Origin of the sequence: Pseudomonas sp. 22189, assembly GCF_052045635.1 — a bacterium.
GTDB classification, from domain to species: domain Bacteria; phylum Pseudomonadota; class Gammaproteobacteria; order Pseudomonadales; family Pseudomonadaceae; genus Aquipseudomonas; species Aquipseudomonas parakoreensis.
Map to the genome: position 1 here is coordinate 1 of NZ_JBQEPG010000020.1, position 111,620 is coordinate 111,620.

General features: G+C 60.0%; 109 protein-coding genes, 1 tRNA gene, 1 other RNA gene and 1 pseudogene. 77 read left to right on the forward strand and 35 right to left on the reverse strand.

Features of this window, described 5'->3' with window-relative positions; translation table 11 throughout:
- Positions 1-1,347 (reverse strand): M10 family metallopeptidase C-terminal domain-containing protein (locus ACTJKS_RS20190; RefSeq protein WP_440828981.1); only part of this gene is annotated, 1,347 nt, incomplete at its 3' end.
- Between the two features lie 196 nt (positions 1,348-1,543).
- Here ACTJKS_RS20190 and ACTJKS_RS20195 point away from each other — a divergent pair.
- Positions 1,544-2,188, forward strand: coding sequence for an MBL fold metallo-hydrolase (locus ACTJKS_RS20195; RefSeq protein ID WP_108183752.1), 645 nt, complete (start codon positions 1,544-1,546; stop codon positions 2,186-2,188).
- Between the two features lie 114 nt (positions 2,189-2,302).
- Entirely contained in the window at positions 2,303-3,037 is a 735-nt protein-coding gene (locus tag ACTJKS_RS20200) for an OmpA family protein (RefSeq protein ID WP_007961595.1), read from the forward strand.
- Positions 3,038-3,298: 261 nt separating this feature from the next.
- Here ACTJKS_RS20200 and ACTJKS_RS20205 read toward each other — a convergent pair whose 3' ends face one another.
- Positions 3,299-3,733, reverse strand: a complete 435-nt coding sequence (locus ACTJKS_RS20205; protein ID WP_007961596.1) for a YhcB family protein — start codon at positions 3,731-3,733, stop codon at positions 3,299-3,301.
- A 144-nt stretch (positions 3,734-3,877) separates the two neighbouring features.
- Between ACTJKS_RS20205 and ACTJKS_RS20210 the strand changes: the two genes are divergently transcribed.
- The 3 genes from ACTJKS_RS20210 to zapE all read left to right on the forward strand — a co-directional run bounded on the left by ACTJKS_RS20210 (position 3,878) and on the right by zapE (position 7,072).
- Complete coding sequence (locus ACTJKS_RS20210) at positions 3,878-4,507, forward strand: alpha/beta hydrolase (RefSeq protein ID WP_108184430.1); 630 nt, start codon at positions 3,878-3,880, stop codon at positions 4,505-4,507.
- Positions 4,508-4,531: 24 nt separating this feature from the next.
- A complete protein-coding gene (locus ACTJKS_RS20215) occupies positions 4,532-5,887 on the forward strand; it encodes a tryptophan--tRNA ligase (RefSeq protein ID WP_047296436.1) in 1,356 nt (451 codons plus the stop codon).
- Positions 5,888-5,977: 90 nt separating this feature from the next.
- On the forward strand, positions 5,978-7,072 hold the full coding sequence (gene zapE / locus ACTJKS_RS20220; RefSeq protein WP_041074841.1) for a cell division protein ZapE: 1,095 nt from the start codon (positions 5,978-5,980) through the stop codon (positions 7,070-7,072).
- A gap of 194 nt (positions 7,073-7,266) precedes the next feature.
- On the opposite strand, the gene ACTJKS_RS20225 is transcribed toward zapE, so the two are convergent.
- The gene (locus tag ACTJKS_RS20225; RefSeq protein WP_174376918.1) at positions 7,267-8,163 is read right to left on the reverse strand and encodes a GlxA family transcriptional regulator; all 897 of its coding nucleotides are present in this window, start codon (positions 8,161-8,163) and stop codon (positions 7,267-7,269) included.
- Between the two features lie 250 nt (positions 8,164-8,413).
- Between ACTJKS_RS20225 and ACTJKS_RS20230 the strand changes: the two genes are divergently transcribed.
- Positions 8,414-9,550, forward strand: a complete 1,137-nt coding sequence (locus ACTJKS_RS20230; protein WP_108183751.1) for an acyl-CoA dehydrogenase family protein — start codon at positions 8,414-8,416, stop codon at positions 9,548-9,550.
- 92 nt (positions 9,551-9,642) lie between these two features.
- On the opposite strand, the gene ACTJKS_RS20235 is transcribed toward ACTJKS_RS20230, so the two are convergent.
- Complete coding sequence (locus ACTJKS_RS20235; protein WP_041073179.1) at positions 9,643-10,683, reverse strand: NADP(H)-dependent aldo-keto reductase; 1,041 nt, start codon at positions 10,681-10,683, stop codon at positions 9,643-9,645.
- Positions 10,684-10,927: 244 nt separating this feature from the next.
- Here ACTJKS_RS20235 and rplM point away from each other — a divergent pair, with 244 nt between their 5' ends.
- From rplM to ACTJKS_RS20270, 7 genes are all read left to right on the forward strand, one after another.
- The gene (gene rplM, locus ACTJKS_RS20240) at positions 10,928-11,356 is read left to right on the forward strand and encodes a 50S ribosomal protein L13 (protein WP_003228062.1); all 429 of its coding nucleotides are present in this window, start codon (positions 10,928-10,930) and stop codon (positions 11,354-11,356) included.
- Positions 11,357-11,370: 14 nt separating this feature from the next.
- A complete protein-coding gene (gene rpsI / locus ACTJKS_RS20245) occupies positions 11,371-11,763 on the forward strand; it encodes a 30S ribosomal protein S9 (RefSeq protein ID WP_007961615.1) in 393 nt (130 codons plus the stop codon).
- A gap of 269 nt (positions 11,764-12,032) precedes the next feature.
- Positions 12,033-12,626: a ubiquinol-cytochrome c reductase iron-sulfur subunit gene (petA, locus tag ACTJKS_RS20250; protein WP_003228055.1), complete on the forward strand. Its 594-nt coding sequence runs from the start codon at positions 12,033-12,035 to the stop codon at positions 12,624-12,626.
- A complete protein-coding gene (locus ACTJKS_RS20255) occupies positions 12,626-13,837 on the forward strand; it encodes a cytochrome b (protein WP_108183750.1) in 1,212 nt (403 codons plus the stop codon). Before petA ends, ACTJKS_RS20255 begins: the two co-directional genes overlap by 1 nt.
- Positions 13,837-14,619 (forward strand): cytochrome c1, encoded by a 783-nt coding sequence (locus ACTJKS_RS20260; RefSeq protein WP_007961619.1) that lies wholly within the window; start codon positions 13,837-13,839, stop codon positions 14,617-14,619. The genes ACTJKS_RS20255 and ACTJKS_RS20260 overlap by 1 nt, the downstream gene beginning before the upstream one ends.
- A gap of 146 nt (positions 14,620-14,765) precedes the next feature.
- Positions 14,766-15,383 (forward strand): glutathione S-transferase N-terminal domain-containing protein, encoded by a 618-nt coding sequence (locus tag ACTJKS_RS20265; protein ID WP_003228048.1) that lies wholly within the window; start codon positions 14,766-14,768, stop codon positions 15,381-15,383.
- A gap of 16 nt (positions 15,384-15,399) precedes the next feature.
- Positions 15,400-15,813 carry a ClpXP protease specificity-enhancing factor gene (locus tag ACTJKS_RS20270; protein WP_003228047.1) on the forward strand — a complete coding sequence of 138 codons (414 nt, stop codon included), beginning with the start codon at positions 15,400-15,402 and terminating at the stop codon, positions 15,811-15,813.
- Positions 15,814-15,961: 148 nt separating this feature from the next.
- Here ACTJKS_RS20270 and ACTJKS_RS20275 read toward each other — a convergent pair whose 3' ends face one another.
- The 4 genes from ACTJKS_RS20275 to ACTJKS_RS20290 all read right to left on the reverse strand — a co-directional run bounded on the left by ACTJKS_RS20275 (position 15,962) and on the right by ACTJKS_RS20290 (position 19,408).
- Positions 15,962-16,540, reverse strand: coding sequence for a BON domain-containing protein (locus ACTJKS_RS20275; protein ID WP_007961621.1), 579 nt, complete (start codon positions 16,538-16,540; stop codon positions 15,962-15,964).
- Positions 16,537-17,130: a phosphoheptose isomerase gene (locus ACTJKS_RS20280; protein WP_025109297.1), complete on the reverse strand. Its 594-nt coding sequence runs from the start codon at positions 17,128-17,130 to the stop codon at positions 16,537-16,539. The genes ACTJKS_RS20275 and ACTJKS_RS20280 overlap by 4 nt, the downstream gene beginning before the upstream one ends.
- Before the next feature lie 104 nt (positions 17,131-17,234).
- The gene (locus tag ACTJKS_RS20285; RefSeq protein ID WP_041073170.1) at positions 17,235-17,597 is read right to left on the reverse strand and encodes a YraN family protein; all 363 of its coding nucleotides are present in this window, start codon (positions 17,595-17,597) and stop codon (positions 17,235-17,237) included.
- A complete protein-coding gene (locus tag ACTJKS_RS20290) occupies positions 17,597-19,408 on the reverse strand; it encodes a penicillin-binding protein activator (protein WP_108183749.1) in 1,812 nt (603 codons plus the stop codon). Before ACTJKS_RS20290 ends, ACTJKS_RS20285 begins: the two co-directional genes overlap by 1 nt.
- 177 nt (positions 19,409-19,585) lie before the next feature.
- Between ACTJKS_RS20290 and rsmI the strand changes: the two genes are divergently transcribed.
- The 18 genes from rsmI (at position 19,586) to lpxC (ending at position 39,138) form a co-directional block, all read left to right on the forward strand.
- Positions 19,586-20,491, forward strand: coding sequence for a 16S rRNA (cytidine(1402)-2'-O)-methyltransferase (rsmI, locus tag ACTJKS_RS20295; protein WP_086791633.1), 906 nt, complete (start codon positions 19,586-19,588; stop codon positions 20,489-20,491).
- Positions 20,492-20,564: 73 nt separating this feature from the next.
- Positions 20,565-20,918, forward strand: an RNA gene (gene rnpB / locus ACTJKS_RS20300) — RNase P RNA component class A.
- 401 nt (positions 20,919-21,319) lie between these two features.
- Entirely contained in the window at positions 21,320-21,775 is a 456-nt protein-coding gene (gene mraZ / locus ACTJKS_RS20305; RefSeq protein ID WP_003228026.1) for a division/cell wall cluster transcriptional repressor MraZ, read from the forward strand.
- Positions 21,772-22,719 carry a 16S rRNA (cytosine(1402)-N(4))-methyltransferase RsmH gene (gene rsmH / locus ACTJKS_RS20310; protein WP_041073160.1) on the forward strand — a complete coding sequence of 316 codons (948 nt, stop codon included), beginning with the start codon at positions 21,772-21,774 and terminating at the stop codon, positions 22,717-22,719. The genes mraZ and rsmH overlap by 4 nt, the downstream gene beginning before the upstream one ends.
- Complete coding sequence (gene ftsL / locus ACTJKS_RS20315; protein ID WP_041073157.1) at positions 22,716-23,009, forward strand: cell division protein FtsL; 294 nt, start codon at positions 22,716-22,718, stop codon at positions 23,007-23,009. The genes rsmH and ftsL overlap by 4 nt, the downstream gene beginning before the upstream one ends.
- Complete coding sequence (locus ACTJKS_RS20320) at positions 23,009-24,748, forward strand: peptidoglycan D,D-transpeptidase FtsI family protein (protein ID WP_174376919.1); 1,740 nt, start codon at positions 23,009-23,011, stop codon at positions 24,746-24,748. Before ftsL ends, ACTJKS_RS20320 begins: the two co-directional genes overlap by 1 nt.
- The gene (locus ACTJKS_RS20325; RefSeq protein WP_047296423.1) at positions 24,748-26,211 is read left to right on the forward strand and encodes a UDP-N-acetylmuramoyl-L-alanyl-D-glutamate--2,6-diaminopimelate ligase; all 1,464 of its coding nucleotides are present in this window, start codon (positions 24,748-24,750) and stop codon (positions 26,209-26,211) included. The genes ACTJKS_RS20320 and ACTJKS_RS20325 overlap by 1 nt, the downstream gene beginning before the upstream one ends.
- Positions 26,204-27,571, forward strand: coding sequence for a UDP-N-acetylmuramoyl-tripeptide--D-alanyl-D-alanine ligase (locus tag ACTJKS_RS20330; protein ID WP_198759084.1), 1,368 nt, complete (start codon positions 26,204-26,206; stop codon positions 27,569-27,571). Before ACTJKS_RS20325 ends, ACTJKS_RS20330 begins: the two co-directional genes overlap by 8 nt.
- Entirely contained in the window at positions 27,571-28,653 is a 1,083-nt protein-coding gene (mraY, locus tag ACTJKS_RS20335) for a phospho-N-acetylmuramoyl-pentapeptide-transferase (protein WP_025109289.1), read from the forward strand. Before ACTJKS_RS20330 ends, mraY begins: the two co-directional genes overlap by 1 nt.
- A 5-nt stretch (positions 28,654-28,658) precedes the next feature.
- The gene (gene murD, locus ACTJKS_RS20340) at positions 28,659-30,005 is read left to right on the forward strand and encodes a UDP-N-acetylmuramoyl-L-alanine--D-glutamate ligase (RefSeq protein WP_108183747.1); all 1,347 of its coding nucleotides are present in this window, start codon (positions 28,659-28,661) and stop codon (positions 30,003-30,005) included.
- On the forward strand, positions 30,002-31,219 hold the full coding sequence (gene ftsW, locus ACTJKS_RS20345) for a putative lipid II flippase FtsW (RefSeq protein WP_003228018.1): 1,218 nt from the start codon (positions 30,002-30,004) through the stop codon (positions 31,217-31,219). Before murD ends, ftsW begins: the two co-directional genes overlap by 4 nt.
- Positions 31,209-32,279: an undecaprenyldiphospho-muramoylpentapeptide beta-N-acetylglucosaminyltransferase gene (gene murG / locus ACTJKS_RS20350; RefSeq protein WP_108183746.1), complete on the forward strand. Its 1,071-nt coding sequence runs from the start codon at positions 31,209-31,211 to the stop codon at positions 32,277-32,279. Before ftsW ends, murG begins: the two co-directional genes overlap by 11 nt.
- A complete protein-coding gene (murC, locus tag ACTJKS_RS20355) occupies positions 32,272-33,732 on the forward strand; it encodes a UDP-N-acetylmuramate--L-alanine ligase (RefSeq protein WP_007961634.1) in 1,461 nt (486 codons plus the stop codon). The genes murG and murC overlap by 8 nt, the downstream gene beginning before the upstream one ends.
- The gene (locus tag ACTJKS_RS20360) at positions 33,729-34,703 is read left to right on the forward strand and encodes a D-alanine--D-alanine ligase (RefSeq protein WP_041073145.1); all 975 of its coding nucleotides are present in this window, start codon (positions 33,729-33,731) and stop codon (positions 34,701-34,703) included. Before murC ends, ACTJKS_RS20360 begins: the two co-directional genes overlap by 4 nt.
- A gap of 4 nt (positions 34,704-34,707) precedes the next feature.
- Positions 34,708-35,574, forward strand: coding sequence for a cell division protein FtsQ/DivIB (locus tag ACTJKS_RS20365; protein ID WP_041073143.1), 867 nt, complete (start codon positions 34,708-34,710; stop codon positions 35,572-35,574).
- A gap of 15 nt (positions 35,575-35,589) precedes the next feature.
- Complete coding sequence (ftsA, locus tag ACTJKS_RS20370) at positions 35,590-36,849, forward strand: cell division protein FtsA (protein ID WP_003228014.1); 1,260 nt, start codon at positions 35,590-35,592, stop codon at positions 36,847-36,849.
- A gap of 68 nt (positions 36,850-36,917) precedes the next feature.
- Positions 36,918-38,114 carry a cell division protein FtsZ gene (gene ftsZ / locus ACTJKS_RS20375; protein WP_025109282.1) on the forward strand — a complete coding sequence of 399 codons (1,197 nt, stop codon included), beginning with the start codon at positions 36,918-36,920 and terminating at the stop codon, positions 38,112-38,114.
- A gap of 112 nt (positions 38,115-38,226) precedes the next feature.
- Positions 38,227-39,138: a UDP-3-O-acyl-N-acetylglucosamine deacetylase gene (gene lpxC / locus ACTJKS_RS20380; protein WP_007961638.1), complete on the forward strand. Its 912-nt coding sequence runs from the start codon at positions 38,227-38,229 to the stop codon at positions 39,136-39,138.
- A 149-nt stretch (positions 39,139-39,287) separates the two neighbouring features.
- Here the strand turns inward: lpxC and ACTJKS_RS20385 are convergent, their stop codons facing one another.
- The 7 genes from ACTJKS_RS20385 to ACTJKS_RS20415 form a co-directional block, all read right to left on the reverse strand.
- Positions 39,288-40,793 carry a sensor domain-containing diguanylate cyclase gene (locus ACTJKS_RS20385; RefSeq protein ID WP_108183745.1) on the reverse strand — a complete coding sequence of 502 codons (1,506 nt, stop codon included), beginning with the start codon at positions 40,791-40,793 and terminating at the stop codon, positions 39,288-39,290.
- 225 nt (positions 40,794-41,018) lie between these two features.
- The gene (locus ACTJKS_RS20390) at positions 41,019-42,335 is read right to left on the reverse strand and encodes an OprD family porin (protein ID WP_108183744.1); all 1,317 of its coding nucleotides are present in this window, start codon (positions 42,333-42,335) and stop codon (positions 41,019-41,021) included.
- Positions 42,336-42,531: 196 nt separating this feature from the next.
- The gene (locus ACTJKS_RS20395) at positions 42,532-42,753 is read right to left on the reverse strand and encodes a hypothetical protein (protein ID WP_108183743.1); all 222 of its coding nucleotides are present in this window, start codon (positions 42,751-42,753) and stop codon (positions 42,532-42,534) included.
- Between the two features lie 288 nt (positions 42,754-43,041).
- Entirely contained in the window at positions 43,042-44,406 is a 1,365-nt protein-coding gene (locus tag ACTJKS_RS20400; RefSeq protein WP_262948234.1) for a heavy metal sensor histidine kinase, read from the reverse strand.
- Positions 44,396-45,073, reverse strand: coding sequence for a heavy metal response regulator transcription factor (locus ACTJKS_RS20405; RefSeq protein ID WP_007916978.1), 678 nt, complete (start codon positions 45,071-45,073; stop codon positions 44,396-44,398). The genes ACTJKS_RS20400 and ACTJKS_RS20405 overlap by 11 nt, the downstream gene beginning before the upstream one ends.
- Before the next feature lie 7 nt (positions 45,074-45,080).
- Positions 45,081-48,182, reverse strand: a complete 3,102-nt coding sequence (locus tag ACTJKS_RS20410) for a multidrug efflux RND transporter permease subunit (protein ID WP_041073133.1) — start codon at positions 48,180-48,182, stop codon at positions 45,081-45,083.
- Entirely contained in the window at positions 48,179-49,339 is a 1,161-nt protein-coding gene (locus ACTJKS_RS20415) for an efflux RND transporter periplasmic adaptor subunit (RefSeq protein WP_108183740.1), read from the reverse strand. Before ACTJKS_RS20415 ends, ACTJKS_RS20410 begins: the two co-directional genes overlap by 4 nt.
- A 734-nt stretch (positions 49,340-50,073) precedes the next feature.
- Here ACTJKS_RS20415 and ACTJKS_RS20420 point away from each other — a divergent pair.
- The 3 genes and pseudogenes from ACTJKS_RS20420 (at position 50,074) to ACTJKS_RS20430 (ending at position 52,052) form a co-directional block, all read left to right on the forward strand.
- On the forward strand, positions 50,074-50,313 hold the full coding sequence (locus ACTJKS_RS20420; protein ID WP_041071739.1) for a hypothetical protein: 240 nt from the start codon (positions 50,074-50,076) through the stop codon (positions 50,311-50,313).
- Positions 50,314-50,462: 149 nt separating this feature from the next.
- Positions 50,463-50,744 (forward strand): annotated as a pseudogene (locus ACTJKS_RS20425) (PAS domain-containing protein); the annotation flags it as partial.
- 204 nt (positions 50,745-50,948) lie between these two features.
- Entirely contained in the window at positions 50,949-52,052 is a 1,104-nt protein-coding gene (locus ACTJKS_RS20430; protein WP_411157860.1) for a methyl-accepting chemotaxis protein, read from the forward strand.
- A 140-nt stretch (positions 52,053-52,192) separates the two neighbouring features.
- Here ACTJKS_RS20430 and ACTJKS_RS20435 read toward each other — a convergent pair whose 3' ends face one another.
- The 5 genes from ACTJKS_RS20435 to norR all read right to left on the reverse strand — a co-directional run bounded on the left by ACTJKS_RS20435 (position 52,193) and on the right by norR (position 56,695).
- Positions 52,193-52,942 (reverse strand): YkgJ family cysteine cluster protein, encoded by a 750-nt coding sequence (locus tag ACTJKS_RS20435; RefSeq protein WP_262948233.1) that lies wholly within the window; start codon positions 52,940-52,942, stop codon positions 52,193-52,195.
- 86 nt (positions 52,943-53,028) lie between these two features.
- The gene (locus tag ACTJKS_RS20440) at positions 53,029-53,352 is read right to left on the reverse strand and encodes a hypothetical protein (RefSeq protein WP_262948232.1); all 324 of its coding nucleotides are present in this window, start codon (positions 53,350-53,352) and stop codon (positions 53,029-53,031) included.
- A gap of 157 nt (positions 53,353-53,509) precedes the next feature.
- A complete protein-coding gene (locus ACTJKS_RS20445; protein WP_262948231.1) occupies positions 53,510-53,968 on the reverse strand; it encodes a GNAT family N-acetyltransferase in 459 nt (152 codons plus the stop codon).
- A gap of 27 nt (positions 53,969-53,995) precedes the next feature.
- Positions 53,996-54,898 (reverse strand): chemotaxis protein CheV, encoded by a 903-nt coding sequence (locus tag ACTJKS_RS20450; protein WP_007968390.1) that lies wholly within the window; start codon positions 54,896-54,898, stop codon positions 53,996-53,998.
- Positions 54,899-55,141: 243 nt separating this feature from the next.
- Complete coding sequence (norR, locus tag ACTJKS_RS20455; RefSeq protein ID WP_262948230.1) at positions 55,142-56,695, reverse strand: nitric oxide reductase transcriptional regulator NorR; 1,554 nt, start codon at positions 56,693-56,695, stop codon at positions 55,142-55,144.
- 162 nt (positions 56,696-56,857) lie between these two features.
- On the opposite strand from norR, the gene hmpA reads away from it, so the two are divergent.
- From hmpA to ACTJKS_RS20500, 9 genes are all read left to right on the forward strand, one after another.
- Positions 56,858-58,039, forward strand: coding sequence for an NO-inducible flavohemoprotein (hmpA, locus tag ACTJKS_RS20460; RefSeq protein WP_095668364.1), 1,182 nt, complete (start codon positions 56,858-56,860; stop codon positions 58,037-58,039).
- Positions 58,040-58,273: 234 nt separating this feature from the next.
- A complete protein-coding gene (locus ACTJKS_RS20465; protein ID WP_041071753.1) occupies positions 58,274-58,834 on the forward strand; it encodes an ester cyclase in 561 nt (186 codons plus the stop codon).
- Positions 58,835-58,859: 25 nt separating this feature from the next.
- Positions 58,860-59,369, forward strand: a complete 510-nt coding sequence (locus ACTJKS_RS20470; protein ID WP_025109264.1) for a disulfide bond formation protein B — start codon at positions 58,860-58,862, stop codon at positions 59,367-59,369.
- A gap of 826 nt (positions 59,370-60,195) precedes the next feature.
- Positions 60,196-61,137, forward strand: coding sequence for a ubiquinol oxidase subunit II (gene cyoA / locus ACTJKS_RS20475; protein ID WP_440828982.1), 942 nt, complete (start codon positions 60,196-60,198; stop codon positions 61,135-61,137).
- Positions 61,138-61,140: 3 nt separating this feature from the next.
- Entirely contained in the window at positions 61,141-63,168 is a 2,028-nt protein-coding gene (cyoB, locus tag ACTJKS_RS20480; RefSeq protein ID WP_003227984.1) for a cytochrome o ubiquinol oxidase subunit I, read from the forward strand.
- A 3-nt stretch (positions 63,169-63,171) separates the two neighbouring features.
- Entirely contained in the window at positions 63,172-63,795 is a 624-nt protein-coding gene (gene cyoC / locus ACTJKS_RS20485; protein WP_003227982.1) for a cytochrome o ubiquinol oxidase subunit III, read from the forward strand.
- Positions 63,795-64,130: a cytochrome o ubiquinol oxidase subunit IV gene (gene cyoD / locus ACTJKS_RS20490; protein ID WP_041071757.1), complete on the forward strand. Its 336-nt coding sequence runs from the start codon at positions 63,795-63,797 to the stop codon at positions 64,128-64,130. The genes cyoC and cyoD overlap by 1 nt, the downstream gene beginning before the upstream one ends.
- A 10-nt stretch (positions 64,131-64,140) precedes the next feature.
- A complete protein-coding gene (cyoE, locus tag ACTJKS_RS20495; protein ID WP_003227980.1) occupies positions 64,141-65,028 on the forward strand; it encodes a heme o synthase in 888 nt (295 codons plus the stop codon).
- Positions 65,029-65,359: 331 nt separating this feature from the next.
- Entirely contained in the window at positions 65,360-65,851 is a 492-nt protein-coding gene (locus ACTJKS_RS20500; RefSeq protein WP_202369001.1) for a RidA family protein, read from the forward strand.
- A 66-nt stretch (positions 65,852-65,917) separates the two neighbouring features.
- Here the strand turns inward: ACTJKS_RS20500 and ACTJKS_RS20505 are convergent, their stop codons facing one another.
- The 3 genes from ACTJKS_RS20505 to ACTJKS_RS20515 form a co-directional block, all read right to left on the reverse strand.
- Positions 65,918-66,619: a hypothetical protein gene (locus tag ACTJKS_RS20505; protein ID WP_222018438.1), complete on the reverse strand. Its 702-nt coding sequence runs from the start codon at positions 66,617-66,619 to the stop codon at positions 65,918-65,920.
- 119 nt (positions 66,620-66,738) lie between these two features.
- The gene (locus ACTJKS_RS20510) at positions 66,739-68,259 is read right to left on the reverse strand and encodes a sensor histidine kinase (protein ID WP_262948228.1); all 1,521 of its coding nucleotides are present in this window, start codon (positions 68,257-68,259) and stop codon (positions 66,739-66,741) included.
- A complete protein-coding gene (locus tag ACTJKS_RS20515) occupies positions 68,256-68,966 on the reverse strand; it encodes a response regulator transcription factor (protein WP_041071765.1) in 711 nt (236 codons plus the stop codon). The genes ACTJKS_RS20510 and ACTJKS_RS20515 overlap by 4 nt, the downstream gene beginning before the upstream one ends.
- 151 nt (positions 68,967-69,117) lie before the next feature.
- Here ACTJKS_RS20515 and msrB point away from each other — a divergent pair, with 151 nt between their 5' ends.
- Genes msrB through msrA form a run of 3 tightly spaced genes read left to right on the forward strand, consistent with a single transcriptional unit; the run spans position 69,118 to position 72,174 of the window.
- Positions 69,118-69,636: a peptide-methionine (R)-S-oxide reductase MsrB gene (msrB, locus tag ACTJKS_RS20520; RefSeq protein WP_108183729.1), complete on the forward strand. Its 519-nt coding sequence runs from the start codon at positions 69,118-69,120 to the stop codon at positions 69,634-69,636.
- 43 nt (positions 69,637-69,679) lie between these two features.
- Positions 69,680-71,455: a cytochrome c biogenesis protein DipZ gene (locus ACTJKS_RS20525; RefSeq protein WP_440828983.1), complete on the forward strand. Its 1,776-nt coding sequence runs from the start codon at positions 69,680-69,682 to the stop codon at positions 71,453-71,455.
- A 14-nt stretch (positions 71,456-71,469) separates the two neighbouring features.
- A complete protein-coding gene (msrA, locus tag ACTJKS_RS20530) occupies positions 71,470-72,174 on the forward strand; it encodes a peptide-methionine (S)-S-oxide reductase MsrA (RefSeq protein WP_041071771.1) in 705 nt (234 codons plus the stop codon).
- A 4-nt stretch (positions 72,175-72,178) separates the two neighbouring features.
- On the opposite strand, the gene ACTJKS_RS20535 is transcribed toward msrA, so the two are convergent.
- Positions 72,179-73,084, reverse strand: a complete 906-nt coding sequence (locus tag ACTJKS_RS20535) for a LysR family transcriptional regulator (protein WP_198760230.1) — start codon at positions 73,082-73,084, stop codon at positions 72,179-72,181.
- 102 nt (positions 73,085-73,186) lie between these two features.
- Between ACTJKS_RS20535 and ACTJKS_RS20540 the strand changes: the two genes are divergently transcribed.
- Positions 73,187-74,353 (forward strand): aspartate aminotransferase family protein, encoded by a 1,167-nt coding sequence (locus ACTJKS_RS20540; protein ID WP_108183725.1) that lies wholly within the window; start codon positions 73,187-73,189, stop codon positions 74,351-74,353.
- Here ACTJKS_RS20540 and ACTJKS_RS20545 read toward each other — a convergent pair.
- The 5 genes from ACTJKS_RS20545 to ACTJKS_RS20565 form a co-directional block, all read right to left on the reverse strand.
- On the reverse strand, positions 74,347-74,601 hold the full coding sequence (locus ACTJKS_RS20545; protein ID WP_086791674.1) for a Txe/YoeB family addiction module toxin: 255 nt from the start codon (positions 74,599-74,601) through the stop codon (positions 74,347-74,349). The two genes, ACTJKS_RS20540 and ACTJKS_RS20545, sit on opposite strands and share 7 nt — an antisense overlap.
- Entirely contained in the window at positions 74,598-74,852 is a 255-nt protein-coding gene (locus ACTJKS_RS20550; protein ID WP_086791676.1) for a type II toxin-antitoxin system prevent-host-death family antitoxin, read from the reverse strand. Before ACTJKS_RS20550 ends, ACTJKS_RS20545 begins: the two co-directional genes overlap by 4 nt.
- A 231-nt stretch (positions 74,853-75,083) precedes the next feature.
- Positions 75,084-77,003, reverse strand: a complete 1,920-nt coding sequence (locus ACTJKS_RS20555; protein ID WP_262948226.1) for an alkaline phosphatase D family protein — start codon at positions 77,001-77,003, stop codon at positions 75,084-75,086.
- Positions 77,004-77,075: 72 nt separating this feature from the next.
- Positions 77,076-77,807, reverse strand: a complete 732-nt coding sequence (locus ACTJKS_RS20560) for a hypothetical protein (protein ID WP_262948225.1) — start codon at positions 77,805-77,807, stop codon at positions 77,076-77,078.
- A gap of 110 nt (positions 77,808-77,917) precedes the next feature.
- The gene (locus ACTJKS_RS20565) at positions 77,918-78,292 is read right to left on the reverse strand and encodes a hypothetical protein (protein WP_047296361.1); all 375 of its coding nucleotides are present in this window, start codon (positions 78,290-78,292) and stop codon (positions 77,918-77,920) included.
- 124 nt (positions 78,293-78,416) lie between these two features.
- Here ACTJKS_RS20565 and ACTJKS_RS20570 point away from each other — a divergent pair, with 124 nt between their 5' ends.
- A complete protein-coding gene (locus ACTJKS_RS20570; RefSeq protein ID WP_262948224.1) occupies positions 78,417-79,172 on the forward strand; it encodes a hypothetical protein in 756 nt (251 codons plus the stop codon).
- 34 nt (positions 79,173-79,206) lie between these two features.
- Here the strand turns inward: ACTJKS_RS20570 and ACTJKS_RS20575 are convergent, their stop codons facing one another.
- The gene (locus tag ACTJKS_RS20575) at positions 79,207-79,536 is read right to left on the reverse strand and encodes a hypothetical protein (protein WP_103369541.1); all 330 of its coding nucleotides are present in this window, start codon (positions 79,534-79,536) and stop codon (positions 79,207-79,209) included.
- Positions 79,537-79,800: 264 nt separating this feature from the next.
- On the opposite strand from ACTJKS_RS20575, the gene ACTJKS_RS20580 reads away from it, so the two are divergent.
- Both ACTJKS_RS20580 and ACTJKS_RS20585 read left to right on the forward strand, forming a co-directional pair.
- A complete protein-coding gene (locus ACTJKS_RS20580; RefSeq protein ID WP_198760234.1) occupies positions 79,801-80,061 on the forward strand; it encodes a DUF6429 family protein in 261 nt (86 codons plus the stop codon).
- A gap of 67 nt (positions 80,062-80,128) precedes the next feature.
- The gene (locus ACTJKS_RS20585; protein WP_108183719.1) at positions 80,129-80,485 is read left to right on the forward strand and encodes a DUF7079 family protein; all 357 of its coding nucleotides are present in this window, start codon (positions 80,129-80,131) and stop codon (positions 80,483-80,485) included.
- Between the two features lie 184 nt (positions 80,486-80,669).
- Here ACTJKS_RS20585 and ACTJKS_RS20590 read toward each other — a convergent pair.
- Positions 80,670-80,754 (reverse strand) — tRNA-Leu (locus ACTJKS_RS20590).
- Positions 80,755-80,862: 108 nt separating this feature from the next.
- Here ACTJKS_RS20590 and queA point away from each other — a divergent pair.
- The 6 genes from queA to ACTJKS_RS20620 all read left to right on the forward strand — a co-directional run bounded on the left by queA (position 80,863) and on the right by ACTJKS_RS20620 (position 86,963).
- Positions 80,863-81,927 carry a tRNA preQ1(34) S-adenosylmethionine ribosyltransferase-isomerase QueA gene (gene queA, locus ACTJKS_RS20595; RefSeq protein ID WP_262948223.1) on the forward strand — a complete coding sequence of 355 codons (1,065 nt, stop codon included), beginning with the start codon at positions 80,863-80,865 and terminating at the stop codon, positions 81,925-81,927.
- 14 nt (positions 81,928-81,941) lie between these two features.
- The gene (gene tgt / locus ACTJKS_RS20600) at positions 81,942-83,057 is read left to right on the forward strand and encodes a tRNA guanosine(34) transglycosylase Tgt (protein WP_161794909.1); all 1,116 of its coding nucleotides are present in this window, start codon (positions 81,942-81,944) and stop codon (positions 83,055-83,057) included.
- 43 nt (positions 83,058-83,100) lie between these two features.
- Complete coding sequence (gene yajC, locus ACTJKS_RS20605; protein WP_041071802.1) at positions 83,101-83,436, forward strand: preprotein translocase subunit YajC; 336 nt, start codon at positions 83,101-83,103, stop codon at positions 83,434-83,436.
- 64 nt (positions 83,437-83,500) lie between these two features.
- Complete coding sequence (gene secD, locus ACTJKS_RS20610) at positions 83,501-85,369, forward strand: protein translocase subunit SecD (RefSeq protein ID WP_041071804.1); 1,869 nt, start codon at positions 83,501-83,503, stop codon at positions 85,367-85,369.
- A gap of 9 nt (positions 85,370-85,378) precedes the next feature.
- Positions 85,379-86,293 carry a protein translocase subunit SecF gene (gene secF, locus ACTJKS_RS20615; RefSeq protein WP_108183718.1) on the forward strand — a complete coding sequence of 305 codons (915 nt, stop codon included), beginning with the start codon at positions 85,379-85,381 and terminating at the stop codon, positions 86,291-86,293.
- A gap of 121 nt (positions 86,294-86,414) precedes the next feature.
- Complete coding sequence (locus tag ACTJKS_RS20620; protein WP_041071808.1) at positions 86,415-86,963, forward strand: glycine zipper 2TM domain-containing protein; 549 nt, start codon at positions 86,415-86,417, stop codon at positions 86,961-86,963.
- Positions 86,964-87,204: 241 nt separating this feature from the next.
- Here ACTJKS_RS20620 and suhB read toward each other — a convergent pair whose 3' ends face one another.
- On the reverse strand, positions 87,205-88,023 hold the full coding sequence (gene suhB / locus ACTJKS_RS20625; protein ID WP_007964419.1) for a type III secretion system regulator SuhB: 819 nt from the start codon (positions 88,021-88,023) through the stop codon (positions 87,205-87,207).
- 145 nt (positions 88,024-88,168) lie between these two features.
- Between suhB and trmJ the strand changes: the two genes are divergently transcribed.
- The 21 genes from trmJ to ACTJKS_RS20730 all read left to right on the forward strand — a co-directional run bounded on the left by trmJ (position 88,169) and on the right by ACTJKS_RS20730 (position 107,083).
- Complete coding sequence (gene trmJ, locus ACTJKS_RS20630) at positions 88,169-88,939, forward strand: tRNA (cytosine(32)/uridine(32)-2'-O)-methyltransferase TrmJ (protein WP_041071810.1); 771 nt, start codon at positions 88,169-88,171, stop codon at positions 88,937-88,939.
- A 3-nt stretch (positions 88,940-88,942) separates the two neighbouring features.
- The gene (cysE, locus tag ACTJKS_RS20635) at positions 88,943-89,719 is read left to right on the forward strand and encodes a serine O-acetyltransferase (protein WP_007964422.1); all 777 of its coding nucleotides are present in this window, start codon (positions 88,943-88,945) and stop codon (positions 89,717-89,719) included.
- Positions 89,720-89,955: 236 nt separating this feature from the next.
- Positions 89,956-90,447: a Fe-S cluster assembly transcriptional regulator IscR gene (iscR, locus tag ACTJKS_RS20640; protein WP_003227911.1), complete on the forward strand. Its 492-nt coding sequence runs from the start codon at positions 89,956-89,958 to the stop codon at positions 90,445-90,447.
- 47 nt (positions 90,448-90,494) lie between these two features.
- The gene (locus ACTJKS_RS20645; protein ID WP_041071812.1) at positions 90,495-91,709 is read left to right on the forward strand and encodes an IscS subfamily cysteine desulfurase; all 1,215 of its coding nucleotides are present in this window, start codon (positions 90,495-90,497) and stop codon (positions 91,707-91,709) included.
- Between the two features lie 83 nt (positions 91,710-91,792).
- Positions 91,793-92,179, forward strand: coding sequence for a Fe-S cluster assembly scaffold IscU (iscU, locus tag ACTJKS_RS20650; RefSeq protein ID WP_003227907.1), 387 nt, complete (start codon positions 91,793-91,795; stop codon positions 92,177-92,179).
- A gap of 28 nt (positions 92,180-92,207) precedes the next feature.
- On the forward strand, positions 92,208-92,531 hold the full coding sequence (gene iscA / locus ACTJKS_RS20655) for an iron-sulfur cluster assembly protein IscA (RefSeq protein ID WP_003227904.1): 324 nt from the start codon (positions 92,208-92,210) through the stop codon (positions 92,529-92,531).
- 8 nt (positions 92,532-92,539) lie between these two features.
- Entirely contained in the window at positions 92,540-93,061 is a 522-nt protein-coding gene (gene hscB / locus ACTJKS_RS20660; RefSeq protein ID WP_003227901.1) for a co-chaperone HscB, read from the forward strand.
- 51 nt (positions 93,062-93,112) lie between these two features.
- A complete protein-coding gene (gene hscA / locus ACTJKS_RS20665; protein WP_041071819.1) occupies positions 93,113-94,978 on the forward strand; it encodes a Fe-S protein assembly chaperone HscA in 1,866 nt (621 codons plus the stop codon).
- Entirely contained in the window at positions 94,978-95,319 is a 342-nt protein-coding gene (gene fdx / locus ACTJKS_RS20670; protein WP_041071821.1) for an ISC system 2Fe-2S type ferredoxin, read from the forward strand. Before hscA ends, fdx begins: the two co-directional genes overlap by 1 nt.
- A 14-nt stretch (positions 95,320-95,333) precedes the next feature.
- The gene (gene iscX, locus ACTJKS_RS20675) at positions 95,334-95,534 is read left to right on the forward strand and encodes a Fe-S cluster assembly protein IscX (protein WP_008084655.1); all 201 of its coding nucleotides are present in this window, start codon (positions 95,334-95,336) and stop codon (positions 95,532-95,534) included.
- A gap of 88 nt (positions 95,535-95,622) precedes the next feature.
- Positions 95,623-96,048 (forward strand): nucleoside-diphosphate kinase, encoded by a 426-nt coding sequence (gene ndk, locus ACTJKS_RS20680; RefSeq protein ID WP_003227894.1) that lies wholly within the window; start codon positions 95,623-95,625, stop codon positions 96,046-96,048.
- A 28-nt stretch (positions 96,049-96,076) separates the two neighbouring features.
- Positions 96,077-97,225: a 23S rRNA (adenine(2503)-C(2))-methyltransferase RlmN gene (rlmN, locus tag ACTJKS_RS20685; RefSeq protein WP_086791708.1), complete on the forward strand. Its 1,149-nt coding sequence runs from the start codon at positions 96,077-96,079 to the stop codon at positions 97,223-97,225.
- A 12-nt stretch (positions 97,226-97,237) separates the two neighbouring features.
- Positions 97,238-97,996, forward strand: a complete 759-nt coding sequence (gene pilW / locus ACTJKS_RS20690) for a type IV pilus biogenesis/stability protein PilW (protein WP_086791709.1) — start codon at positions 97,238-97,240, stop codon at positions 97,994-97,996.
- The gene (locus tag ACTJKS_RS20695; protein WP_097086136.1) at positions 97,996-99,033 is read left to right on the forward strand and encodes a RodZ domain-containing protein; all 1,038 of its coding nucleotides are present in this window, start codon (positions 97,996-97,998) and stop codon (positions 99,031-99,033) included. The genes pilW and ACTJKS_RS20695 overlap by 1 nt, the downstream gene beginning before the upstream one ends.
- A gap of 3 nt (positions 99,034-99,036) precedes the next feature.
- Positions 99,037-100,146, forward strand: a complete 1,110-nt coding sequence (gene ispG / locus ACTJKS_RS20700; protein ID WP_007964434.1) for a flavodoxin-dependent (E)-4-hydroxy-3-methylbut-2-enyl-diphosphate synthase — start codon at positions 99,037-99,039, stop codon at positions 100,144-100,146.
- 36 nt (positions 100,147-100,182) lie between these two features.
- Positions 100,183-101,472 carry a histidine--tRNA ligase gene (hisS, locus tag ACTJKS_RS20705; RefSeq protein ID WP_003227887.1) on the forward strand — a complete coding sequence of 430 codons (1,290 nt, stop codon included), beginning with the start codon at positions 100,183-100,185 and terminating at the stop codon, positions 101,470-101,472.
- A 41-nt stretch (positions 101,473-101,513) separates the two neighbouring features.
- Positions 101,514-102,155, forward strand: a complete 642-nt coding sequence (locus tag ACTJKS_RS20710; protein ID WP_007964436.1) for a tetratricopeptide repeat protein — start codon at positions 101,514-101,516, stop codon at positions 102,153-102,155.
- Positions 102,148-103,299 (forward strand): outer membrane protein assembly factor BamB, encoded by a 1,152-nt coding sequence (gene bamB / locus ACTJKS_RS20715; RefSeq protein WP_047296334.1) that lies wholly within the window; start codon positions 102,148-102,150, stop codon positions 103,297-103,299. The genes ACTJKS_RS20710 and bamB overlap by 8 nt, the downstream gene beginning before the upstream one ends.
- A 135-nt stretch (positions 103,300-103,434) precedes the next feature.
- Positions 103,435-104,907 (forward strand): ribosome biogenesis GTPase Der, encoded by a 1,473-nt coding sequence (der, locus tag ACTJKS_RS20720; RefSeq protein WP_041071834.1) that lies wholly within the window; start codon positions 103,435-103,437, stop codon positions 104,905-104,907.
- Positions 104,908-105,155: 248 nt separating this feature from the next.
- Positions 105,156-106,304: a pyridoxal phosphate-dependent aminotransferase gene (locus tag ACTJKS_RS20725; protein WP_108183716.1), complete on the forward strand. Its 1,149-nt coding sequence runs from the start codon at positions 105,156-105,158 to the stop codon at positions 106,302-106,304.
- Complete coding sequence (locus ACTJKS_RS20730; protein WP_108183715.1) at positions 106,292-107,083, forward strand: amidohydrolase; 792 nt, start codon at positions 106,292-106,294, stop codon at positions 107,081-107,083. Before ACTJKS_RS20725 ends, ACTJKS_RS20730 begins: the two co-directional genes overlap by 13 nt.
- Positions 107,084-107,227: 144 nt before the next feature.
- Here the strand turns inward: ACTJKS_RS20730 and leuA are convergent, their stop codons facing one another.
- The 3 genes from leuA to xseA all read right to left on the reverse strand — a co-directional run bounded on the left by leuA (position 107,228) and on the right by xseA (position 111,593).
- Complete coding sequence (leuA, locus tag ACTJKS_RS20735; RefSeq protein ID WP_041071838.1) at positions 107,228-108,907, reverse strand: 2-isopropylmalate synthase; 1,680 nt, start codon at positions 108,905-108,907, stop codon at positions 107,228-107,230.
- 478 nt (positions 108,908-109,385) lie between these two features.
- Complete coding sequence (locus tag ACTJKS_RS20740) at positions 109,386-110,210, reverse strand: peptidoglycan DD-metalloendopeptidase family protein (protein WP_007964447.1); 825 nt, start codon at positions 110,208-110,210, stop codon at positions 109,386-109,388.
- Between the two features lie 3 nt (positions 110,211-110,213).
- The gene (gene xseA / locus ACTJKS_RS20745) at positions 110,214-111,593 is read right to left on the reverse strand and encodes an exodeoxyribonuclease VII large subunit (RefSeq protein ID WP_108183714.1); all 1,380 of its coding nucleotides are present in this window, start codon (positions 111,591-111,593) and stop codon (positions 110,214-110,216) included.
- Positions 111,594-111,620: the final 27 nt, after the last annotated feature.

Consider the following 111,620-nt stretch of genomic DNA (forward strand, 5'->3'; position numbering starts at 1 on the left):
GTCCGAGAGGGTGTAGCTGACTTTGGTTCTGATCAGATCGCGGCCTTCGCCGGCGAGCTCGATGACAACGTCGTTGACGTTTTCGACACCATAGATGTCGTTGCCGGCGCCGCCGATCAGAGTGTCGGCGCCCAGACCGCCCAACAGGCTGTTATTGCCGTCATTGCCCGTCAGGACGTTGTTCAGGGAGTTGCCCGTGGCAGTGAGATTGTCAGTGCCTGTCAGTACAAGGTTTTCCAGATTGGCGCCGAGAACCCAATCGACCGAAGAGCGAACGGTGTCGATTTCAGTGGCTAAAGTACTGGTCTCGATGACGACGTCTGCAATGTTGTCGACGATATAGATGTCATTGCCCGTGCCACCCGACATGGTGTCTGCACCGGCCATGCCATTGAGCGTGTTGTCCAGCGTGTTGCCGATGAGCACGTCATTGAAGGCCGACCCGGTGGCATTTTCGATTTTGGCGCCGTAGGCGATCGCCAGGCCGTCGTTCACTGCAGTCATGTTTGTGTAATCGACAAATGTCTTGCCGATTTGACTGTAGGCACCTTCATTCAGGTTTATACCGACGGCGGAGAGTTGATTGCTTGCGTCAATGGTGTCGTTACCGCCCGCATCCCAAATAGTCTCGAAGATCGACTGACCTGCATCCCATTTGTAAACGTTATCGCCGGTCTGCCAGAGAACATTTGCGCCATAGAGACTTTGGATGACAAGGATGTCCAGTACCATTGGCGTAGTCGGTTGATAGGAATAGTTACTGTTGTAACTCATCACTGTGAAGTGAACATCGTCCAGTTTCGGGTCAAGCAGAGTCTTGTTGGTGGCACTGGTGTCGAACGGATGCTTGAGCCCCAGGGCATGGCCGATTTCATGAACGAACGTCAAGTAGTCGTAAGTCCCTTTGCCCGGGTTCGGATCGTTGGTTTGCGGACCGACCCAGACATCACCGGCGGCAGGGTTGTTGGCAGGAAAATAGGCCCAGGCCGCCGTTTGGTCATCCATTAACCGATAGCCACCAAAACGCAGGTCGCCCACGTTGGCGATGGTGTCAGTGGTCAGCGTGAAATTGATATTGGCTACGGCACTCCAGGCACTCAATGCACTGGTGACTGCAAGCTTTTGTCCGGCAGTCAGCTCGTAAAGCGCGTTGTACTCATTGTCGGGACTATAGTTGGTGATGAAATACGACGTTCCCGGTGCCATGAAACTGTAGCTGAGGTTGGTTGGCCCAAGCGGACTCCAGTTGGATCCCAGCCAATAGGTGCCAGAGATAAGGCTGTCGACAATTGCAACACCCGTTAAAGACGATGAGAAACTGCTGGAGTAAGTACTTGGCGTAGGCATGCTGTTTTCCTGAGTGCTCTGCGGCCCGTCCTGATGCGGCCACGACAAAGGTGTGATTTTGCACCAGATTCTGTACGGTTGACATCATCTGGCCATCACTTTCTGATTAGTGGCGTCAAATACCTGACCCGACGATATCTATCGGCCAAGGCATTAGAATGCTGAGGTTCGACCACCATTGTTTGCAGGATCATTCATGTCCATTCCCAACTCCGTACTCATCCGCGAAACTTTCCCCGTCGGCCCCCTGCAGTGCAACTGCACGATCATCGGTGACCCTGTCACGAAAAAAGCCATCGTCGTCGACCCAGGCGGCAATCCTGACCTGATCATGGCGCGCCTTGATGCTCACGGTCTGAAAGTCGTCAGCATCATCCACACCCACGCGCACCTCGATCACTTCCTCGCTTCCGGGCAGATGAAAGAGAAAACCGGCGCAACCTTGCATCTGCACAAGGAAGACCAGTTCCTGTGGGACAACCTTGAGATGCAATGCCAGATGTTTGGTGTGCCGTACACTCCGGTGCCGTCGCCGGATCGCTGGTTGAGCGACGATGAAGAACTGGCCTGTGGCTGCGGTGTGGCGCTGCATACACCGGGACATACGCCCGGTTCCATGAGCTTTTGGTTTTCCGAGGCTAAGCTGTTGATTGCCGGCGACACGTTGTTTCGTCGCGGGGTAGGGCGCACGGATTTGTGGGGCGGCGATCAGGCGACCATCGTGCGATCGATCAAGCAGCGGCTGTACACGCTCGACGAAGACGCCATCGTGGTTGCCGGGCATGGTCCGGACACGCGTCTCGGGGATGAAATGCGCGAAAACCCGTTCGTGCGCGCCTAAACATTTTGTCACGAGTGTGCAGCGGAATTTTTCGGCATTGTCATGATCCAACGCCCGCACAGGTCTATTGCCTAGGGCCGCTGCCACACAAAATGCAAAAACCAGGAGCTCTTCATGTTCACCACGCCTCGTTTGATTATTGTTGCTACCGCTGTGGCCATGTTGGCCGGTTGCGCCTCGCCCAACCCGTATGACAATCAGGGGCAGGCCGACGGTGGCTCGCAAGGCATGAGCAAAACTGCCAAATACGGTGGCCTCGGCGCTCTGGCCGGTGCATTGGCAGGTGCCGCCATCGACCACAACAACCGTGGCAAGGGCGCCTTGATCGGCGCGGCGGTGGTCGGTGCTTCGGCCGCCGGTTACGGTTACTACGCCGACCAGCAAGAGAAAAAGCTGCGCGCCAGCATGGCCAATACCGGGGTTGAAGTGCAGCGCCAAGGCGATCAGATCAAACTGATCATGCCGGGCAACATCACCTTCGCCACTGATTCGGCGAACATCGCACCGAGCTTCTACCAACCGCTGAACAACCTGGCGAACTCGCTAAAAGAGTTCAACCAGAACCAGATCGAAATCGTCGGCTACACCGACAGCACCGGCAGCCGCCAGCACAACATGGACTTGTCCCAGCGTCGTGCGCAGAGCGTGGCAACTTACCTGACCTCGCAAGGTGTCAGCGGTGCCAACCTGTCGGCCCGTGGCGCCGGCCCGGATAACCCGATTGCCAGCAACGGTGACGTCAATGGCCGCGCGCAGAACCGCCGCGTCGAGGTCAACCTGAAGGCGATTCCGGGTCAGCAGTATGGTGGTCAGCAGCAACAGCCGGGTACGGTTCAGCAGTATCCGTAAGTGAATGCTTGAGTGAAGAAATGCCCGGTCTTGTGACCGGGCATTTTTTTGCCCGAACGCAGTCACCCTGTAGGAGCTGCGGCACGCTGCGATCTTTTGATCTTCAGGTTCAACAACAAGATCAAAAGATCGCAGCCTCGTTTTACTCGACAGCTCCTACAGGGTTGTTGGGCCTGTGCAGGCACCACAAACTCAACAGATACAAAAAAGCCCCCGGACAACCGAATTGTCCGAGGGCTTTTTGTTGGGCGCGAAACCCGATTACTTCTTCAGACCGTAATGCTCATCAAGCATACCCGGTGAGTTCGGGGCTTTTGGCGCGTAATCACGCGGCGGCTCCTGATCGCGCGGTGGCGTCAGACGTTCGCGCGGTGCCTGTGCGGCATCGGCGTGCAAAGCGGCGATCAGACGTTGACGGGTCTGCTCGTCCAGGGCCAGGCGGTTGGCGCCCTCGGCGAGATGATCCTGCACTTCCTGATAGCTTTGGGTCAGCTTCTTGACCAGCATCGCGGTGCTGTTGAAGTGGGTGACCACCTCGTTTTGATAGCTGTCGAAGCGCTCCTGGATATCATCCAGTTGACGCTGCGTGCGGCTCGGCGCGGCATTCGGTGCGACGCGAGCGATCAGGAATCCAATGGCGACACCCACAACCAGGGCAAGAGTCGGTAACAACCAAACTAAGAGCGAGTGTTCCACGAGTCCTTCCTCTATAAACGGCTTTGCTTTACGTTAACGGCTCGAACCTGCGCTGTATACCGCGATTCACTCGCAATAGATTGGCACAGACAATTTGCTAGACGAGTCGACCCGATTCGAGGTCACGGAGTTCCTTCCTTGCTGATGCGTGAAACCCCTGTAGTGATTGATGGCCCAGTCGGCCAAATCGAAGCGCTGTACCTCGATAACGAGCAGCCAATCGGCATCGCGCTGATCTGCCATCCGAACCCGGTGCAGGGCGGCACCATGCTCAACAAGGTCGTCTCGACCCTGCAGCGCACTGCGCGCGACGCCGGCCTGATTACTTTGCGCTTCAACTATCGCGGCGTCGGTGCCAGCGAAGGCTCCCACGATATGGGCAGCGGTGAAGTCGACGACGCCCAGGCTGCCGCCGCCTGGTTGCGGGAAAAGCACCCGGATCTGCCGCTGACCCTGTTCGGTTTCTCCTTCGGCGGATTTGTTGCAGCAAGTCTCGGCGGTCGTCTCGAAACCCAAGGCGTGCAGCTCAAGCAGCTGTTCATGGTCGCGCCGGCGGTGATGCGCCTGGGCGATCAGGATCCACTGCCACAGCACGGCGAGCTGACCGTGATCCAGCCGGAAACCGACGAAGTGATCGATCCGCAGCTGGTCTATGACTGGTCGGAACAACTCCAGCGCCCCCATGAGCTGCTGAAAGTGGCAGAATGCGGACACTTTTTTCATGGCAAGCTGACCGATCTCAAGGATCTGATCCTGCCGCGTCTCTCGAATTGATTGCAGTCTGACAAGCGATTACCCATGACGAACCGTACCCGTATTCTCACCGGCATCACCACCACCGGCACGCCGCACCTGGGCAACTACGCCGGCGCCATCCGCCCGGCGATCCTCGCCAGCCGCGACAGCAATGCCGATTCGTTCTACTTCCTGGCCGACTACCATGCCCTGATCAAATGCGATGACCCGCTGCGCATCCAGCGCTCGCGTCTGGAAATCGCCGCGACCTGGCTGGCCGGCGGCCTGGATGTCGACCGTGTGACCTTCTATCGCCAGTCCGACATTCCGGAAATTCCCGAGCTGACCTGGCTGCTGACCTGCGTCGCCGCCAAGGGCCTGCTCAACCGTGCGCACGCCTACAAGGCTTCGGTGGACAAGAACGTCGAGAGCGGTGAAGACCCGGATGCCGGCATCACCATGGGCCTCTACAGCTACCCGGTGCTGATGGCAGCGGACATTCTGATGTTCAACGCGCACAAGGTCCCGGTCGGTCGTGACCAGATCCAGCACGTGGAAATGGCCCGCGACATCGGCCAGCGCTTCAACCACTTGTTCGGCCAGGGCAAAGAGTTCTTCACCATGCCTGAAGCGCTGATCGAGGAAAGCGTGGCGACGTTGCCAGGCCTCGACGGGCGCAAGATGTCGAAGAGCTACGACAACACCATCCCGCTGTTCTCCAGCGCCAAAGAGATGAAGGACGCGATCTCGCGGATCGTCACCGACTCCAAAGCGCCGGGCGAAGCCAAAGATCCGGACAACTCGCACCTGTTCACCCTGTTCCAGGCCTTCGCCACACCAGCGCAGGCTGACGAATTCCGCAGCGAACTGCTCGGCGGTCTGGGTTGGGGCGAGGCGAAGAATCGTCTGTTCCAGTTGCTCGACAATGAACTGGGCGAGTCCCGCGAACGCTATCACCAACTGATCGAGCGTCCGGCGGATCTGGAAGACATCCTGCAACACGGCGCGAAAAAGGCCCGTGCGGTGGCGACGCCGTTCCTCAACGAACTGCGTGAAGCGGTTGGCCTGCGTTCGTTCGTCAATCAGGTGCAAGTCGCGGCGACCACCAAGAAGAAAGCCGTGAAGGCTGCACGTTTCGTCAGCTTCCGTGAAGACGACGGCAGCTTCCGTTTCCGTCTGCTGGCGGCCGATGGCGAGCAACTGCTGCTGTCGCGCAACTTTGCCGACGGCAAAACCGCCGGCCAGGTGACCAAGCAACTGCAAACCGGTCAGGCGCTGGACATCCGCAATCAAGACCTGAGCTTCAGTGTGTGGCTGGAAGGCGAGTGCGTGGGTGACAGCCCGGCGTTCGCTGATGCTGCTGCGCGGGACGCCGCGATCGAAGCTTTGCGCGTAGCGCTGACCCCGGTTCAGGACTAAACAACGGTGCGGCCCGACCAAGGGCTGATTGCCATTCCTACGGGCCGTCGCTACAGTGACGGCCCGTTTTTGTTGCCTTGCTAACGAATTATGACGCCCCTAGAACGATACCAAGCTGATCTGAAACGCCCGGACTTCTTCCATGACGCTGCGCAGGAAACTGCTGTGCGTCATCTGCAGCGCCTGTACGACGATCTGATCGCGGCCGAGCAGAACAAGCCGGGTTTGCTGGGCAAACTGTTTGGCAAGAAGGATCAGACGCCGGTCAAGGGCCTGTACTTCTGGGGCGGCGTGGGTCGCGGCAAGACTTACTTGGTCGACACCTTCTTCGAAGCGCTGCCGTTCAAGGAAAAGACCCGCACCCACTTCCACCGTTTCATGAAACGTGTGCACGAAGAGATGAAAACCCTCGGCGGCGAGAAAAACCCGCTGACCATCATCGCCAAGCGTTTTGCGACCGAGTCGCGAGTGATCTGCTTCGATGAATTCTTCGTCTCGGACATCACCGACGCGATGATCCTCGGCACGCTGATGGAAGAGCTGTTCAAGAACGGCGTGACCCTGGTTGCGACCTCGAACATCGTTCCGGACGGCTTGTACAAGGACGGCCTGCAACGCGCACGCTTCCTGCCGGCCATCGCGCTGATCAAGCAGAACACCGAAATCGTCAACGTCGACAGCGGTGTCGACTACCGCCTGCGCCACCTCGAACAAGCGGAGCTGTTCCACTATCCGCTGGACGAAGCCGCGCACGAAAGCCTGCGCAAGAGCTTCAAGGCATTGACGCCGGAATGCACGGCGGCGGTCGAGAACGATGTGCTGATCATCGAGAACCGCGAAATCCGTGCCCTGCGCACCTGTGACGACGTGGCCTGGTTTGACTTCCGTGAACTGTGCGACGGCCCGCGCAGCCAGAACGACTACATCGAGCTGGGCAAGATATTCCACGCCGTGCTGCTCAGTGGTGTCGAACAGATGAGCGTCACCACCGACGACATCGCCCGACGCTTCATCAACATGGTCGACGAGTTCTACGACCGTAACGTCAAGCTGATCATTTCTGCCGAAGTCGAGTTGAAAGACCTGTACACCGGCGGACGCCTGACGTTCGAGTTCCAGCGTACGCTGAGCCGTCTGCTGGAGATGCAATCGCACGAATTCCTGTCGCGGGCGCACAAGCCTTGAACAGATTCGGCATACAAAAAAAGGGCCTGCAATTGCAGGCCTTTTTTATGCGCTGAAAAAATCTCTAATGCACTGCAATCCCTGTGGGAGCTGGCTTGCCAGCGNATAGCGGTTTGTCAGAGAAATAGATATCACCTGACACGACGCCATCGCTGGCAAGCCAGCTCCCACAGATTTTGTGTTTGTTCAGGGGGCTACGCGGCCTGCTGAAACTGCTGCCGATACTGGTTCGGCGACAGCTCGGTGTGCTGGCGGAACAGCCGCGCAAAGAAGCTCGCATCGTCGTAGCCGACCTCGTAACTGATGGTCTTGATGCTCTTGCGGCTGCCCGACAACAGACCTTTGGCAGTCTCGATGCGCAGGCGTTGCAGGTAGTGCAGCGGCTTGTCGCCAGTCGCGGTCTGGAAGCGGCGCATGAAGTTGCGGATGCTCATACCGTGCTCGCGGGCCACGTCTTCGAAGCGGAACTTGTCGGCGAAATGCTCTTCGAGCCAGTGCTGGATCTGCAGGATGATCACGTCCTGGTGCAGCTTCTGCCCGCCGAAACCGATACGTCCCGGCGAATAACTGCGCTGCACTTCATACAGAATGTCGCGGGCCACGGCTTGCGCCACGTTGGCGCCGCAGAAGCGTTCGATCAGGTAGATATACAGGTCGCAGGCCGAAGTGGTGCCGCCGGCGCAATACAGGTTGTCGGCGTCGGTCAGGTGCTTGTCCTGATTGAGGTACACCTTGGGAAAGCGCTCGGCAAAGGCATTGAAGAAGCGCCAGTAGGTGGTCGCTTCCTTGCCGTTGAGCAGCCCAGCCTCGGCCAGCCAGAACACCCCGGTGGCTTCGCCGCAGAGCACGGCGCCGCGGGCATGTTGCTCGCGCAGCCATGGCAGGATCTGTGGATAACGGCTGCACAGTGTGTCGAAATCATCCCAGAACGCCGGGAGGATGATGACGTCGGCGTTTTCCAGGCCGCCGTCCACCGGCATCATCACGTCACTGAAGCTGTTCACCGGTTTGCCGTCGGGGCTGACCAAGCGGGTTTCAAACGCCGGTGTCAGGCCGTGGCCCAGTTGTTTGCCGTAACGCAGGCTGGCCAAATGAAAGAAATCCTTGGCCTGCATGAGAGTGGATGCGAAAACCCGGTCGATTGCCAGGATGCTGACGCGCCGCAAGGGCGTGGAGACTTGCTTGGACATAATTCAACTTTTGTTTTGTTTTTATAAGGGAAAGTGGTCACCAGACGGCTGGATCGTCTTATTTTTTGTCGGATGTGTCCAGTGTCCTGTGTCGGAGGTGAGGCTTAGTCTCTGAAGGTCATATTCCTCCAACAACAATGAAAGGTGCCGCATGATCCCCAGAACCTTGTTCAGCTCCGAGCACGAATTGTTCCGCGACAGCGTACGAACCTTCCTCGAAAAAGAGGCCGTGCCGTTCCATGCGCAATGGGAGAAACAAGGCCACATCGACCGCAAACTGTGGAACAAGGCGGGGGAGGCGGGGATGCTCTGCTCGCACCTGCCGGAAGAGTACGGCGGCCTGGGCGCGGACTTTCTGTACAGCGCCGTGGTAATCGAAGAGGTCGGTCGTCTGGGTCTGACCGGGATCGGTTTCTCGTTGCATTCGGACATCGTTGCGCCGTACATCCTGCATTACGGCAGCGAAGCGCTTAAGCAGAAGTACCTGCCGAAACTGGTCTCGGGCGAGATGGTCAGTGCGATTGCCATGACCGAACCGGGTGCCGGTTCCGACCTGCAAGGGGTCAAGACCACCGCAGTGCTGGACGGCGACGAGTACGTGATCAACGGCTCCAAGACCTTCATCACCAACGGCTTTCTCGCTGATTTGGTGATCGTGGTCGCCAAAACCGATCCCAAGGCCGGCGCCAAAGGCACCAGCCTGTTTGTGGTAGAGGCGAATACGCCGGGCTTCGAGAAGGGCAAACGCCTGGAGAAGGTCGGAATGAAGGCGCAGGACACGTCGGAATTGTTCTTTCAGGATGTGCGTGTCCCCAAGGAAAACCTGCTGGGTCAGGCCGGGGCGGGGTTTGCCTATTTGATGCAGGAATTGCCACAGGAGCGTCTGACCGTGGCGATTGGTGGTCTGGCCTCAGCCGAAGCGGCGCTGCAATGGACGCTGGATTACACCCGTGATCGCAAGGCGTTCGGCAAGGCGATTGCCGATTTCCAGAACACCCGCTTCAAACTGGCGGAAATGGCTACCGAGATTCAGATCGGCCGGGTCTTTGTCGACAAGTGCCTGGAGCTGCATCTGCAGGGCAAGCTGGATGTGCCGACAGCAGCGATGGCCAAATACTGGGGCACCGACCTGCAATGCAAGGTGCTCGACGAGTGCGTGCAGTTGCATGGCGGCTACGGTTTCATGTGGGAATACCCGGTGGCCCGGGCGTGGGCGGATGCACGGGTGCAGCGGATTTATGCCGGTACCAATGAAATCATGAAGGAGATCATTGCGCGGTCGCTGTGAGTTCTGCAGTGAATTGACGGGCCCCTTCGCGAGCAGGCTCGCTCCCACAGGGATCNGGGAGCGAGCCTGCTCGCGAAGCTTTTAACGGCCGATCAAGGCGCCGGGTTCGGATGATCCTTGTGAATCGCCTCGATCCCCGCCAGCACCTCATCGGAAAGCTTCAGATCAAAACTGGCAATGTTGCTGTCCAGTTGCTCCAGCGTCGTGGCGCCAATGATGTTGCTGGTGACGAACGGTTGCTGAGTGACGAACGCCAGCGCCATCTGTGCCGGATCCAGACCGTGTTCACGGGCCAGGGCCACGTAACGGCTGCAGGCCGCTTCCGATTGCGCGTTGAAATAGCGGCTGAAGCGGCTGTAGAGGCTCAGGCGACCTTTCGGCGGACGCGCGCCGCCTTCGTACTTGCCGGACAGGAAACCGAATGCCAGCGGCGAGTAGGCGAGCAGGCCGCACTGTTCGCGGATGGCGATTTCCGCCAGGCCGATTTCAAAGCTGCGGTTGAGCAGGTTGTACGGGTTCTGGATCGACACCGCGCGCGGCCAGCCCCGGGCTTCGGCCAGGGCAAGGAAGCGCATGGTGCCCCACGGCGTCTCGTTGGACAGGCCGATGTGGCGGATCTTGCCGGCCTTCACTTGCTCATCGAGGGCTTCGAGGGTGTCTTCAAGCGGCGTCAGGTTGGCTTCGATCTTGTGTTTGTAGCCCAGTTGTCCGAAAAAGTTGGTGCTGCGCTCCGGCCAGTGCAACTGGTAGAGGTCGATGTAATCGGTCTGCAGGCGCTTGAGGCTGGCATCCACCGCTTCAGTGATGTGCTGGCGGTTGTGGCGCAGGTTTTTGTCGCGGATGTAGTCGATGGTGTTGCCCGGGCCGGCGATCTTGCTGGCGAGGATCCAGTCGGCACGATCACCACGGCTTTTGAAATAATTGCCGATGTAGCGCTCGGTGGTGGCGTAGGTTTCGGCTTTCGGCGGCACCGGGTACATCTCGGCGGTGTCGATGAAATTGATCCCGGCTTCCTTGGCCCGCTCGATCTGGGCGAAGGCTTCAGCTTCAGTGTTTTGCTCGCCCCAGGTCATGGTGCCGAGGCAGATTGCACTCACGTTCAGGTCGGTACGGCCTAGCTGGCGATAGTCCATCGGGTGCTCCTTGGGCAAAACAATCATAAAAGCAGGTTGAAAATTTTTTCGCAATCTGCATAATTGCCGACCTCTTTCTGCAGTGGAAGTGATGCGCCGCCGCCGAAGAATCTTGCCGTTGAACGGACGCGCCGACCCGAGCCCCCGAAAGCGTCTGTATCCGGCTGCCTTTGACTTGTCAAAGTACGCACTATTCAGTAAGATCCGCCGTCTTATTTACAGGCGGCCCCTGAGGCTATAAAGAATGAAAACTTTTACTGCTAAACCGGAAACAGTAAAGCGCGACTGGTTTGTCGTCGACGCTGCTGGTCAGACCCTGGGTCGTCTGGCCACCGAAATCGCGAGCCGTCTGCGTGGCAAGCACAAGCCTGAGTACACTCCTCACGTTGACACCGGCGACTACATCGTCGTAATCAACGCCGAGCAGATCCGTGTAACCGGCGCTAAAACCACTGACAAAATGTACTACTCCCACTCCGGTTTCCCGGGCGGCATCAAGTCGATCAACTTTGAAAAGCTGATCGCCAAGGCCCCTGAGCGCGTGATCGAGACCGCGGTTAAAGGCATGCTGCCTAAGAACCCGCTGGGTCGTGACATGTACCGTAAGCTGAAAGTCTATGCGGGCGCTGCACACCCTCATACTGCTCAGCAGCCCCAAGAACTGAAGATTTAACGGAATAGTTCATTATGTCGGCGACTCAAAATTACGGCACTGGCCGTCGCAAGACCGCAACCGCACGCGTTTTCCTGCGTCCGGGTACTGGTAACATCTCCATCAACAACCGCTCCCTGGACTCGTTCTTCGGCCGCGAAACTGCCCGCATGGTAGTTCGTCAGCCGCTGGAACTGACCGAGACCGTCGAGAAGTTCGACATCTACGTCACTGTCATCGGTGGTGGTGTAAGTGGTCAGGCTGGCGCAATCCGCCACGGTATCACTCGCGCTCTGATGGACTACGACGAAACCCTGCGTAGCGCTCTGCGCAAAGCTGGCTTCGTTACTCGCGACGCCCGTGAAGTTGAACGTAAGAAAGTTGGTCTGCGTAAAGCGCGTAAGCGTCCGCAGTACTCGAAGCGTTAATTCGTTTCCACGTTCAAAAAAGAACGCCCGATTCCTCACGGAACCGGGCGTTTTTTTATGCCTGCGATTTATTAAAGAATTGCGCTGTGACAACTTGCCACATTCGTAGACCCCCTATACTACAAGGCTTGAGGGTGGGAGCCCCGGGTAATTCCCTTGTCAGAATTGGGGCTTTTCATTACCATCTCGGCAAAATTTTTATAAGTAACATTGATTTATTTAGTAGATGCCTGATTTAACAGGCCACAAAGCTGATGGGAGAGGACTGAATGAGCAATGACGGCGTGAATGCAGGCCGGCGTCGCTTCTTGGTAGCAGCCACATCCGTGGTGGGTGCTGCAGGAGCGGTGGGGGCTGCGGTCCCGTTCGTGGGGTCATGGTTTCCCAGTGCCAAGGCGAAAGCCGCCGGTGCACCGGTGAAAGTGAATGTCAGCAAGATCGAGCCAGGACAGCAGATGATTGCCGAATGGCGCGGCCAGCCGGTGTTCATTGTCCGCCGTACTGCGGAAATCCTGGGGAATCTCAAGAAGATCGAGGGCCAGCTCTCCGATCCGACTTCCAAAAACTCCACGCAACCTACTTATGTCGATCCTGAAGTGCGCTCGATCAAGCCGGAAATCCTGCTGCTGATCGGGATCTGCACTCACCTGGGTTGCTCTCCCACCTTCCGTCCCGAAGTGGCGCCTGCGGACTTGGGTAAAGACTGGGTCGGCGGCTATTTCTGCCCTTGCCACGGTTCCCACTACGATCTGGCTGGCCGCGTCTACAAGTCGCAACCCGCGCCTTTGAACCTGCCAGTTCCCCCGCATTCCTATGAGACCGATGACCTGATTGTCATTGGCGTCGATACGGAGAAAGCGTGATGAGCAAGTTCATGGATTGGGTGGATGCGCGCTTCCCTGCGACCAAAATGTGGGAAGACCATCTCAGCAAGTATTACGCGCCAAAAAACTTCAACTTCTTCTATTTCTTCGGCTCGCTGGCACTGCTGGTGCTGGTCAACCAGATCGTCACCGGTGTCTGGCTGACAATGAGCTACACCCCGTCGGCAGAAGAGGCGTTCGCTTCCGTCGAGTACATCATGCGCGACGTCGAGTACGGCTCGATCCTGCGTCTGCTGCACTCCACCGGTGCTTCGGCGTTCTTCATCGTGGTTTATCTGCACATGTTCCGGGGCCTGCTCTACGGTTCGTACCAGAAACCGCGTGAACTCGTCTGGGTGTTCGGCATGCTGATCTACCTGGCGCTGATGGCTGAGGCCTTCATGGGTTATCTGCTGCCTTGGGGGCAGATGTCCTACTGGGGTGCCCAGGTGATCATCTCGCTGTTCGGTGCGATTCCGGTCATCGGCAACGACCTGACCCAGTGGATTCGTGGTGACTACCTGATCTCCGGAATCACTCTGAACCGCTTCTTCGCCTTGCACGTCGTGGCGTTGCCGATCGTGATTCTCGGTCTGGTGGTGCTGCACATTCTGGCGCTGCACGAAGTCGGTTCGAACAACCCGGACGGCGTCGACATCAAGAAGCACAAAGACGAAAACGGTATCCCGCTGGACGGCATTGCCTTCCACCCGTACTACACCGTGAAAGACATCGTCGGCGTGGTGGTGTTCCTGTTCATCTTCTGCTTTATCGTGTTCTTCTTCCCGGAAATGGGCGGCTACTTCCTCGAAAAGCCGAACTTCGAGCAAGCCAACCCTTTCAAGACGCCTGAGCACATTGCACCGGTCTGGTACTTCACGCCGTTCTACGCGATCTTGCGTGCGATCCCGGACAAGCTCATGGGCGTGATCGCTATGGGTGCCTCGATTGCCATGCTGTTCGTGCTGCCGTGGCTGGACCGCAGTCCGGTCAAATCGATGCGCTATAAGGGCTGGATGAGCAAAATCTGGCTGCTGGTGTTCTGTATTTCCTTCGTGATCCTCGGCATTCTGGGCGTACTCGCTCCGACGCCGGAGCGCACGCTGGTGTCGCAGGTCTGCACCTTCCTGTACTTCGCCTACTTCATTCTGATGCCGTTCTACACCAGGCTCGAGAAGACCAAACCGGTTCCGGAAAGGGTGACTGGCTGATGAAAAAGTTATTTTTTGCTCTGATTTTTGCTGCGCTGCCTGTGCTGTCTTTCGCCGCCGAACACGGTGGTCCGGAGCTGGAAAAAGTCGACATCGACGTGTCCGATAAAGCTGCCCTGCAGGACGGTGCGCGCACCTTTGCCAACTATTGCATGGGTTGCCACAGTGCCAAGTTCCAGCGTTACGAACGGGTGGCCGATGACCTCGGCATTCCCCACGACATGATGCTCGAGAAGCTGGTGTTCACCGGCGCCAAGATCGGCGACCACATGAACATCGGCATGCAGCCGGCAGACGCCAAGACCTGGTTCGGTGCTGCGCCACCGGACCTGACCCTGGTGGCTCGGGTGCGTGGCACCGATTGGCTCTACGGTTACCTGCGCTCGTTCTACGAAGATCCGGCGCGCCCTTGGGGCGTGAACAACAAGGTCTTCCCGAACGTCGGCATGCCTAACGTGCTGGTCGGCCTGCAAGGTCGTCAGGTGGTGGGCTGCAAGCAAGTGCAGATCGTCGAGGACGGCAAGAAGCAATACGATCCGCTGACCGGTACGCCGCTGACTCATGAAGCGTGCGATCAGTTGACCATCGTGCCGAAAACCGGTGCTCTGAACGAAGAGCAGTTCGATGAGAAGGTCAAGAATCTGGTAACCTTCCTGGCTTACTCGGCTAACCCGGTTAAGCTGCAACATCAGCGCATCGGTACTTACGTCTTGCTGTATCTGGCGTTCTTCTTTGTGTTCGCCTACCTGCTCAAGCGTGAATACTGGAAAGACGTGCACTGATACGCTTCAAGCATTGCTGTTAATCGCGCGCGCCCAAGGGCGCCTCCGATAACGCAATGTCTGGTTCGCCAGGCATTGCGGGAGGCGCCCTCTGGGCGCGCGCGTTTTTCCGGTTCCAATCATTTCAACAAGCGAGGAGGATCGCCATGGGCGTGACCAATCGGTTGGCCTGTTACTCCGACCCCGCCGACCACTATTCCCACCGAGTGCGCATCGTGCTTGCAGAGAAGGGTGTCAGCGCCGAAATCATTTACGTGGAAGCTGGCCGCCAGCCGCCTAAACTGATTGAGGTGAACCCTTACGGCAGTCTCCCGACACTGGTCGATCGCGACCTGGCGTTGTGGGAGTCGACCGTGGTGATGGAATATCTGGATGAGCGTTACCCGCATCCGCCACTGATGCCGGTTTACCCGGTGGCGCGTGCCAACAGCCGTCTGCTGATTCACCGTATTCAGCGCGACTGGTGTGGTCTGGTGGATCTGATTCTGGATCCGAAAACCAAGGAAGCCGCGCGTGTCGTGGCACGCAAGGAATTGCGTGAAAGCCTGACGGGCGTGTCGCCGTTGTTTGCCGACAAGCCGTTTTTCCTCAGTGAGGAACAAAGTCTGGTGGATTGCTGCCTATTGCCAATACTCTGGCGTTTGCCGATTCTGGGTATTGAACTGCCGCGGCCGGCCAAGCCGCTGCTTGATTATATGGAGCGCCAGTTTGCGCGTGAGGCTTTCCAGGCGAGTCTGTCTGGCGTCGAACGCGATATGCGCTAAGGCTTAAGGAGCCGCTATGAACTCCAGTCGACCTTATCTGGTCCGCGCGCTCTACGAGTGGATTGTGGATAACGATTGCACCCCGCACATGCTGGTCAATTCCGAATACCCGGCAGTGCAGGTTCCGCAGGGCTTCGCCAGTGACGGGCAAATTGTCCTGAACATTTCGCCCAGCGCCGTGCGGCACTTGCACATGGACAACGACGTGGTGACCTTCGAGGGTCGCTTCGGTGGCGTTCCGCACAGTCTGTATGTGCCAATCAGCGCGATTCTGGGCATCTACGCCCGGGAGAACGGGCAGGGCATGGTGTTCGATCTCGAGTCGCCGATGGATGACGAAGACGATATCGAGCCGGATGACGACTTGCCGCCACCGGACAGCGAGCCGCCGCGCCCAAGTGGCCGGCCAAGTTTGAAAGTGGTGAAGTAATAAAAAAGGCGACCCGAGAGGGTCGCCTTTTTTATTACGTAGGAGCTGCCGAAGGCTCGGGCCGCGTTCGGACGATCTTTTGATCTTGTTTTTAACGATCAAAAGATCGCAGCCTCGTTTCACTCGGCAGCTCCTACAGAAGTGCAGATCAATCGATGTATTCAAACAGCTTCACGATCTTCTGCACACCGGAAACGCTCTGCACCAGGTTGGTCGCCTGTTGGGCTTCCTGCTTGGTCAGCAGGCCCAGCAGATACACGATGCCGTTCTCGGTCACGACCTTGATGCGCGAGCCGGGAATGCTGGCATCGGTCAGCATCTGGGTCTTGATCTTGGTGGTCAGCCAGGCGTCGTTCTGGCGGGCGAGGAAGCTCGACGGCGCAATCACTTGCAGCTCGTTGTGCACCTTCTTCACGCGCTGGACGTTGGCGGCGGCCTGCTCAGCCTTGGCCTTGAGGTCTTCGCGCGGCGTCTGGCCGGCGAGCAGCACCACGCCGTTGAAGCTGGTGACGACGATATGCGAGTCCTTGTCCAGGCCGGGGTCGGCCTTGGCCACGTTGACGCCGACTTTGGTTTCGATCAGCGAGTCGTCGATTTTACTGCCGAAGGTTCGGGTGCCGCGGTCGTCTTCAATCGGCGCTTCACGGCTGGCATTCACCACCGAGGTGCAGCCGCTGATGCCGAGGCACAGGGTCAAGGCCAGAAGGCCAAGGCGATTAGGGGTCATTCTTCACTCCCGAACAGTTGGCTGTCGATCAGATCGCAGAGGCAATGGATCGCCAGCAGATGGACTTCCTGAATACGTGCAGTGACATGGGCCGGTACGCGAATCTCGACATCTTCAGGCAGCAGCAGTGAAGCCATGCCGCCGCCATCGCGGCCAGTCAAAGCTACGACAACCATTTCGCGATCATGTGCGGCCTGGATCGCTTGAATAATGTTTGCCGAGTTGCCGCTGGTCGAGATTGCCAGCAATACGTCGCCGGGTTGACCCAATGCGCGGATCTGCTTGGAGAACACTTCGTTGTAGCTGTAGTCGTTGGCGATCGAGGTGATGGTCGAGCTGTCGGTGGTCAGGGCGATGGCCGGCAGGCTCGGGCGTTCACGCTCGAAGCGGTTGAGCAGTTCGGAAGAGAAGTGCTGGGCGTCGCCGGCAGAGCCGCCGTTGCCGCACGAAAGCATTTTGCCTTCGTTGAGCAGGGCGTTGACCATGATCTGGCTGGCTTGCTCGATGTGCGGTGCAAGTACGTCCATCGCCTGTTGCTTGGTGTCGATACTGGCCTGGAAAAGCTGGCGAATTCGGGATTGCATGTCCATCTGTGTGACCTTAAGTAGCGCGGCTGTTCGGCACGTGAATGTGCAGCCCGCAAAGCAAAGAGCAAAAATTGTCGGTGAAAGTGTCCGGGGTGGTGTGCAGAGAATCAACCATCGAACGCATTCTGCAACCAGTTCAACTGATCCGGGTGCCTGTCGATGGCCACCACGTCGAAGCGGCAAGGGGAATCGGCCCAGCGTGACTCGCGCTGAAGGAAATGCTGTGCGGCGAAAATCAGCTTCTGCCGTTTGCGCTCATCGATGCTAGCGAGCGCGCCACCCCATTGAGTGTTTTTTCTGTAGCGGACTTCGACGAATACTACTGTATCGCCATCAAGCATGACCAGATCAAGCTCGCCCCGTTTGCATGACCAGTTCTGCGCCAGCAGGCGCAGACCCTGGTGTTGCAGATGCTCGAGCGCCTGGCGCTCGGCATCTTTACCGCTTTGCAGGTGCGAGCCGTCGGGCATCAGCGCGGGGTGTCCGGCAGGCGTTGAACCTGACCGTTGACGAACTGCGCCCATGGCAACTGACGCACTACGCGTTGGGTCTGGGTCATGCCCAGGCTACCCGACTGACCTTCGATGCGGCTGTCCGGCAGCGCCTTCAACTGACCCAGGCGCGGCGCCAGACGGTAGGCGTCGACGCCCATGGCGTAAAGGCGACCCAGGCTGCCGGCCGCTTGCGGCCATTGCGCGGTGACTTGCTGACGCAGCGGGTCATTGGCTTCCAGCAACCATGGGGTTTCGCAGAAGCGCACGCCGTTCATGTCGTTGTACTGGTTCACATCGCCGCTGGCGCTGTACACGTGGGAGGTTGCGTACACAGGAACATCACCCGCGTACTGGAAGTTCAGGGTCGGCTTGATCTGCTGCGCTTGCTGCGGGGTGGCTGCCAGGAAGATGAACTCGATGTCCTGGCGACGCGACGGCTGCGCGGCGACATTGGTGCCAGCAGCGTTTTGCAGGCTCTTGGCGCGGGCTTCGCTTTGACGCAGCTGGAACATGTCAGCGATCTGCTGGGCCAGTTGCACTGGCTGATCAACGCGTTCGGTGGCAACGATGCTGCCGCCATTGGCCTGCCAGTCCTGGCTGAACGCACGCAATACGCGGTCGCCCCATTCGCCTTTCGGCACCATGATCGCCGCGCGATGCAGGCCGTCGGCGCGGGCGCGACGCGAAACTTCGCGAGCTTCGTCTTCAGCCGCCAGACCGAACTGGAACAGTTGCGCCGGACCTTGATCGCCTTCGCTGTAGTTCAGCGCGAGGGTGGTGATTGGCAGTTGCGGACGGGTGCTCAGTTGCTTGACCAGCGGTTTTTCCAGCGGGCCGACCACCAGTTGCACGCCATCGGCCTGGGCCTTGCGGTAGAACTCGTCCATCGAGGTCAGTTTGGAGCTGTCGTAAAACTCGATGGCGGGCGGCTTCTGACCGGCCTGTTGTGCTTGATAGTGCGCCGCCATGAAACCTTCACGCAGCGCTTTACCGACTGAGGCCAGTGGGCCGTCTTGCGGCAGCAGCAGGGCAATCTTGCTCAGGGGCTGGCTGGCCAGTTCCTTGAGTTTGGTCAGTGGCAGCGGCAGGTTGATTGCTGCTGGGTGCTTTGGATTCTGTGCGCGCCAGGCATCGATCGCCGCTTGCTGCTGTTCCAGGGTGCCGGCGGTTTTCACAGCCAGGGCCAGGCCCATCCAGCCGCCGAGATCGTCGGCGGTGTTGGGTTGCAGTTGATCGGTCGGCAGCGAAGCGATCAAAGTCCAGATGGCTTCGTGGTTCTTGCTCGCGGCTTCGCCTTTGAGCATTGGAGCGATGAAGATGCGCTCACGAGCGGCTGCCAGGGTCTGGCCGTCGGCTTCCAGTGCGCGGGCGTGCACGGTGCCGGTGCGAACTTGCTGATCTTCCGGCATTTCGCTCAGGTGCTGCAGGCTCGGATGACCCAGGGCGGTCAGCGCAGCTTTCGGCTGATTACGCGTCATTGCCAGCTCAGCGGACAAGGTGCTGGCGAAGATCTGCTGGCCTGGCTTCAACTGCTCCATTGGCACTTGTTGCAGGATCTGCGCGGACTGGCCGGCATTGCCCTGGCGATAAGCGAGGTCTGCCGCGCTCAAGCGCAACAACGCGGCTTTTTCCGGCGTCTTGGCCTGGGTAGCCTGTTCGAGCAGTTGCTCGATGCTGGCATCCGGAGTCCGTGGAAGTTCGCCAAGGCTGGAGGAAGGGGAGCTGGCGCAGGCCGCCAATAAGGCAGCGAGGCAGAGGGCAGTGAACAGCCGCAGGCAAGCGATCATGTAAGTGTTCCTGATACTCGATCAAATTAGCGTGGAATTGTACCCAAGCGCTGGCCGGGGCGCGATGTTACTGGCGTGAAACCGTCAATTTAGCTGAAGCAAATGTTGCGGCATCGCACAAAGACGCGCAAAACCGGCGTCGGCCGGAACGCATCGCAAGCCTCGTGACGCGTTACAATGCCGGCTTTTACCGATCATGAGGTGTGCGCTTTGACTGCTCCAGGTCCTTTGAATTCCGCTGCTGGCTCGCTTTATGTGGTGGCGACGCCCATCGGCAACCTGGACGACATCAGCGCCCGGGCTCTGAAAATCCTTCGCGAAGTGGCGTTGATCGCCGCCGAAGACACACGGCACTCGGCGCGCTTGATGCAGCACTTCGGCATTGCCACGCCGCTGGCCGCGTGCCATGAACATAACGAACGTGATGAAGGTAGCCGCTTTATTACCCGTTTGCTGGCAGGCGATAACGTCGCGCTGATATCTGATGCCGGGACACCGCTGATTTCCGATCCGGGTTATCACCTCGTGCGTCAGGCGCGGGCGGCGGGCATCAATGTGGTGCCGGTGCCGGGTGCCTGTGCGTTGATCGCAGCGCTGTCGGCGGCGGGGCTGCCCTCCGACCGGTTCATTTTTGAAGGCTTCCTGCCGGCCAAGTCGGCAGGGCGCAAGGCGCGCCTGGAATCGGTAAAGGAAGAGCCACGCACGCTGATTTTCTACGAGGCCCCGCATCGCATTCTCGAGTGCCTGCAGGACATGGAAGCGGTGTTCGGTGGCGAGCGTCAGGCGTTGCTGGCCCGGGAAATCACCAAGACCTTCGAGACGCTCAAAGGCTTGCCGCTGGCTGAGTTGCGGGCGTTTGTCGAGTCCGACAGCAATCAGCAGCGCGGCGAGTGCGTGGTGCTGGTCGCGGGCTGGTCTGCACCGCAGTCCGAGGACGCGGTCAGCAGCGAGGCGATGCGCGTCCTCAACCTGCTGCTCGAAGAGATGCCGCTCAAGCGCGCCGCCGCCCTGGCCGCGCAAATCACCGGTGAGCGCAAAAACGTGCTGTATCAGGTCGCACTGGAACAGCAGAAGGGCGAGTAACCCGTCGCGCAGACGGGTTCCACGGCTATTAGCGCTTGTTCTTCGGGCGCTCTGCCGTTAACCTGCGCGGCGGAGAGTCGATCGGACAGTCGCTGCCCTCTATGAAAATTAGAGGGGGGAGGAAAGTCCGGGCTCCATAGGGCGAAGTGCCAGGTAATGCCTGGGAGGCGTGAGCCTACGGAAAGTGCCACAGAAAATAACCGCCTAAGCGCTTCGGCGCCGGTAAGGGTGAAAAGGTGCGGTAAGAGCGCACCGCACGTCTGGCAACAGTTCGTGGCTAGGTAAACCCCACTTGGAGCAAGACCAAATAGGGTCCCAAGGCGTGGCCCGCGCTGGGACCGGGTAGGTTGCTAAAGATGTCCAGTGATGGCCATCGTAGACGAATGACTGTTCAAGACAGAACCCGGCTTACAGATCGACTCTCCACCTTTTTCTTTCCCTGCTTGAATCAATGGCATCAGGGCTGGTTATTATCGGCAGGCCTGCGCTAAAGTCCGGCAGCGGCAAATGCAGTAATAGCCATTTCCCACCTTGCTTCAATCAACAGCAGAAGCGCTTTTGTAATATCGAAAAAATCTTACTCTTAACAAATCACTTTAACTTCCGAGCGCAGCTTTCAGTGCTGCATCAAGTTATTGGTCAAAAGTATCCGCCAAATTGTCGTTGCCCCTCCTTTTAAGCTCCTAAATCTCCGTTCTGTAAGGGTTTTCCTTTAATCCGCGCCTTGACGGTGTGGTGGGCGCATTCCTATAGTGTGCGCAAGTGGCGGAAAGTGGCATGAAGTGGGTTTTTTGAGCTCAAAACGATAAAAATTGGAGAAACGCTGACGTGTTTCGCGGAGCTAACGCTATCAGTCTCGATGCTAAGGGCCGTCTCGCCATGCCGAGCCGGTACCGTGACGAGCTCGTTTCGCGTAGTTCCGGCCAGTTGATCGTGACCATTGATGCCGTTGATCCGTGCCTGTGTGTCTACCCGCTCGACGAGTGGGAAATCATTGAAACCAAGTTGCGTGCACTCCCTTCGCTTCGCGAAGAGAACCGTCGCCTGCAGCGTTTATTGATTGGTAATGCCGTCGACCTCGAGCTCGACGGCAGTGGTCGTTTTCTGGTTCCACCGCGTCTGCGCGAATACGCCAAGCTTGATAAGAAAGCGATGCTGGTGGGCCAACTGAACAAGTTCCAATTGTGGGACGAGGATGCATGGAACGCGGTATCTGCCGCTGACCTTGCTGCTATTCAACAACCGGGCGCCATGCCTGACGAACTGCGTGATTTGATCCTGTGACTATTGATAGCGGCTTTAACCACATCACCGTACTGCTTGACGAAGCCGTCGAGGCTCTCGCCGTACGCCCTGATGGCTGCTATCTGGACGGTACGTTCGGGCGCGGCGGGCATAGTCGGCTGATCCTCAGCCAGCTCGGGCCGGACGGCCGACTGATCGGATTCGACAAGGATCCTCAAGCGATTGCCACCGGGCAAACGCTAGCGGCCGAAGACGGCCGCTTTGTCGTTGTGCAGCGCAGCTTTGCCGAGCTGGGCTCGGTGGTTGCCGAGCAAGGTCTGAGCGGCAAGGTCAGCGGCATCCTGCTCGATCTCGGCGTGTCGTCGCCGCAACTGGATGACGCCGAGCGCGGCTTCAGTTTCCTCAACGACGGCCCGCTGGACATGCGCATGGATCCGTCCCGTGGCATCAGCGCCGCCGAGTTCGTCAACACCGCGCCCGTGGAAGAAATCGCCCGGGTGTTCAAGGAATACGGCGAAGAACGTTTCTCCGGGCGCATGGCCCGTGCCGTGGCCGAGCGCCGCGACATCAAGCCGTTCGAGCGCACCGCCGATCTGGCCGAAGTCTTGAAAGTCGCCAACCCGGCGTGGGAGAAGGGCAAGAACCCGGCGACCCGTGCGTTCCAGGGTTTGCGTATTCACGTCAACAACGAACTGGGCGATCTGGAAGCCGGCCTTGAAGCCGCACTGGATGCTCTGGAAGTCGGTGGCCGTCTGGTGGTCATCAGCTTCCACTCGCTGGAAGACCGCATCGTCAAACTGTTCATGCGCAAACTGGTGAAAGGCGAAGCCGACAACCTGCCGCGCAACCTGCCTGTGCGCCACGTGGCGTTCGAACCGAAAATCAAAATCCATGGCAAAGCGCAGACGGCCTCCGACGCCGAGCTCAAAGCCAACCCACGTTCCCGTAGCGCTGTCATGCGTGTCGCGGAGAAGTTGCGGTGAGCAAGCTTTTCGCCAAGCCCCTGCCGGGCGGCAGCTTTATCATGCTGCTGCTGTTTGTCGGCGTGCTCGTGTCGGCCATCGGCGTGTCTTACAGCGCGCACTGGAACCGGCAGTTGCTTAACACCCTTTACAACGAACTCAGCGTGCGCGACAAGGCGCAGGCCGAGTGGGGGCGTCTGATTCTCGAGCAAAGCACCTGGACAGCGCACAGCCGCATCGAAGTGCTGGCCACTGAACAATTGAAAATGCACATTCCGGGCGCGGCTGACGTGAAGATGGTGGCGCCATGATGAAACTCGAAGGCGCACTCTTCCCGTGGCGCTTCCGCCTGATGGTGGCTCTGCTCGGCGTGATGGTCGCGGCGATCTGCTGGCGCATCATCGACCTGCAAGTGGTTGACCGTGACTTCCTCAAGGGGCAGGGCGACGCGCGCAGTCTCCGTCACATCCCGATTCCTGCTCACCGTGGTCTGATCACCGACCGTAATGGCGAGCCGTTGGCCGTGAGTACCCCGGTGACGACGCTGTGGGCCAACGCCAAGGAAATGCAGACGGCCAAAGAGAAGTGGCCGGCACTGGCCGCGGCGCTGGGGCAGGATCCTAAAGCCCTGGCCGAGCGTCTCGAAGCTCAGGCCAACAAAGAATTCATTTACCTGGTGCGCGGGCTGACCCCCGAGCAGGGCCAGGCTGTGCTCGACCTGAAAGTGCCGGGCGTTTACGGCATCGAAGAATTCCGCCGCTTCTACCCGGCCGGTGAAGTCACCGCGCACATGGTCGGCTTTACCGACATTGACGATCACGGGCGTGAAGGCGTCGAGCTGGCCTACGACGAGTGGCTGGCCGGGGTGCCGGGCAAGCGGCAGGTCATCAAGGATCGGCGCGGTCGGCTGATCAAGGATGTCCAGGTCACCAAGAACGCCAAGGCCGGCAAGCCCTTGGCGTTGTCGATTGACCTGCGTCTGCAATACCTGGCGAACCGCGAGCTGCGCAACGCGATCATCGAGAACGGCGCCAAGGCTGGCAGCCTGGTGATCATGGACGTGAAGACCGGCGAGATCCTCGCCATGGTCAACCAGCCGACCTATAACCCGAACAACCGTCGCAACCTGCAGCCGGCGATGATGCGTAACCGCGCGATGATCGACGTGTTCGAGCCGGGTTCGACCATGAAAGCGATCTCGATGAGTGCCGCGATCGAATCCGGGCGCTGGAAACCGACCGACACCGTCGAGGTGTATCCGGGCTCGCTGCAGATCGGCAAGTACACGATCAAGGACGTTTCGAAGACCGAAGGCCCGGTGCTGGACATGACCGGCATTCTGATCAATTCCAGTAACGTCGGCATGAGTAAGGTCGCGTTCGATATCGGCGGTGAAACCATTTACCGTCTCGCACAGAAAGTCGGCCTCGGCCAGGACACCGGCCTCGGCTTCCCCGGCGAGCGTGTCGGCAACCTGCCGAACTACCGCGACTGGCGCAAAGCCGAAACCGCGACACTGTCTTATGGCTACGGTATTTCCGTGACCGCGATTCAACTGGTGCACGCATTCTCGGCGCTGGCCAACAACGGTCGTCTCGCACCGCTGACGCTGATCAAAACCGACAAGCCGCCGCAGACCACTCAGGTATTGCCGGAAGCGGTCGCGAAAACCATGCAAGGCATGCTGCAGCAAGTGATCGAAGCACCGCGCGGCGTGTTCCGTGCGCAGGTGCCGGCGTATCACGTGGCCGGCAAGTCGGGTACTGCGCGCAAGACTTCGGTGGGCACCAAGGGCTACGCCGAAAACTCCTACCGCTCGCTGTTCGCCGGTTTCGGGCCGATGAGTGATCCGCGTTACGCCATCGTGGTGGTGATCGATGAGCCGTCCAAGGCCGGTTACTTCGGTGGTCTGGTGTCGGCGCCGGTGTTCAGCCGTGTGATGTCCGGCACCCTGCGCCTTATGAACGTGACCCCGGACAACCTGCCGACTACCCAACAGGCCAACGCTACCCCGGTCGTTCCGCTGAAAGCCAATGGAGGGCGCGGCTGATGTCTCTGAGTCTGAACAAGATATTCCCCCACGCCGGCCATGATCTGTTGATCCGTGAATTGGCGCTGGACAGCCGCAACGTACGCGCGGGTGACCTCTTCCTCGCCGTGCCGGGCGGCAAGTTCGATGGCCGTGCGCACATCGCCGATGCCTTGCAGCGCGGCGCGGCGGCAGTTGCTTACGAAGTGGAAGGCGCCACCGTGCTGCCGATCACCGAAGTACCGTTGATTCCGGTCAAAGGCCTGGCGGCGCAGCTGTCCGACATCGCCGGGCGCTTTTATGGCGAGCCGAGCCATCACTTGAACCTGATCGGTGTTACCGGCACCAATGGCAAAACCAGCGTGACCCAACTGGTCGCGCAGGCACTCGATCTGCTTGGTCAGCATTGCGGCATCGTTGGTACGCTGGGTTCCGGCTTCCATGGCGCGCTGGAAAGCGGCCTGCACACCACGCCGAATCCGATCGCCATGCAAGCCACTCTGGCCGACCTGAAAAAGGCCGGGGCCAAAGCCGTGGCCATGGAAGTGTCGTCCCACGGTCTGGATCAGGGCCGGGTCACTGCATTGGCGTTCGACGTCGCGGTGATGACCAACCTGTCCCGCGACCACCTGGATTATCACGGCACCATGCAGGCGTACGCCGAGGCCAAGGCCAAGCTGTTCGCCTGGAATGACCTGAAGTGCCGCGTGGTCAACCTCGACGACGATTTCGGTCGGCAGTTGGCCGGCGAAAAACGCGAGTCGCGTTTGATCAGTTACAGCCTGCTCGACAGCAGCGCCTATTTGTATGTCCGCGAAGCGCAGTTCGATGACCACGGCGTGCGCGCCACGCTGGTCACGCCGCAGGGCGAGCATCACCTGCGCAGCACGCTGCTCGGTCGTTTCAACCTGAGCAACGTACTGGCGGCAGTCGGCGCCTTGCTCGGTCTGGATTACGCCCTAGACGAAATTCTCAAGGTGCTGCCGAAACTCGAAGGCCCGGCCGGACGTATGCAGCGTCTGGGTGGCGGCACTCAGCCGCTGGTGGTGGTCGATTACGCGCACACCCCGGATGCGCTGGAAAAAGTTCTGACTGCATTGCGCCCACACGTCAAAGGCCAGTTGCTGTGCCTGTTCGGCTGTGGCGGTGATCGTGATCGCGGCAAGCGTCCACTGATGGCCGAAGTGGTCGAGCGTCTGGCCGATCGCGTACTGGTCACCGATGACAACCCGCGCACCGAAGACCCGGCGCAGATTTTCGATGACATCCGCGCCGGTTTCACTGCTGTGGATAAAGTCACCTTTGTCGCCGGCCGTGGTCAGGCGATTGCCCAGCTGATCGCTGCTGCATCGGCCGATGACGTGATCGTGCTGGCCGGCAAAGGCCACGAGGACTATCAGGAAATCAACGGCGAGCGGCACGCTTTCTCCGATCTGGTCGAGGCCGATCATGCCCTCACCGCGTGGGAGGTGGCCCATGCTTAAGGCCCTGACATTGAGCGAACTGACCAACGTGCTCGACGCACGTCTGATCAGCAGCGATGCCAGTTTCGATGGCGTCAGCATCGATAGCCGTGCGATCACCGCTGGCCAACTGTTTATTGCCCTGACCGGCCCACGTTTCGATGGTCACGACTATCTGAACGACGTCGCCGGCAAAGGCGCGGTCGCGGCACTGGTCGAGCGCGAAGTCGCCGACAGCACCCTGCCGCAACTGCTGGTCAAGGACACCCGTCAGGCCCTCGGCCAGTTGGGTGCACTGAACCGTGCCGCGTTCACCCAGCCCGTTGCGGCCATCACTGGCTCCAGCGGCAAGACCACGGTCAAGGAAATGCTCGCGAGCATCCTGCGTACCCGCGGGCCGGTGCTGGCGACTCGCGGCAATCTGAACAACGATCTCGGCGCACCGCTGACCCTGCTCGAACTGGCGCCGGAACACACTGCCGCCGTGATCGAACTGGGCGCCTCGCGTCTGGGCGAAATCGCCTACACCGTCGGGCTGACCAAGCCGCACGTGGCGATCCTCAACAACGCTGGCACTGCCCATGTTGGCGAGTTCGGCGGGCCGGAAAAAATCGTCGAGGCCAAGGGCGAGATCATCGACGGTCTGGCGGCGGATGGTATTGCCGTGCTGAACCTCGACGACAAGGCCTTCGGAATCTGGAAACTCCGCGCCGGCGCACGCAAGGTGCTGACCTTCTCCCTGAGCAATCCGCAGGCAGATTTCTACGCCAGCGACCTGAGCACCGATGCCCGGGGTTGCCCGGCCTTCAACCTGCATACCCCTGAAGGTGTGGAGCACGTTCAGCTGAACCTGCTCGGCAGCCATAACGTTGCCAACGCCATGGCTGCCGCCGCTGCCGCTCACGCCCTGGGCGTGTCGCTGTTCGGCATTGCCACCGGGCTTGGCGCGGTACAACCGGTCAAGGGTCGCACCGTCGCGCAACTGGCGAAGAACGGCATGCGCGTGATCGATGACACTTACAACGCAAACCCCACCTCCATGTGCGCTGCCGTTGATATACTCGCCGGCTTTTCCGGCCGCACCGTCCTGGTGCTCGGAGATATCGGCGAGTTGGGCGACTGGGCGGAGCAGGGGCACCGCGACGTGGGCGAATACGCCCGGGGCAAGGTTTCCGCGCTTTACGCGGTCGGGCCGAACATGGTCCACGCCGTGAACGCATTCGGCCAAGAGGCGCATCACTTCGGCACGCAAGCCGAACTGATCCAGGCCCTCGACGCCGAGCAGGACACAAACACCACCATTTTGATCAAGGGTTCGCGCAGTGCAGCGATGGAAAACATCGTTGCGGCTCTGTGCGGGTCCAGTCTGGAGAAACATTAATGCTGCTGCTGCTAGCGGAGTATCTGCAACAGTTCTACAAAGGCTTCGCGGTCTTCCAGTACCTGACCCTGCGCGGGATCCTCGGTGTGCTGACCGCGCTGGTTTTGTCGCTGTGCTATGGCCCGTGGATGATCCGCACCCTGCAGAACCGTCAGATCGGCCAGTCCGTTCGTAACGACGGCCCGCAATCGCACCTGTCCAAGTCGGGTACGCCGACCATGGGCGGCGCGCTGATTCTGTCTTCCATCGGTGTCAGCACCCTGTTGTGGGCTGACCTGAGCAACCGCTACGTCTGGGTCGTGCTGCTGGTGACTTTGCTGTTCGGCGCCATTGGCTGGGTCGACGACTACCGCAAAGTGATCGAGAAGAACTCCCGTGGCTTGCCAAGCCGCTGGAAATATTTCTGGCAGTCGGTCTTTGGCCTGGGCGCAGCGATCTTCCTTTATATGACCGCCACCACGCCTGTGGAGACCACGCTGATCCTGCCGATGCTCAAGGACTACAGCATTCCGCTGGGCGCCGGTTTCATCGTGCTGACCTACTTCGTGATCGTCGGTTCGAGCAACGCGGTCAACCTGACCGACGGCCTCGACGGTCTGGCGATCATGCCAACCGTGATGGTCGGCGGCGGTCTGGGCATCTTCTGCTACCTGTCGGGTAACGTGAAATTCGCTGAATACCTGCTGATCCCTTATGTGCCGGGCGCGGGCGAACTGATCGTGTTCTGCGGCGCACTGATCGGTGCCGGTCTGGGCTTCCTCTGGTTCAACACCTATCCGGCGCAAGTGTTCATGGGCGACGTCGGTGCTCTGGCACTGGGCGCGGCACTGGGCACCATCGCAGTGATCGTCCGTCAGGAAATCGTCCTGTTCATCATGGGCGGCGTGTTCGTGATGGAAACCCTGTCGGTGGTTATCCAGGTTGCCTCTTTCAAGCTGACCGGGCGCCGTGTGTTCCGCATGGCACCGATTCACCACCACTTTGAACTCAAGGGCTGGCCCGAGCCACGCGTGATCGTCCGTTTCTGGATCATCACTGTGATTCTCGTGCTGATCGGCCTTGCCACCCTGAAGCTGAGGTAGAACGAGTGTCTCTGATCGCTTCTGACCACTTCCGCATCGTTGTCGGCCTCGGCAAGAGCGGCATGTCCCTGGTTCGCTTCCTGGCGAACCGGGGCGTGTCGTTTGCCGTCGCCGATACGCGGGACAATCCACCGGAACTGGCCACGCTCAAGCGTGACTATCCGCACGTGGAAGTGCGTTGTGGCGAGCTGGACGTCGAATTCCTGTGCCGTGCCGACGAGCTCTACGTGAGCCCCGGCCTGGCGCTGGCGACCCCGGCCCTGCAAGCCGCTGCCGCCCGTGGCGTGAAAATGTCCGGCGATATCGAGCTGTTCGCGCGTAACGCGCGGGCGCCGATCGTGGCCATCACCGGTTCCAACGCGAAAAGTACCGTCACCACCCTGGTCGGCGAGATGGCGGCTGCGGCCGGCAAACGCGTCGCGGTGGGCGGCAACCTCGGCACGCCGGCGCTGGACCTGCTCAGCGACGACGTCGAGCTGTACGTGATGGAGCTGTCGAGCTTCCAGCTGGAAACCACCGACCAGCTAAACGCTGAAGTGGCCACCGTGCTCAACATCAGCGAAGACCACATGGACCGCTACAGCGGCCTGCCGGCCTATCACCTGGCCAAGCACCGGATCTTCCGTGGCGCGAAGCAGTTCGTGGTCAACCGTCAGGACGCGCTCAGCCGTCCGCTGATCGGCGAGGGCCAGCCGTGCTGGACCTTCGGCCTGAACAAACCCGATTTCAAGGCTTTTGGCCTGCGCGAAGAAGACGGCGAGAAATACCTGGCCTTCGAATTCCAGAACCTGATGCCAGTGCGCGAACTGAAAGTGCGCGGTGCGCATAACCAGGCCAATGCCCTCGCGGCACTGGCACTGGGGCATGCGGTCGGGCTGCCGTTCGACGCCATGCTGTCGGCCCTGCGCAATTTCGCCGGTCTCGAACACCGCTGCCAGTGGGTGCGTGATCTCGACGGCGTCGGTTACTACAACGATTCCAAGGCCACCAACGTCGGCGCCGCGCTGGCCGCCATCGAAGGCCTCGGTGCGGACATCGACGGCAAGGTCGTGCTGATCGCCGGTGGCGACGGCAAGGGTGCCGAGTTCAACGACTTGCGCGATCCGGTGGCGGCCAACTGCCGCGCCGTGATCCTGATGGGCCGCGACTCCGACAAGATCGGCGCAGCCATCGGTGACGCCGTGCCGCTGATCCGCGCCGGTTCGCTGGTCGAAGCCGTCGCGCAATGCCGCGGGGTCGCCCAAACGGGTGACGTGGTGCTGCTGTCGCCGGCCTGCGCCAGTTTCGACATGTTCAAGAATTACGAAGACCGTGGTCACCAGTTCGTCCGCGCCGTGGAGGATCTGGCATGAGCCTGCGCAATATCATCAAGCCGTACCCGTCGCCGATCATTACCGGCCGTGGCATCGACCTCGATTTTCCGATGCTCGCCGGCTGCCTGGCGCTGCTGGGCCTGGGCCTGATCATGATTGCCTCGGCCTCCACCGAAGTGGCGGCTGCGCAGTCGGGCAGCGCGCTGTATTACATGATTCGCCACCTGATCTACGTGGCGCTGGGCCTGGGTGCCTGCATCATCACCATGATGATTCCGATCGCCACTTGGCAGCGTCTGGGCTGGATGATGCTGATCGGTGCATTCGGTCTGCTGGTGATGGTGATCGTCCCCGGGATCGGCCGTGAAGTGAACGGTTCGATGCGCTGGATCGGTTTCAGCTTCTTCAACGTACAGCCGTCGGAGATCGCCAAAGTCTTCGTGGTGATCTACCTCGCCGGTTATCTGGTGCGTCGGCAGAAAGAAGTGCGCGAGAGCTGGATGGGCTTCTTCAAGCCGTTCATCGTGCTGCTGCCGATGGCGGGCCTGTTGCTGATGGAGCCGGACTTCGGTGCCACCGTGGTAATGATGGGGGCTGCGGCGGCGATGCTGTTCCTTGGCGGGGTCGGGCTGTTCCGCTTCTCGCTGATGGTGGTGCTGGCAGTCGGAGCCGTGGTGTTGCTGATCCAGATGCAGCCTTATCGAATGGCGCGTCTGACCAACTTCGCTGACCCATGGGCCGACCAGTTCGGTGCCGGTTATCAGTTGTCGCAGGCATTGATCGCTTTCGGTCGCGGTGAGTGGCTGGGCGTTGGCCTGGGCAACAGCGTGCAGAAACAGTTCTACCTGCCTGAAGCGCACACCGACTTCGTGTTCTCGGTACTGGCCGAAGAGCTGGGCGCCGTCGGTTCGCTGTGCACCGTCGCGCTGTTCGTCTTCGTGTGTATTCGCGGCATGTATATCGGTTTGTGGGCCGAGAAGGCCAAGCAATTCTTCGCCGCTTACGTGGCTTACGGTCTGTCGTTCCTGTGGATCGGTCAGTTCCTGATCAACATCGGCGTGAACGTCGGTCTGTTGCCGACCAAGGGCCTGACGCTGCCGTTCCTCAGTTATGGCGGCAGTTCCCTGGTGATCTGCTGCGCCTGCCTTGGTCTGTTGCTGAGGATCGAGTGGGAGAGTCGGACCCACCTGGGCAGTGAAGAGATGGAATTCCATGAGAGCGACTTCGCCGAGGAGCCGAATCATGGGCGCTAACGTATTGATCATGGCTGGCGGCACCGGCGGCCACGTGTTCCCGGCGCTGTCCTGTGCCCGCGAATTCCAGGCACGCGGTTACACCGTGCACTGGCTCGGCACGCCACGCGGGATCGAAAACGATCTGGTACCGGCTGCAGGTCTGGAACTGCACCGCATCAATGCCACCGGGTTGCGTGGCAAGGGCAAGCTGTCGCTGCTCAAGGCGCCGTTCATGTTGCTCAAGTCGGTGTGGCAGGCGCGGGCGGTGATTCGCAAGCTGCGTCCAGTCTGCGTGGTCGGCTTCGGTGGTTATGTGACCGGGCCTGGCGGGATTGCCGCGAAACTGGCCGGTGTGCCGGTGATCGTTCACGAACAGAACGCCGTGGCCGGCACCGCCAATCGGTTGCTGGTGCCGTTCGCCGCCCGGGTGTGTGAAGCGTTCCCCGACACCTTTACTCTGTCGGACAGCCGCCGTACCACCGGAAACCCGGTGCGCAGCGAGCTGTTCCTCGAAACATCGCGACCGGCTCTGGCCGGGCGCAAAGCGCGTTTGCTGATCCTCGGCGGAAGCCTGGGCGCAGAACCGTTGAACAAGTTGCTGCCTGAAGCCCTGGCGCAAGTCCCTGCCGATTTGCGTCCGGACGTGTTTCATCAGGCTGGCAAAAACCACGATGAAGTGACTGCAGAGCGCTATCGCGCCGCCGGCGTGGATGCGCAGGTGCAGCCGTTCATCAAAGACATGGCCCAGGCCTATGGCTGGGCTGACCTGGTGGTGTGCCGCGCTGGCGCGCTGACCATCAGTGAGCTGGCCGCCGTTGGTCTGCCCTCGATGCTGGTGCCCTTGCCCCACGCGATCGACGATCACCAGACCCGCAACGCCGATTATTTGGCCCGTGAAGGCGCTGCCTTCGTGATGCCGCAAAGAACGACTGGTGCCGCGGAGCTTGCCGCGCGCCTGACAGAGGTCTTGATGCAACCGCAACGACTCGAAGAAATGGCCCAAGCGGCCCGCCGTCTGGCCAAACCCGATGCCACCCGTAGCGTGGTCGATACCTGCCTGGAGGTGGCCCATGGTTGAGAATCAGAAAGCCATGCCACAACCGGAAATGCGCCGCATCCGTCGCATCCACTTCGTCGGTATCGGCGGCGTGGGCATGTGCGGCATCGCTGAAGTGTTGTTGAACCTGGGCTATGAAGTGTCCGGTTCCGACCTGAAAGCGTCGCCGGTGACCGAGCGTCTGGAATCGTTCGGCGCGCACATCTATATCGGCCACCGTGCCGAGAACGCTGCCACCGCCGACGTACTGGTGGTCTCCAGCGCTGTGAACACTTCCAACCCGGAAGTGGCGACTGCCCTTGAGCGTCGTATCCCGGTGGTGCCGCGTGCCGAGATGCTCGCCGAGCTGATGCGCTACCGCCACGGCATCGCCGTCGCCGGTACGCATGGCAAAACCACCACCACCAGCCTGATCGCTTCGGTGTTCGCGGCCGGTGGCCTGGATCCGACCTTCGTCATCGGTGGCCGTCTGAACGCGGCGGGTACCAATGCCCAGCTCGGCACCAGCCGCTATCTGATCGCCGAAGCCGACGAAAGCGATGCGAGCTTCCTGCACCTGCAACCGCTGGTGGCGGTGGTTACCAACATCGACGCCGACCACATGGCGACCTACGACGGTGACTTCAACAAACTGAAGAAAACCTTCGTCGAGTTCCTGCACAACCTGCCGTTCTACGGTCTGGCCGTGATGTGCCTGGACGATCCGGTGGTGCGTGAAATCCTGCCGCTGGTCAAGCGTCCGACCGTGACCTACGGCTTCAGCGAAGACGCCGACGTGCGCGCGATCAATGTGCGCCAGCAGGGCATGCAGACCTTCTTCACCGTGCTGCGTCCTGACCGCGAGCCGCTGGATGTTTCCGTGAACATGCCGGGCAACCACAACGTGCTCAACTCGCTGGCGACCATCTGCATCGCTACCGACGAAGGCGTCAGTGATGAAGCTATCGTTCAGGGCCTGTCCGGGTTCCAGGGCGTTGGACGACGCTTCCAGGTCTACGGCGAACTGCCGGTGGACGGCGGCAACGTGATGCTGGTCGACGACTATGGTCATCACCCGACCGAAGTCGCGGCGGTGATCAAAGCCGTGCGCGGTGGCTGGCCGGAGCGCCGTCTGGTGATGGTCTACCAGCCACATCGTTACAGCCGCACCCGCGACCTGTACGACGATTTCGTCAATGTACTGGCCGATGCCAACGTGCTGCTGCTGATGGAAGTCTATCCGGCCGGCGAAGAGCCGATCCCAGGCGCGGACAGCCGCAAGTTGTGCAACAGCATCCGTCAGCGCGGTCAGCTCGACCCGATCTACATCGAGCGCGGTGTCGACCTCGCGCCGCTGGTCAAGCCGCTGCTGCGTGCCGGTGACATCCTGCTGTGCCAGGGCGCCGGGGATATCGGCGGTCTCGCGCCGAAGCTGTTGAAAAGTGAATTGTTCGCCGGCGCCGTGGCGGCGTCGGTCGAGGGGAAGTTGAAATGACTGCTGCCTACGCCAACCTGTTCTCCACCATCGCGCCGAAAGACTTCGGCCGGGTCGCCGTGCTGTTCGGTGGCATGAGTGCCGAGCGTGAGGTTTCGCTGAAGTCCGGTAACGCTGTGCTCGACGCGCTGCAAAGCGCGGGTGTGGACGCGTTCGGGATCGACGTCGGCGAGGATTTTCTGCAGCGTCTGCTGAGCGAAAAGATCGACCGTGCGTTCATCATTCTCCACGGCCGTGGCGGTGAAGACGGCTCCATGCAGGGCCTGCTCGAATGCGCCGGCATTCCCTACACCGGCAGCGGCATCCTCGCCTCGGCACTGGCGATGGACAAACTGCGCACCAAGCAGGTCTGGCACAGCCTCGGGATTCCGACGCCGCGTCACGCCGTGCTGTGCAGCGAAGCCGACTGTATTTCCGCGGCGACGGAACTGGGCTTCCCTTTGATCGTCAAACCGGCGCATGAAGGTTCAAGTATCGGGATGGCCAAAGTGAGTTCTGCGTCCGAGTTGATCGACGCATGGAAAGCGGCCAGTACCTACGATTCGCAAGTCTTGGTTGAACAATGGATTCAAGGTCCGGAGTTCACCATCGCCACCCTGCGTGACCAGGTGTTGCCTCCTATCGCCCTGGGTACACCGCACACGTTCTACGACTACGACGCCAAGTACATCGCCAACGATACCCAGTACCGCATTCCGTGCGGGCTGGATGCCGCCAAGGAACAGGAACTCATGGATCTCACGGCCAAGGCCTGTGAGGCGCTGGGTATTGCCGGTTGGGGCAGGGCGGACGTGATGCAGGACGCCGACGGGCAGTTCTGGTTCCTGGAAGTGAACACCGCACCGGGCATGACCGATCACAGCCTGGTGCCGATGGCGGCCCGTGCTGCCGGTCTGGACTTCCAGCAACTGGTTCTGGCCATTCTGGCCGCCAGTGTTGAAGGCTCCGGTCATACAGAGGCGCGAGGTTAAGACCATGCAAGGCGCTCAGCTCAGACATCAGCCACCCGCACCCGGCCGCAAGCCGGTGCCGCGGGGTGCCAGCCGAATGGTGGCCAAAGAGCCGATGTCTGCGCGCCTGCCGAAAGCCAATTTCGGCTTTCTGAAAAGCCTGTTCTGGCCAGTGCTGCTGGTGGCGTTGGGGTTCGGTACCTACGAAGGCGCGCAGCGTTTGCTGCCGTATGCCGACCGGCCGATCACCAAGATCGCCGTGCAGGGCGACCTGAGCTACATCAGCCAGCAAGCGGTGCAGCAGCGAATCGCCCCGTACGTGGCGTCGAGCTTTTTCACCATTGATCTGGCCGGCATGCGCACCGAGCTTGAACAGATGCCGTGGATCGCCCACGCCGAAGTACGCCGGGTGTGGCCGGACCAGGTGGTGATCCGCCTCGAAGAGCAGCTGCCGGTGGCCCGTTGGGGCGACGAGTCGCTGCTGAACAACCAGGGCCAGGCGTTCACGCCGAAGGAACTGGCGAACTACGAACACCTGCCACAGCTGTTCGGCCCACAACGGGCCCAGCAGCAGGTGATGCAGCAGTATCAGGTGCTGAGCCAGATGCTCCGGCCGCTGGGCTTCTCGATCGCGCGCCTGGAACTGCGTGAACGTGGCAGCTGGTTCCTGACCACCGGTGCCGGCAGCTCCGGCCCCGGCATCGAGTTGCTGCTGGGACGCGGCAACCTGGTGGAAAAGATGCGCCGCTTCATTGCCATCTATGACAAGACGCTTAAAGACCAGATTACGAACATTGCGCGCATCGATCTGCGCTACGCCAACGGCCTCGCTGTTGGCTGGCGGGAACCAGTAGCGCCGACGACAGCCCAACCCGCTGTCGCAAAGAATTAAGAAGAGGCAGGACCCATGGCAAACGTGCAAAGCGGCAAAATGATCGTCGGTCTGGATATCGGCACCTCCAAGGTGGTGGCGCTGGTAGGCGAGGTCGCGGACGACGGCACGCTGGAAATCGTCGGTATCGGTACTCACCCGTCCCGCGGCCTGAAGAAGGGCGTGGTGGTGAACATCGAGTCGACCGTGCAATCGATCCAGCGCGCGATCGAAGAAGCCCAACTGATGGCGGGCTGCCGCATTCACTCGGCGTTCGTCGGCGTGGCCGGCAATCACATCCGCAGCCTGAACTCCCACGGCATCGTGGCGATTCGTGACCGCGAAGTGAGCTCGGCTGACCTGGAGCGTGTACTTGACGCTGCCCAGGCCGTGGCGATCCCGGCTGACCAGCGCGTGCTGCACACCCTGCCGCAGGATTACGTGATCGATAACCAGGAAGGCGTCCGCGAGCCTCTGGGCATGTCCGGCGTGCGTCTGGAAGCCAAGGTTCACGTGGTCACCTGCGCCGTCAACGCCGCACAGAACATTGAAAAGTGCGTGCGTCGCTGCGGTCTGGAAATCGACGACATCATTCTCGAGCAACTGGCCTCGGCCTACTCGGTACTGACCGACGACGAAAAAGAGCTGGGCGTGTGCCTGGTCGACATCGGCGGCGGCACCACCGACATCGCGATCTTCACCGAAGGCGCGATCCGCCATACCGCGGTGATCCCGATTGCCGGTGATCAGGTGACCAACGACATCGCCATGGCGTTGCGCACCCCGACCCAGTACGCCGAAGAGATCAAGATCCGCTACGCCTGTGCCCTGGCCAAACTGGCCGGTGCCGGTGAAACCATCAAGGTGCCAAGCGTTGGCGACCGTCCACCGCGCGAACTGTCGCGTCAGGCCCTGGCCGAAGTGGTCGAGCCGCGTTACGACGAACTGTTCACCCTGATCCAGGCCGAACTGCGTCGCAGCGGCTACGAAGACCTGATCCCGGCGGGCATCGTCCTGACCGGCGGTACCTCGAAGATGGAAGGCGCCACCGAGCTGGCCGAAGAAATCTTCCACATGCCGGTGCGCCTTGGCGTGCCGCATGGCGTGAAGGGCCTGGATGACGTGGTGCGCAACCCGATTTATTCCACTGGCGTGGGCTTGTTGATGTACGGCCTGCAGAAGCAGTCCGACGGGATCTCGTTCTCGGGCATCGGCAGCCGCGACAGCTACAGCAACGATGAGCCACAGGCGCCGTTGCTGGACCGATTGAAGAAGTGGGTTCAAGGCAACTTCTAAAGCTTTACCGCAACACCGCTACAAAAATGCAGTAGGCGAAAAAACTAGAGAATGTAAGGAGAGGGAAAATGTTCGAACTCGTAGACAACATCCCCGCAAGCCCGGTAATCAAAGTTATCGGTGTTGGCGGTGGCGGCGGCAACGCTGTCAACCACATGGTCAAGAGCAACATCGAAGGCGTTGAATTCATCTGCGCCAACACTGATGCTCAAGCGCTGAAAAACATCGGCGCGCGCACCATTCTGCAACTGGGCACCGGTGTGACCAAAGGCCTGGGCGCCGGCGCCAACCCGGAAGTCGGCCGTCAGGCTGCGCTGGAAGATCGCGAGCGCATCGCTGAAGTGCTGGCCGGCACCAACATGGTGTTCATCACCACTGGCATGGGCGGCGGTACCGGTACCGGTGCTGCACCGATCATCGCCGAAGTGGCCAAGGAAATGGGCATCCTGACCGTTGCGGTCGTGACCCGTCCGTTCCCGTTCGAAGGCCGCAAGCGTATGCAGATCGCCGACGAAGGCATCCGCATGCTCTCCGAAAGCGTCGACTCGTTGATCACTATCCCCAACGAGAAGCTGCTGACCATCCTCGGTAAAGACGCCAGCCTGCTGTCGGCTTTCGCCAAGGCTGACGACGTACTGGCCGGTGCCGTGCGCGGTATCTCCGACATCATCAAGCGTCCGGGCATGATCAACGTCGACTTCGCCGACGTGCGTACCGTGATGAGCGAAATGGGCATGGCGATGATGGGCACTGGCTGCGCCAGCGGTCCGAACCGTGCACGTGAAGCGACCGAAGCGGCCATCCGCAACCCGCTGCTGGAAGACGTGAACCTGCAAGGCGCACGCGGCATTCTGGTGAACATCACCGCCGGTCCTGACCTGTCCCTGGGTGAGTACTCCGACGTGGGTAGCATCATCGAAGCCTTCGCTTCCGAGCACGCAATGGTCAAGGTCGGTACCGTGATCGATCCGGACATGCGCGACGAACTGCACGTTACTGTGGTTGCCACCGGTCTGGGCGCGAAAATCGAGAAGCCTGTGAAGGTCATCGACAACACCGTTCACACCTCCATGGCTGCCGCTCAGGTTCAACAACCGGCTCCTGCGCGTCAGGAAGCTCCGGCGGTGAACTACCGTGACCTGGACCGTCCGACCGTCATGCGCAACCAGGCTCAGGCCGGTGCTGCGACTGCCGCGAAGATGAACCCGCAGGACGATCTGGATTACCTGGACATCCCGGCATTCCTGCGTCGTCAGGCCGATTGATGGAATGTATCAGGGCTATGACGGTGATTGGTGTTCAGCAAAGGCTCGGTCTGCTATTATCGCCAGCCTTTGTTGATACCAGTTCGCAATTTGCGCTGAAGCGGCCCAAGCCATGATTAAACAACGCACACTGAAAAATATTATCCGTGCCACAGGTGTAGGCCTGCATTCCGGGGAGAAGGTCTACCTGACCCTCAAGCCTGCGCCTGTCGACACTGGCATTGTGTTTTGTCGCGCTGACCTCGACCCTGTGGTGCAGATTCCTGCCCGCGCGGAAAACGTCGGTGAAACCACTATGTCGACGACGCTGATCAATGGCGACGTCAAAGTGGACACGGTAGAGCACTTGCTCTCGGCCATGGCTGGCCTGGGCATCGATAACGCCTACGTCGAGCTCTCCGCGTCCGAAGTCCCGATCATGGATGGCAGCGCTGGACCGTTCGTATTCCTGATTCAATCGGCTGGCCTGGAAGAGCAGGACGCCGCCAAGAAATTCATCCGCATCCTGCGTGAAGTGACAGTGGAAGACGGCGACAAGCGCGCCACTTTCGTCCCTTTCGAAGGGTTCAAGGTGAGCTTCGAGATCGATTTCGATCACCCGGTTTTCCGGGACCGCACCCAAAGTGCAAGCGTGGATTTTTCCAGCACTTCGTTCGTAAAAGAAGTCAGCCGCGCGCGTACTTTCGGTTTCATGAGTGACATCGAGTACCTGCGCAAGCACAACCTCGCACTCGGCGGCAGCGTTGAAAACGCGATCGTTGTGGATTCCGATGGTGTACTGAACGAAGACGGTCTTCGCTACGAAGACGAATTCGTGAAGCACAAGATCCTCGATGCGATTGGCGACCTGTACCTGCTGGGCAACAGCCTGATTGGTGAGTTCAAAGGCTTCAAGTCCGGTCATGCACTGAACAACCAGCTGCTGCGCAAGCTGATTGAGCAGACAGATGCGTGGGAAGTCGTGACGTTCGAAGACGCCAGCACTGCACCGATCTCTTACATGCGCCCGGTTGCGGCGGTGTAAGTAAAAAACCTCTCTAGTTTTTTGAAGGCCATCCTCGGATGGCCTTTTTTTATGCCTTTATTCAAAGCAAAAGATCACAGCCTTCGGCAGTTCCTACAGGGAAAGTTAGTCCAACTGTAGGAGCTGCCGAAGGCTGCGATCTTTTGATCTTACGAACTGACTACGCGATTGCGACCGCTCTCCTTGGCCTGATACAGCGCCTTGTCCGCCGCAAACAGCAGTTGCTCCAGCGACATCTCGACCGTTGCCGTCCAGGTGCTGATACCGATACTGACGGTCATCGCCACGTCCGCGCCCTCGACCCTCGGCATCTGCTCCACCGCCTGACGAATGTGTTCAGCGATTTGCCGGGCACCGCTGCTGTCGGTCTCGGCGAGGATCACCGAGAACTCTTCACCACCGTAACGGGCGACCAGATCACCCGGTCGTCGCACGTTCGCGGTGATAACCCTGGCCAGTTCGCGCAGCGCCTGATCACCGGCCTGATGCCCGTGACGGTCGTTGAACGCCTTGAAGTGGTCGGCATCGATCATCATCACCGACAGCGGCTTGCCCGAACGCTGGGCGCGGAACCATTCGTGGCGCAGCGACTGATCGAGCATCCGCCGGTTGGCCACGCCGGTCAGCGCATCGGTGGCAGCCAGTTGCGCCAGCTCGCGTTCGGCGCGCTGGCGCAAACGCAGCTCGCGGGCGAGCAGCCAGGTCAGCCACAGCAGCCCGGCACACAGCACGCCGGTGGCGCCACTGATCAACAGCGCCGTGCGCCGCCAAGTGCCGAACACCTCATCACTGGAGAGCGCGACCATCACCGTCAGCGGCAAGTTGCCGACCCGCGAATAGGTGTAGAGCCGTTGCTGGTGGTCCATGCTCGAAGTGCTGGTGAAACTGCCGCTGCCATTCTTGTCGCCGAGAATCCGCACCACGTTGGGTCGGTTGCCGAAGCTCTTGCCGATGGAGTCGCTTTGCAGATGCGGCTTCTGCGCCAGTAGCACGCCGTCGCTGTTGATGATGTTCAGCGTGCTGTCTTTGCCGATGTCGAGGCTGTTGAACAACTGATCGAAGTAGTCGAGTTTCATCGACGCCACCGCCACGCCGGCGAACTCACCGGTGTCCGAGGAGATCCGCCGACTGAAGCTGATGCGCCACTGATTGGCGTCGTCGCAATCGCAGCGAGTCTTGAATGGGCGGCTGATGAACATGCCGGTATCGCGGTTGAAGGCGTGGGCGAGAAAGTAATCACGATCGGCAAAGTTGCCCGGTTTGGGTTCGATCCGCGATGAGTCGGCAACCACATCGCCATGCTTGTCCAGCAGGAGAATGTCGCCCTTGAAACGCGCGGTGGTCGAACGGTCGAACAGTGCCAGATGGCGAATCTGCGGGGTGACGTCGCGCAAGTCATCGCGCTGGGCGGCGGCGATCAGGCCTTGCAGGGTCAGGTCGTACAACTCGACCGTGCGCAGGACGTCGGCGTCGATCAACTGGGCGATGGTGGTGGCACTGCGGGTGGCCGCTTCCTGAGCGTTGGCGTGCTCACGAATCAGCAGAAAAGTGACGATGCACAGAATCGCGATCACGGTCAGGGAACTGCCGCAGATCAGCAGCAATTCGGGGCGTCCGGGCTTGCCCGCCAGAGGTGGGGTACGGCTCGCGATCATGATGGGGGCTGTCGGTTGGGGTAAGACTTATAAGAGTAGTTGCACAAACACTGCGGGGGATAACACTAAAACAGATCTACTGTGGGGAGGGGATTTATCCCCGATGGACTGCGAAGCGGCCCCAAAAAAAGGGTCTGCTGCGCAGCCCATCGGGGATAAATCCCCTCGCCACAAAATCTATTTCAGTCAAAAAAAGTGTCAGTTGTAACTGACCTAGAGGTGATCTTAGAAGACGTTGATCGGGTAGTCGACAATCACCCGGTATTCATCGGTGTCGGTATCGATCGCGCCGTAGCCGTTGCCGCCACGGTTGGTTGCCCATTGCAGGCGCACCGCGAGATCTTTCGCCTGGCCGCTCTGCACCACGTATTTCAGATCGAGGTCGCGTTCCCAGTGCTTGGCGTTGCGACCGGCGGCGCTGTACCACGAGGCATAGCCTTTGCTGTCCGGATCGACCTTGGTCAGGTCCACGGTGCCACGCGAATAGGAAATTGCCGACGTCAGACCCGGCAGACCGAGACCGGCGAAGTCGTAGGCGTACTTGAGCTTCCACGAGCGCTCGTTGGGGCCGTTGAAGTCCGAGTACTGTTGCGAGTTGTCGAGGTAAACGCTGTCGCCCTGGCTGATGTAGTCGAACGGCGTGTTGCCGTTCACGCGCTGGTACGCAGCGGTGACGCTGTGGCTGCCGATGCCGACGGTGAAATGCAGGCTGTAGGTGTTGTTGTCGATGTTGCCCAGCAGCGCGTCGCCGGTGTCCTGCGTGTGATAGAAGTGCAGGCCCGGGTTGAGGCTGACCAGATCGGTCAACTGCCAGGTGTAATCCAGGTCGTAGTAGTACTGGTTCCAGATGTCCTTCAGCTCGGCGGCGTACAGATTGCTGGTCAGGCCTTCGACGCCGCTCCAGGACACGCCGGCCCAGTTCAGGTGACGGCTTTCGTCGCCCTCGGCGAGTTTGCCGTAGGACGTGCCGATGCGCTGGCGACCGCTCTGATTGTACGGCTTGGTAAAACTGGCCTGACCACCTTCGAACATCCAGCCGTCGAAGCTGTGGTTGGTCAGGCTCACGCCACGAAAGGTCTGCGGCAGCATGCGCGAATCACCGCCGGCAATCACCGGGTTGGTGAGGAACAGGTCACCGGTCTTCAGCTCGGTATCGAACGCGCGCATCTTCAACGTGCCGCCCGCAGTCGAGAACGAGCCCGGCGCTTTGCCGTTGCCATCGCTAATCGGCAGGATGCTCGAACCATCGGTACCGCCACCGCCGTCGAGCTTCAGCCCGAGCATGGCGTGGGCATCGATGCCGAAGCCGACCGTGCCTTCGGTGTAACCCGACTGGAAAATCCCGAGAAAACCCTGGCCCCACTCGATGTTGTCGTCCGTCTGCTGCAGACGGTTGCGATTCATGTAGTAGTTGCGGGCGTTGAGGTTGAGGCTCGAGCCTTCGATGAAGCCTTGTTTGGCGGCTTCGTCGGCTTGGGCTGTGGGGGCAATCGTTGCGGCAATTGCAATGAACAGCGGGGTGAAACTGACTGGGTAACGCACTTGCGACGGAGCTCCTTGGGTCAACTGACACTTCAATGTCTTGAGGTGCGGGATATTTCTTGTTGTTACAGACGAACCAAACGGCTTTCAGACCACAACGAAAAAAGGCCGCTGAAAGGCAGCGGCCTGGAAGGACGACGGTTGAACGGGAAGAGCCAAACAACCGCGTCGAGGGAAATGTTTCGCGGTGCGCGACTCAGCTGTCTTTCTCGGTCGCTTGAGCCTGGGAAGTGGCGGCCTGTGGGGCTTGCGAGGCGTCTTGCGACTTGGCCATCACTTCTGCCTGAGATTGCTCGAAGGCGTGAGCGCGAGCAGCATTCTGCGCGACGAACGCCTGCGATTCTTCAGCCATCGCCATTGGCGACAGGATCAATGAGGACAAAACGAAAGCGCTGGCAATACCCATACTGTTGGACATCTTGAAAACCTTCTTGCTTGGCAAGTGCTGTTTGGTGCGGGCAAAGATAAGGTTGCCGAGCGTTGGGAAACAGCGTGATTTTCATAAATGACTGTTACAGCAAAAGCAAAGATCAACCTCGGGTGAACGCCATTCCTTGTGGCGAGGGGATTCATCCCCGATGGGCTGCGAAGCAGCCCTCAATCCTTTGTACTGGTTTTGTCAGGAAGATCGCGATTGCTGATTTTGGGGTCGCTTCGCAACCCATCGGGGATGAATTCCCTCGCCACAGGGGACTTTAATCAGCGATTAAACGGGGAGGTGAATCCCGAAGGTATTCATCCCCCGATCACTGCGCACAAACACATCCCCACCGTGCATCAGCGCAATCGCCTTGACGATCGCCAGCCCCAATCCATGGTTGTTGCCGCTGTTGCTGCGCGAGGCATCGACCCGGTAGAAGCGCTCGAACAGTCGCGGCAAGTGCTTGCTGGCAATCGGCGATCCCGGGTTGGCCACGCCAATGCTGACCTGATGATCTTCAACTTCGATGCGCACTTCGATCACCTTGCCCGGCTCGGTGTGCTGCACGGCGTTGCTCAGCAGGTTGATCAGCGCCCGGCGCAGATGCGCGATCTCGATCCGCACCTGCGCATCGCCACTGACGTGCACCTGCACTTGCGCGTCTTCGAGGATGAAATCCAGGTACTCGAGCGTGGTCGCGACTTCATCGGCCAAAGACGTCTCGGTAAGTTTGGTGGCCTTGCTGCCCTGGTCGGCGCTGGCCAGAAACAGCATGTCGTTGATGATCGAACGCAGGCGTTCCAGCTCTTCGAGGTTCGACTGCAGCACTTCGAAGTAATGCTCGGCGGAGCGCCCGCGGGTCAGCGCGACCTGGGTCTGGCCGATCAGGTTGGTCAGTGGCGAGCGCAGTTCATGGGCGACGTCGGCGTTGAACGATTCCAGGCGCGAATAGGCCTGTTCGACCCGCTCCAGCGTGGAGTTGAACGAATCGACAAACTGCTCTAGCTCCGGCGGCAATGGCGACATCCGCAAACGTCCGGCCCGCAGGGGGGGCGCGAGGCGCTGGGCTTCGTCCGACAGTTTGATCAACGGCTTGAGGCCGATTCGCGCGACCCAGTACCCCAGCGCCGAGGCCATCAGTACACCGACAATCGCGAGGCTGACGAGAGCGATCAACAGTTTGTGTTGGGTCTCGTGGAACGTTTCGGTGTCGATGCCGATCATGAACCGCAGCGGCGGGCGCTGATCCTTGGCCGGCAACTCGGTGAGCAGCACTTTCAGCGGATAAGGATGTTCAGGCAACTGCAGATCATGCATGCCGGTCGGGCCTTGGGCGAAGGCGCGGATTTGCGCGTCAGGCTCGCCATACTCGTAACCGGGATCAGCGCTGACCACCCAGAAACGGATGCGCTTGTCCTCTTCGCCGAGCAGCTTGAGCTTGGCGTTGATCTTCACCCAATGCTCGGGTGTGCCGTAACGATTGAGCGCCGATTCGAGCACACTGTAACGCGCATCCAGCTCGGCTTCCGGGAGCAGGCCCAGGCCCTTGTCGACCTGTTGATACAGCGCGCCGCCGATCAACAGAAACACCAGCAGCGCCACCAGCGTAAACATCCCGCTTAAACGCAGGGCAATCGAATTACTGGACACCGCGGCTCTCCAGCACATAACCCATGCCGCGAATCGTGTGCAGCAGTTTCTCGTCGAACGGCCCGTCGAGCTTGGCGCGCAGACGCTTGATCGCGACTTCGACGACGTTCGCGTCGCTGTCGAAATTGATGTCCCAGACCATCTCGGCAATTGCGGTTTTCGAAAGGATTTCACCTTGTCGGCGCGCCAGAACACTGAGCAACGAGAACTCTTTCGCCGTCAGATCCAGTCGGGTGCCGGCACGGGTGGCCTTGCGGCTGATCAGGTCGATCCACAGGTCGGCGATGCTCACTTGTACCGGTTCATGCCCGCCGCTGCGTCGGGTCAGCGCCTGCAGGCGGGCCACCAGTTCGAGGAAGGAAAACGGTTTGCCGAGGTAATCGTCGGCGCCGTCACGCAGGCCCTTGATCCGGTCTTCGACGCGCTCGCGGGCGGTGAGCATGATCACCGGGGTCTGCTTGCGTGCACGCAATGCGCGCAGCACGCCAAAGCCATCCAGGCCCGGTAGCATCACGTCGAGGACGATCACCGCGTAGTCGCTTTCCAGCGCCAGGTGCAGGCCTTCGACGCCGTCGCGGGCCAGGTCCACGGTGTAACCCTGTTCCGTCAGACCGCGGTGCAGATAGTCCGCGGTTTTTTCCTCGTCTTCGATAATCAGAACGCGCATGACCGCCTCAGTCTGTAGTCGCCAATGCCGTCGTGGGCACAGGTTTGGGCCTGTGGAACAGCCGCTCAAGCCACAAGTATATGACCGGCGTGGTAAACAGCGTCAGCATCTGGCTGACCAGCAAGCCGCCCACCACCGCGATCCCCAGCGGCTGGCGCAGTTCGGCGCCGGTGCCATAACCGAGCATCAGCGGCAGGGCACCCAGCAGGGCGGCGAGGGTGGTCATGATGATCGGCCGGAATCGCGTCAGGCACGCCTCGTAAATCGCATCCTGCGGCGGCAAGCCGCGATTGCGCTGCGCCTCGAGGGCAAAGTCGATCATCAGGATGCCGTTCTTCTTGACGATACCAATCAGCAACACCAAGCCGATCAACGCCATGATCGAAAAGTCCTGGCCGCAGATCCACAGCATGATCACCGCACCGAGACCGGCTGCCGGCAGGGTCGAGATGATCGTCAGCGGATGCACGAAGCTCTCATAAAGCACGCCGAGAATGATGTACACCGCCACCAGCGCCGCGAGAATCAGCCACGGCTGACTGGCCAGCGAACTCTGGAACGCCTGCGCCGCGCCCTGGAAGTTGCCGCTGATCGCGGTCGGCATGCCGATTTCGGCCTTGGCCTGATTGAGCAGAATCACCGCATCACCCAAGGCCACGCCGGGCGCGAGGTTGAACGACAGGTTGGCGGCCGGGAACATGCCGTCATGGGCAATCGATAGCGGGCCGATGGTCGGCGCATCGAATTTGGCCAGCGCCGACAGCGGCACCATCTCGCCACTCAGCGGCGAGCGCAGGTAGAAATAGTTGAGGCTTTCGGCCTTGCCGCGTTGTTTGGTGTCCAGCTCGAGAATCACGTTGTACTGGTTGACCTGGGTCTGGAACTCGTTGATCTGCCGTTGACCGAACGCATCGTACAGGGCCTCGTCGACATCACTCGCCGTCAGGCCGAAACGCGCGGCGGCGCTGCGGTCGATGCTGATGTGGGTGATGCTGCCGCCCAGTTGCAGGTCGTTGGAAATGTCGCGGAACGCCGGGTTGCTGCGCAGCTTTTCGGTCAGACGCTGGGTCCAGGTGGCGAGGGTTGCGCCGTCATTGCTCTTGAGTACGTATTGGTACTGCGCGCGGCTCGGGCCGGAACTGAGGTTGATGTCCTGGCCGGCGCGCAAGTACAGGACGATGCCCGGAACCTTCATCAGTTGCGGACGAATGCGGTCGATGAACTGGCTGGCCGAGACATCGCGGTCACCGCGTTTTTTCAAAGCAATCCAGAAGCGGCCGTTGGCGATGGTCTGGTTGCTGCCGGACACACCGACCGAGTGCGAGAACGCCTGCACGGCCGGATCGGCGGCGACGATTTCGGCCATCGCCAAGTGTTTTTTAACCATGTCGCCGTAGGAAATATCGGCAGCGGCTTCGGTGGTGCCGAGGACAAACCCGGTGTCCTGAACCGGGAAGAAACCCTTGGGGATAAAGATGTAACCGGCAATCGCCAGTGCCAGCGACAGGCCGAACACGCCGATCATCAGTTTCTGGTGGGCGAGGGCGCGGCGCAGACCTTTTTCGTACCAGGCCAGCAAGCGTTCGCTGAAGCCCGGTTTGTCGTGGGCGTGGTGCACCGGTTTGCGCATGAACAGCGCTGCCAGCGTCGGCGCGAGGGTCAGCGACACCACCACCGAAATCAGAATGGTCGAGGTCGCCGTCAGGGCGAATTCCTTGAACAACCGCCCGACCACACCGCCCATGAACAGCAGCGGAATAAACGCTGCCACCAGCGAGAAACTGATCGACACCACGGTAAAGCCGATCTCGCCGGCACCTTTGACCGCCGCTTCGCGCATGCTGTCGCCGGCCTCCAGATGCCGGTGGATGTTCTCCACCACCACAATCGCATCGTCCACGACAAACCCGACCGCGACGACGATCGCCACCAGCGTCAGGTTGTTCAGGCTGAAGCCCAGCAGATACATCAGGGCGAAACTGGCGGTCAGCGACACGCCGAGTACCGCCGAGACGATCATGGTCGCCGACAACTGGCGCAGGAACAGCGCCATCACTGCCACCACCAGCAGAATCGCGATCAGCAGAGTGATCTCGACTTCATGCAGCGAGGCGCGAATGGTCTGGGTGCGGTCGATCAAGGTTTTTACTTGCACCGAGGCCGGGAGCATGGCTTCGAGGCCGGGCAGGGCGGCTTGAATGCGGTCGACGGTTTCGACGATGTTCGCCCCCGGTTGCCGCGAGATCACCAGGTTCACCCCGGGTTGATCACCGGCCCAGGCCTGCACGTAGGCATCTTCCGAACCGTTGACGACTTTGGCGACATCGCGCAGGTGAACCGGTGCGCCGTCCTTGTAGGAAACGATGAGTTGGCTGTAGTCCTCGGGGTGGAACAACTGATCGTTGGTCGACAGCGTGGAGATGCTCGATTCGCCGTACAACGCACCTTTGGCGAGGTTGAGGCTGGTCTGCTGGATCGCCAGACGAATGTCGGCGAGTGTCAGGCCGATCGCCGCCAGTTTGTCGGCCGAGGCCTGCACACGGATCGCCGGACGTTGCTGACCGGTGATGTTGATCTGGCCTACACCGTCGATCTGACTGATCTGACGCGCCAGCAGGGTTTCCACCAGGTCGCTGAGTTCGGTGCCGGGCATTTGCGTCGAGCTGACGCTGAGGATCAGTACCGGGCTGTCGGCCGGGTTGACCTTCTTCCAGGTCGGCAGGGTCGGCATGTCCTTGGGCAGCTTGCCGGCGGCGGTATTGATCGCGGCCTGGACTTCCTGAGCGGCGGTGTCGATGCTCTTGTCGAGGGTGAATTGCAGGGTCAGCAGGCTGGAGCCGAGCGCGCTGCTGGAGGTCATCTGGGTCATGCCGGGGATGGCGCTGAATTGCACCTCCAGCGGCGTGGCCACGGACGAAGCCATGGTGTCGGGGCTGGCGCCGGGCAACTGCGCCGAGACCTGAATTGTCGGAAATTCCGCTTCCGGCAGTGGGGCGATCGGCAGGCGCGGGAAGGCAATCACGCCGACCAGCACCAATGCGATGGTCAGCAGAATCGTCGCGACCGGGTGATCGATGCACCAGGTGGAGACGCCTGTGTGCTGCTTCATGGCTTGGGCTCCGCTTGCACCACCTGCGGCGGCTCGGTCATGACCTGCACGGTCGAGCCGGGTTTGAGCCGTGACTGGCCGTCGCTGACCAATTGATCACCAGCCTTCACGCCTTTGATGATGTCCTGGCCGCTGCCTTGATAAACCATCTGCACCTGCACGGCTTCGACTTTGTCGCCGTTCACGCGGTAAACGAAGTGTTGATCGAGACCGCGCTGTACGACAGTGGGCGGTACCACCAGCGCATTCTTATCCAGTGCCGTCTGAATTTTTACCGTCACCAGCAGGCCCGGCCAGAGCTTCTGGCTGGCGTTGTCGAATTCGGCCTTGGCGCGGATGGTGCCGGTGTTGGCGTTGATCTGGTTGTCGATCAGGGTCAGGTGACCTTCGCCGAGCAGGTTGCCGGTTTCGCCATCGGTGTCGGCACCGATGTAGGCCTTGACCTGTGCGTGCTGCGGATCGTTGATCAGGCCCTGCAGGGTCGGCAGCATTTGCTGCGGCAGCGAGAACTCCACGGCAATCGGGTCGATCTGGGTCACGGTGAACAGGCCGGCGGTGTCGGTCATGCGCAGGAAGTTGCCTTCGTCGACTGTACGAATACCGACGCGGCCGGTGACTGGTGAGCGGATCTGCGTGTAGGAAAGTTGTACCTGCGCCGCGTCAATCGAGGCCTGGTTGCCTTGGGCGGTGGCCTTGAGTTGGTTGACCAGTGCCTGTTGCTGGTCGTAGGTCTGTTTGGAGACGCCGTCGTCGACGCTGAGCAGTTTGTAGCGCTTGAGGTTGACCAGGGCGACTTGCAGTTGTGCCTGGCTTTCGCCCAGTTGCGCGCGGGCCTGGTCGAGGCTGGCGCGGATCGAGCGGTCGTCGATGGTGGCGAGCAGGTCGCCTGCTTTGACGAGTTGGCCTTCCTTGACGAGGATTTTGGTGAGGATGCCGTCGACTTGTGGGCGCACTACGACGCTGTGTAATGAGAGTACGGAGCCGATGCCGCTGGTGTAGCGGGGGACGTCTTTTTCGCTGACCGTGACGACGCGGACCGGGATGGCGGTCGGGGTGGCCAGTTTGGTCGGGGCAGGTTTCAGGACGTACCACAGACCTGCGCCTGCGAGGACGATCAACAGGGTGGCGAGCAGGGCTTTGTTCTTTTGGATTCGCATGCGGGGTGGGCGCCGGACGGAGTTTGGGCAGGGTTGTTGTCTTTATAAACCTGTCTGCAGGTCAGGAGGGTGACGGCTAGCTGTCAGCGCTGTCAGTTTCGCCGGGGTGTATATCCGTTTCTGCGGGTGTGGCTGATTAGGGTTTCGCCCTGACGGCGACTCACTTTTTTTACAAACGCCTAAAAAAAGTAAGCAAAAAAACGCTTGCTCCTGCGTTCGGCCCGCTCGCTGGGGCTCTGGGTCCCTTCGCTGCGGGATCGATCCGGGCGCAGCGCCTACGGTTTGCTTCGCTGCACCTCCTCTCGCTGTGTTCGGCTGCGCCAAACGGTCGCTGCGCTCCCACGCCCGGATCAATCCCTCCGCTCAGCCTTCCGATGTCGCCCGTGGATCAAGATCAAGAGCTGCAGCCGAGCTTGCGCTCATCCTGTTGAGTGGGGCGGCTGCGCCGCGTGCGGGTTGTACTTGTTTTCCCTGTAGGAGCTGCCGCAGGCTGCGATCTTTTGATCTTGCTTTTGCTTTTGCTCTTTTGTGGGAGCTGGCTTGCCAGCGATGGCGGCCTGACAGCCGACCAATCTCTGGCGGGTGTACTCTGTCCACCTGTGGGAGCGAGCCTGCTCGCGAAGACGGCCTGACAGCCGCTGCAAATCTTCAGGTGCCGAGTCCGGGCGCGCAGGTATACTGCGCGCCTTCGCGGCTCACTGTTCGGGCCGGACTTTTTGCTTTGCGGAGCTTTTATGACTTCCCCGACCCAACCGCCGGTTGACGACGCCGTGAGCGATGTCCCGGCTGAACTGACCGACGCCAGCGAGACCAAACCCGAGATCCCGGCTTTCAAGTTTCCGTTCAAACCGGGTGAACTGGCGGCCGCCAAGGGTTCGAATCAGCCGTGGTACAAGAACGGCGCCAAGAATGGTCACACCAAGACCCCGGGCATGGCCCCGCCGGGTACCCGCCGTTCGATGGGCAAGCGCTGAGTTTCATCCCGCCTTCAGCCATCGACTGCGATTTTCCGTCGCAGTGATGGCTAAGTGCTCATCCCCTGAGCCAGATCAATATTTGACCAATTGGTGCGCTTAGAGTCAGCAGCCCTGCCGACTCTTCCCATAAAACGAGCGCGCTTTCCATGAAGATCAATCTCCCGGTAACCGGCCGTAACGTCGATGTGGCGCTGGATGCGAACATTCTTTCGACCACCGATCTGACCAGCGCGATCACTTACGCCAACGACGATTTCATTCAGATCAGCGGTTATAGCCGCGACGAATTGCTCGGCACGCCGCATAACTTGTTGCGTCACCCGGACATGCCGGCGCAGGCGTTTGCGCATATGTGGCAGACGCTCAAGAGCGGTCGTTCGTGGATGGGGCTGGTGAAGAATCGTTGCAAGAATGGCGACCATTATTGGGTCAGCGCCTATGTCACGCCGGTCACGCAGAACGGCGTGGCGGTGGAGTATCAGTCGGTGCGCACCCGGCCTGATGCGCGATGGGTGGCCGCGGCGGAGCGGGTTTATGCGCAGTTGCGTGGCGAATTGAAGGGAAGGCGGCCGCTGCTCAGGTTAGGTTTGCGCGGCAGGATCACGGCGTTGGCCAGTGCGTTGCTGGGGCTGGTGTTGGGGATCGAGGCTTGGTTGCGCCCGGAGTCGGCGTGGTTCGACGCGGTTGCGTTTGTCGTCGGTAGCGGACTTTGCACGGTGGGCGTGCGCTGGATCTTGCGACCGCTGGAGCAGTTGACCGAACGCGCGAGGCAGATCGCGGACAATCCGTTGAGCCAGGGCATTTACACCGGGCGCAGCGATGAGTTCGGCCAGATCGAGTTTGCCCTGCAGATGCTCGAAGCCCAGGTCGGCGCGGTGGTCGGGCGTATGGGGGACGCATCGCAACAGTTGGCCGGGCATGCGGCGCAACTGGTTGATCATCTGCAAATAAGCCACAGCAGTTCGCTGGCGCAGCAGGCGGAAACCGATCAGGTGGCGGCAGCGATTCACCAAATGGCCGCGAGTGTCGCGCAAGTCGCCAGCCATGCGCAGCAGGCGTCGGTGGCGGCGGACCTGGCCGATACGGAAACCCGCGAAGGGCATTGGCTAGTCGGTGAAAGTCGCAGTGCGGTGTTGCGTCTGGCCGAGGAATTGCGGCGGGCGACCGAGGTGATCCATCAGCTCGAAGGCCACAGCAGCGAGATTTCCGGGGTGCTGGAGGTGATCCGCAGCATCGCCGAGCAGACCAATCTGCTGGCGCTTAACGCGGCGATCGAAGCGGCGCGCGCGGGCGATGCCGGGCGCGGTTTTGCAGTGGTGGCGGATGAGGTGCGCGGGTTGGCGCGGCGCACGCAGCAATCGACCAACGAGATTCAGCGGATGATCAGCACCCTGCAAAACGGCGCGCGCGATGCGGTGCTGGTGATGCAGCAAAGCAGTGAGCATGTGGATAACAGCGTCGAACAGGCACAGCGTGCGGCGCGGGCGCTCGATGGAATCAGCGAGCGGGTCGAGCAGATTACCGAGATGAGTCTGCAGATTGCCGCAGCGGTGGAGCAGCAGAGCGCGGTGAGTGAAGACATCCATCGCAATATCGTCAGCATTCGCACGGCGTCCGAATTGACGGTGGATGAGGGGCGGCTGAGCCAACGCAACTCTGAGGATGTGGCGGGGTTGGCGGGGGATTTGCGCTTGCTGGCGCGGGAGTTCTGGGGGCGGCGGCAAGGCCAGGATTGATGCTGTTGCCACTGGCCTCATCGCTGGCAAGCCAGCTCCCACAGGTTTCTCGAGTGTTCACATGACTTGTGCACGACATGGAACCTTGTGGGAGCTGGCTTGCCAGCGATGAGGCCAGTCCAATCGGCAGGAATTTCCGATCAAGCCGCGCGCAGCGAAATGAACGCATACGTCTGCGCCGGCTCCGTCACCACCTGCGCACCGGCCGCCAGCAATTGCCCGGCCACGTCGTCTCCGGACAAATGAAACAGCCATTCACTGGATGCTGTGTTCAGTGGCTGTGAAGACACCTGATCGATCACAGCCGCAAAAGCGTCCATCTGCGGCAAATACGCGGTGAACCCATCGCCCTTGAGTGCTGTGGTGCGAATTCCCAGTGCGGCACAGATCGCGTCCTTGATCCGGATGTCGTCGCGATCAGCCTGGCGTGAACGCTGGATCAATTCCAACAGCTCCTGGTCGACCAGCTCCCCACCGACAATCAGCAGCGGCCCCTGCTGCCACGACTCTGGCGGGCAATCCTTGGCGGCCGGATTGAGCGGGATGTGCGGATTGATTTCTGCCGGATAAATCCTGCACACCAACGGTCGGCGCTCGTAGATGCGGCACAGGTTGTCTTCGTCAAGATTCCGGCAGCGACCGACGTTGTAGGCGGCGAAAGTGATTGCCACGTGGGCCTCGGTGGTACCGCTGCGCACTGCCGCTGAACGTCGTTCAGCGTGTTCACGCTGCTGCGCCGGCAGGCCCAGGCCGCTGCCGAGAAAGGCCTCCACCAGCACGATCACCTGACCACCGTCCGCCGCCCACATGCGGGCTTCGGCGAGGGTCAGGGGCACATGGTGGTCGGTGCAGCATTTGCCGCAGCCGACGCAGGAAAATGTCGTATTCATTGCACGATCAATCTTCAATCAGGGTGTGAAACGGCGACGTAAAGTCGCCAGGCTGAGGCTGATCGAAGCAAGTTGTGCGCCAGCCCTCAAGGCTTGGCGGTCGGGCGGATCGAGTCCCATTCGGTGACGAACGCGGTTTTCGACTTTTTGCTGTACAGGCACAGCTCAGTGCCTTGCTGCCCTTTCATGTGTTTTTGCGGGTATTGGCCTTGCAGCAGCACGGCGGTGTAGCCGACGCGGTCATCGAATTGCGCGGGGCTGCCGACCGGTTTGGCGTCTTTCAGGCCGCTGGCCTTGGTGCAACTGGCGAGCACGGTTTTATCGTAAGCGGCCCAGGCGTCGGGGCTGGAGGCGTGGGCCTGGGAGGCGAGGGCGGTGAGGCAGAGCAGGCTTAGGGTGAGGGGTTTCATGGGGCGGCATCCTTGGTCTTGAGTGTCCAGAGGTTGGAGTATGCCTAAAGAATTTTGTTGCCGAGACATCGCTAAAAGATCGCAGCCTGCGGCAGCTCCTACAGAGAATGCGTTCCATTGTAGGAGCTGCCGAAGCCTGCGATCTTTTGACTTTGAATCAGTCCGGCACGATTTCCCGGCGAACCACAAACATCCCGGCACTTTCATACAAACGCTGCGCCCGCAGATTGTCTTCCAGCACCTTCAGATCGACAAACCCTTCACGGCGTTGCTGAAACACCTTGAATGCATTCAACAGCAACGCCCGACCCAAACCTCGGCCCTGAGCGCGCGGATGCACCACCAGATTCTTGATATACGAACTGGTCCAGCATTGCGCCACGCCGATCACGCCTTCGTTATCGCGGGCGATGAAGCACAATTCAGGATCGTATTCGGCATCGCTTTCAAACCGCAGCTGCCATTCCTCCAGTGCCGGCACCCGACCGCCGCCCTCACGGTAGCCGAGTTGCATCAGCTGATGCACCGCCGCCGCCAGTTCCGGGCGGTAAGCGCTCAGTTCAATGCCTTCCGGCCAGTGGGGCGGCGGCACGTCTTGACGAAGGTCGCGCCGCATCAAAAAGCAGTACGTCTGGCTCAAAACTCAATGACCGTTGGCTGCGACGTGTTTGGCGGCTTCGATCAAACGCTGGGTCAGTTCCGGCGAAGAGAACTTGGTCAGCACCGCGTTAGCCCCGGCCAGGCGGGCCTTTTCGCTGTTCATCGCGCTGTCGAGCGAGGTGTGCAGCAGCACGTAGAGGTGGGCGAAGTCCGGTGTCTCGCGCAGGGTGCGGGTAAAGGCATAGCCGTCCATTTCGGACATTTCGATGTCGGAGACGATCAGGTTGATCTGCTGCGCGGTGCCTTGCAGATCCAGCAGGCAGTCGATGGCTTCCTTGGCACTGCGCGCGGTGTGGCATTGCAGGCCGAGGTTGCGCAGAGTGTGCACCGATTGTTGTAGCGCCACCTGACTGTCGTCGACCACCAGAATCCGTGCGTTACCAAGGACTTCGGCGTCTTCCATGCTCAGGTCGGTCGGAGCCATTTCGATTTGTGCCGGGGCGATGCTGTGGATGACTTTCTCGATGTCGAGCACTTGCACCAGCGTGCCGTCGACCGAGGTCACGCCGGTGATGTAGGCGCGCGAACCGCCGGAGCCGAACGGTGGCGGCTTGATGTCGGTGGTCAGGCAATGGACGATTTTGCTCACCGCCTGCACATGCAGACCCTGCTTCGAACGGCTGACGTCGGTGACGATCAGGCAGCCGCCGTTCGGGTCTTCCAGCGGTCGCTCGCCAATGGCGCGGCTGAGGTCGATCACCGACAGCGACGCGCCGCGCAGGGTGGCGATGCCTTTGATGTGCGGATGTGACTCGGGCATTTTGGTCAGCGGCGGGCAGGGAATGATTTCACTGACTTTCAGCAGGTTGATCGCCATCAGCTTGCCGCTGCGCAAGGTAAACAGCAGAAGCGAAAGTGAATCTGCGCGGGCTTTGGTGGAAGACATATAAACCTTCTGTGGAAAAAGGTGATGGGCGAGGGTGCAAATCGCCAGAAACTATTGATGCCGGGTTATCGGCGTTAACGGGGTGGGCTTTAGGTCGGTTATCGGGTAGGGCAAGAATCATCTGTGGCGAGGGGATTTATCCCCGATGGACTGCCCAGCAGTCCCATTTCCTGGTGCCGCTGCGCAGCACATCGGGGATAAATCCCCTCGCCACAAGGAATCCACTCAAACTGGATGAAGTGATTATTTCATGCCTAATCGCTTGGCCATGCGCCCCAGATTCGCCCGGTCCAGCCCCAACTCCCGCGCCGCACTCGCCCAGTTATCCTGATGACGCTCAAGCGCAGCACTGATCAACTGCCGCTGATATTGCTCGGTGGCACTGCGCAGATCGCCGTTGATCAACGGCATTGCGGGCACCTCGGCAGCCGGCTCAATTGAGTTACCCACAACCTCCCGCGGCAAATCCAGATCCGCCGCGCTCAGGCTGAGAATCTTCGGCCTGACCTTGCAATTGCCCAGCGCCTTCAGCGCACTGCGCCCGATCAAGTGTTCCAGCTCGCGCACGTTGCCCGGCCAAGTGTAGGCGAGCAGCGCGTCTTGGGCGTCGCTGCTCAGGCGCAGGCTGTTGAGGCCCATGCGCGAGCGGTTCTGTTCCAGAAAGAAGCCGCTGAGCAGCAACACATCGCGGCCGCGATCGCGCAGTGCCGGCACTCGCAGCGGGTACACGCTCAAGCGGTGATAGAAGTCGGCGCGGTAGCGGCCGCTGCGCACTTCTTCGGCCAGATCGCGGTTGGTCGCGGCGATCAGGCGCACATCGACCTGATGTTCCTTGTCCGAGCCGAGCCGCTGCAACTGGCCGCTTTGCAGCACGCGCAGCAACTTGGCCTGCACGGTCAGCGACAGTTCGCCGACCTCATCGAGAAACAGCGTGCCGCCATTGGCCAGTTCGAACTTGCCGCGACGGTCACTGGTGGCGCCGGTGAAGGCGCCGCGCACATGGCCGAACAGTTCGCTTTCGACCAGCGTATCGGGCAGGGCCGCGCAGTTGAGGCTGATGAGCGGTTTGTCGGATCGCGGCGAGGCGGCGTGGATCGCCTGCGCCACCAGCTCCTTGCCGACGCCGGTTTCGCCGGTGATCAGCACGGTCAGGTCGCTGCCGCCGACCAGATTGATTTCCTCCACCAGCCGTTTGTGCGCCTTGCTCTGGCCGATCATTTCGCGCTGCTGCTGACCGCTGGCCTGTCGGTAGACCTCAGCGCGCTGATGCTCGTCTTCGGCGCGCAGCGCCAGGCGTTCGATACGTTCAGCGGCGTTGACCGTGGCCGAGGCGAGGCTGGCGAAGGCTTGCAGGGCGTCGAGTTCGATCGGCTCGAAACGCTCCGGATCGAGCGCATCAAGGGTGATCAGGCCCCAGAGTTTTTCATCGACGAACAGCGGGCAGCCGAGGCAGTCATGCACTTCGAGGTGATCGCCCAGACCATCGACCAAGCCGTCGTAGGGATCGGGCAAGTCGCTGTCGGCGGCGAACCGCGTCGGCCCGGCGCCGCCCAGCAGGATCTCGAAGCGTGGGTGTTCGCTGACCTTGAAGCGCCGGCCGAGGGTGTCGGTACTCAAACCATTCACCGCCAGCGGCACCAGCCATTCGCCGTCCAGGCGCAGCAACGCGGCGGCATCGCACGGCAGCAGGGCGCGCAGGGCTTCGAGCAGGCGCCGATAGCGCTCGCCCTCGGGTAGTTCGCGGGACAGGTCGGAGACCAGCGGCAGTAAAGCGGTGAGCAGGGATTTGGCGGTCATGGTATGTAGTCAAAGAGACTCGATGTGGTCGATATGACTATAAAGTGCTTCGTGTCAAAATGACTACGTAAAAATTAAGCTATTGATTTATAACGATAAAATATTTGGCATGAAACCTGATAAGCCTAAGGCAATTCTCAAAAAAGCTCTGGAGTCACTCTTATGCTTAGCGTTCAGGATCGTGCCATTGTCAAATCCACTGTGCCTCTGCTGGAAAGCGGCGGTGAAGCACTGATCACCCACTTCTACCGCATGATGCTCTCCGAATACCCTGAGGTGCGCCCGTTGTTCAATCAGGCGCATCAGGCCAGCGGCGACCAGCCACGTGCCTTGGCCAATGGCGTGTTGATGTACGCCCGACACATCGATCAGCTCGACCAGTTGGGCGATCTGGTGGCGAAGATCATCAACAAGCACGTCGCCCTGCAAATCCTCCCGGAGCACTACCCGATTGTCGGCACCTGCCTTCTGCGCGCCATTTCCGAAGTGCTCGGCGACGAAATCGCCACGCCGGAAGTGATGAGCGCGTGGGGCGCGGCGTACGGGCAACTGGCCGAGATCCTGATTGGCGCTGAAGCGGCGATCTACGACCAGAAGGAACAAGCGCTCGGCGGCTGGCGCGGGGCGCGGGAGTTCATCGTGGTGGACAAGGTTGAGGAAAGCGCGGAAATCATTTCGTTCTACTTCGAGCCGGCGGACAAAGGTCCGATCCTTGCCGCCGAGCCGGGTCAGTACATCGGCATGAAGCTGATCCTCGATGGTGAAGAAATCCGCCGTAATTACTCGCTGTCGGCACTGGCCAATAAAGGTCAGTACCGCATCAGCGTCAAACGCGAACCGGGTGGTCGTGCCTCCAACCATTTGCACGATCAACTGCACGTCGGCGCGAGCATTCAACTGTTCCCGCCATCGGGCGAGTTCACCCTGACTGCCAGCGACAAACCGCTGGTGCTGATCAGCGGCGGTGTCGGCATTACCCCGACCCTGGCGATGCTCGAAGCGGCGTTGCAAACCGAGCGCCCGGTGCACTTTATCCACTGCGCGCGCAACGGCAGCGTGCATGCGTTCCGCGACTGGATCGACGGGCTGGCGGCGCGCCATCCGCAGCTCAAGCGCTTCTATTGCTACGCCGAAGACGACGGCGTGAGCCCGGCGGCGGACAAGGTCGGAATGCTCAGCCAAGAGCAATTGGCTGAATGGCTGCCGGCGCAACGGGATGTCGATGCTTACTTCCTCGGGCCGAAGGGCTTCATGGGCGCGATCAAGCGGCATCTGAAAGCACTGGGTGTGCCTGAGCAGCAGAGCCGGTATGAGTTCTTCGGGCCGGCGGCGGCTTTGGAGTAATTGCAAACACCGAGTCGTCTGCATCGCGGGCAAGCCCGCTCCCACAGGATTTGTGGCGTGCACAAAATGTGTGAACGACGCTGAATCTGTGGGAGCGGGCTTATCCGCGATGGCCGTTACGCAACCTTGATTCTTAAAAAGTGTTTAAAGGTTAATCGTTTCTTAACCGGTTTATCGTTTATTCCCCGATGCTGATGATAGGCGCTCGTTCGTTTAACTGATCAGGATCGCCCCATGTCGCACATCATCTTCTCCTCTCGTTCGAGCCTGGCAATGCTTGGCCTGTCGGCTGCTTTGCTGGCCAGTCCGTTTGCTTCGGCCGAATCGGCGTTGATCGCACCCCAGACACTGATCGTCGATCAGAGCCTGCCCAAGGCTCAACGTGATGCAATGGAATTGGCGGCGCGGCGTTACGGCAGTTTCTGGAACAGTGGGGAAGAGGCCCTGGCCACGGCAGCCTTGTCGCCGCAGTTTGTCGACAAGACCCCGCCCGAAGGTCGGGTGCAGGGCCCGAGCGGGCCGTTGCTGGCGTCGAAGTTCTTTCGCACGGCGGTGCCAGACCTGAGTTGCGAAATCGAGCAAATGATCATTGCCGGTGACCGCGTGGTGGTGCATCTGCACTTTCGCGGCCACTTCAGCGGTACGTTCAAGGCTCTCAAAGGGCAGGGCCAGCGTGTAGACTTCCGGGCAACCGATATCTATCAGATCGACAACGGTCGCATCGCGGCCAATTGGCATATCGAAGACAACATCAGTCTGATGGCGCAACTGCAAGCGCAGCCGCCAGCCAGCTGAACCATGGACATACAAGGGAAACGCGATGAGCGAGGAAACGATTCGACTGGGACGTGAGCGGCGCTTTCTGGTGCTACTGGGCATCATCTGCCTGGCACTGATCGGTGGCGCGCTGTACATGCAGATCGTGCTGGGCGAGGCGCCATGCCCGCTGTGCATCCTGCAGCGTTATGCATTGCTGCTGATTGCGTTGTTCGCGTTTATCGGCGCGGCCATGCGCACCCGCCGCAGCATCACGGTATTTGAGGTACTGGTGGTGATCTGCGCGATCGCCGGCGCCGGTGTCGCCGGGCATCATGTGTACACCCAGTTCTATCCGGCGGTGAGCTGCGGCATCGATGTGCTGCAGCCGATTGTCGATGACCTGCCGCTGGCGAAGATCTTCCCGCTGGGCTTCCAGGTCGACGGTTTCTGCTCGACGCCGTACCCTCCGATCCTTGGTCTGTCGCTGGCGCAATGGGCGCTGGTGGCGTTCGTGCTGGTGGTGATCCTGGTGCCGCTGCTGACCTCGCGAAACCGAAAAGCACTGCGCTGAGTCAACTCTTCGACGGATTGGCCGATACAGAAAACGCCCCGATTTGCGGATCAGCCGCTCGGGGCGTTTTGCATTTCAGAGAGTTTGTGAAATCACCGTGACGAACGGCAATGGAGCGTGCGACAGGTGTGCGACATGTTGTCACACACGCCGTGTCGCAGGGCGTTTCAGCAACCCGGATTGGCGTAATGTTACAAAAAAGGATTGGTCTGTTTCGGCATTTTTCTGGTTTTGCACGTGGGTGCCAGATCAGGCAGTTTTAACAGGCTCTGGCAGATGGCCAGAGGCCTTTGAATATCGGGCTTTGCGCCGATTCGGTGTCGGGAAAAAGCCTTAGGAGCTGTCTGAACTGAGGTGTATAGGCCTACATTTTTTGGTGTTTTTGTTGAGAATCGATTTCGATAACATGCGGAACTTTTGCAAAAACGGTGATGGATTGTTGCTCTGAGCGATAAAAATTATTTCGGGATAAGACATGGTGTATAGGGCGCTACCTATCTACAATCGCCCGCACTGAATTCCCGGCACTGTTCAACCTTTATTAAGGAACTGGACAGGAAGTCGGGTGTCGAGCAGGCCGAAAGGCTTTCGAGACACCCAGGTGTCGGTGCCTTCCAACTTTCCGCACCAAATGGAATTGGTCTGTAACAAGGCCTTTGACCACGAATTCGAATAAGAACTGACCGCTGTCCCAAGGTTTTGTCGAGCGTCTGACGCGCGACGGGCGGCCCTTATTCAATCCAAAGAAAATGCCAACCCTTGGCAGGGTGAAGTGTTGGCGATCAAAACCCAACTGCATTGCGCAAGCTGCTTTAGAGGTCGTGAGATGAGTAAAAACAGGTACCCCAGATTACTAGGCCTAGTGCCGCTGCTCAGCACGTTGTTGCTGGGAGGCTGCAACATGACCCTGCTCAATCCAACGGGCCAGGTCGGCCTGGAACAGCGCAACCTGATCATCACCGCCACGCTGCTGATGCTGTTGGTCGTTGTGCCGGTTATCGTCATGACCTTCCTGTTCGCCTGGAAGTACCGCGCGTCCAACAAGGATGCCGTCTACACCCCGAAATGGTCGCACTCGACCAAAATCGAAGTGGCGGTCTGGACCATCCCGGTTCTGATCATCATCGCTCTGGGTTACATCACCTACATTTCGACCCACAAACTGGACCCGTACCGTCCGATTGAATCCGACGTCAAGCCGGTGACCATCGAAGTCGTTGCGCTGGACTGGAAGTGGCTGTTCATCTACCCGGAACAAGGCATCGCCACGGTCAACAAGATCGTGTTCCCGGCGCACACTCCGGTGAACTTCCGGATCACCTCCGACGCCGTGATGAACTCGTTCTTCATCCCGGGCCTGGGCGGCCAGATCTACGCGATGGCGGGCATGACCACCAAGCTGCACCTGATCGCTGACCGCAACGCTGAAATGGACGGTATCTCCGCCAACTACAGCGGTGCCGGTTTCACCGGTATGAAATTCAAAGCGATCGCAACTTCTCAGGAAGATTTCGACGCCTGGGTAAGTGAAGTCAAAAAGGCACCTAAACAGCTTGAACAAGCTGAATACGCAGCCCTTGCCAAGCCAAGCCAGAACAATCCAGTCGAGCTCTACTCCTCGGTCACGCCGAACCTGTTCCAGACCATCGTCGACAAGTACGAAGGCATGAAACCGGGCAAGCCGCTGAAGCACGAGAAGAAAGAGAAAGAAGTGGCGGCAACGGACATGGACTCGAATTCGCATTCAGCTGCCGGGGCAGAGGAGTAAACGATGTTTGGTAAATTAAGTTGGGAAGCGATCCCTTTCCACGAGCCGATCGTGATGGTCACCATCTCGATGATCGCGCTCGGTGGTCTGGCGTTGTTCGCTGCAATCACCTACTTCAAGAAGTGGACCTACTTGTGGACCGAGTGGCTGACGTCGGTCGACCACAAGAAAATCGGCGTGATGTACATCATCGTTGCCATGGTCATGCTGCTGCGTGGCTTTGCCGATGCGATCATGATGCGTACCCAGCTGGCCATGGCCACCGAGGGTTCGCCTGGCTACCTGCCGCCTGAACACTATGACCAGATCTTCACCGCTCACGGTGTGATCATGATCATCTTCATGGCGATGCCATTCTTCACCGGCCTGATGAACCTTGCAGTGCCGCTGCAGATCGGCGCGCGTGACGTTGCCTTCCCGTTCCTGAACTCCCTGAGCTTCTGGCTGCTGGTGTCCGGCGTGGTGCTGATCAACCTGTCCCTGGGCGTCGGCGAATTCGCCAAGACCGGCTGGGTTGCCTATCCGCCGCTGTCGGGTCTGCAATACAGCCCTGGCGTGGGGATGGACTACTACATCTGGGCGCTACAGCTATCCGGGTTGGGTACGACGCTGACGGGGGTCAACTTCCTCGCCACCGTGCTGAAAATGCGTACCCCTGGCATGAAACTGATGGACATGCCGATCTTCACCTGGACCTGCACCTGGGCTAACGTCCTGATCGTGGCTTCGTTCCCGATCCTGACCGCTACCCTGGCACTGCTGACCCTCGACCGTTACATGGATTTCCACATTTTCACCAATGAACTTGGTGGCAATCCAATGATGTACGTCAACCTGTTCTGGGCCTGGGGCCACCCTGAGGTTTACATCCTGATCCTGCCGGCATTCGGCATCTTCTCGGAAGTGATCTCGGCGTTCACCGGCAAGAAACTGTTCGGCCACCACTCGATGATCTACGCTTCGGGCGCGATCTCGGTACTGGGCTTCATGGTTTGGCTGCACCACTTCTTCACCATGGGCTCGGGTGCCAGCGTCAACGCCTTCTTCGGTCTGGCGACGATGCTGATTTCCATCCCGACGGGTGTGAAACTGTTCAACTGGCTGTTCACCATCTACCAGGGCCGTCTGCGCTTCACCAGCCAGGTCATGTGGACCCTGGGCTTCATGGTGACCTTCGCCATCGGCGGCATGACCGGCGTACTGCTGGCCATTCCGGGTGCTGACTTCGTTCTGCACAACAGCCTGTTCGTGATTGCGCACTTCCACAACGTGATCATCGGCGGCGCGGTATTCGGCTACATCGCAGGTTTCGGCTTCTACTTCCCGAAAGCGTTCGGCTTCAAGCTGCACGAAGGCTGGGGTAAAGCAGCGTTCTGGTTCTGGATCTCGGGCTTCTTCGTCGCGTTCATGCCGCTCTATGCACTGGGCTTCATGGGCATGACCCGTCGTCTGAACGCCACCACCAACCCTGAGTGGGTACCGTACCTGTACGTTGCCATGTTCGGTGCGGTGATGATCGCTGTCGGTATCGCCTGCCAGCTGATCCAGCTGTACGTCAGTGTGCGTGACCGCAACAAGCCAGAGAACATGTGCGAACACGGTGACCCGTGGAATGCCCACACTCTGGAATGGTCGACCTCGTCGCCACCTCCGTTCTACAACTTCGCTGTGCTGCCAAAGGCTGACTGCATCGACCCGTTCACCGAAGCCAAGGAAAACGGTACTGCGTACCAGGCTCCGGCCAAGTACGAGCCGATCCACATGCCGAACAACACCGCCACTGGCGTGGTGATGGGCGCACTGCTGACCGTCTTCGGTTTCGCGATGATCTGGCACATCTGGTGGTTGGCGATCGCCAGCCTGGCCGGCACTGTCATCTACTTCGTGATCCACGCGGCACGTGACGACCAGGGCTACATGGTTCCGGTTGAAACGATCGAGCGCATCGAAGCCGAGCAGCACAAGCGTCTGGTCGCGGCAGGGAAAATCCCGGCCAATGCCACCCGTGTAACCTCGTTGGAACAGGCTTAAACCATGTCGAACTTAGTGACCAATGTTGGACACGCCCATGGTGACCATGGGCACGATGACCATCACCACGACTCGGGCGAGATGACCGTATACGGTTTCTGGCTCTACCTGATGACCGACTGCATTCTGTTTGCGTCGATCTTCGCGGTGTACGCAGTACTGGTAAACAACGTCGCCGGTGGCCCGTCGGGCCACGACATCTTCGAACTGCCATACGTGCTGGGCGAAACCGCTCTGCTGTTGTTCAGTTCGATCACCTACGGCTTCGCCATGCTGGCGTTGTACAAAGGCAAGAAGCAGCAGGTTCTGGGCTGGTTGTTCATGACCTTCCTGCTCGGCGCAGGCTTCATCGCCATGGAGATCAACGAGTTCCACCTGCTGATCTCCGAGGGCTTCGGTCCTAGCCGTTCCGGCTTCCTGTCGGCGTTCTTCACCCTGGTCGGTACCCACGGTCTGCACGTATCTGCGGGTCTGATCTGGATGGGCATCATGATGTACCAGGTCAACAAGCACGGCCTGACGGCGACCAACAAGACCCGTCTGAGCTGCCTGAGCCTGTTCTGGCACTTCCTGGACGTGGTGTGGATCTGCGTATTCACCGTTGTTTACCTGATGGGGACCCTGTAATGGCTAATGCACACTCCCATGACAGCCATGATGCTGGCCACGGCAGCGTAAAGTCGTACGCCATCGGCTTCATCCTGTCGGTGATCCTGACCGTCATCCCGTTCGGCCTGGTGATGTACCCGACCTTGCCGAAGTCCACGACGCTGGCAATCGTCCTGCTGTTCGCGGTAATCCAGGTGATCGTTCACCTGTACTACTTCCTGCACCTGGACCGTTCGATTGCACAACGTAACAACGTGATCGCGTTTGTCTTTACGGCCATCGTGATCCTGCTGCTGGTTGGCCTGTCGCTGTGGATCATGTTCAGCATCCACACGTACATGATGGCGAAGTGAGGTAGACCCGATGTCGCTCAAGCACTTTATCCAAATCACCAAACCGGGGATCATTTTCGGTAACGTGCTTTCTGTGGCAGGCGGGTTCTTCCTGGCCTCGAAAGGGCATGTAGATCTGGCGGTGTTCCTGGCCGCCATGATCGGCACTTCCCTGGTTGTGGCCTCCGGTTGCGTGTTCAACAACTGCATCGACCGCGACATCGACCTGAAGATGGAACGCACCAAGAACCGGGTGCTGGTGCAGGGCTTGATCTCCCTGAAACTGGCCCTGGTCTACGCGACCATCCTGGGTGTTCTCGGCGTTGCCTTGTTGTACAAGGTGGCCAACCCGTTGGCCGCCCTGTTCGCGGTAATCGGCTTCATCATCTATGTCGGCTTCTACAGTCTGTACCTCAAGCGCAAGTCGGTGCACGGCACGCTGGTGGGCAGTCTGTCGGGCGCCATGCCGCCAGTGATCGGTTACGTTGCCGTGACCAACAGCTTCGACATGGCCGCACTGACCCTGCTGGTGATGTTCAGCCTGTGGCAGATGCCGCATTCCTACGCCATCGCGATCTTCCGTTTCAACGACTACCTGGCCGCATCGATTCCGGTGTTGCCCGTCAAGCGCGGAATTGAAGTGGCCAAGAAGCACATCCTGCTCTACATCCTGGCGTTCCTTGTGGCGACCTTGATGCTGACCTTCAGCGGTTACGCCGGCATGAGCTACCTCGCCGTTGCCGCGGCCATGGGCATGTACTGGTTGTACATGGCCTGGACCGGCTACAAGGCGGTGGATGACACGGTCTGGGCACGCAAGCTGTTCGTGTTCTCGATCTTCACCATCACCGCCCTGAGCGTCATGATGTCCCTGGACTTCAAGGTGCCGGCCGAGCTGCTGCTGACGTACGCGCCGTAAGGCTCGATGGCTTCACGAAAAACCCCGCACATTGAGAGATGTGCGGGGTTTTTTGTTGGCTGGCTTTCGGTGATCGAGGCGTCGGCAATCGCGAGCAGAGGCCACTTCGACGCGATACATTTGTAGGAGCTGCGGCACGCTGCGATCTTTTGATCCTGATCTTTAAAAATACAATCAAAATCAAAAGATCGCAGCGTGCCGCAGCTCCTACAGGGTTTAGTTGCGATATCGGTGTAAACCCCCTAGATTTGGATCCAACCATAACGGTGATAGCGCCATGCCACTTCGCAGGGACACTGTTATTCATGCATCAATCGAGAGGCTGGGCGAAATGACTGAGAGGATGACCTGCGACGAACGCTTCATTGCCCTGGCACAAGAGCTGAACTACGACATCTATGGCGAGAACACCGCTGGCGGCAATTACGCGCCGCTGATCCGCCATCGCGATGAGTTGTACATCAGCGGCATGGTGCCGCGGGTCAATGGCAGGATTCTGTATCCCGGTCGCGTGGGGTTGGAGTTGACGCTCAAGGATGCCCAGGCAGCCGCAAGCATCAGTGCCATGCGCTGCCTGGCACTGATCGTCGATGCGGTCGGTTCGCTGGACAAGATTCGGGCGTTGTTGCGGGTCACGGTGTATGTGAAGTCGACCCCGGACTTCGTTGACCTGAGCGAAGTGGCCAACGGCGCATCGGACGTGTTCAGCCATGTGCTCGGCGATGCCGGCCGGCACACTCGCACTACGGTCGGTGTCTATCAGTTGCCGAAGAACGCCGCGATCGAAGTCGACATGATCGCGGCGGTGCAGCCGGAAGTCTGACCGTTACGCCGCCCAACAAAAAGCCCCGCCTGAATCTCAGAGCGGGGCTTTTTGTCGGCGCCGGATTTACTGTGCGGCGATGCTGTAACCATCGAACGCGGTCTGCTGTTGCAGGGCGGTGATGATGTTCTTGCGGTTGATTGCGTGTTCGGTGCCGGCGTTGTCGAGGAAGGTTTCGCCTTCCAGCTCGGCTTCTTCGCCTTCACCAACAAAAGTGAAACCGAGGAACTCCAGCGCCTCACGGTCAACGTTCAGGCGCGAACGCGGCGTGCGCAGCGGCAGGGTTACGCTGCTGCCGTCCTTGCTGATGGTGAAGATTTCCAGTTCTTTCTTCTTGGCGGCCTTGCTCTTGCCGCCGCTCGGGTTGCTGATCGCTTGATGGGTCTGGTTCAGCACTTTGAGCGCGAGGCCGTAGACGATTTCCTGGAACGCCGGGTCGTCCTTGAAGCAGGACAGGATGCGGCCGATCGAGAACTTGCTGCTCAGGTCTTCGAGGGCGGCGATGTCGGCGGCCTCGGCGTCCTTGAGGCGCTTGAGTTCGCCCATCAGCTCATAGGCCTTGTCGTCGTCGAAGCTGTCGTGTGCCTGACGGATCGCGGCGCGCAGTTCGCGGATCTGGTCGCTTTCGCGGGTCGACTGGAAGGCGTCCAGCACCATCTCGCTGATGATTTTGGCTTGTGGAAGGTGTTGTGAAAGATTGATGGAGTTTTCGTATTCCGCTTTGGACGATTCGGTAACTACGGATTCAGCGGTGTTGAAATCGGACATTGAAATTTCACTACTTTTTTAACTTGAGTGGAAACGAGAAAGCGCGAGGTCTTTTTCAGGCCGGTTAATTTAGGGGAGCGGGGCGGCGTTGTCACGGAACAACAGTCCGGTGGTGCGGATTATTTGTCCGGCGTGTTCAGGTTCATCGAGCGCACCATCCACTGTTCTGCGGTTTGCTGATCGGTCGGCAGCGTGAAGCGGAAAGTCGCCCCGCGCCCGGCGACATCGATCAACTGAATCTCACGCCCGTGCAGTTGCAGGATGCGGTGGACGATGCGCAGACCCAGTCCACCGTCGCGTCGCGCCCCACCAATATTGAACGGACGCAGGAACAGACCTTCGCGCAGCTCCGGAGCGATGCCGGGGCCTGTGTCGCTGACCGTGACTTCCACCAGTGCGCCCTGGGGTTTCACATCCAGCTCGATTTCACCGCCCGCAGGCGTGTAGCGCAAGGCGTTATCCACCAGGTTGGTCAGCACCCGTTCGATCAACCCGAGGTCGGCGCAGACCGTTGGCAGGTTGGGCACGAAGGTGGCCTTGAGTTCGACATGGCGGGCTTCGGCGGCCAGTTCGAATTTCTGGAAGATGTCCTGCAGCAGATCGATCAGCGAAAAGCGTTCCAGTATCGGTTGCACGAAACCGTGTTCCAGACGCACCAGCTCCAGCAGCGATTGCGCCAACCCGCCGACCTTGCGGCTCTGATCCAATGCGATGCCCAGATAGCGGCGGCGTTCTTCGGCGGTGAGCGTAGCGTCCTTGAGTGACAGGGTTTCCAGATAACCGTGCAGCGAGGCCAGTGGCGTGCGCAGGTCGTGGGAGATATTCGCCACCAGTTCGCGTCGCTCCTGATCCTGGCGGGTCAATGAGCGCCACTGCTCACCGAGGCGTTTTTGCATTTGGCGGAAGGCGCCATCAAGCACGGCGATCTCATCCGGGTCAGCGCTTTTATCCACAGCTGCTGACGGAGCGGGCAGAGGTTGCGGCGTGCCATCAATGTCGAAGCGGCTGACGGTTTCGGTCAACCGGCGCAAGGGTCGGGTAATCAGGTTGAACGCCGTGAGACCCGCGATCAGGCACAACAGCGCCACCAGTCCGATCGACAGCAACGCCGTATTGAGTGCGGCACTGGTCGCGCCACGTTCGGCGAAACGATCGTGTTCTTCACTGAGCAACACCACGTACAGATAACCGGCGGGCTTGCCGTTGACCCGTAACGGCGCGGCACTGAAGACCTTGCGCCCGTAAGCACTTCGCGGGTCATCACCGAGGATCGGCAGCGGCTGGTCATTGAGCAGGCGGCGGATCGGCGCCAGATCGACGGTCTCCCGGCGCAGATGGCCTTCCGGCGCCGCGTTGCCGACAATCCGCCCCTCGCTGTCGAGCAGGTACACCTCGACACTCGGGTTGACCAGCATCAGCTTGCTGAACAGTTCGCGCACGGCACCGGGCATCAGGCCATTGCTGTCCATCAGCACCGTGTCATGGGCGATGTGCTGCGCCAGGTCCCGCGACAGGCCTTGCACCACTTCCAGTTCATGCATCTTGCTGGAGCGCACTTGCAGCCATGCCGAGGTGCCGCAGCACACCAGCAGCAAAGCGGCGAACACCAGCGACAGGCGCTGCGACAGGTTCAGTCTCATGGTTGTTCCGTGCCGAATTTATAGCCGCGACCCCACACGGTGAGGATGCGGGTCGGTTGTGCCGGATCGCTTTCGATCTTCGCCCGCAGGCGATTGATGTGGGTGTTGACCGTGTGCTCGTAACCTTCATGACTGTAGCCCCACACCGCGTTCAGCAGGTCCATGCGTGAGAAGACCTTGCCCGGTTGTCGGGCGAAGAAATACAGCAGGTCGAACTCTCGCGGGGTGAGGTCCAGACGCGCGCCATTGAGGGTGACGTCGCGGGTAATCGGGTCGATGTTCAGGCCGTCGAGGCTGAGGCTGCCGGCGTCCATTTTCAGGTTGCGTGCCATGGCGTCGACTCGGCGCAGCAAGGCTTTGACTCGGGCCACCAGCTCCAGCATCGAGAATGGTTTGGCGAGGTAATCGTCGGCCCCCAGTTCCAGACCCAGAATGCGGTGCAGTTCGCTGGAGCGCGCGCTGGTGATGATGATCGGCGTATAGCGCGCCATCGCCCGGGCGCGGCGGCAGATTTCCAGGCCGTCGACGCCCGGCAGCATCAGGTCGAGGATCAGCGCATCCCATTGCCCTTGCTGCAACAGACGCATGCCTTCATCGCCGTCGGCGCTGTGCACGACGTCGTAATGCTCGTCGCGCAGGTGCAGGCAAATCAGGTCAGCGATGTGTTGATCATCCTCGACCACGAGGATGCGTCTGGTCGGTTCCATCAAGCTCAATCCTTCGGCGCAGTGAGTGCATTGTGCGGGTTTTCCTGGGGGCGAGTTATCACGAATTCGTTAACTTCCCGTGAGGATTTGGCGATCAACCCAAGCCTAGGCTGTGTTCCATGACAGGCACCTGGAATTTTTGGAGACGGCCATGTTTTCACGGCGACAGATTCTCGTAGCGGGCGGCGGGCTGGGGCTCGCAGCCCTGGTGGCGGGTGTATTGCCAAAATTGTCCCCGGGCACCGCGCTGGTCGAGCAGGCGCAAGCCGATGAGGCGTTTGAGGTGACCCATAGCGACAGCGAATGGCACTCGCTGCTCTCGGATGAGCAATACGCCATCCTGCGCGAAGAGGGCACCGAAAGGGCCTATACCAGCCCGCTCAACAACGAACATCGCAGCGGCACATTCGCCTGCGCGGGCTGTGACCTGGCGCTGTTTTCATCGGCAACCAAGTTCGACAGCCACACGGGCTGGCCGAGTTTCTGGGCACCGCTGGAACAGGCGGTGGCCACGCGTCAGGACCGTTCCTTCGGCATGGTCCGCAATGAAGTGCACTGCCGGCGCTGCGGCGGGCACTTGGGGCATGTCTTTGATGACGGCCCGAAACCCACCGGCCTGCGCTATTGCATGAATGGCCTGGCGATGACGTTCAAACCCGTGGCGGCATGAGCCATGGCACTTTTTCGACCTTCACTTTCTACAGGACGACACCATGTGGCTCTTGGTTCTCGCTTATCTGGGCGGTGTGCTGACGATCGTCAGTCCGTGCATCCTGCCTGTTCTGCCTTTTGTCTTCGCTCGCAGCGGGCAGCCGTTTATCAAGAGTGGCTTGCCGCTATTGACCGGGATGGCGCTGACCTTCGCCCTCGTCGCCACGCTGGCGGCGGTGGGCGGCGGTTGGGTGGTGCAAGTCAATCAGTACGGGCGCTGGCTCGCGTTGCTGTTCGTTGCACTGTTCGGGCTGACGCTGCTGCTGCCGCGCCTCGCCGAGCGCCTGACGCGGCCGCTGGTGTCGGCCGGCAGTCGGCTGTCCGAGGCCGCCGGCCAGGACAATCGTCCGCGTCCCGGCGCCTCGTTTCTGATCGGCGTCGCCACGGGTCTGCTCTGGGCGCCGTGCGCCGGGCCCATCCTCGGTTTGATTCTGACCGGCGCCGCGCTGCAAGGGGCAAGCATCGCCACCACGCTGTTGTTGCTCGCCTACGCGGCGGGCGCCGCGACTTCACTGGCGGCGGCGCTGCTGCTGGGCGGTAAGGTGTTTGCGTTGATGAAGCGCTCGATTGGCACCGGTGAATGGATCCGGCGCGGGTTGGGGGCGGCGATGCTCGCGGGTGTCGCGGCGATTGCGCTGGGCCTCGATACCGGGCTGTTGGCGCGGCTGTCGACGGCGTCCACGGGCGGCATTGAACAGGCACTGGTGGGTCAACTCTCCGGCAAATCTCCCGCTGGCAACGGCACGATGATGGCGCAGATTCCCGCGGCGGGCGCAGCCATGAAAGTCGCCGACAAGGCTCCGGGTACATTGCCAGTCGAAGGCCAGTTACCGCCGCTCAACGGCGCCGTGCAATGGCTCAATTCGCCACCGCTGGACGCTCAGGCATTAAAGGGCAAAGTGGTGCTGGTGGATTTCTGGACCTACTCCTGCATCAACTGCCTGCGCACGCTGCCGTACGTCAAAGCATGGGCGGAGAAGTACCGCGATCAAGGCCTGGTGGTGATCGGCGTGCACGCCCCGGAGTTCGCTTTCGAGCGCGATGTGGGCAATGTCACTAAGGCTATGAAGGAGCTGGGCATCAACTACCCGGTGGCCATCGATAACGACTACAAGATCTGGCGCGCTTTCAACAACGAATACTGGCCGGCGCATTATTTTGCCGATGCTCAGGGACGGATTCGTTACCACCATTTTGGCGAAGGCGACTACGCCGAATCGGAACGCGTGATCCAGCAGTTGCTGCGTGAGGCCGGGGCGAAAACCGTGGCCGACGGCTTGATCAACGCCGATGCCCAAGGCGTGCAACAGGCGCCGGACATGAATCAGGTGCTGTCACCGGAAACCTATGTCGGCTACCAGCGTGCGGAACATTTCGTACCGGAAACCGGCCTGGTGCCGGACAAGGTCGCGACCTATAACCCACCGGTCAACCTGACGCTGAATGACTGGAGCCTTGGTGGCCAGTGGGCCGTCGGTGCCGAACGCGCTACCGCCAGTGCGCCGGCCAGCCGCATCGTCTATCGCTTCCATGCCCGCGACCTGCATCTGGTGCTGGGCCCAGGTATGGATGGCAAACCGGTGCGTTTCAAAGTCTCGATTGACGGTCAGGCGCCGGGTGCCGCCCATGGTGTGGATGTCGCTGCGGATGGCAGCGGTCGCGTGACCGAACAGCGCCTGTACCAATTGGTGCGACAAACCGATGCGGTGAAGGATCGGACCTTCACCATCGAATTTCTTGACCCGGGCGTATCGGCTTACGCCTTCACCTTCGGCTGATCGGGAGTGCGCACATGAAAGCTCAAAACAACTGGCGCCGTGCGTTGCTCGGCGTCGCTATGGCGGGTGTGATCGGCCAATGCTCGGCGTTCTCTTTCGGCGCCGAGGATGCGGTGGTCATCCCGCCACCGGCCCTCGACGAAACCACTCAGGCGCACAGCGAAACCGCAGTGTTCGCCGGTGGTTGTTTCTGGGGTGTGCAAGGGGTTTTCCAGCACGTCAAAGGCGTGCAGAAAGCCGTCTCCGGTTATGCCGGCGGCGCGGCGAATACGGCGCAATATGAACGGGTCAGCGAAGGCGACACCGGTCATGCCGAGTCAGTGCAAGTCACCTTCGATCCGACGCAAGTCAGCTACGGCAGCCTGCTGCAGATCTACTTCTCGGTGGCCCACAACCCGACCGAACTCAACCGTCAGGGGCCGGACAGCGGCACGCAATACCGCTCGGCATTGTTTCCGGTCAACGCCGATCAACAACGGGTGGCCCAGGCCTACATCGCCCAACTCGACGCGGCGCATGCCTACAACAAACCGATCGTTACGAAACTGGAAACCTACAACGGTTTCTACCCGGCGGAGGACTATCACCAGGACTTCCTGACCGAACACCCAAGCTATCCGTACATCGTGATCAACGACATGCCGAAGGTCGCGCAGTTGAAGCAGTTGTTTGCGCAGCGTTATCAGGAGAAGCCGGTGTTGGTGAAAAGCGGGAGCTGATGCTTCAGGATCTGCCCCAGGTTTTCATCGCGAATTCGACGAAGCGCCGCAGCTTGGGCAAACGATAACGATCCGGCGCGTACAGCAAATGCAACGGACGACTTGGTGGCTGGTAATCGGGGATCACCGTCACCAGTTTGCCGTCGCGCAGGTCCTGTTCCACCAGCGCGTCCGGCAGCATGACGATGCCCATGCCGGTGCGCGCTGCCTGATGCAGGCCGGCCGAGGTGTTCATCAACATCGGGCCGCTGACGTCGACCAGAATCTCGCCGTGCGGGCCGCTGAGGCGCCAGCGTTTTTCCACCGATTGCCAGTCGTCGCCGGCAGGGTAGGCGAACGACAGGCAGTCGTGTTGCTGCAGCTCTTGCGGGGTGATCGGCATGCCGCGCCGGGCGACATAGGCCGGCGAGGCGCAGACGGTGAGGGTGTAGTCGATCAGCGGCCGGGCGATCAGGTTCGACTGCTCGAAATGCCCCAGCCGAAATGCCACGTCGAGGCCACTTTCCAGCAGGTCCGGTCGGCTGTTGGTCAGCACCACATCCATTTTCACCTGCGAGTATTGCAGGGAAAACTCGCTGAGGGCCGGGGCCAGACGTTCGACGCCAAAGGTCAGCGGCGCGGTGATGCGCAGCAGGCCACGGGGTTCATCAAGGGCCTGTTCGGCGAGGCGTTCGGAGTCGGCCACCAAACCCAGAACGTCGAGGCAGCGCTGATAGTAAACGCTGCCGAATTCGGTCAGCCGCTGGCGGCGGGTGGTGCGCTGCAGCAGTTGCACGCCGAGCCGTTGCTCCAGTGCGCGCAGGTGATTTCCGACCATGGTCGTGGACATTTCGCACTGCAACGCAGCCGCCGTCATGCTTCCGGCTTCCACGACCTTCACGTAGACGCTCATCGCCTGCAACAGGTCCATTATCAAGCTCTACTGTTAAATGATTGAAGTTTTGCCGAGTTTATCCAGTTCTGGTGGCTAACCATACTGCAAACACACCGACCTTCACTGGAGTTTGAAGTCATGACCGCCGCCCTGATGAACACCTACCAACCGCTGGCCTTGAGTTTCACCAGAGGCCTGGGCACTCGCCTGTGGGATCAGGCCGGTCGTGAATACCTGGATGCCGTCGCAGGCGTCGCGGTGACCAATGTCGGGCACTCGCATCCGCGCATCGTGGCTGCCATCAGCGAACAGGCCGCAATGCTACTGCACACCTCCAACCTGTACAGCATCGACTGGCAGCAACAACTGGCGCGGAAACTCACGCAGCTGTCGGGAATGGAGCGGGCGTTCTTCAACAACTCCGGCGCCGAGGCCAATGAAACTGCGCTGAAACTGGCTCGGTTATACGGCTGGCGCAAAGGTATCGAACAGCCGCTGGTGGTGGTCATGGCCAACGCGTTTCATGGCCGCACGTTAGGCACTTTGTCGGCCAGCGATGGCCCGGCGGTGCGGTTGGGTTTCAATGATCTGCCGGGGGATTTCGCCAAAGTGCCCTTTGGTGATCTGGCGGCGCTGGATCAGCTCCAGCAAAAGCACGGCGCGCGTATCGTGGCGATTCTGGTCGAGCCGATCCAGGGCGAAAGCGGTGTGCAACTGGCGCCGCCCGGCTACCTCAAAGCCCTGCGCGAAATGTGCAATCGGCACGCCTGGCTGCTGATGCTCGACGAGATCCAGACCGGCATCGGCCGCACCGGCCAGTGGTTTGCGTTCCAGCATGAAGGCATCGTGCCGGACGTCATGACCCTGGCCAAAGGCCTCGGCAACGGCGTGCCGATTGGCGCTTGTCTGGCACGGGGCAGAGCGGCGGACCTGTTCACCCCCGGCAGCCATGGCAGCACCTTCGGCGGCAACCCGCTGGCCTGCCGGGTCGGCTGCACGGTGCTGGACATCATCGAAGAGCAAGGCTTGCTGGAAAATGTCCGGGTGCAGGGCGAGCGCCTGTTGACCCGCCTGCGCGCTGAACTGGCAGACAAACCCAACGTGCTGGCGATTCGTGGGCAGGGCTTGATGATCGGCATCGAGTTGAAACAGCCGATCCGCGATCTGACGTTGATTGCGGCGCGGGATCATGGGCTGCTGATCAACGTGACACGGGGCAAGACGATACGGCTGCTGCCGCCGCTGACGATTGATGAGCGGGAGGTGGGGATGATTGTCAGAGGTGTGGGGCACATCATTCAGTAGTGGTATTTGCAACTAATGACGCAAATCTCACCGCCTTCGATGCTGTAGACCAAACGATGCTCACCCGTTATTCGTCTGGACCAAAAGCCGCTCATGTTGTGTTTGAGCGGCTCGGGCTTGCCGATCCCTTCAAACGGTTCGCGCTGGATTGCCTTTATCAACAGATTGATACGTTTGAGTCCGGCCTTATCGTTCTGCTGAAACCACAAGTAGTCTTCCCAGCCTGATGGCGTGAACTCGATTTTCATTCTTCGATCAATTGCCTGACTTTGGCTTTTCCGGCACGCATTTCGCCAATCGATTTGATCAACCGTTCGGCATTGGCTGGAGAGCGGAGCAAGTAGGCCGTTTCTTCAAGTGCGTTGTATTCAGCCAGAGACATCATCACGACGGGCTCGCCTTTTTGGCGTGTGACCAGAAGGGGAGCCCGGTCTTCGTTAACGCGATCCATCGTTTCGGCCAAATGCGCACGGGCGGTGGTGTAGTTGATGGTTTGCATGTCGTAGTCCTCGCTGGATGCAAAGAACGTACAGAAATGAGTACATGATGACAAGGCGATACCTACCAGTGGTTGTTTCGCAGAAGGGGTTACTGCGAGCACATTCAGTATGGCTAAAGAACTCTGGGGACGTTTCTGAGATGGTTGTAATCCTCATCCACTGTCGCTGGCAGTGAGAAACCGCCGCGTCGTGGTCATCTGGTGCTCCCAATGTAGGAAAAACACTTTTGGTTAGTCCGGATAATCCCCCAACTCCGGCGCCAGCATCCGCGTCTTCACCGCCCCGTTCGAATTGTGCTGAATGATCTCGCTCGGCTGTCCCTGCACATTGAAAAACACTTGGCCGATCCCCGCTGAATTCCACAGCCGCTCCCCCGCTTCGGCATGTTCCGGGGTATAGGGCACGATGCGCATGCGTCGGCGTTTGGTAAACCAGTTCAACGGTGAGCGCGGCGAATAGAGCCAGCGGTTGAGGCGGTCGAACCATTCCAGCAGGGTTTTCGGAAACTCGTTCTTGATCCCGCTGCTGGTGATCTGCCAGATCCGTGGCCCGGCTTTGCGGTGTCGGATAAGCACTTCGTAGACGAAGGAGTAATGCACGTCACCGGACAGCACCACGTAGTTTCCGGGTGTGCGGGTGTGTCGGAAAATGTTCAGGATCACCTGCGCGGCGCCACGGTGGGCCATCCAGTTTTCCGCGTCGACCAGCAGCGGATAACCAAACCAGCTGAAAACCTTCTGCACGGTTTCGATCAGCTTCACGCCGAAGATCGGTGCGGGGGACACGATGATTGCCGACGGATGATCGAGCAGTTCCTGTTGCAGTTCGCTCAGCGCTTCCCAGTCCAGCAAACCGGAGGGTTGCTTGAGTGCCATCTCGCTGCGCCAGCGCCGGGTACGGGTGTCGAGCACCACCAGCGCCGGGCTGCTCGGCAACACGAAATGCCAATGCTGAAAGCGCAACAAGTCATCGATCAGCGCGTCCTGCACCGGGCTGTCGAGATAACGATCATCACCGCTGGCGCTCAGGCGTCGAGTGTTCTCCAGCACATCCTTGAACGCATCCGGATTGTTGCCCCAGCCCTGACACAGCATGTAGGCGATCAAGGCGTTGCCGATGATGCGTTTGGAGAACGGATGGCCGTAGGCGGTTTCCTCCCATTGCGCGGAAAGATTCCAGTCATCGGTGATGTCGTGATCGTCGAAAATCATCAGGCTCGGCAGATGCGCCAAGGCTCGGGCGACCTTGCCCAAACCGGCCTTGAAGCCATCGATGCGGGTTTGCTCCAGGGTGTAGCGCTGCAAGCGTTCAGGCGTCAGCGATGGAGCAGCAGGATTGATCAGCGTCCAGGCAACCGGCGACCACACCAGCAAGTACATCGCCATCACTTCGGCGAAGGTCACCAGGTGATTGTCGGCGCTGCTGCTGGTGAAAATCGGCTTACGCGCACCGCCGAAAAATCGCTCGCGCAAGGTCTCGTTGCTCTCTAGCGCCGGTAACAGATCCGCACGGTGGTAGTAACTGGCCGGGTGTTCGTAAAGTCTGGCGCTGTCGCTGACCACGGCACCTTCGAGGTGTTCGTCGAACAGGCCGAGGTGCTCGATCAACGCATGAATCGCCCGCAGCATCGGGCCGGCCACATCGTCGGCGTAAACCTGGTCGCCGCTCATCATCAGCAGGGTCGGGCGTTGTTGCGGATCGGTTTCGCTGGACAGCAGTTGGTCAACGCACAGCAGACCGTCTGCCGCCGGATGATGCGGCTTGCGGCAGGAGCCGTGCAGCAACTGATCGATCCGTGAGCGCACGACAAGGTTCGGACAACCAGCGTTAGCGTACAGCAGGTGCGACGCCCATTCGGCGATGGGCGAGTGGCCGTCGATCAACAGGTCGTAGTCGATGCGCGTGTCGCAGGGCAGGGCGCTGTCGAGTACAACGTCGATCAGATGGACAAACGCGTGACGGCCGACGGAGATGACCGTGCATTTCCCGGCATCGAGAGGTATGTCTCCTACACCTTGCAGGCGCAGGGTCAGCGCCAGTGCGCGGGTGCCGACCAGCCACAGAACGATTCGCGTCGGTTCCAACCGGCGCAGCAGCGGGCCGGCCAAGACAGGAGGCAGCGGATTCAGGTCAGCAGGTATTGAGGACATTCGCAGGCAAAGCTCAAGGCGCACAGGCTGGCGATGATAGCGCAGCCGGCGCCTTGAACCCTTAAACGAGGCTTAAGCGTCAGCCTTCTGCAGCTTCAGCGCCAGCAGTCGCCATTCGCTGGATGCGGGTTGCTCCTGCACCGAGCACTCGAAGCGATAAGTGACGTCATCGCCATTCATGTTGCGTGCAGTGACCTTGTTGCTGAGGGTGTAGACCTGGCCCTTGAAGCGTTGGGTGACCACGGCGGTGCTGTCAGCGAAGCGCGCCGACGCCGGGAAGCGCAAGGTACCGGTCACGTAAGGGCTGCACATGACATACGCGAGCATCGATTTGTCGCTGTCGGCATGCTGAGCAAGCTTGTCGCGCAGCGCACTGAATGCTTTGCGGCCCTGCGCGTCGCTCTGATCCAGAACGTTTTTTTCCGCCATCGATTTCGGTGCCCGGTTGGCGTAGTTCGGCAGCAGTGCGGAGTCGGGCGGCGAAGGCTGATTGTCTGGCTCGATAGCGGCGAACCCCGGAGCATTTTCCAATGCCACGGGCGTCGAATCCGATTCGGCTTCCGGCAGCAGACTGGTGGTCACTTCGTTCTGGGTAATCACCTCTTCGGTGGGCGCCCGTTTGGGTTTATGCGCCGACGGGAACAACGACAGGAAGATCGACAGCACCACCATGCCGACGATAAAACCGCCCGCCGCGCCAACGATGTTGCCGTAAAACAGATTCCAACTGCCGCGGTTTTTCACCACCCAGCGCCACATCAAACCCCAAGCCGCAACAAATGCCAGAAAACTCAGAAACTCCATGCGATCCTTTCCTTAACCCTTCAATAGCCTGCCAAACAGCACTCACTGGCCGTGAATGCTGAGATTGGGCGGCAAGATATCAAAATAGAGGTCTGACGCCACGTAGACATTCACATGCCGAGATTGGGCGGATTGATCTGAACAAAAAACATGATCGCCGTGATGCCGGCCACAACGCCGCAAAGGCCGGCCAGCAGCTGACGCGCGACAGGGTGTTCGACCTGCGAGCGACGGGCCACCAGCATCCATACGCCGGTCAGCGCCGCGGCAGTCGCGAGCATTTCCAGAAGCGATCCCATGACCCCCGGGACCGGTGGCCGGCTAGAGCCGAACAGACCGACACAAAGCTGCGAAACCACCAGGCCGACAATCATGCCGCTGGCCGCGCCCAACACATTGGCGAGTAGCAGATTCCACGCACCACGCTGCCTGACGACCCAGACCCACATGCCTATCCAGGCGATAAAGAAAAACGCTACATCCATCGTATCCATCCTTCGAAACCCGTCACGGTACAAACGCTCGGCACCTTGCCGACAGTGGACGGCACGATAGCAAAATAGTAGCTTCGCGCCACGCCACTTTCTTCAAACACGTAACGGACTACGCATGCCGAATGTTTCTTTTACACCGCGCCTGCTCGGCGCGTTCCTTCTCGCCATCGTAATGACCCCGGCGCTTGCCGACTGGGATGAAACCCCGGAGGTCGCCTGGAAGGAGTACCTCGCCGATTGCGAGCGTTTTCAGCAAGTAGTGAACAACGTTCAAAAAGGGGTCATGACTACCAGGCAAGCGATGGACCGCGTCGACAGCTTGAATCGCACTGTTTATGTCCATCGCGATCACCTCTCCCAGGAAAGCCTTACCTCTCCCGAATATGCCCGTTGTGAAAACGTCATTGCTCAAGCGTTCGTGATCCGGAACAAGGAAGAGGAAGTACTGGTCGCGGAGCTTCAACAGCAATACTTCAAGGCTCAGGCCGAGCACGAGAAGTCCCCGGAATACAAGCGCGCCCTCGATCTAGGCTTTAGCGACGTCGGCGGAATTGGCAAGCTCAAGGAACTCGCCGAGGAATCGGAAACGGATGGCGAAGCGTATCTGAAGACGTTGATGATCACGGTCGATTGGGGCTGCGGCCGACATTTCCGCGCCGTGAGATACGTCAAACCCTATGTGATCTACACCACCCATCCCGATGAGGGCAACTGCGCCGTCTATAAAGAGGTCGCGGTGCTTGGCGGAGAGATGGTGGAGAGGGGCGAGACCATCGATCAGGACGCGATTTTTCAATACGTGGGATGGAAGAAGCTGGAAGGGCCAGGTGGGTTTCCCGTCGACATTCGAGTAGTAAAAGTGCGGCACTAATCCGCAGGACAGTTTCTACAGATTGCGCGTCTGATTACAGAATGTCTTTCAAATAACCCTTGAGCGCGAGGAGCGGCTGATCAAGCTGCTCCAGCGACTGCGCCTGACGGAAATCGGCTGACAGCTTGTGCAGCTCACGCCCCAACGGTTTCTCGACCCCGCCCAACGCATCCATCGCCAAGCCCAGGCACTCGTTCATCTTGAACTGGATGGTCTCGACATCTCCACGGCGCACCAGCAGTTCGAACACGTCTTTCTGATAGTCACCCATGACCATGTCATCCCGCAGAATCGGGCTCAGGCCCTCCTCCTCGTAAGCGAGTTTGAGGGAGAACAGGGCGACGGTTTCCAGTGACGTTTCCATGGTTGGCCTTGGAGGTCCTTGAGCATGAGTCTTGAAATTCTGTACGACCAGCGATAGCCGCAACGGGGCGGCAGACCAGCTGCGGGCGGGCGTGATTATACTGAGTGGATGCATAAGGTGCAGTCCCGAGGCAAACAGGTTGCACGGACAGCGCCGGAATATTCAATGACCTAAGCAACAGAGCGGGTTTCTCAGGATGGTCGATGAGTATGAGGTGCTACACAAACTCGACGTTGATTCAGACACATGAGCGGAGCGACGATCATGGAATACGATGAAAAGTTGATTGAAGAGGCTGTGCTTGCCCTGTTGGCCGCGTTCAGTTCCGACGACGGCAATGCATGGAAAGGCTTCGATTTTGAAGTCATGAACCGATTGCATGAGCAGGGTCTCATCAGTAATCCGGTAAACAGGAACAAATCGATCTGGTTGACGGAGGAGGGCAGGGAACGAGGTCGACAGCTAGCCGAGCGTTTGTTTGGGGGAGGTGTTCAAGCCCAGCGTGCGCCTGACCCGGATATCTGAGGTCCTGGTTTGGCTAATCACTTGATTCGGGCCGCGCCAGCGCAACGCAACTGGAGGAGTTTCTCCGTTGGAGCATTTTCTAACTGAGCCACAACTGACAATAGTGAGAGCTGCTCTTTCTGAGCCATTCAACGATTTTCCCGTCGAATATGACTATGTGGCGAATCAGGTAAGAGGCGTCACCCCTGAAACCCTTTACGAAATTCTCTATTCAGAGGTTGCGCCGGTGTGCTTTACCAATCTCGTTGCAGCTGTGCCTCCGATTTGGACTGGGTTCGACCCCGACAAACTCAGAAAGTCGATAGAAGAAAGGCTGGCAGCCAGAGAGCGCAACTGGTTTCGTAGGCAGTTCGATAAAGTGCTGGTTCGTTGGCTGAAATACAACTACGCCTACATCTGGAAGGAAATCGCCAGTAGGCTTTGAACCCAAGCGTTCAATGGACCAGGTGACCATGACAAGGAGTAGCTGCAGATTCTCCTGCATATTGCTGTGATGAATCGCCCATCGTTTAGCCCACATTTCTCGTAGCACGGTTACGCAAAAATAATTGCCCAACTTTTCAGCAGACGAAAAAAAAGGCCTTGCTAAGCAAGACCTTTCTCAATTTTGGTGCCCCGAGGGAGACTCGAACTCCCACTCCTTTCGAAAACGGATTTTGAATCCGCCGCGTCTACCAATTCCGCCATCAGGGCTCAATGGCGGCGAAGTATAGAGAGGTGATTACCGTTGGTCAATCACGTTTCATGGTCAATTTTTGATAATTCCGCTAGACTTTCCGGCCCTGCTAGACGAACCCCATCATGCGCGTTGCTGACTTTACCTTCGAGCTTCCTGATTCGCTGATCGCCCGCCACCCGTTGGCCGAGCGTCGCGGTAGTCGCCTGCTGACCCTTGATGGGCCGAGCGGCGCCCTTGCACACCGTCAATTCACTGATTTGCTTGAGCATTTGCGCCCGGGCGATTTGATGGTATTCAACAATACCCGGGTGATTCCGGCGCGGCTGTTCGGGCAGAAAGCTTCGGGCGGCAAGCTGGAAATCCTCATCGAGCGCGTGCTCGATTCGCATCGCGTGCTGGCTCATGTACGTTCCAGCAAGTCGCCGAAGCCGGGGTCGAAGATCTTCATCGATGGCGGTGGTGAAGCCGAGATGCTCGCGCGTCACGATGCGCTGTTCGAGCTGGGCTTCGCTGAAGAAGTGCTGCCGCTGCTCGATCGCGTCGGACACATGCCGTTGCCTCCTTATATAGACCGCCCGGACGAAGGTTCGGATCGCGAGCGCTATCAGACCGTTTACGCCCAGCGCCTCGGCGCAGTGGCGGCGCCGACGGCGGGGCTGCATTTCGATCAGCCGCTGATGGAGGCGATTGCCGCCAAGGGCGTCGAGACCGCGTTCGTCACGCTGCACGTCGGTGCGGGGACGTTCCAGCCGGTACGCGTCGACAAGATCGAAGATCACCACATGCACAGCGAGTGGCTGGAAGTCGGCCAGGACGTGGTCGACGCCGTTGCCGCGTGCCGCGAGCGTGGCGGGCGGGTGATTGCCGTGGGCACCACCAGTGTGCGTTCGCTGGAAAGCGCCGCGCGCGATGGTGTGCTCAAGCCGTTCAGCGGTGACACCGACATCTTCATCTACCCGGGCCGGCCGTTCCATGTGGTCGACGCCTTGGTCACCAACTTCCATTTGCCGGAATCGACGCTGTTGATGCTGGTTTCGGCGTTCGCCGGTTATCCCGAAACCATGGCCGCTTATAAAGCCGCCGTCGACAACGGGTACCGCTTTTTCAGCTACGGTGATGCGATGTTCATCACCCGTAATCCCGCCCCGACTGCCCCTGAACACACAGGCCCAGAGGAAACAGAATGAGTCGCGAATGTCGCATGTCCTTTGAACTGCTTGCCACCGATGGCAAGGCTCGTCGTGGTCGGCTGACCTTCCCGCGTGGCACCGTCGAGACCCCGGCCTTCATGCCGGTGGGCACCTACGGCACGGTCAAGGGCATGTTGCCGCGTGACATCGTCGCCACCGGCGCGGAAATCATTCTGGGCAACACCTTCCACCTGTGGCTGCGCCCGGGCACCGAGGTGATCAAGGAGCACGGCGACCTGCACGATTTCATGCAGTGGAAGGGCCCGATCCTCACCGACTCCGGTGGTTTCCAGGTGTTCAGCCTGGGCGCGATGCGCAAGATCAAGGAGGAGGGCGTGACCTTCGCCTCCCCGGTCGACGGCTCGAAAGTGTTCATGGGCCCGGAAGAATCGATGCAGGTACAGCGTGATCTCGGTTCCGACATCGTGATGATCTTCGACGAATGCACGCCGTACCCGGCTGACGAAGACGTTGCTCGCGTTTCGATGGAGCTGTCGCTGCGTTGGGCCCAGCGCTCGAAAAACGCGCATGGCGACAACACCGCGGCGCTGTTCGGTATCGTTCAGGGCGGCATGCATCAGGATCTGCGCATGCGCTCGCTGGAAGGTCTGGACAAGATCGGCTTCGATGGCCTGGCCATCGGCGGTCTGTCGGTGGGCGAGCCCAAGCACGAGATGATCAAGGTGCTGGATTATCTGCCGGGCATGATGCCGGCTGACAAGCCTCGTTACCTTATGGGCGTTGGCAAACCGGAAGATCTGGTTGAGGGTGTGCGCCGCGGTGTGGACATGTTCGATTGCGTGATGCCAACCCGTAATGCCCGCAATGGGCATCTGTTCATTGATACAGGCGTGCTGAAGATCCGTAACGCGTTCCATCGCCATGATGATTCGCCGCTGGATCCGACCTGCGATTGCTATACCTGCCAGAACTTCTCCCGCGCTTATCTGCATCACCTGGACAAGTGCGGCGAAATGCTCGGCAGCATGCTCAATACCATCCATAACTTGCGCCATTATCAGGTGCTGATGGCTGGTTTGCGCGAGGCTATTCAACAGGGTACATTGGCCGCCTTTGTCGATGCCTTCTACGCCAAACGCGGGCTCCCCGTTCCGCCTTTGGACTGAGTTTTCTGACCCCAAGATTCAACATTTGCAACTGGAGTGCTAAATGAGCTTTTTTATCTCTAATGCCATGGCTGACGCGGCTGCACCGGCTGCTGCGCCTATGGGCGGCGGCTTCGAGTGGATTTTCCTGGTCGGTTTCCTGGTCATCTTCTACCTGATGATCTGGCGTCCACAGGCCAAGCGCGCCAAAGAGCAGAAGAACCTGCTGAGCAGCCTTGCGAAGGGCGACGAAGTGGTCACCACCGGTGGCATCGCCGGCAAGATCACCAAAGTGGCCGATGACTTCGTGGTTCTGGAAGTTTCCGACACCGTGGAAATGAAGTTCCAGAAGGGCGCCATCGCCGCCACGCTGCCAAAAGGCACGCTGAAAGCGATCTAAGGTTCCAACTTCTACTCAATCGACGGGGCGCGCAAGGCGCCCCGCGTTCATAACGGGCGGCGTGATGCTGAACAAATATCCTCTGTGGAAATACATTCTGATCCTGGCGGTGCTGGCGATCGGTCTGATTTATTCCGCTCCCAATCTATACCCCGATGACCCGGCCATTCAGATCAGCGGCGCCAGCACGGCTCTGCAGGTCAATCAGGCCGATCTGGATCGCGTCAGCACCGCGCTGCGTGAATCCGGGATCAACGTCAAGGCAGCTTCGCTGGCCGCCAACGGCAAGGGCGGCCTGATCCGTCTGACCAAGGCTGAAGACCAGCTGCCGGCCAAAGACGTTGTGCGCAAGGCATTGGGTGATGACTACGTCGTCGCACTGAACCTGGCACAGACCACTCCGCAATGGCTGCGCAACCTCGGCGCGCACCCGATGAAGCTGGGTCTGGACTTGTCCGGTGGTGTGCACTTCCTGCTGGAAGTGGACATGGACAAAGCCCTCGACGCCCGCCTGAAAGTCTACGAAGGCGACGTCAAGAGCCTGCTGCGCAAAGAAAAACTGCGCTATCGCAGCCTGCCGCAACTGGGCGGCGCCATTCAGCTGGGCTTCAGCGATGCTGACTCCCGCGAACAGGCCCGTGCGCTGATCCGCAAGAACTTCAACGATTTCGACATTGTTCCGGCCGACCTCAACGGTCAACCGGTGCTGCGTCTGGCGATGACCCCGGCCAAGCTGGCGGAAATCCGTGAATACTCCATCAAGCAGAACTTGACCACGGTACGTAACCGCGTCAACGAGCTGGGTGTTGCCGAACCGATCGTTCAGCGTCAGGGCGCCAACCGCATCGTGGTTGAGCTGCCGGGCGTGCAGGACACTGCCGAAGCCAAGCGTATTCTCGGCAAGACCGCCAACCTTGAGTTCCGTCTGGCTGCAGAGCCGGGGGCTTCGAAAGCCACTTCCGAAACCTTCGAGTTCCGTGAAGGCAAGCGTCCTCCTGCGCAGATCGAGCGTGGCCTGATCATCACCGGTGACCAGGTGACTGACGCCAAGGCCGGTTTCGGCGAGCACGGCACGCCTGAAGTGAACATTCGTCTGGACGGTCACGGTGGCGAGCTGATGAGTCGCGCGACCCGTTCGAACGTCGGTCGCAGCATGGCGGTGATCTTCATCGAACAGCGTCCGGTGACCACTTACACCAAGCAGGTTGTCGACGGCGTCGAGAAAGACGTGCCGGTACAGACCTTCAAGGAAGAGAAGAAGATCATCAGCCTGGCGACCATTCAGTCGCCGCTGGGTGCGCAGTTCCGTATCACCGGCCTGAACGGCCAGGGCGAATCGTCCGAACTGGCGCTGCTGCTGCGTGCCGGTGGTCTGGCCGCTCCGATGTACTTCGCTGAAGAGCGCACAATCGGCCCGAGCCTGGGTGCTGACAACATCACCAAAGGTATTGATGCGTCGCTGTGGGGCATGCTGTTCGTCTCGCTGTTCATCATCGCCATCTACCGCTTCTTCGGCCTGATCGCCACGGTTGCGCTGGCGGTGAACATGGTGCTGCTGCTGGCGCTGATGTCGCTGCTGGGGGCAACGCTGACCCTGCCGGGTATCGCCGGTATCGTCTTGACCATGGGTATGGCGGTCGACGCCAACGTGCTGATCTTCTCGCGGATCCGTGAAGAGATCGCCGCCGGCATGACCGTGCAGCGTGCAATCAACGAAGGCTTCGGCCGGGCATTCACTGCGATTCTCGACGCCAACCTGACCACTCTGCTGGTCGGCGGCATCCTCTTCGCCATGGGCACTGGCCCGGTGAAGGGTTTCGCAGTGACCATGTCCCTCGGGATCTTTACCTCGATGTTCACGGCCATCATGGTGACCCGCGCAATGGTCAACCTGATCTTTGGCGGACGTGACTTCAAGAAGTTGTGGATTTAAGGGGCTGCCATGTTACGTACAATCAACTTCATGGGCGTTCGCAACTTCGCGTTCGGCGTCACAGTGTTTCTCACGTTGCTGGCTATTTTCAGCGTCGTCCACAAGGGCATGAACTGGGGCCTGGACTTCACCGGCGGTACGCTCATCGAGCTGACCTACGAGCGTCCGGCTGACGTCACCAAAGTGCGCGAGCAGTTGGCGACTTCGGGTTACCACGAAGCCATCGTGCAGAACTTCGGTGCGACCACCGACCTGCTGGTGCGCATGCCGGGTGAAGACCCGCAGCTGGGCCATCAGGTAGCAGACGCGTTGCAGAAAGTCGGCGGCGACAATCCGGCGACGGTCAAGCGCGTCGAGTTCGTCGGCCCGCAGGTCGGTGAAGAGCTGCGCGACCAGGGCGGCCTCGGCATGCTGCTGGCGCTCGGCGGCATCCTGATCTACCTCGCTTTCCGCTTTCAGTGGAAATTCGCGGTCGGCGCCATCGTTTCGCTGATTCACGACGTGATCGTGACCGTCGGTATCCTGTCGTTCTTCCAGATCACCTTCGACCTGACGGTGCTGGCGGCGGTACTGGCGATCATCGGTTACTCGCTGAACGACACCATCGTCGTGTTCGACCGGGTTCGCGAGAACTTCCGTGTGCTGCGCAAGGCTTCGCTGATCGAGAACATCAACATCTCGACCACCCAGACCCTGCTGCGGACCATGGCAACGTCGATCTCCACCTTGCTGGCGATTGCTGCGCTGCTGTTCTTTGGTGGCGACAACCTGTTCGGCTTCTCCATCGCCCTGTTCATCGGTGTGCTGGCGGGTACCTACTCGTCGATCTACATCGCGAACGTGGTGCTGATCTGGCTGAACCTGAGCACCGAGGATCTGATTCCTCCGGCCAACACCGAGAAGGAAGTCGACGACCGTCCATAACGGCCATCGCTTCACCGGTTGTCAGCCCAGAAAAGGCGCGAGTTGAACTCGCGCCTTTTTTTATGCTCCAAGGCTGGGAGAAGCGCGGGCGCGTCCCGCATGTGATGGTCAGGAGGTTCATGTGAACAAGTCGTTGCTGGTTGGTGCGGTATTGGGTGCTGTCGGTGTGACTGCCGGGGGTGCTGTTGCCACCTACAGCCTGGTTAAAAGCGGCCCTGAGTATGCGCAAGTACTGGCCGTAGAACCGGTCAAAACACAGATCAAGACTCCACGTGAAGTGTGCAAGGATGTTGCTGTAACCCGCCAGGCGCCGGTCAAGGATCAACACCAGATTCTCGGTACCGCGATTGGTGCGGTAGCGGGTGGTTTGCTGGGTAACCAGATCGGCGGCGGTACCGGCAAGAAGATTGCGACGGTTGCTGGCGCGGTCGGTGGTGGTTATGCCGGTAACAAGGTGCAGGAAGGTATGCAGAACCGTGACACCTACACCACCACCCAGACTCGCTGTAACACGGTGAATGACATCAGCGACAAGGTCGTCGGTTACGACGTGCGTTATTCGCTGGATGGCAAGGAAGGCAAAGTGCGGATGGATCGTGATCCGGGCAACCAGATTCCGGTCGACAAGGAAGGCAAGTTGATTCTGTCGCAGAATCAGCCGGGTCAGTAAGCGCTGACTGTTTAACAAGAAGCACCCTGCGGGGTGCTTTTTTGTGCCCGGAATTTCTGGCTAAACCCGGATTTCTTGTGGGAGCGAGCCTGCTCGCGAATGCATTCTGACAGTCAATATTGATGTNATACCGCATTCGCGAGCAGGCTCGCTCCCACATGAAGGTTTTGGTGATCTGAAGATCGAATTCCAGGCATAAAAAAAGCACCCCGAAGGGTGCTTTTTGCTTTTTGCGGGAAGCTTAGCGCTTCAGCGAAGCCGGCAGGTGCGGCTGGATCGCCGTCAGTACTGCCTTGAAGCATTTGGTGTTGCCGGCAACGATGTGGCCTTTTTCAAGGAAATCGTGACCGCCGGTGAAGTCGCTCACCAGGCCGCCGGCTTCTTGAATCAACAGGGCGCCAGCCGCCATGTCCCACTCGGACAGGCCCGACTCCCAGAACGCGTCGAAACGACCGGCGGCCACATAGGCCAGGTCCAGGCTGGCGGAACCGGCGCGGCGGATGCCGGCAGTCTGGCCAACCAGGGCGCGGAACATGCCCAGGTAGTTGTCGAGGTTGTCCATCTGGTCGTCACGGAACGGGAAGCCGGTGCCCAGCAGGGCGCCTTCGAGGCTGGTGCGACCGCTCACGCGCAGGCGGCGACCATTCAGCTGAGCGCCGCGACCACGGCTGGCGGTGAATTCTTCCTGGCGAACCGGATCCAGAACCACCGCGTGTTCCAGGCGACCACGGTATTTGCAGGCAATGCTGACCGCAAAGTGAGGAATGCCGCGCAGGAAGTTGGTGGTGCCGTCCAGCGGATCGATGATCCACAGGTATTCTTCGCCTTCAATGCCGTTACCGACGTGCATGCCGGTCTCTTCACCCTGGATCGAGTGATTCGGGTAAGCCTTGCGCAGCGCATCGATGATTTTCTGTTCGGCGGCGCGATCTACCTCGGATACATAATCCTTGGCGTCTTTTTCGTCGACCTTGATGGTATCCAGGCGCTCGATGGAGCGGAAGATCAGTTCACTGGCGCTGCGGGCGGCGCGCAGCGCGATATTCAGCATGGGCTGCATGGATGTGTCACCTAAGGTTGTTAAAGAAAGCCGCGCATTCTATCAGAACTTTTCTTCAGGTGAAGGTCGCTGTTCGCTTTCATAGCTTAACGGTAGGCTGTTCTGTAAGATTTGCACCCCTTTCCTGTGTCCGAGAGCGCCTCCCTTGTTGCAGAACATTCGTGTCGTCCTGGTCAATACCAGCCACCCCGGCAACATCGGCGGGGCCGCGCGCGCCATGAAAAACATGGGTCTGTCGCGGCTGGTGCTGGTCGAGCCGCGCCTGTTTCCGCACCACGAAGCCGATGCCCGTGCTTCCGGTGCCGGGGATATTCTTGAAAACGCACAAGTCGTCGCCACCTTGGAAGACGCTTTGGTCGGCTGCAATCTGGTGCTCGGCACCAGCGCCCGTGACCGGCGCATTCCCTGGCCGCTGCTCGATCCCCGCGAATGCGGCAGCAAAGTGGTCGAGGAGGCCGGGCAGGGCGCGGAGATCGCGCTGGTGTTCGGTCGTGAGGACTCCGGCCTGACCAATGAGGAGTTGCAGCGATGTCACTTTCATGTGCACATCCCCTCCGATCCTGAGTTCAGTTCGTTGAACCTCGGGGCGGCGGTGCAGGTGTTGAGCTATGAAGTGCGCATGGCCTGGCTGGCCGCTCAAGGGCAGCCGACCAAGATCGAGAAAGAAGAAGTGGCCTCGGTGAAAAGTGCCGAGCTCGCGACGATGGATGAGCTGGAGCGCTTTTATGAGCATCTGGAGCAGACGCTGGTCGCCATCGAGTTTCTTGATCCGGAAAAGCCGCGGCACTTGATGGCGCGCCTGCGCCGGTTGTACGGACGCAGCTCGGTCAGCCGGGCGGAAATGAATATTTTGCGTGGCATCCTCACGGAAACCCAGAAAGCGGCCCGTGGTGAGCTTCTTAAGCGGAAGGACTGAATGATGTTTGAGCGTTTGCGTGAAGATATCCAGAGCGTATTCCATCGAGACCCGGCGGCTCGGAACGCTTTTGAAGTCCTGACCTGCTACCCCGGTATGCACGCGATCTGGATTCATCGGTTGGCCGGAATGCTGTGGCGCAACGAGCTGAAATGGCTGGCGCGGCTGGTGTCGAACTTCGGGCGCTGGTTGACCGGGATCGAGATTCATCCGGGGGCCAAGGTCGGTCGGCGTTTCTTTATTGATCACGGCATGGGCATCGTCATCGGTGAGACCGCCGAGATCGGCGATGACGTGACCATTTATCAGGGCGTGACCCTCGGTGGCACCAGCTGGAACAAGGGCAAGCGCCACCCGACGCTGGGTGACGGCGTTGTCGTGGGCGCCGGCGCCAAAGTGCTCGGGCCGTTCACGGTGGGGGCGGGTGCCAAAGTCGGCTCCAACGCCGTCGTGACCAAAGAGGTGCCACCCGGTGCCACGGTGGTGGGGATTCCGGGTCGGATCATCGTCAAGTCTGATGAAGAACAGGACGCCAAGCGCAAAGCCATGGCGGAGAAGATCGGTTTTGATGCATACGGCGTCAGCGAAGACATGCCTGACCCGGTGGCGCGTGCCATCGGTCAGTTGCTCGATCACCTGCAGGCGGTGGACGGGCGGCTGGAGGGGATGTGCGGCGCGCTGAAGGATCTGGGCAGTAATTACTGTGCGAAAGATCTACCGGAGCTGCGCGAAGAAGACTTCGCCTGCGTCAAAGGCAAAGACGAATCCAAAGCCGGCTGACTCGTCTATGTAGGAGCTGCCGAAGGCTGCGATCTTTTGATCTTGATTGGCAGCANAGCCTTCGGCAGCTCCTACAGGTTCCATCGGCAGGGTGGTGTGCCATTAGGCCGCAGACCCTGCTATGATGCGCGCGCTCTTTTGCGGGTAAACCCGACTAAAGCACTAGGTCTTATAGTTGACTTAAATGCTCGGGAATTGCATACTCCCGCCCATTCCGAACTCCGTGGTAATTGTCCATGCGACTGACTACAAAAGGCCGATACGCCGTGACCGCCATGCTTGACCTGGCGTTGCATGCGCAGCACGGGCCGGTGTCCCTGGCCGATATCTCCGAGCGCCAAGGCATCTCCCTGTCCTATCTCGAACAGCTTTTCGCCAAGCTGCGCCGCAGTAACCTGGTTTCCAGTGTTCGCGGTCCTGGCGGTGGTTATCAGCTGTCGCGCGACATGCAGGGCATCCAGGTGGCGCAGGTGATCGATGCGGTCAACGAATCGGTTGATGCTACCAAGTGCCAGGGCCAGGGCGATTGCCATTCCGGTGACACCTGCCTGACCCATCACCTGTGGTGCGACCTGAGCCTGCAGATTCACGAATTTCTAAGTGGTATCAGCTTGGCTGATCTTGTAACTCGCCGTGAGGTGCAAGAAGTAGCCCAGCGTCAGGACCAGCGCCGTTGCAACAGCAAGGCGCCACGCCTGGACAAGATTGAAGCGTCCGCCGTCGAATGACAGCCGAAGAGCTAGCGGAACGCCAGCCCTGATTTAGGAGATAGTCCATGAAATTGCCGATTTACCTTGATTACTCTGCGACCACCCCGGTCGATCCGCGCGTTGCGCAAAAGATGAGTGAATGCCTGCTGGTCGACGGAAACTTCGGTAACCCGGCGTCCCGTTCCCACGTGTTCGGCTGGAAAGCTGAAGAGTCCGTCGAAAACGCCCGTCGTCAGGTGGCCGATCTGGTCAATGCCGACCCGCGTGAAATCGTCTGGACCTCGGGCGCTACCGAGTCCGACAACCTGGCTATCAAGGGTGCGGCACATTTCTACGCTTCCAAGGGCAAGCACCTGATCACCTCCAAGATCGAGCACAAGGCTGTCCTCGACACCATGCGCCAACTGGAGCGTGAAGGTTTCGAAGTGACCTACCTCGAGCCGACCGAAGACGGCCTGATCACTCCGGCGATGATCGAAGCGGCACTGCGCGAGGACACCATTCTGGTGTCGGTGATGCATGTGAACAACGAAATCGGCACCATCAACGACATCGCTGCCATTGGCGAACTGCTTCGTTCGAAGGGCGTCCTGTTCCACGTCGACGCGGCTCAGTCCACCGGCAAGGTCGAGATCGACCTGCAGAAGCTGAAAGTCGACATGATGTCGTTCTCCGCCCACAAAACCTACGGCCCTAAAGGTATCGGCGCGCTGTACGTCAGCCGCAAGCCGCGTGTGCGCATCGAAGCGACCATGCACGGCGGTGGTCACGAGCGTGGCATGCGTTCCGGCACCCTGGCGACGCACCAGATCGTCGGCATGGGCGAAGCGTTCCGTGTAGCCAAGGAAGACATGGCTGCCGAAAACGTGCGCATCAAAGCCCTGAGCGACCGCTTCTACAAGCAGGTCGAGCATCTGGAAGAGCTGTACGTCAACGGCAGCCTGACCGCCCGCGTTCCGCACAACCTGAACCTGAGCTTCAACTACGTTGAAGGCGAGTCGCTGATCATGGCGCTCAAGGATCTGGCGGTATCGTCCGGTTCGGCCTGCACCTCGGCGTCCCTGGAGCCTTCGTACGTTCTGCGCGCCCTGGGCCGCAACGACGAACTGGCACACAGCTCGATCCGTTTCACCTTCGGCCGTTTCACCACCGAAGAAGAAATCGACTACGCCGCGCAGAAGGTCTGCGAGGCCGTTACCAAGCTGCGCGCGCTGTCGCCGCTGTGGGACATGTACAAAGACGGTGTCGACATTTCGAAAATCGAGTGGGCGGCACACTGATTTCAAGTCGCCGCGAACCGACCCTGCGACCCAAGGTTGCAGGGTTTAAAGAGCGACTCTCTGATGAGTGAGGATTAAGCACCATGGCTTACAGTGAAAAGGTCATCGACCACTACGAAAACCCGCGCAACGTCGGCAAGATGAACGCGGAAGATCCGGATGTCGGCACCGGCATGGTTGGCGCTCCGGCGTGCGGCGACGTGATGCGTCTGCAGATCAAGGTCAACGATCAGGGCGTTATCGAAGACGCCAAGTTCAAGACCTACGGCTGCGGTTCGGCAATCGCTTCCAGCTCCCTGGCCACCGAGTGGATGAAGGGCAAGACCCTGGACGAAGCCGAGACCATCAAGAACACTCAGCTGGCCGAAGAATTGGCCCTGCCGCCAGTGAAAATCCACTGCTCGGTACTCGCTGAAGACGCTATCAAAGCGGCTGTTCGCGACTACAAGCAGAAGAAAGGCTTGATCTAAGCATTGCGCGACGAGTAAGGAGTCAACGATGGCTATCAGCATGACAGAAGCGGCTGCTCGACACGTGCGACGCTCCCTCGACGGGCGCGGCAAAGGTGAAGGGATTCGTCTGGGTGTTCGCACCACGGGCTGTTCCGGCCTTGCCTACGTGCTGGAGTTTGTCGACGAGGTGGTTGCCGAGGATCAGGTGTTCGAAAGTCACGGCGAGAAAGTGATCATCGACCCGAAAAGCCTGGCTTACCTGGACGGCACCGAGCTCGATTTCGTCAAGGAAGGGTTGAACGAAGGCTTCAAGTTCAACAACCCCAACGTACGCGGTGAATGTGGCTGCGGCGAAAGCTTCAACATCTGAGGCTTGTCGTGGGTATTCCTTGTCATTTCGCTTTATTCGAGCTGCAACCGAGCTTTCGCCTGGATCTCGAGCAACTGGCCACGCGCTATCGTGAGTTGGCGCGCGGTGTTCATCCTGACCGCTTTGCCGACGCTTCCGAGCGCGAGCAGCGGTCGGCGCTCGAGCAGTCTGCGCGGCTCAACGATGCCTACCAGACGCTCAAGAGTCCTGCCCAGCGCGCACGCTACCTGCTGACCATCAGCGGGCATGAAGTGCCGATGGAAGTCACGGTGCATGATCCCGAGTTTCTCTTGCAGCAGATGCAGTGGCGCGAAGAGCTCGAAGACCTCCAGGACAGCGCCGACCTCGACGGTGTCGCGGTATTCAAGCGTCGCTTGAAAGTCGCTCAGGAACAGTTGAACGAAAGCTTCGCAGCCTGTTGGGATGATGCGGCGCAACGCGAGCAGGCCGAACGCCTGATGCGGCGCATGCAGTTCCTCGACAAGCTCACCTACGAAGTGCGCCAGTTAGAAGAGCGCCTCGACGATTAACCCAGTGCCGCTCCGGTCGCACGCCTGATATACAGATAAGTCCTGATCACGATGGCCCTACTGCAGATCGCCGAACCCGGCCAAAGTCCTCAACCACACCAGCGTCGTCTGGCTGTGGGGATCGACTTGGGCACTACCAATTCGCTGGTCGCTGCGTTGCGCAGTGGTCTTTCCGAACCACTGGCCGACGCTGACGGGCAGGTCATCCTGCCGTCCGCCGTGCGTTATCACGCCGACCGCGTCGAGGTTGGCGAGTCGGCCAAGCTGGCCGCGTCCTCCGATCCCTTGAACACTGTACTGTCGGTCAAGCGCCTGATGGGCCGTGGTCTGTCCGACGTCAAGCAATTGGGCGAGCAACTGCCGTACCGCTTTGTCGGTGGCGAATCGCACATGCCGTTCATCGACACCGTGCAAGGCCCGAAAAGCCCGGTCGAAGTCTCCGCCGACATCCTCAAGGTGCTGCGTCAGCGTGCTGAAGCGACCCTGGGTGGCGAACTGGTCGGTGCGGTGATTACTGTTCCGGCGTATTTCGACGATGCTCAGCGTCAGGCCACCAAGGATGCGGCGAAACTCGCCGGTCTGAACGTGCTGCGCTTGCTCAACGAGCCGACTGCTGCCGCGGTGGCGTATGGTCTGGATCAACACGCCGAAGGTCTGGTCGCAATCTATGACCTGGGCGGCGGCACCTTCGATATTTCGATTCTGCGTCTGACTGGCGGCGTATTCGAAGTGCTGGCCACCGGCGGCGACAGCGCGCTGGGCGGCGATGACTTCGATCACGCGATTGCTGGCTGGATCATCGAGAGCGCCGGCTTGTCCGCCGATCTCGACCCGGGTGCGCAACGCAATCTGCTGCAAACCGCCTGCGCGGCCAAAGAGGCCCTGACCGACGCGCCCAGCGTCGAAGTCGCCTACGGTGACTGGAAAGCGCAGCTGACCCGCGAAGCCTTCGATGCGCTGATCGAGCCAATGATTGCCCGCAGCCTGAAAGCCTGCCGCCGCGCCGTGCGTGATTCCGGTGTCGAACTGGAAGACGTGCATGCCGTGGTCATGGTCGGTGGTTCGACCCGTGTGCCGCGTGTTCGCGAGGCCGTTGCCGAAGCCTTCGGTCGTCAGCCATTGACCGAAATCGACCCGGATCAAGTGGTGGCCATCGGGGCCGCGATCCAGGCGGATACGCTGGCTGGCAACAAGCGTGATGGTGGCGAACTGTTGCTGCTCGACGTGATTCCATTGTCCCTGGGGCTGGAAACCATGGGCGGGCTGATGGAGAAGGTGATTCCGCGCAACACCACCATTCCGGTGGCCCGCGCGCAGGATTTCACCACGTATAAAGATGGTCAGTCGGCCATGGCGATCCATGTGTTGCAGGGTGAGCGCGAGCTGATCAGCGACTGCCGCTCCCTGGCACGCTTCGAACTGCGCGGCATTCCGGCGATGGTAGCCGGCGCGGCGAAGATTCGCGTGACCTTCCAGGTCGATGCCGACGGTCTGCTCAGCGTGTCTGCCCGTGAACTGGGTTCGGGCGTTGAGGCGAGCATTCAGGTCAAGCCGTCCTACGGTCTGACCGACGGTGAAATCGCCAAGATGCTCAAGGACTCGTTCCAGCACGCCAACGACGACAAGGTCGCCCGCGTCCTGCGCGAGCAGCAAGTCGATGCCCAGCGTCTGATCGAGGCGGTGCAGGGCGCTCTGGAGGCCGATGGCGAGCGTTTGCTCGACGCCGAAGAGCGCATGGTTATCGAGTTGCAGATGCAGGAACTGGCCGAACTGATGAAAGGCACCGATGGTTACGCCATCGAGCAACAGACCAAGCGTCTGTCGCAAGTGACTGATGCTTTTGCTGCCCGCCGCATGGATCTGACGGTGAAAGCCGCTCTGTCGGGGCGCAATCTGAATGAAATCGAGGATATCTGATGCCGCAGGTCATTTTTCTGCCCCACGAGAAGTTCTGCCCTGAAGGGATGGTCGTCGAGGCTGAGCCTGGCACTTCGATTCTCGAGCTGGCCCATGAACACCATATCGAGATGGAAAGTGCCTGCGGCGGCGTCTGCGCCTGCACCACTTGCCACTGCATCATCCGCGAGGGTTTCGACTCGCTGGAAGAGGCGGACGAGCTGGAAGAAGACTTCCTCGATCGCGCCTGGGGTCTGGAAGCGCAATCGCGCCTGGCCTGTCAGGCTATCGTTGGTGAAGAAGACCTCACCGTCGAGATTCCGAAATATTCGCTTAACCATGCGGCCGAAGCGCCGCACTGACTGGTAAGACTGTCATGAGCTACGGTTGGAATGATGTTCAACGCATTGCAGAAGAATTGGCCGAAGCCAAGCCGGGTGTAGACCCGTTCTCTGTCAATTTCGTCGATCTGCAGCAATGGATCAAAGAGCTGCCGGATTTTGACAACACCTCTGGCCGTGTCGGCGAGAAAGTGTTGGAAGCGGTTCAGACGCTCTGGGCTGAAGAATTGGACTGATCGTCCTCGCAGGTTAGGCAATACCCAAGAACCCGCGTATAATTCGCGGGTTTAATTTTTCGCAAATTACTGTTTCTGGAGTTACACCATGGCTGTTCAACGTACTTTCTCCATCATCAAGCCTGACGCCGTTGCTAAAGGCGCTGCCGGCGAAATCGTTACCCGTTTCGAAAAGGCTGGTCTGAAAGTGGTTGCTTCGAAAATGAAGCAGCTGTCCAAAGCCGAAGCTGAAGGCTTCTACGCTGAGCACAAAGAGCGCGGTTTCTTCGGTGACCTGGTTGCTTTCATGATCTCCGGTCCAGTGGTTGTTCAGGTTCTGGAAGGCGAAAACGCTATCGCTCGCAACCGTGAGCTGATGGGCGCTACCAACCCTAAAGAAGCTGCTGCCGGCACCATCCGTGCTGACTTCGCCGAGTCGATCGACGCCAACGCCGTTCACGGTTCGGACTCCGAAGCCGCTGCTGCTCGCGAAATCTCGTACTTCTTCGCAGCTACTGAAGTAACCACTCGCTAAGCATTGCTTAAAGAGTGAAGGTGAATCCATGACGACATCGACTGTGAAAACAAACCTGCTGGGTCTGACCCAGCCGGAAATGGAAAAATTCTTCGACTCAATCGGGGAGAAGCGTTTCCGTGCCGGTCAGGTAATGAAATGGATTCACCACTTTGGCGTCGATGATTTCGACGCCATGACGAACGTCAGCAAGGCCTTGCGCGAAAAGCTCAAGGCTGTTGCTGAGGTCCGTGGTCCCGAAGTGGTCAGCGAGGACATTTCCAGCGACGGCACCCGCAAGTGGGTGGTGCGCGTGGCGTCCGGCAGCTGTGTCGAGACCGTGTACATTCCCCAGGGCAAACGCGGGACTCTGTGCGTTTCGTCCCAGGCAGGCTGTGCCCTGGACTGCAGTTTCTGCTCCACCGGCAAGCAAGGCTTCAACAGCAACCTCACCGCCGCCGAAGTCATCGGTCAGGTGTGGATTGCCAACAAATCCTTCGGCAGTGTTCCGGCTACCATCGACCGCGCCATCACCAACGTGGTGATGATGGGCATGGGCGAACCGCTGCTGAACTTCGACAACGTCGTGGCCGCCATGCATCTGATGATGGATGACCTGGGCTACGGGATCTCCAAGCGCCGCGTGACCCTGTCCACTTCGGGCGTGGTGCCGATGATCGATGAGCTGGCCAAGCACATCGACGTCTCCCTGGCGTTGTCCCTGCACGCACCGAATGACGCATTGCGTAACCAATTGGTGCCGATCAACAAGAAATATCCGCTTAAGATGCTGCTCGAGTCGTGCCAGCGCTACATGTCCGCACTGGGCGAGAAACGTGTGCTGACCATCGAGTACACCTTGCTCAAGGACGTCAACGACAAGCTTGAGCATGCGGTGGAAATGATCGAGTTGCTCAAAGACATTCCGTGCAAGATCAACCTGATTCCGTTCAACCCGTTCCCGCATTCCGGTTACGAGCGGCCGAGCAACAATGCCATTCGTCGGTTCCAGGATCAGTTGCATCAGGCCGGCTTTAACGTCACTGTCCGCACCACCCGTGGTGAAGACATCGACGCCGCATGTGGTCAATTGGTAGGGCAGGTGCTGGATCGCACCCGTCGCAGCGAACGTTACATCGCCGTGCGCGAGTTGAGCGCCGACAGCGATATGGCACAGAACGCCGCGAACACTAACTAAGAGAGGATCTCTATGTCCCTGCGCTTTGCGCTGCTGTTGCTGATGGCCAGCCTGTGTGCTGGTTGTGTCCTGTCGGGTGACTACAACCCGATGAAGACCAGCAAGGGCCGCGACGAAGCGCGTGCCGCCTACGTGCAGCTGGGACTGGGATACTTGCAGCAAGGGATGACCGAGCGCGCCAAGGTGCCGCTGAAGAAGGCGCTGGAGCTGGACGGCTCCGATCCTGATGCCAATGCTGCCCTCGGGCTGGTGTTCCAGGCCGAAATGGAGCCGAAACTGGCCGATGAGCATTTCCGCAAAGCCCTGTCCTCGCGTCCCGCCGATGCACGAATCCTCAATAACTACGGCAGTTTTCTCTACGAAGAACAGCGTTACAAGGAAGCCTACGAGCGTTTTGAGCAGGCAGCCGCCGATACCCTGTATCCTGAGCGTTCGCGGGTGTTCGAGAACCTCGGCATGACCGCCTCGAAGCTCGGGCAGCGGGATCTGGCGCAGCAGCAACTGGAAAAAGCCCTGCGGCTGAACCGTCAACAACCGCGCGCTTTGCTGGAAATGGCTGAGTTGTCCTTCGAAGACAGGCATTATGTGCCCGCGCGTGACTATTACGACCGTTTCAGCCTGCTAACCGAGCAAAATGCACGTAGTCTATTGCTCGGCGTTCGGCTGGCAAAAGTGTTTGAAGATCGCGACAAGGCCGCCAGTTACGGCCTGCAATTAAAACGACTCTATCCCGGTACGCCGGAATATCAGCAATACCTGTCGGAGCAATGATGAAAGCGGCGCATCCCGAAGTTGTAGCAGCGACTCGCGTTAATCCCGGTGAGACCTTGCGCCAGGCACGCGAAAGCAATGGCTGGTCGCTGGCCGAAGTGGCCCTCAAGCTCAACCTCACCGTGACTTCCCTGAGCAATCTTGAGGCTGGCGCTTTCGACAAGCTGCCGGGGCATACTTTCGCTCGTGGCTACATTCGCGCTTACGCCAAGTTGCTTGGCATGGACCAGACCGTTCTGGTTCAGCAATTCGACCAGTCCACCGGCACCGACTCACAGGGCAGCAACGTGCATGCGCTGGGTCGTATCGAAGAGCCGGTGCGGGTTTCACACACTATTTTGCGTATTGTCAGCCTGCTGTTGCTGGTCGCGGTCATCGGCGGCGGTTTCGTCTGGTGGCAGGATCAGACGTCGCAGCGCAGCAAGGACGTGACCAGCCTGGCCCCTGAGCACGTTGAAGTCGAAGGCGCCGACGGCACCACACAGATTCACCCGATCGACGAGCCGGAAGACCAGGCCGTTGCCGAAGGTCAGGCCGAAGGCGCAACCGCGCTGGCCCTGCCGCAATCGGAAACCACCGCTGAATCGACCGGTGCCGAGCCGGTTGCTCCGGCCACCGCACCCGCCGCCCCGGCTGCGACCACGCCGGCGGCACCGGTTCATACACCGGCCCCGGCTGTGGCGGCTCCGGCGACTCCGGCACCGAATGCCCCGGCCACACCAGCGCCGACGGTCACCGCACCAGTGGTCGCGGCTACCCCTGCGCCGACCGCAGAAGCAGCTGTCCCAGCGGCTGGCGACGGCCAGGTGCAACTGCAGTTCACCGCCGATTGCTGGGCACAGGTCACCGATGGTCGCGGCAAAGTGCTGTTCAGCGGTCTGAAACACAAAGGCGACAGCGTTTCGGTTTCCGGCAAACCGCCACTGGCGGTGCGCCTGGGTGTGGCTCGCGCCGCACAGGTCAGCTACAACGGCCAACCGGTCGATATCGCTCCGTTCACCAGTGGCGAGACTGCTCGCCTGAAGTTGGGTCAATAAGTCATGCACGGCGAATCTCCAATCAAACGTCGCGTTTCGCGCAAGATCTGGGTCGGTAACGTACCTGTTGGCGGCGATGCGCCCATCGCTGTGCAGAGCATGACCAACAGCGACACCAATGATGTGGCTGCCACCGTCGCCCAGATCAATCGTCTGGAAGCGGCCGGCGTCGACATCGTCCGCGTTTCGGTACCGGACATGGACGCCGCCGAGGCGTTCGGCAGGATCAAGCAACTGGTCAAGGTGCCACTGGTTGCCGACATCCACTTCGACTACAAGATCGCGCTGCGCGTCGCCGAACTGGGTGTGGACTGCCTGCGCATCAACCCGGGCAACATCGGTCGTGAAGACCGTGTGCGCGCCGTGGTCGATGCCGCCCGTGATCGCGGGATTCCGATCCGCATCGGCGTCAACGCCGGCTCGCTGGAAAAAGACCTGCAGAAGAAATACGGCGAGCCGACCCCGGCGGCCCTGGTCGAGTCCGCGCTGCGTCACGTCGAGCACCTCGAACGCCTGAATTTCCAGGACTTCAAGGTCAGCGTGAAAGCCTCCGACGTGTTCATGGCCGTTGAAGCCTACCGTCTGCTGGCCAAGGAAATCGTCCAGCCGCTGCACCTGGGCATCACCGAAGCCGGTGGTTTGCGTTCGGGCACAGTGAAATCCGCCGTGGGCCTAGGTATGCTGCTCGCCGAGGGGATTGGCGATACTATCCGCATCTCGCTGGCGGCCGATCCGGTCGAGGAAGTGAAGGTCGGTTACGACATTCTCAAGTCTTTGCATCTGCGTTCCCGTGGCATCAACTTCATCGCCTGCCCGAGCTGCTCGCGGCAGAACTTCGATGTGGTCAAGACCATGAACGAGCTGGAAGGGCGCCTTGAAGACCTGCTGGTGCCGCTGGATGTCGCGGTGATCGGTTGCGTGGTCAACGGCCCCGGCGAAGCCAAGGAAGCCCATATCGGCTTGACCGGCGGCACGCCAAACCTGATTTACATCGACGGCAAGCCGTCGCAGAAACTGACGAATGACAATCTGGTGGACGAGCTGGAAAAGCTGATCCGCGAGAAAGCGGCCGAGAAGGTCGAAGCTGACGCAGCGGTCATCGCGCGCGGCTGAGCCTGACTGAAAGCCGAACGAATTTAAGGATTTAAAGTGAGCAAGTCTCTGCAAGCCATTCGTGGCATGAACGACATCCTGCCCGAACAGACCCCGCTGTGGCGTTATTTCGAGGGTACAGTCGCGCGTTTGCTGGATAACTACGGTTACAAGCAGATCCGCATGCCGATTGTCGAATTCACCGAGCTGTTCAAGCGCTCGATCGGTGAAGTGACCGACATCGTCGAAAAAGAGATGTACACCTTCGAAGATCGCAACGGCGACTCCCTGACTCTGCGTCCGGAAGGCACCGCAGCGTGTGTGCGTGCGGTGCTCGAGCACGGCATCACCGGCGGTGGTCAGGTGCAGAAACTCTGGTACATCGGCCCGATGTTCCGCCACGAGCGTCCGCAGAAAGGCCGTTATCGCCAGTTCCACCAGATCGGTCTGGAGGTGTTCAACCTCGACGGCCCGGACATCGATGCCGAGTTGATCATCATGACCTGGCGCCTGTGGGGCGAACTGGGTATCCGTGATGCGGTCAAGCTCGAACTCAACAGTCTGGGCACCAGCGAGTCCCGTGGTCGCTATCGTGAAGCGCTGGTCGAGTACCTCTCGGCGCACCACGACAAGCTCGACGAGGACAGCCAGCGTCGCCTGAAAACCAACCCGCTGCGCGTGCTCGACACCAAAAATGCCGACACTCAGGCGGTATTGGTCGATGCGCCGAAAATGGCCGACTACCTAGACGACGAGTCCCGTGCGCACTTCGAAGGTCTGAAGGCGCGTCTGGACGCGGTTGGCATCCCGTACGTGCTCAACCCGAAACTGGTACGTGGCCTCGATTACTACAGCAAAACCGTATTCGAATGGGTCACCGACAAGCTCGGCGCCCAGGGCACTGTCTGCGCGGGTGGTCGTTACGACGGTCTGGTCGAGCAGATGGGCGGCAAGCCGACCGCTGGCGTCGGTTTCGCCATGGGCATCGAGCGTCTGGTGTTGATGCTCGAAACCCTGGAGCAGATCCCGGAAGAAATCTCCCGTCAGGTCGACGTCTACCTCTGCGCCTTTGGCGAGCAGGCCGAACTGGCCGGTCTGGCCCTGGCCGAGCGTGTACGTGACCAGCTTCCAAACCTGCGTCTGCAAGTCAATGCCGGCGCCGGCAGCTTCAAAAGCCAGTTCAAGAAAGCCGACAAGAGCGGTGCGCTGTATGCACTGATCCTGGGTGACGACGAAATGGCCCAGCAAGTGGTAGGTTTCAAACCCCTGCGTGGCCAGGGCGAACAACAAAGCATTGCCTGGGATGCGCTTGCCGCTCACCTGGCCACCTGCGTCGTGCAGGGTTGAAGCTGTCCAAACAGCCGATTTAGCGATTAAGGAGTATTGGGGTGTCGAGTACCGAAGACGAACAGTTGGCGGATTTGAAGGACTGGTGGACACGCAACGGCAAACCTCTGGTCACCGGCGGCCTGTTGGCGCTGGTCATCGTGTTCGGCTGGCAGGCTTTTCACAAGTATCAGAGCAACCAGTCGCAAGGCGCCTCGGTGCTCTATCAGCAACTGCTGGAAACCACGCTGACTCCGGATGGCAAGCCTGACGCTGCACGCGTTGCGGACCTGGCCGGCAAGCTCAACAGCGAATTCGGCGGCACCGCGTACGCGCAGTACGGCAGCTTGTTCGTGGCCAAGGTAGCGGTCGACAGCGGCAAGCTTGACGACGCCGCCACCGAACTCAAGGCCATCGTTGCCAAACCGGCCAACCCGGCGCTGGGCGAAATCGCCCGTCAGCGTCTGGCTCAGGTGCTGGGTGCGCAGAACAAGGCTGATGAAGCCTTGAAGCTGCTCGACGGCGATGCCGATAAGGCGTTCCTGGCCACTCGCGAAGAACTCAAGGGTGACTTGCTGGTTCAGTTGGGTCGTACCGACGAGGCGAACACCGCTTATCAAAAAGCCAAGGCGGCACTGTCGGATGAAGCGGCAGTCGGTGGCCTTCAAATCAAGCTCGACGACCTGGCCAAAGGGGATGCGTGACGTGATCCGTTGGAAGCATGCAGCATTGCTGGCTCTGGCCATTCTGGCCGCGGGTTGCAGCAGCAACAGCAAAAAAGAACTGCCACCGGCCGAGCTGACCGACTTCAAAGAAGAAGTGGTTCTGCAAAAGCAGTGGAGCCGTTCGATCGGTGACGGTCAGGGCGAAACCTATAACATGCTGGTTCCGGCGATTGATGGTGACACCATCTACGCGGCCGATGTGACCGGCATTGTTATGGCCATGGATCGCGGCAATGGCGACGTGAAGTGGAAAAAGGATCTTGAACTGCCTGTTTCCGGCGCCGTTGGCGTGGGTTACGGTCTGGTCACGATCGGTACCCTCAAGGGTGAAATCGTTGCCCTCGACGCCATCAACGGCGAAGAGAAGTGGCGCGCCCGGGTTTCCAGCGAAGTCCTCGCGCCGCCGGCCAACAACGGTGACGTTGTCGTGGTGCAGACTCAGGACGATCGTCTGATCGGTCTGGACGCTGCCACTGGCGACCGTCGCTGGACTTACGACAGTACCCCTGCGGTCCTGACCCTGCGCGGCACCAGCGCACCCGTCGTGACCAACCGCCTCGCGGTGGCTGGCCTGTCGACTGGTAAAGTGGTTGCCCTGGACATTTCCAACGGCGTGCCGGTCTGGGAGCAGCGCGTTGCGATTCCAACCGGTCGTTCCGAACTGGAGCGCGTGGTCGACATTGACGGCGGTCTGCTGCTGTCCGGTGAAACCCTTTACGTCGCCAGCTATCAGGGCCGCGTTGCGGCACTCGATCTGCAGAGCGGTCGTCAACTCTGGCAGCGCGATGCTTCGAGCTATGCCGGTGTTGCCCAAGGTTTTGGCAACGTCTACGTGAGCCTGTCTTCGGGCACCGTTGAAGGCGTGGACGAGCGTTCGACCACTGCACTGTGGAGCAACGACTCGCTGGCTCGCCGCCAACTGTCGGCTCCTGAAGTGTTCTCCAGCTACGTAGCCGTCGGTGACCTGGAAGGTTACCTGCACCTGTTGAGCCAGGTGGACGGTCGTTTTGTGGGTCGTGAGCGTATCGACAGTGACGGCCTGCGTGCCCGTCCGCTGGTGGTGGGCAACACGATCTATGTGTATGGCAACAGCGGCAAACTGGAAGCCCTGACCATCAAGTAACAACTATGCTTGGGGTTAACCCCCAAGCGGCCCCGGATTTCCGGGGCTTGCAGCGCTAACCGGCGTTGCCCCGAGCACCAGCCGCTGCCTCGCAGCGGCTTTTGTATTTTCTGAAATAACGAAGTGGAGAGCCGCATGGTTCCCGTAATCGCCCTGGTGGGCCGACCGAACGTCGGCAAATCCACCTTGTTCAACCGCCTGACCAGGACTCGCGACGCCATCGTCGGCGACTTGTCCGGTCTGACCCGTGATCGCCAGTACGGTGAGGCCAAGTGGCAAGGGCGTTCCTACATTCTGATCGACACCGGCGGTATCTCCGGTGACGAGCATGGTATGGACGAAAAAATGGCCGAGCAGTCGCTGCTGGCCATTGAAGAAGCGGATGTTGTGCTGTTCCTGGTAGATGCCAAGGCCGGTTTCACCGCCGCCGACCAGATGATCGCCGAACACTTGCGCAAGCGTAACAAGCGTTCCCACGTGGTTGCCAACAAGGTCGACAACATCGACCCGGAAATGGCCCGCGCCGAATTCGCCCCGCTGGGCATGGGCCACGCGATCCCGATCGCCGGCGCTCACGGCCGTGGTATCACTCAACTGCTGGAAGCGGCACTGAGCGATTTCCCGCGTGATGAAGACGAGCCGCAGGAAGGCGAAGAAGAAGAGATCGTCGCCGAAGGCGAGGAAGCCAAGCGCATTCCTGGCCCGAGCGAAAAAGACGGGATCAAGATCGCCATCATCGGCCGTCCGAACGTCGGCAAGTCGACCCTGGTCAACCGCATGCTCGGTGAAGACCGGGTCATCGTTTATGACCAGCCTGGCACCACCCGCGACAGTATCTACATCCCGTTCGAGCGTAACGACGAGAAGTACACGCTGATCGACACCGCCGGTGTGCGCAAGCGCGGCAAGATTCACGAAGAAGTCGAAAAGTTCTCCGTGGTCAAAACCCTGCAGGCGATCAAAGACGCCAACGTGGTGATCTTCGTGATGGACGCCCGCGAAGGCGTGGTCGATCACGACCTCAACCTGCTGGGCTTTGCCCTTGAAGCCGGTCGTGCGTTGGTGATCGCAATCAACAAATGGGACGGCATGACCCCGAGCGAGCGCGACTTTGTGAAGGTCGAGCTGCAACGTCGTCTGTTCTTCGTCGACTTCGCCGACATCCACTTCATCTCGGCATTGCACGGTACTGGCGTGGGCAACCTCTATGCCTCGGTGCAGAACTCGTTCAAGTCCGCGGTCACCCGCTGGCCGACCAGCCGCCTCACGCAGATTCTCGAAGACGCGGTCAGCGAGCACCAGCCGCCGATGGTCAACAGCCGCCGGATCAAGCTGCGTTACGCTCACCTGGGTGGTGCGAACCCGCCGATCATCGTGATCCACGGTAACCAGATCGAGAAAGTGCCGAAGTCGTATGTGCGCTATCTGGAGAACACTTACCGCCGTGTGCTGAAGCTGGTCGGTACGCCGATCCGCATCGAGTTCAAGGGCGGTGAGAACCCGTACGAAGGCAACAAGAACACGCTGACCGACCGCCAGGTCAACAAGAAGCGTCGCTTGATGTCGCACAACAAGAAAGCCAGCAAGAAGCGCCGCGACAAGAAGTGATCAAGTTGATTGTTCCCACAATTGTGTGGGAATGCTCAACCGCTTCTGTGGGAGCTGGCGAAGCCTGCGATCTTTTGACTTTGCTTTGAAGGCAAGATCAAAAGATCGCAGCCTGCGGCAGCTCCTACAGGGTTCGGCGATAAAAAGGGTGCTCAGTTGAGCGCCCTTTTTTTATGGGCGCCGGATGGGCTATTCTCGGGCTCTCCCGCGCCGCCGTCAGAGCCGGGTGTAGAGCAGGGAACCCCTCGATGATCACCAGTAAGTTGCCGAACGTCGGCATCACTATTTTCACGCAGATGTCTCAGCTCGCGGCACAGACCGGAGCGATCAACCTGTCCCAGGGTTTCCCTGACTTCGACGGCCCGCAATCCCTGCGTGACGCGGTCGGTCGACATATCGCCAGCGGCCACAACCAGTATTCACCGATGACCGGCCTGCCGGCGCTGCGCGAGCAGATCGCGGCGAAGATCGCGCGCAGCTATGGCGTGAAAGTCGATGCCGACAGCGAAGTGACCGTCACGCCGGGTGCGACCCAAGCGATATTCTGTGCGATTCAGGCGGTTATCCACAGCGGCGACGAAGTCATCGTGTTCGACCCGTGCTACGACAGCTATGAACCGGCGACGCAGTTGGCGGGGGGGCGCTGCGTGCATGTGCAACTGAACCCGGATGATTTCTCCATCGATTTCGACAAGCTCGCCGCGGCCCTCAGCCCGCGCACGAAAATGATCGTCATCAATACCCCGCACAACCCGAGCGGAGCGCTGATCAGCCGTGCCGAACTGGATCAACTGGCAGAGTTGATCCGTGGGCGCGACATCTACCTGATCAGCGATGAAGTCTACGAACACCTGGTGTTTGACGGCGTGCCGCATGTCAGCGTGTTGGCCCACGAAGAGCTGTATCAGCGTGCGTTTGTGGTCAGTTCGTTCGGCAAGACCTACCACGTCACCGGCTGGAAAACCGGCTACGTGGTTGCGCCCCCGGCGCTGACCGCCGAGCTGCGCAAGGTGCACCAGTACGTCAGTTTCTGCGGCGTGACGCCGCTGCAATACGCCCTGGCCGATTACATGGCCGAGCACCCGGAGCACGTTGAAGAGCTGCCGGGTTTCTATCAGGCCAAGCGCGACCTGTTCTGCGATTTGCTGACGCCGTCGCGCTTCACCTTCACCCGCGTCACCGGCACGTATTTCCAGTTGGTCGATTACTCGCAGATTCGTCCTGACTTGAACGACGTCGACATGGCGATCTGGATGACTCGCGAACACGGCGTGGCGAGCATTCCGGTGTCGGTGTTCTATCAGAATCCACCGCAAGGCCAGCGCCTGGTGCGCCTGTGCTTCGCCAAACGCGAGGAGACGCTGCGCGAAGCGGCGGCAAAACTATGCGTGATCTGAGTGCATTGCCCGATCTCAATCTGGCGCTGATCCAGACCAGCCTGGCCTGGCATGACCGTCAAGCCAACCTCGAGCACTTCGAGGTGTTGCTGGAGCAGGCCCGAGGCGCCGACCTGATCATCCTGCCGGAGATGTTCACCACTGGCTTCTCCATGGAGTCGCAAACCCTCGCCGAAGCCGAGCATGGCCCGACCAGCAAGTGGATGAAGGCGCAGGCCGCGAAACTGAATGCGGTGATCACCGGCAGCGTGATCATTCAGGCGGCGGATGGCAGCCATCGCAATCGCCTGCTGTGGGCGCGCCCGGACGGTGAAGTCTGGCATTACGACAAGCGCCACCTGTTCCGTATGGCTGGCGAGCACAATCACTACACGCCCGGCGAGCGTCAGGTGCAGTTCGAACTCAAGGGCTGGCGGATTCGGCCGCTGATTTGCTACGACCTGCGTTTCCCGGTGTGGAGTCGCGATGCTCAGGACACCGATCTGCTGCTGTACACCGCCAATTGGCCGGGCGCACGGCGTCTGCACTGGAACCGCTTGCTGCCGGCGCGGGCGATTGAAAACCTGTGCTACGTGGCGGCGGTGAACCGGATTGGCACCGACGGCAAGGGCTTTGCCTATACCGGCGACAGTCAGGTGCTGGATTTCCAGGGCGAGACGTTGCTGGCGGCGGGGGAGGCCGACGGCGTGTTCAAAGCAGTACTGGAAGCGGCACCACTGGCGGCGTATCGCGAGCGCTTTCCGGCGAATCTGGATGCGGATACCTTCGAGTTCACCTGAAAAGCCAAAGATCGCAGCCTGCGGCAGCTCCTACAGGATGTACGCTGTCCCGATGTAGGAGCTGCCGAAGGCTGCGATCTTTTGATCCTCAACAAAAAGGCCCCGGCGTTTGCATTCCGGGGCCTTTTGCATGTCAGCGAAGGCTTAAGCTGCTTTCGCCTCAGGCTGGCTCAGCGAGCGGTTCAGGGCACTGAACAGCGCCTTGAAGCTGGCGGTGGTGATGTTTTCATCAATGCCCACACCGTGCACCGCACGTTCACCGTTCACGCGCAGCTCGATGTAAGCCGCTGCCTTGGCGTTGGTGCCTGCGCCGATGGCGTGTTCGTTGTAGTCCATGATCTCCACCGGGACCGGCAGGCCGGCCACCAGGGCTTCCAGCGCACCGTTGCCCTTGCCGCGCCAGTGCAGGTTGGTTTCGCCCTGACCCTTGCTCGCCACTTCCACTTCAACGGCACTGTTGCCGTTTTCTTCCTGCAGGCGGTGGCTGACCAGCGCGTAAGGCGTGTTGGCTTGCAGGTATTCGCTGATCAACAGCGAGTGGATCTGCTTGGCGGTCATCTCCAGGCCGAGGCGGTCGGTTTCACGCTGCACCACCTGGCTGAACTCGATCTGCATGCGACGTGGCAGGCTGATGCCGTATTCCTGCTCCAGCAAGTAGGCGATGCCGCCCTTGCCCGACTGACTGTTGACGCGGATCACCGCCTCGTAGCTGCGGCCAATGTCGGCCGGGTCGATCGGCAGGTACGGCACTTCCCACAGGGTATCCGGTTTCTGCTGGGCGAAGCCCTTGCGGATCGCGTCCTGGTGCGAGCCGGAGAATGCGGTGTGAACCAGGTCGCCGACGTACGGGTGACGCGGGTGCACCTGAATCTGGTTGCACTCTTCGACGACTTTGCGCACGCCGTCGATGTCGGAGAAGTCCAGCTCAGGGTCAACGCCCTGGGTGTACATGTTCAGTGCGACAGTAACGAGGTCGACGTTACCGGTGCGCTCGCCGTTGCCGAACAGGCAGCCTTCGACGCGATCCGCGCCGGCCATCAGGCCCAGCTCGGTGGCGGCGACGCCGGTGCCACGGTCGTTGTGGGTGTGCAGGCTGATGATCACGCTGTCACGACGGTTGATGTTGCGGCCGAACCATTCGATCTGGTCGGCATAGACGTTCGGCGTCGCGCATTCAACAGTGGCTGGCAGGTTGAGGATCATCTTGTGCTCAGGCGTCGGGTTCCAGACCTCGATCACCGCGTCACAGACTTCCTTGGCAAACTCCAGTTCGGTGGCGCTGAAGGTTTCCGGCGAGTATTCGAACGTCCACTCGGTGTCCGGCTGCATCGCCGCGTATTTGACGAACAGCTTGGCGGCGTTCACTGCGATGGCCTTGATGCCGTCCTTGTCCTGGTTGAAGACGATGCGACGGAAAGACGGCGAGGTGGCGTTGTACAGGTGAACGATGGCTTTCTTCGCCCCGCGCAGGGATTCGAAGGTGCGCTCGATCAAGTCTTCACGGCCCTGGGTCAGCACCTGAATGGTGGTGTCGTCCGGGATGTGGCCTTCTTCGATCAAGGTACGCACGAAGTCGAAGTCGGTCTGCGAAGCGGCCGGGAACGAGGCTTCGATTTCCTTCACGCCGACCTGCACGAGGGTTTTCCAGAAGCGCAGCTTCTTCACCGCGTCCATCGGCTCGATCAGCGACTGGTTGCCGTCACGCAGGTCGGAGCTGCACCAGATCGGCGCGGCGTCGATGGTTTTCGACGGCCAGGTGCGATCCGGCAGATTGATGACGGGGAACGCGCGGTATTTCGAAGACGGGTCTTTGAGCATGCTCATCGGGAAATTCCTTATTGTCTGGGCCGAAAAGAGGCGGCCTGCCGGTGGAACGAATGTTCGGGAAAACGCTTGGGACGAGGCGCAGCGATTCAGCCCGGCAGTCGTGCGCTGACGAGGCACAGACTGCGGTGCTGGCGAAGCTGAATAAGGGTGTGAGAGGTTTTCATGCCTTCAACCCTAACCGCGAGGGGAGAGGATGGCAAGCAGTCGAAAAAAATTGAGAGGAATACTCGAAATACTGGATTTTGCAGAATTTTATTGCGTGTAATTCGGTGGTTCTTGTTGATGTTTGCGTAAGGTCAGATTGGGGCGCAATTGATGTTGGGCGGGTGTCAGTAGTATTTTCGGATTGGATAGACCGCATTCGCGGGCAAGCCCGCTCCCACAGTGTCCGTGTCGTACACGAATATTATGTACACCCGAGAAACCTGTGGGAGCGGGCTTGCCCGCGAAGAGGCCATTGGCCTCAATACATAATTCAGGGCTGGAATGCACCAATGAAAATCGCCGGATCCACCCGCGCATCGTTCAGGCTGATGTTCCAGTGCATGTGCGGCCCGGTCGCCCGCCCGGTCGAGCCGACCTTGCCAACCACTGCACCACGGGCCAGTTGATCGCCGACCTTCACATCGATTTTCGACATGTGGCAGAACATGCTGATAAAGCCCTGCCCGTGATCGACAAATACTGTGTTGCCGTTGAAGAAGTAGTTGCCGGTGAGGATCACTTTGCCCGCCGCCGGGGTCTTGATCGGCGTGCCTGCCGGCACCGCGAAGTCGAGGCCCGCATGCGGGTTGCGTTCTTCGCCATTGAAGAAGCGGCGCACGCCGAACTTGCTCGACAGCGGCCCGTTGACCGGTTTGTCCAGCAACAGGTTGCTCGGGGTGTTCGGGCTGAAACTGCGGTAAGCCTTGATCTGCTCGGCCAGCTCACCCTCGATGCGCTTGAGGTTGGCCGGATTCGGATTGACCTGCTGAGTGTTCTTCAGGGTGATGTGCTGTTCCGGGTATTTCTTGTTGCCGACGGTGAACGGCAGATTGCGCCCGCCACTGCTGATCTGCTGGCTGCCGGGTTTGACCGTCAGCGGCACGCCGACAATCGCCAGCCAGTTGTTCTGTTCTTTCACCACCAGCACCGGTTTGCCTTGATAGGTGGCTTTCGGTGCCTGCGCGGCGCTGCCCAGATCAACCACCGCCACGCCGCCCGGCACCGGTTTGTTCAGCAGGCGGGTGATGTAGCTGTCAGCGTGGGCGTTGAAGGTGGTCAGGCACAGCAGCAATAACGGAGCGAAAAAGCGCGGCATGGATCAGTCCAGTAAAGAGAGGGTGACAGGCGTCAGGTGATTGTCCTCGACGCGCACTTGCAGTTCGCCTTCGCCCAGTCTGGCTTTCAGACGCTGGCCGGTGTGGGTTTGCGCGGCGTTGCGAATCGCGTGGCCGCGTTCATCCAGCAGAATGCTGTAGCCACGGCCCAGAGTCGCCAGCGGACTGACCACATGCAGCGTCTGCATCTGACTGTGCAGTTGCAGGCGACGGCTTTTCAGGCCTTCGCGCATGGCTCGCGGCAGGCGTTCGGCGAGGCTGTCGAGGCGCTGGCGCAGCATTGCCAGTTGGCGTCCCGGGTGTTGCCCGGCGAGGCGGGTTTCCAGACGGATCAGGCGTTCGCGGCGAGTATTGAGCTGGCGCTCGAAGGCGCGGCGCATGCGCATGTCCAGGTCATCCAGACGTTGCGCTTGCTGACGCAGACGTTCGCCGGGATGACGCAAGCGACGGGCCATGCCTTCAAGGCGCAGGCGATCGCGCATCAAACGGTCGCGCATGCGCATCACCAGACGCCGGTGCAGGCTTTCCACCTGACGGATCAGGTGACTCGAATCCGGGGCGAGCAATTCGGCGGCAGCGGAGGGCGTTGGAGCGCGCACGTCGGCCACGAAGTCACTGATCGACACGTCGGTTTCATGCCCGACGGCGCTGACAATCGGCGTCACGCAGGCATCGACCGCGCGCGCCACAGCTTCTTCGTTGAAACACCAGAGGTCTTCCAGCGAGCCACCGCCACGGGCGAGGATCAGCGCGTCGAAACCCCGGGCATCAGCCATTTTCAGCGCGCGGACGATTTGTGCAGTGGCTTCGCGGCCCTGCACGGCGGTGGGGATCAGCGTCAGTTGCACCTGCGGCGCCCGGCGGCGGAACACGCTGATGATGTCGCGAATCACCGCGCCGGTTGGCGAGCTGATGATGCCGATGCGTTGCGGATGCGCCGGCAGCGGCACTTTGCGTTCGGCACTGAACAGGCCTTCGGCGCTGAGCTTTTCCTTCAGCGCATCGAAGGCCAGGCGCAGCGCGCCGTCACCGGCCGGCTCCACGGTGTCGAGAATCAGCTGATAGTCGCCACGCCCTTCGAACAGCGAGACCTTGCCGCGCACCTTCACGGCCAGACCGTCCTTCAGCGCCTGACGCACCCGCGCCGCGTTATTGCGAAACAGCGCGCAACGCACCTGCGCACCGCTGTCCTTGAGGGTGAAGTACACGTGGCCGGACGCCGGGCGGGCGAGGTTGGAGATTTCGCCTTCGACCCAGATGTTGCTGAACACGTCTTCGAGCAACACCCGCGCGCGGCCGTTGAGCTGGCTGACGGTCAGGACTTCTCGGTCAAGGCCGAGCCTTGCAAAGGGATCTTTAATCATGGGCCGCAGTTTAAAGGCATTGTCGCC

Excerpts from the sequence above, each read along its gene's own strand:
- ACTJKS_RS20195 (WP_108183752.1), top strand. The coding sequence starts at position 1,544 with ATGTCCATTCCCAACTCCGTACTCATCCGCGAAACTTTCCCCGTCGGC.
- ACTJKS_RS20200 (WP_007961595.1), top strand. The coding sequence starts at position 2,303 with ATGTTCACCACGCCTCGTTTGATTATTGTTGCTACCGCTGTGGCCATG.
- ACTJKS_RS20210 (WP_108184430.1), top strand. The coding sequence starts at position 3,878 with ATGCGTGAAACCCCTGTAGTGATTGATGGCCCAGTCGGCCAAATCGAA.
- ACTJKS_RS20215 (WP_047296436.1), top strand. The coding sequence starts at position 4,532 with ATGACGAACCGTACCCGTATTCTCACCGGCATCACCACCACCGGCACG.
- zapE (WP_041074841.1), top strand. The coding sequence starts at position 5,978 with ATGACGCCCCTAGAACGATACCAAGCTGATCTGAAACGCCCGGACTTC.
- ACTJKS_RS20230 (WP_108183751.1), top strand. The coding sequence starts at position 8,414 with ATGATCCCCAGAACCTTGTTCAGCTCCGAGCACGAATTGTTCCGCGAC.
- ACTJKS_RS20235 (WP_041073179.1), bottom strand. The coding sequence starts at position 10,683 with ATGGACTATCGCCAGCTAGGCCGTACCGACCTGAACGTGAGTGCAATC.
- rplM (WP_003228062.1), top strand. The coding sequence starts at position 10,928 with ATGAAAACTTTTACTGCTAAACCGGAAACAGTAAAGCGCGACTGGTTT.
- rpsI (WP_007961615.1), top strand. The coding sequence starts at position 11,371 with ATGTCGGCGACTCAAAATTACGGCACTGGCCGTCGCAAGACCGCAACC.
- petA (WP_003228055.1), top strand. The coding sequence starts at position 12,033 with ATGAGCAATGACGGCGTGAATGCAGGCCGGCGTCGCTTCTTGGTAGCA.
- ACTJKS_RS20255 (WP_108183750.1), top strand. The coding sequence starts at position 12,626 with ATGAGCAAGTTCATGGATTGGGTGGATGCGCGCTTCCCTGCGACCAAA.
- ACTJKS_RS20260 (WP_007961619.1), top strand. The coding sequence starts at position 13,837 with ATGAAAAAGTTATTTTTTGCTCTGATTTTTGCTGCGCTGCCTGTGCTG.
- ACTJKS_RS20265 (WP_003228048.1), top strand. The coding sequence starts at position 14,766 with ATGGGCGTGACCAATCGGTTGGCCTGTTACTCCGACCCCGCCGACCAC.
- ACTJKS_RS20270 (WP_003228047.1), top strand. The coding sequence starts at position 15,400 with ATGAACTCCAGTCGACCTTATCTGGTCCGCGCGCTCTACGAGTGGATT.
- ACTJKS_RS20275 (WP_007961621.1), bottom strand. The coding sequence starts at position 16,540 with ATGACCCCTAATCGCCTTGGCCTTCTGGCCTTGACCCTGTGCCTCGGC.
- ACTJKS_RS20280 (WP_025109297.1), bottom strand. The coding sequence starts at position 17,130 with ATGGACATGCAATCCCGAATTCGCCAGCTTTTCCAGGCCAGTATCGAC.
- ACTJKS_RS20285 (WP_041073170.1), bottom strand. The coding sequence starts at position 17,597 with ATGCCCGACGGCTCGCACCTGCAAAGCGGTAAAGATGCCGAGCGCCAG.
- ACTJKS_RS20290 (WP_108183749.1), bottom strand. The coding sequence starts at position 19,408 with ATGATCGCTTGCCTGCGGCTGTTCACTGCCCTCTGCCTCGCTGCCTTA.
- rsmI (WP_086791633.1), top strand. The coding sequence starts at position 19,586 with ATGCCGGCTTTTACCGATCATGAGGTGTGCGCTTTGACTGCTCCAGGT.
- ACTJKS_RS20320 (WP_174376919.1), top strand. The coding sequence starts at position 23,009 with ATGAAACTCGAAGGCGCACTCTTCCCGTGGCGCTTCCGCCTGATGGTG.
- ACTJKS_RS20325 (WP_047296423.1), top strand. The coding sequence starts at position 24,748 with ATGTCTCTGAGTCTGAACAAGATATTCCCCCACGCCGGCCATGATCTG.
- ACTJKS_RS20330 (WP_198759084.1), top strand. The coding sequence starts at position 26,204 with ATGCTTAAGGCCCTGACATTGAGCGAACTGACCAACGTGCTCGACGCA.
- mraY (WP_025109289.1), top strand. The coding sequence starts at position 27,571 with ATGCTGCTGCTGCTAGCGGAGTATCTGCAACAGTTCTACAAAGGCTTC.
- ftsW (WP_003228018.1), top strand. The coding sequence starts at position 30,002 with ATGAGCCTGCGCAATATCATCAAGCCGTACCCGTCGCCGATCATTACC.
- murG (WP_108183746.1), top strand. The coding sequence starts at position 31,209 with ATGGGCGCTAACGTATTGATCATGGCTGGCGGCACCGGCGGCCACGTG.
- murC (WP_007961634.1), top strand. The coding sequence starts at position 32,272 with ATGGTTGAGAATCAGAAAGCCATGCCACAACCGGAAATGCGCCGCATC.
- ACTJKS_RS20360 (WP_041073145.1), top strand. The coding sequence starts at position 33,729 with ATGACTGCTGCCTACGCCAACCTGTTCTCCACCATCGCGCCGAAAGAC.
- ACTJKS_RS20365 (WP_041073143.1), top strand. The coding sequence starts at position 34,708 with ATGCAAGGCGCTCAGCTCAGACATCAGCCACCCGCACCCGGCCGCAAG.
- ftsA (WP_003228014.1), top strand. The coding sequence starts at position 35,590 with ATGGCAAACGTGCAAAGCGGCAAAATGATCGTCGGTCTGGATATCGGC.
- ftsZ (WP_025109282.1), top strand. The coding sequence starts at position 36,918 with ATGTTCGAACTCGTAGACAACATCCCCGCAAGCCCGGTAATCAAAGTT.
- lpxC (WP_007961638.1), top strand. The coding sequence starts at position 38,227 with ATGATTAAACAACGCACACTGAAAAATATTATCCGTGCCACAGGTGTA.
- ACTJKS_RS20385 (WP_108183745.1), bottom strand. The coding sequence starts at position 40,793 with ATGATCGCGAGCCGTACCCCACCTCTGGCGGGCAAGCCCGGACGCCCC.
- ACTJKS_RS20395 (WP_108183743.1), bottom strand. The coding sequence starts at position 42,753 with ATGTCCAACAGTATGGGTATTGCCAGCGCTTTCGTTTTGTCCTCATTG.
- ACTJKS_RS20405 (WP_007916978.1), bottom strand. The coding sequence starts at position 45,073 with ATGCGCGTTCTGATTATCGAAGACGAGGAAAAAACCGCGGACTATCTG.
- ACTJKS_RS20410 (WP_041073133.1), bottom strand. The coding sequence starts at position 48,182 with ATGAAGCAGCACACAGGCGTCTCCACCTGGTGCATCGATCACCCGGTC.
- ACTJKS_RS20415 (WP_108183740.1), bottom strand. The coding sequence starts at position 49,339 with ATGCGAATCCAAAAGAACAAAGCCCTGCTCGCCACCCTGTTGATCGTC.
- ACTJKS_RS20420 (WP_041071739.1), top strand. The coding sequence starts at position 50,074 with ATGACTTCCCCGACCCAACCGCCGGTTGACGACGCCGTGAGCGATGTC.
- ACTJKS_RS20435 (WP_262948233.1), bottom strand. The coding sequence starts at position 52,942 with ATGAATACGACATTTTCCTGCGTCGGCTGCGGCAAATGCTGCACCGAC.
- ACTJKS_RS20440 (WP_262948232.1), bottom strand. The coding sequence starts at position 53,352 with ATGAAACCCCTCACCCTAAGCCTGCTCTGCCTCACCGCCCTCGCCTCC.
- ACTJKS_RS20445 (WP_262948231.1), bottom strand. The coding sequence starts at position 53,968 with ATGCGGCGCGACCTTCGTCAAGACGTGCCGCCGCCCCACTGGCCGGAA.
- ACTJKS_RS20450 (WP_007968390.1), bottom strand. The coding sequence starts at position 54,898 with ATGTCTTCCACCAAAGCCCGCGCAGATTCACTTTCGCTTCTGCTGTTT.
- norR (WP_262948230.1), bottom strand. The coding sequence starts at position 56,695 with ATGACCGCCAAATCCCTGCTCACCGCTTTACTGCCGCTGGTCTCCGAC.
- hmpA (WP_095668364.1), top strand. The coding sequence starts at position 56,858 with ATGCTTAGCGTTCAGGATCGTGCCATTGTCAAATCCACTGTGCCTCTG.
- ACTJKS_RS20465 (WP_041071753.1), top strand. The coding sequence starts at position 58,274 with ATGTCGCACATCATCTTCTCCTCTCGTTCGAGCCTGGCAATGCTTGGC.
- ACTJKS_RS20470 (WP_025109264.1), top strand. The coding sequence starts at position 58,860 with ATGAGCGAGGAAACGATTCGACTGGGACGTGAGCGGCGCTTTCTGGTG.
- cyoA (WP_440828982.1), top strand. The coding sequence starts at position 60,196 with ATGAGTAAAAACAGGTACCCCAGATTACTAGGCCTAGTGCCGCTGCTC.
- cyoB (WP_003227984.1), top strand. The coding sequence starts at position 61,141 with ATGTTTGGTAAATTAAGTTGGGAAGCGATCCCTTTCCACGAGCCGATC.
- cyoC (WP_003227982.1), top strand. The coding sequence starts at position 63,172 with ATGTCGAACTTAGTGACCAATGTTGGACACGCCCATGGTGACCATGGG.
- cyoD (WP_041071757.1), top strand. The coding sequence starts at position 63,795 with ATGGCTAATGCACACTCCCATGACAGCCATGATGCTGGCCACGGCAGC.
- cyoE (WP_003227980.1), top strand. The coding sequence starts at position 64,141 with ATGTCGCTCAAGCACTTTATCCAAATCACCAAACCGGGGATCATTTTC.
- ACTJKS_RS20500 (WP_202369001.1), top strand. The coding sequence starts at position 65,360 with ATGACTGAGAGGATGACCTGCGACGAACGCTTCATTGCCCTGGCACAA.
- ACTJKS_RS20505 (WP_222018438.1), bottom strand. The coding sequence starts at position 66,619 with ATGTCCGATTTCAACACCGCTGAATCCGTAGTTACCGAATCGTCCAAA.
- ACTJKS_RS20510 (WP_262948228.1), bottom strand. The coding sequence starts at position 68,259 with ATGAGACTGAACCTGTCGCAGCGCCTGTCGCTGGTGTTCGCCGCTTTG.
- ACTJKS_RS20515 (WP_041071765.1), bottom strand. The coding sequence starts at position 68,966 with ATGGAACCGACCAGACGCATCCTCGTGGTCGAGGATGATCAACACATC.
- msrB (WP_108183729.1), top strand. The coding sequence starts at position 69,118 with ATGTTTTCACGGCGACAGATTCTCGTAGCGGGCGGCGGGCTGGGGCTC.
- ACTJKS_RS20525 (WP_440828983.1), top strand. The coding sequence starts at position 69,680 with ATGTGGCTCTTGGTTCTCGCTTATCTGGGCGGTGTGCTGACGATCGTC.
- msrA (WP_041071771.1), top strand. The coding sequence starts at position 71,470 with ATGAAAGCTCAAAACAACTGGCGCCGTGCGTTGCTCGGCGTCGCTATG.
- ACTJKS_RS20535 (WP_198760230.1), bottom strand. The coding sequence starts at position 73,084 with ATGGACCTGTTGCAGGCGATGAGCGTCTACGTGAAGGTCGTGGAAGCC.
- ACTJKS_RS20540 (WP_108183725.1), top strand. The coding sequence starts at position 73,187 with ATGACCGCCGCCCTGATGAACACCTACCAACCGCTGGCCTTGAGTTTC.
- ACTJKS_RS20545 (WP_086791674.1), bottom strand. The coding sequence starts at position 74,601 with ATGAAAATCGAGTTCACGCCATCAGGCTGGGAAGACTACTTGTGGTTT.
- ACTJKS_RS20550 (WP_086791676.1), bottom strand. The coding sequence starts at position 74,852 with ATGCAAACCATCAACTACACCACCGCCCGTGCGCATTTGGCCGAAACG.
- ACTJKS_RS20555 (WP_262948226.1), bottom strand. The coding sequence starts at position 77,003 with ATGTCCTCAATACCTGCTGACCTGAATCCGCTGCCTCCTGTCTTGGCC.
- ACTJKS_RS20560 (WP_262948225.1), bottom strand. The coding sequence starts at position 77,807 with ATGGAGTTTCTGAGTTTTCTGGCATTTGTTGCGGCTTGGGGTTTGATG.
- ACTJKS_RS20565 (WP_047296361.1), bottom strand. The coding sequence starts at position 78,292 with ATGGATGTAGCGTTTTTCTTTATCGCCTGGATAGGCATGTGGGTCTGG.
- ACTJKS_RS20570 (WP_262948224.1), top strand. The coding sequence starts at position 78,417 with ATGCCGAATGTTTCTTTTACACCGCGCCTGCTCGGCGCGTTCCTTCTC.
- ACTJKS_RS20575 (WP_103369541.1), bottom strand. The coding sequence starts at position 79,536 with ATGGAAACGTCACTGGAAACCGTCGCCCTGTTCTCCCTCAAACTCGCT.
- ACTJKS_RS20580 (WP_198760234.1), top strand. The coding sequence starts at position 79,801 with ATGGAATACGATGAAAAGTTGATTGAAGAGGCTGTGCTTGCCCTGTTG.
- queA (WP_262948223.1), top strand. The coding sequence starts at position 80,863 with ATGCGCGTTGCTGACTTTACCTTCGAGCTTCCTGATTCGCTGATCGCC.
- tgt (WP_161794909.1), top strand. The coding sequence starts at position 81,942 with ATGTCCTTTGAACTGCTTGCCACCGATGGCAAGGCTCGTCGTGGTCGG.
- yajC (WP_041071802.1), top strand. The coding sequence starts at position 83,101 with ATGAGCTTTTTTATCTCTAATGCCATGGCTGACGCGGCTGCACCGGCT.
- secD (WP_041071804.1), top strand. The coding sequence starts at position 83,501 with ATGCTGAACAAATATCCTCTGTGGAAATACATTCTGATCCTGGCGGTG.
- secF (WP_108183718.1), top strand. The coding sequence starts at position 85,379 with ATGTTACGTACAATCAACTTCATGGGCGTTCGCAACTTCGCGTTCGGC.
- suhB (WP_007964419.1), bottom strand. The coding sequence starts at position 88,023 with ATGCAGCCCATGCTGAATATCGCGCTGCGCGCCGCCCGCAGCGCCAGT.
- cysE (WP_007964422.1), top strand. The coding sequence starts at position 88,943 with ATGTTTGAGCGTTTGCGTGAAGATATCCAGAGCGTATTCCATCGAGAC.
- iscR (WP_003227911.1), top strand. The coding sequence starts at position 89,956 with ATGCGACTGACTACAAAAGGCCGATACGCCGTGACCGCCATGCTTGAC.
- ACTJKS_RS20645 (WP_041071812.1), top strand. The coding sequence starts at position 90,495 with ATGAAATTGCCGATTTACCTTGATTACTCTGCGACCACCCCGGTCGAT.
- iscU (WP_003227907.1), top strand. The coding sequence starts at position 91,793 with ATGGCTTACAGTGAAAAGGTCATCGACCACTACGAAAACCCGCGCAAC.
- iscA (WP_003227904.1), top strand. The coding sequence starts at position 92,208 with ATGGCTATCAGCATGACAGAAGCGGCTGCTCGACACGTGCGACGCTCC.
- hscA (WP_041071819.1), top strand. The coding sequence starts at position 93,113 with ATGGCCCTACTGCAGATCGCCGAACCCGGCCAAAGTCCTCAACCACAC.
- fdx (WP_041071821.1), top strand. The coding sequence starts at position 94,978 with ATGCCGCAGGTCATTTTTCTGCCCCACGAGAAGTTCTGCCCTGAAGGG.
- iscX (WP_008084655.1), top strand. The coding sequence starts at position 95,334 with ATGAGCTACGGTTGGAATGATGTTCAACGCATTGCAGAAGAATTGGCC.
- ndk (WP_003227894.1), top strand. The coding sequence starts at position 95,623 with ATGGCTGTTCAACGTACTTTCTCCATCATCAAGCCTGACGCCGTTGCT.
- rlmN (WP_086791708.1), top strand. The coding sequence starts at position 96,077 with ATGACGACATCGACTGTGAAAACAAACCTGCTGGGTCTGACCCAGCCG.
- pilW (WP_086791709.1), top strand. The coding sequence starts at position 97,238 with ATGTCCCTGCGCTTTGCGCTGCTGTTGCTGATGGCCAGCCTGTGTGCT.
- ACTJKS_RS20695 (WP_097086136.1), top strand. The coding sequence starts at position 97,996 with ATGAAAGCGGCGCATCCCGAAGTTGTAGCAGCGACTCGCGTTAATCCC.
- ispG (WP_007964434.1), top strand. The coding sequence starts at position 99,037 with ATGCACGGCGAATCTCCAATCAAACGTCGCGTTTCGCGCAAGATCTGG.
- bamB (WP_047296334.1), top strand. The coding sequence starts at position 102,148 with ATGCGTGACGTGATCCGTTGGAAGCATGCAGCATTGCTGGCTCTGGCC.
- der (WP_041071834.1), top strand. The coding sequence starts at position 103,435 with ATGGTTCCCGTAATCGCCCTGGTGGGCCGACCGAACGTCGGCAAATCC.
- ACTJKS_RS20725 (WP_108183716.1), top strand. The coding sequence starts at position 105,156 with ATGATCACCAGTAAGTTGCCGAACGTCGGCATCACTATTTTCACGCAG.
- ACTJKS_RS20730 (WP_108183715.1), top strand. The coding sequence starts at position 106,292 with ATGCGTGATCTGAGTGCATTGCCCGATCTCAATCTGGCGCTGATCCAG.
- leuA (WP_041071838.1), bottom strand. The coding sequence starts at position 108,907 with ATGAGCATGCTCAAAGACCCGTCTTCGAAATACCGCGCGTTCCCCGTC.
- ACTJKS_RS20740 (WP_007964447.1), bottom strand. The coding sequence starts at position 110,210 with ATGCCGCGCTTTTTCGCTCCGTTATTGCTGCTGTGCCTGACCACCTTC.
- xseA (WP_108183714.1), bottom strand. The coding sequence starts at position 111,593 with ATGATTAAAGATCCCTTTGCAAGGCTCGGCCTTGACCGAGAAGTCCTG.